Origin of the sequence: Bradyrhizobium sp. 17, from assembly GCF_023073515.1 — a bacterium.
Lineage (GTDB): Bacteria > Pseudomonadota > Alphaproteobacteria > Rhizobiales > Xanthobacteraceae > Bradyrhizobium > Bradyrhizobium canariense_D.
Map to the genome: position 1 here is coordinate 1 of NZ_JADPJQ010000021.1, position 109,599 is coordinate 109,599.

A 109,599-nucleotide genomic window follows, 5' to 3' on the forward strand; every position below is an offset into this window, starting at 1 on the left:
AATCATTGAACAATTGATTCGGGAATCCTATAAATCGCGGCAAAATCAACAATCTGCCAAAGTAGTGCTATGCAGGGCGGAAGCGCATGCTTCGTCTCCATCGCGGCGGATAATCCAGCGGGCATCCGAGCTGCTGGTGATCGCCGGCCGGTTACGCGCATCAATGGGCGTGCGTTCTCTCAGGGACGAATGTGGATAATCGTACTCCCCTTGCGTCGCTTGGTCGGATTTAACGCGGCGACGGCATCATCGAGGGTCGAGACGTTGCCGATGTTCGTCCGCAGTCGTCCGTCCCGCACCCGCCGTACGATCTCACTCAGTTGGGCTCGATCGGACTCGACGACGAAGTCGACCGCCAGACCCTCGGAGGGCCGCGTCTCGGCCGGCCCCACGATCGTCACCAATGTTCCTCCGGCTCGGATCAGTGCTGCGGATCGCTTCTGGATGTCACCGCCGATGACATCGAACACCAGATCGACTTTGCCCACGTCCTTCAGGGTATCGTTGTCGAGGTCGACGAACTCCTTCGCGCCGAAGTCGAGCACTGTCTGACGGTCGGCGGCGCGTCCAGAGCCGATGACGTAGGCGCCGGCCTCTCGTGCGAGTTGCGTCACCATCGACCCGACTGCGCCGGCCGCTCCGTGAGCGAGGACGCTTTGCCCCGCCTGAAGGCGGCCGTGTTGGAACAGCCCTTGCCACGCCGTCAGGCCCGAGATCGGCAGACTCGCACCTACCGTAAAGTCGACGTCGCCCGGCAGCGGTGCAAGGTTGCGTGCCTCGATCGCCACATACTCGGCCAGCGTGCCGTCGCGATACCAGTCCGCGAGGCCGAACACCCGCTGTCCGACTGATAGTCCCGTTGTGCCATATCCGAGGGCGGAGACCACTCCGGCCAGCTCGTGCCCAGGGATCGACGGTGTTCGGTCACGTTCGAGGCGATCGGTCCAGGTCGAGGGCCACGCCAGCTCAGTCGGTACAAATCCCGACGCATGAACCTGAACGACGACGTCGTTTATCGCTGCCTGCGGCTCGGGCCGGTCCATGAGCTTCATCCCGGCCCTTCCTGCGGCCTGGTCCGTTACAACGATCGCCTTCATGGGAATTATCTCCTCGGTCATTTGTCTCTTGGTCGAATAATGCAAAGAGCGTGGACGCACCGGCATCCACAGAATGTCAGGCTGTGTGGAACTCGTGTCTTCGTGTCCGCAATCTCCGCTCTCCGCATTGACCGGGGCTCCCACTCATCCTGATGGATAGGGATCGCTCCGGTCGCCGGTCGTCAGCGAATAGATGCGTTGCGCCCGGCTATAAAACAGGACCAAGAATGCCGATTTTGGCTGTACCAAGCGCGAGGGCCGCCTCCCGATACAACCCGATTGTGCCAAACGGCTCCACTGGCTGCCGAGATTTGCTCGGTGATCGAGAGCGCCTTGAGACGGCGAACAGGAATCGAGGTTGCGGACGGTTCAGTCTTTCGCGCGCAGCCCCGCTTCGATGCGCTGGATCAGTTGCTCCCGCAGCGCAGGCACCACGTTTCCGAGGACGACGAAGGTGCGGACGATAGGCAAATACGGCTCCATTGCCGCCGTCAACTCCGCCAGAGACATGCCGGCCAGCCGCGCATATTCGGATTGCGCCGCCGCATTGGTCGCGCGCGGCCGCTCCGGATTGTCGGCTATTTTCGGGCCGAGCTCGGACAGGATGACATGCAAGAACCCAAGATCGAGGGCGGCGGGCCCGCGCATCGCGAAGGTCCAGTCGACGAGCTTGGGGCCTTCCGCAGTCATGATCACGTTGCCGGGGCTAAGGTCGCAATGGCAAAGCCCGCCGCCGGTCGACAGGCGATCGATCAGGGTGAGGATGTCAGTGGCGACGTGCTTCGGGACCTTGCCGTCGTCGTGCCGCAACTCGCTCTCCATATACGCGCGCATGGAGGGGAGCTCCGGCGGTGGCGACGTCTTGTGAAGAGACATGGCCAGAGCCGCGATGATCGCGCCCGCCTGTTCGAACGTCACCGCGCCGGTGCGCGAGAGATGCCGCAGGGTCGGTCCGTCGAGGCGCTCCAGCACGATGCCGAAGCGCCCGTCCAGCGTCACCTCTCCCAACACCGCCGGCACGGGGACGCCGGCGGCGTGCACGGCGCGGATCATGCGTACCTCGTGTCGGCCGAGCAGATGAGAGACGCCGGCCTTAAACAGCTTCACGACCTGACCGGGCGCCCAGGCGTAGGCCTCGGAGAAGGCGCCTTCACCGATCTTTTCCCCCAGCGATCCCTGCATGTCCGTTCTCCGCCGCGCAGATGAAACACCGGCGGCGAGAAAAAAGGAACCCTTCCCGTCGCGGGGGCAGCCGGACATTATCATCGCGTTTCAACCTGCAGAGACCTTCGATCGCAGTCGCAGCCTCGGGGCCGTGATCGGCCACTTGTGACGTATAGCGGTCAGACGAAGTCGGGGATAAAACAGCGTTCAGGAAACTGGATCCAAAACCCATGGCTTTTGGACAGCGGGCGCGGTTGGGTTGTTGATCGCCTATCTCCTTGGCTCGGTCCCCACGGGCCATCTGGCGGGGAAGCTGCTCAGGGGCATCGACATCCGAAGGCATGGCTCCAAGTCCACCGGGGCAACGAATGTCTTGCGCACTCTCGGCAAGGGGGCTGCCTTGTTCGTGCTCGTCGGCGATGTGCTGAAGGGCGTGGGTGCCATCATCGTCGCGCGTTCGTTCTGCCCTTGGCTGTACGCGGAAATATCCCCGCCGCCGACAGCGTCTGATCTGCATGTCTGGGTGCCATGGGCTGTTTGTCTGGCTGGACTTGCTGTGCTGTTGGGACATAGCCGATCGATCTGGCTGAACTTCACGGGCGGCAAGTCGGCTGCCGCGGGGCTCGGTGTGTTGCTGGCGATGTCTTGGCCCGTCGGATTGGGGGCTGCAGCCGTCTTTGGCCTCGTGCTGGCTATGACCAGGATCGTTTCCTTGAGCTCGATGCTCGCGGCTTTGACGTCAATCGTTCTTGTCTGCGCGGTCGAGCACCCATTGCCGTATCGGTTGCTGGTGATCGGAGGCGGCCTCTACGTGATCATCCGCCATCGTGCCAACATCCAAAGGCTTTTGGCGGGAACGGAGCCGCGTCTGGTTCGAAATGGCCAGGGTACGAAAGCGGAAGTGCAGGTTTAGCAGACGACTTATTTGCCGCGCTTATTGAGGTGCAGCAACGCTCAGTTGTCGAACGGCGCTGAGCGATATCAATTCACAATAGCGAACCCAACGGAGGGAACATGGCCTTCAGATCAGCGAGCTTTGTCCTCAACGCTGGAACATGGGAGGCCAAGGTAGGAGACCGTCCGTTTCACGGTTATTACTCATCCATACTGACCAGCGAAAATGGACAACTGAGGATTATCGAAGAAACGGTTGCAGTCGCAGCGCCCTGATCGTCTCGCGTGATCAGCCGAAGCGGGAGCGCATAGCGGAGGCGACAGTTCCAGAAGCACGCTTCCTCGCGCTCTCGTGCCCCGGCGCAGCGCGGCGCTTCTTTAGCGGTGCGTTGCAGAGCCGGGGCCCAGTCGCTGGTTGTATTGTGTGGCTTTCTGGGTCCCGGTTCTGCGCAGCAACGCTTGCGCGTTGCAGCGCGCCCGGGACACGCGAGCGCCCAAGACGGGCCAGAAAAAGCCCATTCAAGCTCCGTGACGTCCGCGAACTTACGACAGGAGAGCTAAGTTCAACTGCGCCAGAAAGCCGGCGGACGGGATGGACTAACGCGTGCGTCCTGACCGCTTGAGATCGGCGACCTTAAACCTGTTGCCGGCGGCCAGACTGCTGCACAACCAGTGAGCCTTGTTTCGGTTGTCGCCCAGGAACGTCCTGGTTTCGACGCAGTCCAGGTAGGATTTGTGGGTGATGGTGTCTCGGCAGGTCGGCGAGAAAGGTCCGTAGTCTATGTTGCCGCCCGACACGCTGCATCCAACCCAGGGATCTTTGCCGCTTGGGAAGCTTGATGCACAGCCACCGTTGCAGCTGCTGGCGACTTTCTCCAGGCTGGCAATCCTCCCCATCACAGAACCCGGCGCATACGAAGGCGTTCGCGCGACTGACGTTTGAGCTGTTGAGGCAGTCCGACGCGGCGCAATTGTGTTTGCTCCTCGCTCCGACACGTGCGGCCTTGTCACCTGTTTCGGCGCGTCGACCGTGACGGGAGGAATCGTGGCGGCGGAGCCGGTTGGGATTTGCGACGCTGCCGGCGCGCACAGCAAGACGGTCGACAAGACAGCGATGGTTGAAGGCACGACAAGGCTTGATGAGAATCTCATGACCATGTCCTTCCAAATCCGGACGGAAATTTCCGCCCGGCAAGTGCACGGTAACATACATTCGGGAACGAGCCACCGAGGGTTGAAAAAAATCTGGCCATGACTCGCTGTGCCGAGCTCAGCCCTCGTGCCCAGCTCGCAGCGTAGCGTCACGTCCACGGGGCGCTGCTGCGTATCCGGACACGAGAGAGGGGCCAAAATAAAACGGGACCCGAAAGGGCCCCGCAAAAGTCTTCTACGTTCCGCGATCTTACTTGATCTTGGCTTCGCGGAATTCGACGTGCTTGCGCGCCACGGGGTCGTACTTCTTCTTGACCAGCTTGTCGGTCATGGTGCGCGAATTCTTCTTGGCGACGTAGTAGAAGCCAGTGTCGGCCGAGGACACGAGCTTGACCTTGATGGTGACCGCTTTGGCCATGTTCAGAACCTCAGGAATGAAGGGAATCTGGAGCCGGCCAAATGGCCCGCGTTGGCCGGCAACCTAGCCAGAAACCGCCTGATGTCAAGATTTTAGGGCTCGAAAAGCACCCAGATCAGGCCGATTACGCCTCGAAGAACCGGTTTTTGGGCCGAGGCAGGCCCAGATTCTCTCTCAAAGTGGGCCCTTCGTACTCTTTCCGGAAAATCCCGCGGCGCTGCAGCTCCGGGACCACCTTGTCGACGAAATCGTCGAGGCCGGCAGGCAGGAACGGGAACATGATGTTGAAGCCGTCGGAGCCGCACCCGACCAGCCATTCCTCCATCTGGTCGGCGATGGTTTTGGCCGTGCCGACGAAGGATAGCCCGCCATAGCCGCCGACGCGTTGGGCGAGCTGGCGCACCGTGAGCTTGTCGCGGGCCGCGAGGTCGACCATGCGCTGGCGACCGCTCTTGCTGGCATTGGTCTCCGGGATTTCCGGCAATTGCCCATCCGGATCGAAGCCGGAGGCATCCGTGCCGAGGATGACCGAGAGCGAGGCGATGGCGCTGTCGTAATGCACGCGGCTGTCGAGCAGCGCGCGTTTCTCCCTGGCCTCGTCGACGCTGTCGCCGACCACGACGAAGGCGCCGGGCAGAATCTTGAGGTGTTCAGGATCGCGGCCGACCTTCTCCATGCGGCCCTTGATATCGGCATAGAGTTTCTGGCTGTCGGCAAGGCTGCCGCCGCCGGTGAAGACGGCTTCCGCGGTCTCGGCGGCGAGCTGCCTGCCGTCCTCGGAGGCGCCGGCCTGCACGATCACCGGCCAGCCCTGGACCGGGCGGGCGATGTTGAGGGGACCGCGCACCTTCAGATATTTGCCGTGATGGTCGAGCACATGCATCTTGGCGGGATCGACGAACACGCCGCTTTCGACGTCGCGCACGAAGGCGTCGTCGGCAAAGGAATCCCACAGGCCCGTGACGACGTCGTAGAACTCGCGGGCGCGCTTGTAGCGCTCGGCGTGCTCCATGTGGTCGTCGAGGCCGAAATTCAGCGCCGCATCCGGGTTCGAGGTGGTGACGATGTTCCAGCCCGCCCGCCCGCCGCTGAGATGGTCGAGCGAGGCGAAGCGCCGTGCGACGTGATAGGGCTCGTCGAACGTGGTCGAGCCCGTCGCGATCAGGCCGATCCGCTCGGTGACGGCCGAGAGCGCCGACAACAGCGTGAAGGGTTCGAACGAGGTGACCGTGTGGCTGCGCTTGAGCGCATTGACCGGCATGTTCAGCACGGCGAGGTGATCGGCCATGAAGAAGGCGTCGAACTTGCCGGCCTCGAGCTTCTGGATCAGCGTCTTGATGTGGCCGAAGTTGAAATTGGCGTCCGGCCAGGCCCCGGGATAGCGCCAGGCGCCGGTGTGGATGCTGATCGGGCGCATGAACGCGCCAAGCTTGAGTTGCCGTTGTGCCATCGCCCGGTGTCCGTTCTTGGTGTCGTTCCCGAAGACATAGGCACGCCGCGGAACTCCGCCATCGGGGGAGGCAGGAAGATTATTTTGTTTTTCGCGACGCCCTCAGCACATTCGCGTCATTCCGGGCCGCGCCCGGAATGACGGAGGAGTCCCATCGAACCGATCCACGGCTCACTCCGACCAAGCCATGACTTTCGCTCCCGAGGAGACCTTCGATGGCAGGTGCAATGACCGTGGACGGGCGCATCGTCCGCATCGACCGGCCCATGCCCCGGGTCGGGCGGCTGCTGTCATTGCCGCTGCTGGCGGCGAGCTTCTATCTGCTGTGGAATGTCGCGCTGGGCCTGCGGCAGGATTTCTCCGGTTTTGGGCGGCTCGCCGATGATCTCATGCCGGTGCTGGTGTTCACGGGACTCGGGCTGCTCGTCGGCATCCCCGGAATCATCCTGCTCACCTTTCGCACCTTCGTCGTGCTGAACGAGACGCTGCGCCAGATCGTCATCACCAGGCAGTTCGGCCCGCTGAATTTTCGCAAGCATCGCGATCTCGCCGATTATCATTTCATCAGCATGACCGACGAGGACGATCCGGAGCTGACGACATACGATGTCAATCTCTGCGGCAACAAAGGGACCGAGCCGATCACGCTGATGAGCTTCACCAAGCGCGAGGAAGCCAGTCGCTTCGCCAGCGAGCTCGGGCGAGTGCTGAACCTTCCCGCGCGCGACTATGTCGGCACCGAGCCCGACGCGGACAATGCGGACGTCACGAACTGATCAGCTCAAAATATCCTTCTGCATCTTGCCGCCGTAGAAATGGAAGAACGGCACCGGCGCATCGTGGCGGAGCGGGCCGGTGGCGAGGCGCGCGTCGAGCTCGTTGAGCACATTGCGTGTCATCGGATGCAGATCGGCGAGCGGCTTCGAGCCGAGCTCGACCCAGACCAGTTCGACAAGCTCTGCATCGGCATGGATCACGCCGTCGACGCGATGGGTGATCGCGGAGGCGTCCGCCGTGAAGAAGCGCGTGTCGAACCGCTTGACGCGGCCGGGCGGGGTGATCGCGCGCGCGATCAGGAACAGGCTGGAGGGATCCGGCAACAGGCCCGCATCCGCGAACGGCTTCCAGGCGCCTTCGAGTTTTGCCTTGCCCTCGGCCTTGCGTCCCAAGCAGAGACCGGTCTCCTCGCAGGCTTCGCGGATCGCGGCGATGGCCAGCGATTTTGCGCGCGAGGCCGGCGTCTTCGGGCTGCCCTTGGCGAGATTGGCTTCCAGCTCGGCGGTGATCGGCGCCGCGCATGGTACGCGATAATCGTCCTTGTCGACGCGGCCGCCCGGGAAAACGAATTTTCCGGGCATGAACACCACCTTGTCGTGGCGCTTGCCGACCAGGACTTTTGGAATGGCTCCGCTGCGGTCGACCAGGATCAGTGTCGCGGCATCCCTAGGGCGGAAATAGGGATGATGATCGGCTTCCTTGCCCTCGTGGATCTTTGCCTTGTCGGCTGCCTGCGACGTATCCGTCATGTCCTCACCCAAACCACTTCTTGTTTATTTTGCTTACACCGGCGGAATACCATCCGTCGGGTTCTCGTCAAACCCGTGCATGCGCAGAGCCCATTGCAATCCGACCACGGCTCCCTTCACCGGCTGCAGCAGTGCCAGCGAGGCGACGAAGGTGAAGGGCAGATAGGCCGCGAAGCTGATCCAGACCGGCGTCGTATAGTTGGTCTCGATCCACAGAATAGTCGGCACCACGATGTGCCCGACAATGACGATGACGAGATAGGCTGGCAAATCGTCGGCCCGATGCGGCGTGACATCGAGGCCGCAGACGGAGCAGTTATCCGCGGTCTTCAGGAAGGCGCGGAACAGCTTTCCCTCGCCGCAGCGCGGGCAGCGGCCGCGAAAGCCGCGCCTCATCGCAGCAAAGACGTCGCGCTTCTCGACGAGGCCGGTGTCGCGGGTCCAGATCTTCGGCGCCGTGCTCGTCGTCACCATGCCTTGCCCTTCTGGCCCTTGCCCTTGCTTTTTCCCTTGGCCGTTTTCCCCTTGCCGGGCTTCTTCGGCTTGTCCGGCTTGCGCTTCTTGTCGGGACTGCGCCCGGGGTGCGCCTTGAACGAGGGGCGGCGTTGCGGACCGGAGGACCTGCGGCCCCGCGGTGCGGTCTCGCCGGACGAGGACAGCAGCTCGAAGCGCAATGCGCCTGCGATCGGAGCCGCCTCGATCAGGCGGACGTCGACGACATCACCGAGCTGATGCATGGTGCCGCTGCGCGTGCCGACCAGGGCGTGGCGGCCCTCGTCATAGTTGAAATATTCCGTGCCGAGGGATCGGATCGGGATCAGGCCGTCGGCGCCGGTCTCGGCGAGCTTGACGAACAGGCCGGCGCGCGTGACGCCGGAGACGCGGCCCTGGAAGCTCGAACCGATGCGGTCGGCGAGGTGATGGGCGATCAGGCGGTCGACGGTCTCGCGCTCCGCTTTCATCGCGCGCCGCTCGGTCACTGAGATATGAGCTGCGACCTCGCTCAACGTTTCCGGCGTCTCGGTGTCGGGCAGCGCGCCTTCGCCGAGGCCGAGCGCGCGAACCAGCGCACGGTGCACGACAAGGTCGGCGTAGCGGCGGATCGGCGAGGTGAAATGCGCATAGCGGCGCAAATTCAGGCCGAAATGACCGTAATTCTCCGAAGAGTATTCGGCCTGTGCCTGGGCGCGCAGCACGACCTCGCTGACCAGCGGAAAGTGGTCGTGGCCTTCGAGCTGCGCCAGCACGCGGTTGAACAGAGCGGGGCGCAGCGCGCCGCCTTTCGCGAACGGAACGTCCAGCGTCGCCAGGAATTCCGCGAGCGCGTGGACCTTTTCCAGGGTCGGCTCGTCATGCACCCGGTAGATCAGCGGCAGCGACTTCTTCTCGAGCATCTCGGCTGCCGCGACATTGGCGAGGATCATGAACTCCTCGATCAGCTTGTGCGCGTCGAGCCTGTCGGGCACGACGACGCGGTCGACCGTGCCGTCGGGCTTGAGCAGGATCTTGCGCTCGGGCAGATCGAGATTGAGCGGATCGCGCTCGTCGCGCGCGCGCTTGACGCAGGCATAGGCGGCATAAAGCGGCCTCAGGATCGGATCGAGCAGGGGGCCGGTGGTGTCGTCCGGCCTTCCGTCGATCGCGGCCTGCGCCTGCGCATAGTTCAGCTTGGCTGCGGAGCGCATCAGGATGCGGTGGAAGCTGTGCGACCGTTTCCGCCCGTCCGGCGCGATGATCATCCGCACCGCGAGCGCGCCGCGCGGCTCGCCCGGCACCAGCGAGCAGAGATCGTTGGAGATGCGCTCGGGCAGCATCGGCACGACGCGGTCGGGGAAATAGACCGAGTTGCCGCGATCGAGCGCATCGCGGTCGAGCGCGGTGCCCGGTCGCACGTAGAAGCTCACATCGGCGATGGCGACATCGACGATGAAGCCGCCCTTGTTGTTGAGATCAGGATCCGGCTGCGCGTGTACCGCGTCGTCGTGATCCTTGGCATCCGGCGGATCGATGGTGACCAGCGGCACATCGCGCCAGTCCTCGCGCCCCTTCAAATTGGCCGGCTCCGCCGCTTCGGCTTCGCGCTCTGCCGCGGGACGGAATTGTAGCGGGATGTCGTGCGCGTAGATCGCGATCAGGCTGATCGCCTTCTCCGACTTGACCGAGCCGAGCTTCTCCTTGACGCGGCCTGACGCCAGCCCAAAGCCGCGCGAGCGGATGATGTCGACGCTGACGAGATCGCCGTCCTGCGCGCCGTGCGTCTCGGTCGGGGCGATATTCAGCTCGCGGTCGGCGGACTTCTTGTCGACGGGGATGATCCGTCCGCCGCCTTCGGGCAGGCTGCGGAAGACGCCGAGAATGCGGCTCTTGGTCTTGTCGAAGACCTTGATGATGTGGCCGCGATAGGCCGGGCCTTCGGTCTCGTCGGAGCGCTCGACGCGCAGCAGCGCGCGATCGCCAACGCCTGCTGCGGTGCCGGGCTTGGGCCGGCGCGGCATCGTGATGAGGATCTTTGGCGGTTCGCCGCTTTCGACTTCGTCCCATTCAGTGGGGGAGGCGACCAGCTCGCCGTCGGCGTCGCGGCCGGTAATGTCGGCGACCAGCGTCGGCGGGAGGCTGTCCGGCTCTGAAATCGTATGGCGCTTTTTCTTGACGAGCCCGTCGTCGGCAAGCTCGCGCAGCATGCGCTTGAGCTCGATGCGGTCGGCGTTCTTCAGGCCGAACTCGCGTGCAATTTCGCGGGTTCCGACCTTTCCGGGATTTGCCTTGATGAAGGCGACGATGGCTGCCCTGTCGGGAAAGCCACGGTCATTCTTGCGTTTCACTTAGCCTCTATTTGGTGCCGGCACTTTTCTTGGCCGGAGCTTTGGCGCCAGCTGCCTTGGTCGGTGACGTTTTGGCCGTCGACGACACGGCTGCGCGCGCCTTGCTGGTGGATTCGGATTTGGGTTTGGCCGCCTTCTTCGCGGCCGGCTTTTTGGTTTTTGGTGCGGCGTCATCGCCGTCGGCGGCCTTCGCCGCAGCCTTCTTGGCCTTGGCCGGCTTCGCCGCCTTCTTCGGCTTCTTGCCGCCGCCCTTGGCCGCACGCTCGTCGATCAGCGCGATTGCCTGCGGCAGCGTGATGGCGTCTTTCTCGATGTCGCTCGGGATCGTGGCATTGACGCCACCCGCGGTGACATAGGCGCCGTAGCGGCCGCCCTTTACCGTGACGGTGCCGAGGGTGGGATGATCGCCGATCGCCCTGCCGGGATCAGCGCCGAAGCGGCGGCTCGGGCCCTTGGCGATCTTCTCCGCGATCAGCGTCACCGCGCGGTTGATGCCGATGTCGAACACCTCATCGCCGGCCTCGAGGCTGGCATAAGTCTTCTCGTGCTTCACGAACGGCCCGAAGCGGCCGAGACCCGCGGTGATCGGCTCACCGGTTTCCGGATGCTTGCCGATCTCGCGCGGCAGCGACAGCAGCTTGAGCGCAAGCTCGAGCTCGACATCTCCAGGGGACATCCCCTTCGGAATGCCTGCGCGCTTCGGCTTCTCGCCCTCCGCATAATCCTTCTGCTCGCCGAGCTGGATGTAGGGGCCGAACCGCCCGGCCTTGACCCAGACATCGCGGCCCGTATCCGGGTCCTGGCCGAGCGAACGATCGGCCGTTGCCTCGCCGTCGGCGGCGAGCTGACGGGTGTAGCGGCATTCCGGATAGTTCGAGCAACCGACGAAGGCGCCGAACTTGCCGGCCTTGAGATTGAGCCGTCCGTTGCCGCAACTCGGGCATTGCCTGATGTCGCCGCCATCGGTGCGGGGCGGGTAGATGTGCTGTCCGAGCATGTCGTCGAGCACGTCGAGCACCTGGGCGACGCGCAGATCCTTGATCTCGTCGACCGCGCCGATGAAACCGGTCCAGAAATCCTTGAGCACCTGCTGCCAGGAGATCTCGTTGTTGGAGATGCGGTCGAGCTGCTCTTCCAGATTGGCGGTGAAGTCGTATTCGACGTAGCGGGCAAAGAAGCTTTCGAGGAACGCGACTACGACGCGGCCCTTGTCCTCGCCGTGCAGGCGCTTCTTCTCGAGCTTGACGTAGCCGCGGTCCTTCAGCACCTGAAGGATCGAGGCATAGGTCGAGGGCCGGCCGATGCCGAGCTCTTCCATGCGCTTGACCAGCGAGGCCTCGGAGAAGCGCGGCGGCGGCTCGGTGAAGTGCTGGGTGACGGCGAGCGACTGCCGCTTCAGCGCATCGTTGGGGCTCATCGCGGGCAGGCGGCGGGAGTCCTCGTCCTCCTCGTCGTCGCGGCCTTCCTGGTAAAGTGCGAGGAAGCCGTCGAACTTGACGACCTGGCCGGTGGCGCGCAGGTCCAGCGTGCGGCCGCCGACCTTCGCCGTGATGTCGACCGTGGTGCGTTCCAGCTCGGCCGATTCCATCTGGCTCGCGATGGTGCGCTTCCAGATCAGTTCATAGAGTCTCGCCTGATCGGACTCGAGCTTGCGGCTCATGCTGTCGGGACGGCGCGACATGTCGGTCGGCCGGATCGCTTCGTGGGCTTCCTGGGCGTTCTTGGCCTTGGCCTGGTACTGACGCGGCGCGTCCGGCACATAGGCGTTGCCGTAATCCTCGCCGATCACCTTGCGGGCCTGGGTGATCGCGGACGGGTCGATCTGCACGCCGTCGGTACGCATATAAGTAATGAGTCCGGTGGTCTCGCCGCCGATGTCGATGCCTTCATAGAGCCGCTGCGCGATGCGCATGGTGTGCGCCGGCGCAAAGCCGTATTTGCGGCTGGCTTCCTGCTGCAGCGTCGAGGTGGTGAAGGGGGCCTGCGGATTGCGGCGGGCCGGCTTGGCATCGACCGCGGTCACCGCGTAGGCGGCTGCTTCCAGCGCCTTCTTGAAGTCTTCGGCTTCCGCGCCGGTGCCGATGTCGAGGCGCTGGATCTTCTTGCCGTCGGCGCCGACGAGACGGGCCTCGAAGGCGTCGCCGCGCGGCGTCAGCAGGGTCGCGATCAGCGACCAGTATTCGCGCGCAACGAACTTTTCGATCTCGAGCTCGCGGTCGCAGACCAGACGCAGCGCCACCGACTGCACGCGGCCCGCCGAGCGGGCGCCCGGCAGCTTGCGCCACAGCACGGGGGAGAGGGTGAAGCCGACCAGATAGTCCAGCGCGCGGCGCGCCATATAGGCGTCGACCAGCGCACCGTCGATCTGGCGCGGATTCTTCATCGCGTCCGTCACCGCCTGCTTGGTGATGGCGTTGAACACCACGCGCTCGATCTTGTGGTCCTTGATCGCGCGCTTCTCTTTCAGGACCTCCAGCACGTGCCAGGAGATGGCCTCGCCCTCGCGATCAGGGTCGGTGGCGAGAATCAGGCGATCGGCGTTCTTGAGGGACTTGGCAATGTCGTTGAGCCGGCCGGCCGCCTTGGGGTCGACCTCCCAGATCATCTTGAAATTGGCGTCGGGATCGACGGAGCCGTTCTTTGCCGGCAAGTCGCGGACATGGCCAAACGAGGCCAGAACCTCGTAGGACGAGCCCAAATACTTGTTGATCGTCTTGGCTTTCGCCGGCGACTCCACAATGACGATATTCATGTAGTTCCAGTAACTTATGGGGAAATTTGGGGCCGAATTCGATGAGATTCGGGTCGGCCCTTTCGTCCCGAACATGGGTGGTGAGGCCGTCGCTGTCAAATCGAGGGCTGTTGAGAGCCCTCCCGATGGGAAAAGTTTCATATCGAGAAAGTTGCAAAATACCACCTTTGAGTTGCGGTCGATGTCGGCGTAATGTTGCCGCGGGGCATGGATTCGGGTGGGGGCTGGTGACTAAGCCAGGAAAGAAACGGGCGGGCGCCGCATCGCGCGCGGGGGGAGGCTTGCGTCACGAGGAACCGGGGGAGGGCGGCGTCGAGGAGGCGGTCGCCTTCATCGCCGAGCAGGTCGGGGCCCTGCGCAAGCTTGCCGAACGACACAGGCTCGACGTGCTGCATTATCTCCTGGGAATGACCAAGCTCGAGGCGGACGAGCATCTGCGGCTGAGGAGCAAGCGCAGGCTGTCGTGAAGGGGGCGATGTACTGCTCCAACGACGGTGCGGTTAGCCGTTGCGGCTTGCCATTTTGGCCAATCGCAGGCCGAGATATGCGGCCGTGCCGAGGTCGCTCTCCGGCAACGAGCCGTCAATCAAGTGTGTTGCCAGACCAAGCTGGCTGCCCAAACGATTGCGGCCGCTCGGATCCTCGCCACCGGGAATATCCAGTCCGCACCAGAGCATGCCGTGCTGCGCGGCCAGAATGGAAAAGTAGGACAGTGTGTGGAGTTGATCGCCGCTTGCGCAGGCGCCCGTGGTGAACCCGGCTGCGATCTTGTTGGCCCAGCGCTGCTGGCTCCATCGATCACTTGAAGCATCGGCAAACGCTTTGAATTGAGCGGCTGGCCCGCCCATATAGGTCGGGCTGCCAAACGCAACTGCGTCGGCGCCATCGATCGTCTCCAGTAAGCTCTCATTCTGAAAGCGGCCTGACACGATGTCGCCGCCGGTGATGCGACACAGCGTGACCTGCGCTTTGCCATCTGCTCCGCGCGCAACCGCATGCGCCAGCTTCTCGGTGGTGCCCGAGATGGAAAAATAGGTGATGGCGAGCAGGGGCATGGTGGTGCCAGTTTGGTGGGACCTCGCCATCTTTGACGCTGTCGATGGCTTGTACAAGTCCGCCACGCCATATTGCGAGTTGGGACGCTCGGGTACATGCCGACCCGCCTTCGATGAAAGTGGGTCAACCTGCGGAGCAATCGCGGGCTGTCGTAGCCGCGAAGACCGAGCGGAATCGGTCGCCAGGACGACGTTGAAGAGACAGCGCACCGCTATCCCGCTGACCGTCGCCGCGGCGCAGGCCGCGGCTTCAGCGAGGTGTCCGCGAGGCTGAGCAATCGCCCGTCCTCCGCGCGCAGTTCGAGCTTCTTCACCGGTCGGCCTTTCTCGCGATCGACCAGGATGGTCGCGATCTCCGACGGGCGATCGTCGAAATCCTCGCCCCATTGGCGCAGCGCTACCAACACCGGGAAGACGCCGCGGCCTTTCGGCGTCAGCACATATTCCTCGTAAGGGCTGCCGTCGGAGGCGGGGGCCGTGGTCAGGATGCCGTGATCGACCAGCGCGCGCAGCCGCGTCGACAAGATGTTCTTGGCCATGCCGAGCTTGCTCTGAAACTCACCGAAGCGGCGCAGCCCAAACAGCGCCTCGCGGATGATCAGCAGGGACCACCGGTCGCCGATCGCCTCCAGCGATCGCGCGATCGGGCAGGCGTCCCCCTCGAAGCTCGTCCGTTTCACCATGATCTGGTCCTTTCGCGATCGCACGGTCCTGTCACCGTTCACGCGCTCTTGTGGTTGCATCTTAAAACCAGGTGGCCTAGATGGCAATCGTAGTTTTATGATGAAACCACTGGAGGCGAACGTGAGACTGAAGAACAAGACGGCCCTGATCACCGGCGGCAATAGCGGCATTGGACTGGCAACGGCAAAGCTGTTCGTGGCCGAGGGCGCCAAGGTGGTGATCACCGGGCGCAACAAGGAGACGCTCGAGGCGGCCGCGAAGGAGCTCGGGCCGAACGCGCTCGCGCTCGCCGCCGACGCCACCGACATTGCCGCGACCGAATCTGCGATCAAGAAGGGCGCCGAAAAGTTCGGCAAGTTCGACATCCTGTTCGCCAATGCCGGCATCGCCGGCGGTACGCCGCTGGGGTCGGCCACGCTGGAGGTCTTCGAGAAGGTCATCAGCACCAATCTGACCGGCGTGTTCTTCACCGTTCAGTCCGCGCTGCCTTATCTCAACGACAATGCTTCCATCGTCCTCAACGGCTCGGTGATCTCCGTGCTCGGCATTCCCGGCTATTCGGCCTATGGCGCCGCCAAGGCCGGCGTGCGGGCGATGGCGCGGATCATGGCCTCGGAGCTCTCGCCGCGGGGCATTCGCGTCAACGTGGTCGCGCCCGGTGCGATCCGCACGCCGATCTGGGGACCCGCGACCGCGACGCCCGAAGCCGAGAAGGCGTTCGAGAAGCGGATCGCGCTGACGACGCCGCTGGGGCGCATTGGTGAAACAGATCACGTCGCCAAGACTGTGCTGTTCCTCGCCTCCGACGATTCCGCGCATGTGCAGGGCCAGGAAATCTTCGTCGATGGCGGCGCGGTTGCCTCTCCGAGCGGCGCGCCGATCTATCGCGGCTGATCAATCTTGGTGCAAATTGAATCGGTCGGCGCAGCGGCGAGCGGTTGCGCCGGCCGGTTCCCACGTCTCGCGAGCTGTATTTTCTGAACGTTGCGGGAGGCATTGAACCTTCGCTTGCGCTGCCAAGACACTTTTACGGGCAGGGGGTCACGAAGACTCATTTCAAGGGAGCCCGATATGCCAAAGGCAGCTCGTATTATTTCCCCGATTTCAGCACCGCGTATTTACACCGAAAACTCCGCCGTTCCTGCCAAGCGTTCCGACACCTCCGAGTTCGTCGGGGTCGCTCTTTTCTCCGGCATCGGCCTGTTCGTTTCCCTCGTCGCCGTCATCCTGGGCATTCAGGGCGCCTGGTTTTAGCTTCGCCGATCGCGCACCGGTCGATCAGCCGCCGCAAGCGATGTTGCGGCGGCTGATGATGTGCGCGTTATCAGGCCGCGCGGAGGGCGGTCGCCGCCTCGAGCGCGCTTGCGAGCGACTTCTCGCGATGCTCCGGGCCGACCTGGATTCCGTCGGCGCTGATGAATTCGGGATGATGAATCCCCATGAAACCGAACACGCCACGCAGATAGCTTTCGAGGTGCTCCAGCGACGCGGCGGGCGAGCCCGCGCCGTAATAGCCCCCGCGCGAAACCGCGAAGATTACGCGCTTGCCGCCGGCAAGGCCCTGCGGGCCGTTGGCCCCATAGCTGAACGTCTTCCCCGCCACCAGGACCCGGTCGATCCAGGCCTTGAGCTGGCTCGGAATGGTGAAATTGTACATGGGCGCGCCGATCACGACGATGTCGGCGGCAAGAAACTCGTCCAGCGCGGCCTTGCTGGCGGCGAGATCGGGGCCGAGCTCCGCCGGCGCAGGCGCGCCTTGCGCGGCCGCCAGATGCGAGCCGGAGAGATGGGCGAGCGGGCTCTGCGTCAGGTCGCGATAGACGATGTCGAGCGATGGCGTCGCCTGCCTGAGACGGTCGACGATGGCGGCGGAGACTTGCCGCGAAACGGAGTGGGGGCCGAGCACGCTGGAGTCGATGTGGAGGAGTTTCATTCGGGATCACCCTGGTATAAGTTTGTAACCAGAGCTACATGAGTGACTATCGAAATCCCCGCAAGAACGCACCTTTTTGAGCCATGGGCACATCCCTGAAACCTGCGCACATCGATTTGCCCGCCTCACCAAGGCCGGATCCCAACCATGCGGACTGCCGCGGCGTCGCCTCGATCCTCGCGCGCGTCGGCGACAAATGGAGCGTGTTCGTCATCATGATGCTAAGTGACGGGCCCAAGCGCTTTAACGAGCTCAAGCGCATGATCAATGGCATTTCGCAGCGGATGCTGACCTTGACGCTGCGCGGGCTCGAGCGTGACGGCCTGGTCACACGCACGATCTTCCCGACCATTCCGCCGCGGGTGGATTACGAGCTGACCGATCTCGGCCGGGGACTGCAGCAGCCGGTAAAGGCACTCGGCGAATGGGCGATCACGCATCAGCAGCAGATCGCCGCGGCGCGTACGCGCTTCGACGAGCGGACCACTCCTTAAAGCAGCGAGACCAAGCCACCGCCGTGGCGTTCGAGCCGGCCGGCGAGCTCGAGTTCCAAGAGCACGGTACGCACGATGGCCGGCGAGGCGCCGGACATCCGCACGAGATCGTCAATCGTGACAGGGGCAGGGCCGAGCAGGCCGGTGATCTGGTCGCGGTCGTGCCCTTGAGGATCGCTCTCGAACGGCTCGCTGTCGGGCTCGCGCGCGGTACGCATCAGCGGCCGCTCCATGATCGGTGCGACCGCGTTGACGACGTCGGCGGCTTCGGTGACGAGCGTCGCGCCCTGCTTGATCAGATCGTTGGTGCCGGCGGCGCGCGGGTCGAGCGGCGAGCCCGGCACGGCGAACACTTCGCGACCCTGTTCGGCGGCCATGCGCGCGGTGATCAGCGAGCCCGAGCGGTGCGCCGCCTCCACCACGACCACGCCGAGCGCGGCGCCCGAGATCAGCCGGTTGCGGCGGGGAAAGTCGCGGGCGCGCGGCTCGTGGCCGAGCGGCATCTCGGAGATCGCGGCACCCTTGCGGTCGAGGATCGAGGCCAGCAGATCGCCGTGCTCCGGCGGATAGATGCAGTCATGTCCGCCGGCGAGCACGGCGATGGTGCCGCTCTCGAGGCTGGCGCGGTGCGCGGCCTGGTCGACCCCGCGGGCAAGGCCGGAGATGACGACAAAGCCGGCTTCGCCAAGCTCGCGGGCGAGCTGACCGGCGAATTTCAAGCCTGCGCCGGATGCGTTGCGCGAGCCGACGATCGCGATCATCGGTCGCGTCAGCGTTGCATTGTCGCCGCGTACGGCGAGCAGCGGCGGCGCATCGTCGAGCGTTGCCAGCCGCGCCGGATAACCGTCCTCGCCGGGCGCGAGCCAGGCAATTCCGAACTTGCGGCTCGCGGCGAGCTCGGCTTTCGCCTCGTCGGCGCTGCAGATGCGCGCCGATCGTTGCGCGCCGCCGCGGCGTGCGAGATCCGGCAGCCGCTCCAGCGCCGCGCGCGCCGAGCCGAAATGCTCGACCAGCGACCGGAACGTGCGCGGCCCGACATTGTCGGACCGGATCAGCCGCAGGCGGTCGATCCTGTCGGCTTCGGTCAGCTCTACGCTTCGGTTGATGGCGTCCACGGCGGCTCCTTGCAGGCACAGCATGGAACAACCTGAGGGCGTGGGCAACAGCGGCGTGAGCTTGCGCGGCTTCGTCGCGATGCTAAAAGCGGTCCCAATAAGAAGGGTATTGCCATGATCTCACTCGCCGACCTCCAGCGCCGCATCGAAGCGGGCGAGCTTTCGCCCGAGGCCGCCATCGCGCAATCGCATGCAGCCATCGAGGCGCGGGAGAAGGAGGTCCACGCCTTCGTCCGTTACGACAGCTCGGCGAAGGCGCAAGGCGCCGGGCCGCTGCGCGGCATCGCGGTCGGGATCAAGGACATCATCGACACCGCCGATTTTCCGACCGAGATGGGATCGTCGATCTATCGCGGCTGGCAGCCGCGCGCCGATGCGCCTGTGGTGATGATGCTGAAGCGGGCGGGCGCCACCATCATCGGCAAGACCACGACCACGGCGTTCGCCTCGCGCGATCCGACCCCGACGCTCAATCCGCACAATCTCGGGCATACGCCGGGCGGCTCGTCCTCGGGCTCGGCCGCGGCCGTCGGTGCCGGCATGATCCCGCTGGCACTGGGCACCCAGACCGGCGGCTCGGTGATCCGGCCCGCCGCCTATTGCGGCACCGCTGCGATCAAGCCGTCGTTCCGCATGCTGCCGACGGTCGGCGTCAAATGCTATTCGTGGGCGCTCGACACGGTCGGCCTGTTCGGCGCCCGCGCGGAAGATCTCGCGCGCGGACTGCTGGCAATAACCGGCCGCACCGAATTCGCCGGCATCGTCCCGGCGAAGGCGCCGCGCATCGGCGTTATCCGGCAGGAGTTTGCCGGCGCCGTGGAGCCGGCCGCCGAGGAGGGGCTGCAGGCCGCGATCAAGGCGGCGACGCGGGCTGGCGCCAGCGTGCAGACCATCGATCTGCCGCAGGCGGTGCAGGAGGCCTGGCGCATCCACCCTGTGATTCAGGACTTCGAGGCGCATCGCGCGCTCGCCTGGGAATTTTCCGAACGCCACGACGAGATCGCGCCGATGCTGCGCGCCAGTCTCGATGCGACGGTCGGTCTCACACCCAAGGAGTACGACGACGCACGCCGGATCAGCCGCCGCGGGCGCCGCGAGCTCGGCGAATTGTTCGAGGGGTTCGACGTGCTCCTGACCTATTCGGCGCCGGGCACGCCGCCGGCCAAGGAGCTCGCGAGCACCGGCGACCCCCGCTACAACAGGCTTTGGACGCTGATGGGCAACCCTTGCGTCAACGTGCCGGTGCTCAAGGTCAATGGCCTGCCGATCGGCGTGCAGGTGATCGCGCGCTTCGGCAACGACGCGCATGCGCTGGCGACGGCGTGGTTCCTGGAGCAGGCGCTGGCGAAATCAGGCTAGCGCAGGTTCGAGAGCGACGATGCGCTGGCCGGATGCGGCCGGCGCTGCGCTGTGATCTGGACCTTGCTTGAGCCAGCGCCCGGCAGCCTCGCGGCCGCTCCGGTGCAGCGCGCGAATGAAGCCGCGGCCGAGATCGGTCGATGAGCGCTGCGCCAGGCCCTCGACGAAATCTTCCGCGGCGATCCTGGAGAGCCGCAACGACGATGCGGCCTGCGATTGCGCCCATTCGATCGCGGCGATCTCGGCATTGAGGGCGGCGTTGGCCGCGATCTGATCCAGCCTGCGGTCGATCGCGGCGAGCGTGATCGGCACGTAGCTGTCGCGCGCCGGCGTGACCTGGACGAGCAGGATTTCGGTGCTCGTCGTGTCCTGCACGAGCCGCAGCAGGGGCGGATTGCCGCCGAGGCCGCCGTCCCAATAAGCCTCGCCGTCGATCTCGACCGCGCAATGAACCAGCGGTGGACAGGTCGAGGCCAGCGCGACGTCGGCGGTGATCACGTCGTTGCGGAAGATCTGCTGCTGCCCGTCGCGGATCCGGGTCGCCGCGATCAGAAGCTTCGGGCAGCGCGCCTCGCGCAAGGCGGAAAAATTGATGTCGCGCGACAGCGCCTGCCGCAGCGGATCGAGATCGAACGGATCGAACTGGCCGGAGCGCAGCGTCGGGCCGAACGCGACCGAGCTTCCCGCCGGCGAGAAGCCGCCGATCAGCATCAGCGATCGGAACGAGGCTTCGTGCATCAGCCGGATCCAGAACCGGTTCAGCCGCGCGCGGGCGCCTTCACGGCCGCCCTCGGCGAAACCGGACGCGAGCAACAGCGCGTTGATGGCGCCGGCACTGGCGCCGCTGATGGTGTCGATCGCGATCGATGGCTCTTCCAGCAGCCGCTCCAGCACGCCCCAGGTGAAAGCAGCGAAGGTGCCGCCGCCCTGAAGCGCCAGCGACAATTTTCGCGGCGGCCATTGCCGCGGGGTCCGATCGTGCGTGACGGGCGCTGCAGTTAGGATTTCGGCTGGTTTCCCCGCTTCCACGATCGGATCGGGCTCGCGCGGTGGAGGCTGGACGGAAGCAGGCGCTGGAGCGACAAGCGGCGAGGGCGCACTAGACCAGATGTCCGTCGTCGAGAGCAGCCGGCTTGCCGCGGTGCAGGCAGCACCTCGCAAATCGCCATCGTCTTGCGCGCTGACAATCTTCTCGCTCATTCTGAGCAACCGCGTAGAGCCATGCCCACGTCAGGGCCAAGCCATGAACCCGTTCGTCCATACAGCCGTGATTCGGCTGCAAGTTGCGAACACCATTTGCGATATAATGCAGAAGGGGTGCCGCGGTATCCGTGGATTCCCGGCTTATGCCTTCTCGCCGATCCGGCTTTCCTTGCCCGATTGCAGCCGCTTGATGTTCTCGCGATGGGCGTAGAACAGCAGCAGCGTCAGCACCGCGGCCATCGCTGCTAGTGCGAGATGGCCAAACCACCACAGGAACAGCGGCGTGATAAAGGACGCCACCAGCGCAGAGAGCGAGGAATAGCGGGTGGTGAAGGCGGTCGCGAGCCATAGCAGGCAGAACACCAGCGCGGCCGGCCAGAACAGCCCGAGCAGAATGCCGATATAGACGGCGACACCCTTGCCGCCGCGGAACTTGAGCCAGACCGGGAAAAGATGGCCGAGGAAGGCGCCGAGCCCGGCCAGCATCGCGGCGTTGGGACCGGCGATGTAGCCGGCGATCACCACCGCCACGGTGCCCTTGAGCGCGTCGAACAGCAGGGTCGCGGCGGCAAGGCCCTTGCGCCCCGTGCGCAGCACGTTCGTGGCGCCGATGCTGCCGGAGCCGATCGACCGCAGATCCTGCGTGCCGCCGAGCCTGGTCAGGATCAGCCCGAACGGAATCGAGCCGAGCAGGTAGCCGATGACGAAAGCGACCGGAAGAAACAGTTCAAGCGCCATGTCTGCAAATTCCCTGGCTGCAGCTCCGCACGTCAGACATGCTCGTACACTGTCCGTCCGCCGACAATGGTGCGCACCACGCGGCCTGTAAAGCGGGCCTCGTCGAACGGCGTGTTCTTGCAGGGCGATTTGAGGTCGGCGGGATCGACCACCCAGGGCACATCGGGGTCGATCACGATGACGTCGGCGGGGCTGCCCGTGCGCAGGGTTCCGCCAGGCAATCCCAAAATCTCGGCCGGCCGGGTCGACATCGCCCGGATCAGCGTCTTGAGGTCCAATTCGTCATTGTGCACGAGGCGCAGGCCCGCCGGGAGCATGGTCTCCAGCCCGATGGCGCCGGGGGCTGCTTCTGCGAAAGGCAGGCGCTTGACCTCGACGTCCTGCGGGTTGTGGTCGGACATGATGACGTCGACGAGGCCGGAGGCGACGGCGGCGACCAGCGCGCGGCGGTCGTCCTCGGTGCGCAGCGGCGGCGACAGCTTCAGGAAAGAACGGTAAGGGCCGATGTCGTTCTCGTTCAGCGCAAGGTGGTTGATCGAGGCTGAGGCCGTCACGGCCAGGCCGGCGTCGCGGGCGCGCTTGAGCACGTCGAGCGACTCGATGCAGGTCAGCGAGGCCGCGTGATAGCGGCCGCCGGTGAGCGCGACCAGGCGCATGTCGCGCTCCAGCATCACGGCTTCCGCCGCGTTCGGGATGCCCATCAGGCCGAGCCGCGAGGCGAACTCGCCCTCGTTCATCACGCCTTCGCCGACGAGATCGCGGTCCTCGGTGTAGTGCACGATCAGCGCGTCGAAATCGCGCGCGTAGGTCAACGCGCGGCGCATCACCTGCGCATTGCTCACGCTCTTGTCGCAGTCGCTGAAGGCGATCGCGCCTGCTGCCTTGAGGAGGCCGAACTCGGTCATCTCCTCGCCGTGCATTCCCTTGGTCAGCGCCGCCATCGGCTGGATGTTGACGATCGCGGTGTCACGGGCGCGACGCATCACGAAGTCGACGGTCGCCGAGTTGTCGATCACCGGCAAGGTATCGGGCTGGCAGATGATGGTGGTGATGCCGCCGGTCGCAGCCGCCTGGCTCGCGGACGCAAAGGTCTCGCGATGGCTGAAGCCGGGCTCGCCGACGAAGGCGCGCATGTCGATCAGGCCGGGTGCGACGATCTTGCCGGCGCAGTTGACGACGTCGGTGCCCTCGGGGACGCCGGCAGCGCCAATGCCGCGGCGGGTCTCCCGGATGATGCCGTCGGCAATCAGGACATCGCCGGGGCCATCGAAATCCCTGCTGGGGTCGACGACGCGGGCATTGGCAAGCAGGATGGGTCGGCGGTCGGTCAACATGAGCATCACGCGTTCGGCAGGTTGCGGGCGAGCGCTTCCAGCACCGCCATGCGCACGGCCACCCCCATCTCCACCTGTTCGCGGATCAGGGACTGCGCGCCGTCCGCGACCGCGGTGTCGATCTCGACGCCGCGGTTCATGGGGCCGGGATGCATGACAAGGGCGTCTGGCTTGGCGTAGGCGAGCTTCTTCTGGTCCAGCCCGAAATAGTGGAAATACTCGGAAGTCGACGGCACGAAGGAGCCGTTCATGCGCTCGCGCTGGAGCCGCAACATCATGACGATGTCGGCGCCGTTGAGTCCCTCGCGCATGTCGCGCGCGACCTCGACGCCCATCCGCTCGATGCCGGGCGGCAGCAGTGTGGAGGGGCCGACGACGCGGACGCGGGCGCCCATCGCGTTGAGCAGGATGATGTTGGAGCGGGCCACGCGCGAATGCAGCACGTCGCCGCAGATCGCGACCACGAGGCCCTCGAGCCGGCCCTTGTTGCGGCGAATGGTCAGCGCGTCGAGCAGCGCCTGTGTCGGATGCTCATGCGCGCCGTCGCCGGCATTGATCACGGAACCGTCGACCTTGCGGGCCAGCAGTTCCACCGCGCCGGAGGCGTGATGGCGCACCACCAGGATATCCGGGTGCATGGCGTTGAGCGTCATGGCGGTGTCGACCAGCGTCTCGCCCTTTTTGATGGACGAGGAGGACACCGACATGTTCATGACGTCGGCGCCCAGCCGTTTGCCCGCGAGCTCGAACGAGGATTGGGTCCGGGTGGAAGCCTCGAAGAAGAGGTTCACCTGCGTCCGTCCACGCAGGACGGTGCGCTTCTTGTCAACCTGGCGGTTGAGCTCGACATATTCTTCGGACAGGTCGAGGAGGCCGGTGATGTCGGCCGCGGAAAGGCCCTCGATGCCCAGCAAATGCCGGTGGCCGAGGACGAAGGTCGATTTCGATGTCATTAAAGCGAGAGCTATAGGCGGGGATGGCCGGGGGGGCAAGGGCCAAAGCCCGGGCGGGGAGTTATCCCCCGATCTGTCGGTCTTATCGCTGGCGTGAGCTGTCCCCGTCTTCTCCGTCATGCCCGGGCAGAAGCGCGAAGCGCGTCTTCGCGCTAGACGTCCCGGGCATCCACGTTCTTAAGGTGCTGTCGCAGAAAAGGCGTGGATGGCCGGGACAAGCCCGGCCATGACGAAGGGGAGATTTCCGCTGAAAACAACTCTAATAGCGCTCTTGGTCGCGGCTTTTGTTTCCGCGGCCCACGCCCAATCGCTTCCCGGCGGTTTCGTCTATCTGCACGACATCGAGCCCAGCATCATCCAGGACATCCGCTACGCCACCTCGAACAATTTCGTCGGCCGTCCGCTCGCCGGCTACGGGGCCGGCGAGTGCGTGGTGAAGCGGGAGGTTGGGCTGCGGCTGAAGGCGGTCCAGCAGGAACTGGCGGCGCAAAATCTCTCGCTGAAAATGTTCGACTGCTACCGGCCGGCGCGGGCCTCGCTCGACATGGTCAGGTGGTCGCAGAACGGCCACGAGACGGCCGCCGAGCGGCGCTACAATCCCAAAATTCCCAAGACCGAGCTGTTTCGCCTGGGCTATATCGCTAGCCGCTCGCAGCATTCGACGGGCGCGGCGCTCGATCTCACGCTGGTCGATCTCAAGGCGGACAATTCAGGCAAATACGACCCGTCAAAGTCCTACGCTGATTGCACGGCGCCGGTCGAGGCGCGATTGCCGGAGGGCAGCGTCGACATGGGCACCGGCTATGACTGCACCGACGTGAAAGGGCATACCGCCGCACCGACGATCAGTCCGGATCAGCGCGCCTGGCGCAAGCGGCTCGTGGCTGCGATGGCAAGGCAAGGCTTTGTGAACTATGCGAAGGAGTGGTGGCACTTTTCACTGCCGGGGGCGGGCGGGGCGCCGTATGATTTCCCGATCCAGCCGCGGCGGAACTGATTCCGCGCCGAGGACACGAGATGACCCAGCCCAGCTTCGCGACCCACGAGGTCTTCAACCAGTCGCCGCCGTTCGAGGACGTCGATCTGTTCGCCGCGGACCAGCCGCTGGTCGCGGCGGTCAGGGCCAATGGCGCTGCGGCGGCGGAACCGGAGCTCTCGGAGTTCGGCAAGCATTGGGGCTCGGCTGCGATGGCCGATCGGGGGCGCGTCGCGAACGAGAACACGCCGAAGCTGCGCACCTTCGATGCCAAGGGCAATCGGCGCGACCAGGTCGAGTTTCATCCGGCCTATCATGAACTGATGGCCCACAGCGCCCGTGCCGGCGTGCACAATTCGACTTGGACCGCGGATGGAAGACCCGCGGGCGATGCCGCAGAGGTCATCCGCGCGGCAAAATTCTACATGGCCTCGCAGGTCGAGACCGGCCATCTCTGCCCGATCACGATGACGCGCGCCTCCGTTGCGGCGCTGGCGATGCAGCCTGATCTGCGCGCCAAGGTCATGCCGGTGCTGTCGACGAAAAGCTACGATCCCAGCTTTGCGCCGTGGTGGGAGAAGCGCGGTATGACGCTCGGCATGGGCATGACCGAGAAGCAGGGCGGTACCGACGTGCGCGCCAACATGACGCGCGCGGTGCGCGAGGGAGGCGCCTACCGCATCACCGGCCACAAATGGTTCATGTCGGCGCCGATGTGCGACGCCTTCCTGGTGCTGGCCCAGGCGGACCAGGGACTGACCTGTTTCTTCATGCCGCGCTTCGCGCCGGATGGTTCGGTGAACGCGATCCAGTTCCAGCGGCTGAAGGACAAGCTCGGCAACCGCTCCAATGCGTCGTCCGAGGTTGAGTTCGTCGGTGCCTATGCGGAAGCCATCGGCGACGAGGGCAAGGGCATCCGTACCATCATCCAGATGGTTCAACTCACGCGGCAGGATTGCGCGATCGCCTCGGTCGGCCTGATGCGCTCGGGGCTCGCCCACGCGCTGCATCACACCCGGCACCGCAGCGTGTTCCAGAAACATCTCGCCGATCAGCCGCTGATGCAGGCGGTACTCTCGGACATGGCGCTGCATGTGGAGGCGAGCACGGCTGTGGTGATGCGGCTCTGCCGCGCCTTCGATCGGACGCCGCGCGATCCGGTGGAGGCCGCCTACATGCGGCTGCTGACGCCTGCGATCAAATACTGGACCTGCAAGAGCGCGCCGCCGTTTCTCTACGAAGCCATGGAATGCCTCGGCGGCAACGGCTACGTCGAGGACGGCATTCTGGCGAGGCACTACCGGGAGGCGCCGGTCAACGCGATCTGGGAAGGCTCGGGCAACGTCATGTGCCTCGACGTGCTGCGCGCGCTCTCGCGCGAGCCGGAGGCGGCGATGGCGGTGCTGCAAGCGCTTGCTGCCGAGACCAAAGGTCTGCCGGGGGCAGAAGATGCCGTCTCGTTCATCGGCAAGGCTTTCCGGCGCGCCGATGGCGAGCGCGTCGCGCGCCTTGCGGTCGAGAAGCTGGCGCTGCTTGCGGCCGCCGCCGCGCTCAACGGCGTGTCACCGCGTCAAGCAGAACTGTTCGCCGCCACGCGCCTCGCCACGAACCACGCCAGCATGTACGGCGCGGTCGAGCTCGAGAGCGGCGACGTGTGCACGCTGCTGGAGCGGGCGCTGCCGTGAGCCTGCCAAACGAAAGCCTCCTGATGGACTCCCTCAATCCCGATCTGCCGCCGCTCACCGAGACGCCGGCGCCGCCGCGAGTCTGGAAGTTCTGGGGCACGGCGCTGTGGGGCATCGCTATCTTCGCAGCCATGTTCGTCGGGCAGATCGGGGCCATCGTCTATCTGGTCTGGGTCGCCCGCGACCCAATCGACCTCGCATCGATGCAGCACATCGGTCGCGAGCCGGCGTCGCTCGCGTTTTCGGTCACGATGGGCCTGCCGGCGACGATGGCCGCGGTGTGGCTGGCCATCCGCATCAAGAAAGCCTCCTTCGTCGACTATCTCGCGTTCTATTGGCCGTCCTGGAAGCAACTCCTGTTCGGCGCCGTCGGGCTGATCCTGATCGTGGTCGCCTGGGAGACGATGTCGCGGAGTCTGGGCCGCGAGGCGACGCCTGGCTTCATGACCGACCTGTTGAAATCCGGCCGCGACAAGGGCGCGGCATTGATGCTGCTGTTCGCCTTCAGCGTGGCAGCGCCGATGTCCGAAGAGGTCCTCGCCCGCGGCTTTCTGTTTCGCGGCTGGTCGGCGAGCTTTCTGCGCGTGCCCGGCGCCATCATCCTGTCGTCGCTGGTGTGGACGGTCGTGCATCTGCAATACGACCTGTACTTCCTCGCCGAGGTCTTCTCCATCGGCCTGTGGTTCGGATACATGCGCTACCGCAGCAGCTCGCTTTGGCTCACGATCGTGCTGCACGCGCTGAACAATCTGACGGCAGTGGTGCTGACGATGTGGCTGGGGAGTTAGGTCACCAGCGCGATCGCGATCGGCATGGTGATCGCCGCCAAAATCGTCTGCAGCGTGATGATCTGCGCCAGCAGCGGTGCATCGCCGCCCATCTGGCGGGCCAGCACATAGGCGCTGGTCGAGGTCGGCACCGCGGCGCAGATCGCGACGATCGCGAGGCTGTCGAAGGACAGTCCGAACCAGACGGCGAGCACCAGCGCGATCACGGGCATCAGTACCAGCTTGAACACCACGCCGATGGCGGCGCCCACGCTGGGGCGGAGCAGGCCTTCAAGATGCAGTCCGGCGCCGGTGACGAGCAGGCCGATGGCGAGCGAGGAGCGGCCGAGTGCGTCCGCCACCTCATGCCAGATCTTCGGCAGCGGCAGGTGGATGACGTTGACGACGAGCCCGATCACGCAGGCCCAGATCAGGGGATTGCGGACAACCGTCATGACAACGGTGCGCGCGGATGGCTTCTTCGGCGCTGCGTAGTGGGCGAGCACCGCGACGCTGAGGACGTTGACCAGCGGGATGATCGCCACCATCGCGACGGAGGCGAGCGCCAGCCCGACCTCGCCGAACATATTGGCGGAGACAGACAGCGCCACATAGGTCTGCCAGCGGATCGCGCCCTGAAAGATCGAGGTGAAGGCGGGGCCGTCGATATCGAGCCGCGACAGGGCCGGGCGGAGCGCGAGGCAGAGCAGCGACATCGCGAGCGCCGACAGCAGCAGCGCGCCGCCGACGCCGGCCACCGGCACCTTGGACAGGTCGGCCTTCACCAGCGTCTGGATCAGCAGCATCGGAAACAGCACGAAATAGGTCAGCCGCTCCAGCCCGTTCCATTGCGTGTCGAGCCGCATCAGGGTGCGCTTCAGCACCACGCCGAGCACGATCAGGATAAAGACGGGGAGGAGCGCCGCGATCACGACGGCCATGGATCAGTCAGGCCCCGGGGCTGCGCGCAGATTGGCGAGGCGGTCGAGCGCGCCTTGCAGGATGAAGATCGCGGCGTGCTCGTCGATCACTTCGGCGCGCTTGGCGCGGCTGACGTCCATGCCGATCAGTTCGCGCTCGACAGCGGCGGTCGACAGACGCTCGTCCCAAAGGCCGATGGGCAGCGCGGTCAGGCCGGCGAGGTTGCGGGCAAACGCCCGGGTCGATTGCGCGCGCGGGCCCTCGCTGCCGTCCATGTTGATGGGCAGGCCGAGCACGAAGCCGACGGCCTTGCGTTCACTGGCGATCGCGAGCAGCCGGGCGGCATCCTGCTTGAACGCCTTGCGCTGGATCGTTTCGACGCCGGTCGCTAACCGGCGGTCTGGATTGGAGACGGCAACGCCAATTGTCTTGGTGCCGAGATCAAGGCCGACCAACCCGCCGCGTTCGGGCCAGTGGGTTGCAGCATCGACGAGAGGCAGGATAAGAGCCGGCATGGTGTTAGCGCATATCACGCGTCGCGCTACGGAGTGAACCCGGAACATGGATGCGCTGACATTATTCGGCTTGTTCGCCGTGACAGCGATGCTGGTCGCTTACGCCCTGGAAGACCGCAGCCACTGGTTCGTGCTGATGTTCGCAATGGCCTGCGTGCTCGGTTCGGCTTACGGCTTCCTGCAAGGAGCCTGGCCGTTTGGCGTGGTCGAGGCGATCTGGGCCGTCGTGGCGCTGCGGCGCTGGCATCTCAGGCCGCGATGACGTCGTCGTCTTGCTTCAGGCAGGCGGCAAACCCGTTCAGTGCACTGGTTTGATGTCCGGCACGACGCTGGATGAAGAGCGTCTCGACCTGCGCGTGCGAATGGCTCAGCGCGTGGATCGAGACGCTGCCGTTGATCGCACTGCGTTCGACCACGGCGCGCGGCAGCAGTGTCACGCCCATGTCGGCGGCGACACAGCCGATCATGCCGTCGAGCGTGCCGAGTTCGAAGCGTGCGGCTGACGGCCAGCCGAACTCGACAAAGATTTGTTCCAGCCGCTGCCGGTAGGTGCAGCCCGTGCGGAACGTCAGTGCGGTCGGGCCCGAGTCCGGCGTGCCGGCGCGCAGCTCGGCGAGCGTGGCCCAGCGCCGCGCACTGACCAGCACCAGCTCTTCGCGGAACGCGCTTGTCGCGGTAAGATCGGAATGCACGATCGGACCTGCGACGAAGGCGCCGTCGAGCGTGCCTTCGAGCACGCAGGCGACGAGGTCGGCGGTGGGCGCGGTGCGCAGGCTCAGCCGGACGGCGGGAAAGCGGCGATGATAATCGGCCAACAGCGGCGGCAGCCGCACCGCTGCGGTCGTTTCCATCGAGCCGATCGCGAGCGGTCCCTTGGGCTCGCCGTCGTCGCAGGCCGCGAGAACGGCCTCGCGCGCTAGTGCGGACATCCGTTGCGCGTAGGGCAAAAGGCGCTTGCCCGCGCCGGTCAGGGTCATGCCGCGGCTATGGCGTTCGAACAGCGGCGTGCCGATCTCGGCTTCCAGTGCCTTCACGCGCTGGGTGACGTTCGACTGCACCGTGTTGAGCTCTTCGGCCGCGCGGGTGATGCCCCCGGTCCGGGCGACGGCGGCGAAGGTCTGGATGTCGCTGAGTTCCATAGCATCGTTTCGCTTTTGAGATGGTAGCGTTCGTTAGAATTCAATTTTAGAGAATGGTATTCTGGACTAATGTTCGTGTCGAGAGCGGAGGAGCCATGCCGATCACCACGCCGCTGACCCAGCTCCTGGGGATCAAACATCCGATCCTGCTGGCTCCAATGGACACGATCGCCGGCAGCCGGCTGACGCGGGCTGTCAGCGAGGCCGGCGGCTTCGGGATCCTTGGTGGTGGCTACGGCGATCAGGAACGGCTCGAGGCCGAGACCAGGCAACTGAGCGGCTTTGCTTCGTTCGGTATCGGCTTCATCACGTGGAGCCTGGCAAGACAGCCAAGACTTCTCGACATCGCACTCGACGCCAATCCGCAAGCGATCATGCTGTCATTCGGCGATCCCGCACCATTTGCAGCGCGCATCAGGGCGTGCGGGGCGCGCTTGATCCGCCAGGTGCAGAGCGAGGACATGGCGAAGCAGGCGCTCGATGCCGGTGCGGACATCCTGATCGCGCAGGGTACCGAAGCCGGCGGTCACGGCGCATCGCGCACAACCGTCGATATCGTACCTGCGATCGTCGATCTCACGGCCGGCCGCGTGCCGGTGGTTGCCGCCGGCGGAATTGCCGATGGTCGCGGGCTCGCCGCGATGATGATGCTGGGCGCCTCCGGCGTGCTGATCGGCACGCGCTTCTATGCGAGCGTGGAGGCCAATGGCGCGGAGGAAGCCAAGCAGCGCATTCGCGACGCTGATCCCAATGACACGGTGCGCGGCGTCATCGTCGACTGGTCACGCAGCCTGTTCTGGCCGGCCCCGTTCACCGCGCGAACGCTGGTCAACGATCATATCAGGCGCTGGACCGGCCGCGAGGTCGAGCTGATGCAGCGCGCCGCCGAGGTGACCGTCGAATATGCCGCGGCAAGGGCCGCGGGCAATTTCGAGGTCGCCGCGGTCTTTGCCGGCGAGGCCGTCGGCCTGATCCATGATATTCCGTCCGCCGCCGAAATCGTCGAACGGATCGCGACCGAGGCCGAGCAACTGCTAACCAGCCGGCGTAATTCCAGCGTGTCCGCCTAAACTGCGAGAGAACAACCATGTGGCCGAACCGTCGATTGATCGATCTCTTCAAGACCGAATTCCCGATCGTGCTGGCGCCGATGGCCGGCGTGATGGACGCGGAGCTGGTGATCGCCGTTGCGCAAGGCGGGGGCCTCGGCTCGCTGCCGAGCGCGATGCTGTCGCCGGAGAAAGCTCGCGAGCAGGTCAACATCATCCGGCAGCGCGTCTCCGCGCCGGTGAACATGAATTTCTTCTGCCACATACCGGTCGAGCTCACGGCCGAGGCGGAGACGCGCTGGAAGCAGCGCCTCGCGGGCTACTACCGCGAGCATGGCCTCGATCCCGCCGCACCCATCAATGCAGCGAACCGCGCGCCGTTCGACGCCGGCTTTTGCGAGGTCGTGGAGGAGCTGAAGCCGGAGATCGTCAGCTTCCATTTCGGCCTGCCGGAGGCCGCGCTGCTCAAGCGGGTCAAGGCGGCAGGATGTCTCGTCATCTCCTCGGCGACGACGGTGAAGGAAGCGGTCTGGCTCGAGCAGCACGGCGCTGACGCGGTGATCGCACAAGGCGCGGAGGCCGGCGGCCATCGCGGCATGTTCCTGACCGACAAGGTCTCTGAACAGCCCGGCACCTTTGCGTTGGTGCCGCAGGTGGTCGACGCGGTGAAGGTCCCGGTGATTGCGGCCGGCGGCGTTGCGGATGGCCGCGGCATCGCGGCCGCCTTCGCGCTCGGCGCGGCCGGCGTGCAGATCGGGAGCGCTTATCTGCGCTGTCCTGAATCCAAGGTCAGTACGGCGGCTCGCGCGGCGCTCGCCGAGGGGCGGGATGATTCCACTGTCATCACCAATGTCATGACCGGGCGGCCGGCGCGCGGCGTCCAGAACCGCCTGATGCGCGAGGCCGGCCCTATTTCGCCGGACGCACCGCCATTTCCCCATGCCGCAACGGCACTGGGACCGCTCAAGGCCGCGGCCGAAAAGCAGGGCAGGGTGGATTTCACCAATCTCTGGGCCGGGCAGGCGATCGCCCTGGGCCGCGAGGTCCCGGCAGCTGAACTGACCCGCGATCTCGCCAAATCGGCGCTTGCCCGGATGAAGGCGTTGGCCGGATAGGTCCCTAAAGCGCGATGAGCTTCGGGCGAAGCCTGATCGTGCTTTAGGTTCTTGTTTGCGCATGATCTTTTCGGAAAACCCCTTCACACTTTTCCGGATCATGCGCTGGCGCCGGTTGCGGCGCAAAAGCGGCCTCTGCTATACGGCACATAGGTTTTGCCGTGAGAGGCCTTATATAATGTCCGTCGACGCCGCTACCGTCCGCCGCATCGCGCATCTGGCGCGCATTGCGGTTTCCGAGGGCGAGGTTCCGCATCTGCAGGGCGAGCTCAACGCCATGCTCGCCTTTGTCGAGCAGCTCTCGGAGGTCAATGTCGAGGGCGTGGAGCCGATGACCTCGGTCACCCCGATGCAGATGAAGAAGCGGCAGGATGTGGTCAATGACGGCGAGATCGCCGACGATATCGTTGCCAACGCGCCCGCGACCGAAGGCCACTTCTTCCTGGTGCCGAAGGTTGTTGAGTAATTTACGTAGCGTTTTCGAGCGAAGTGGAAGCCGGTTCGCGTAAAGAAAACGCGTCAAAAGAGTCTCAGGACGAAGTCCGATGTGCATGCTTTGCGACGACGAGAAGGCCTATCAGGCCTACATGAACTATCTCGACAAGATGGAGCGGCAGGGCAAGGCTGCCGACCCCAACGTCGCCGTCAATGCCGTGCTCGACGAGATCGAGGCGGCTGCGAAAGCGGCCGCCAAGAAAGACGACCCGGCCAACGACAAATCCCTGTCTCCGTTCTTCTGCAGCCCGATCAATAAATGACCGATTTGACATCGCTGACGCTCGCGGAGGCCCGCAAGGGCCTCGCGGCAAAGACTTTCACGTCCCTCGAGCTGACCGACGCGCATCTGAACGCGATCGAAGCCGCCCGCGCGCTCAATGCTTTCGTCATGGAGACGCCCGACCGCGCGCGCGACATGGCGAAGGCCGTCGACGAGAAGATCGCCAAGGGTGACGCGGGGCCGCTCGCCGGCATTCCGCTCGGGATCAAGGACCTGTTCGCGACCAAGGGCGTGCGCACCACGGCGTGCTCGAAAATCCTCGACAACTTCGTGCCGACTTACGAGTCCACCATCACCTCGCAGCTCTGGCGCGACGGCGCGGTGATGCTGGGCAAGCTCAACAATGACGAGTTCGCGATGGGCTCGTCGAACGAGACCTCGTGCTTCGGCCCGGTCGGCAATCCCTGGCGGCGTGATGGCTCCAACACGACGCTGGTGCCGGGCGGCTCGTCTGGCGGCTCGGCCTCCGCCGTGGCGGCTCTGCTCTGCATGGGCGCGACCGCGACCGACACCGGCGGCTCGATCCGCCAGCCGGCGGCGTTCACCGCGACCGTCGGCATCAAGCCAACCTATGGCCGCTGCTCGCGCTGGGGCATCGTCGCCTTTGCCTCCTCGCTGGACCAGGCTGGTCCGATCGCGCGCAGCACGCGCGATGCCGCGATGCTGCTGCGCTCGATGGCTGGCCACGATCCCAAGGACACGACCTCGGTCGACATGGCCGTGCCGGACTACGAGGCCGCGATCGGCAAGTCCGTGAAGGGCATGAAGATCGGCATTCCCAAGGAATACCGTCTCGACGGCATGCCGGCCGAGATCGAAAACCTTTGGGAAGCGGGCGCGGCCTGGCTGAAAGCGGCCGGGGCCGAGCTCGTCGAAGTGTCACTGCCGCACACCAAATACGCGCTGCCGGCCTATTACATCGTGGCGCCGGCGGAGGCGTCCTCCAATCTCGCGCGCTATGACGGCGTGCGCTTCGGCCTGCGCGAGCAGGGCCGGAACATCAACGAACTCTACGAGAACACCCGTGCAGAAGGTTTTGGCGCGGAGGTGAAGCGCCGCGTCATGATCGGCACCTACGTGCTCTCGGCCGGCTATTATGACGCCTATTATTTGCGCGCCCAGAAGGTGCGCACGCTGATCAAGAAGGACTTTGAGGATTGCTTCGCCAAGGGCGTCGACGCGATCCTGACGCCGGCGACGCCGTCGGCGGCCTTCGGCATCGGCGAGAAGGGTGGCGCGGACCCCGTCGAGATGTACCTCAACGACATCTTCACGGTGACCGTGAACATGGCGGGCCTGCCGGGCATCGCTGTGCCCGCCGGCAAGGATGCGCAGGGCCTGCCGCTCGGCCTGCAGCTGATCGGCCGTCCCTTCGACGAGGAGACGCTGTTCTCGCTCGGCGAGGTGATCGAGCAGGCCGCCGGCCGCTTCACGCCGGCGAAATGGTGGTGAGCATGGCGGCGTATATCGCCAGCCTCGACGGCGCCGCGCCGGCGCCGGACCTCAGCGCTCCACTTGCCGCACTATGGTGGGCCGCCAAGGGCGACTGGGACCAGGCGCACAAGATCGTCCAGGACGAGAGCGGCCGCGAGGCCGCCTGGGTGCACGCCTATCTGCACCGGGTCGAGGGCGACCTCGGCAATGCCGGCTATTGGTACCGCCAGGCCGGCCAGCCCGTGGCGAAGGATTCATTAGAGGCAGAGTGGGAGCGGATCGCTGCCACGCTGCTCGGGAGCAAGACATGAGCACGGCCACGCACAAGCTTCTCAAGGGCTCAACCGGTGACTGGGAGATGGTCATCGGCCTGGAGGTCCACGCTCAGGTGACGTCGAACGCGAAGCTGTTCTCCGGCGCCCCCACCGCATTCGGCGGCGAGCCGAACTCGCATGTGTCGCTGGTCGACGCGGCGATGCCAGGCATGCTGCCTGTGATCAACGAGGAATGCGTCAGACAGGCTGTCCGGACCGGCCTCGGGTTGAACGCGCAGATTAATCTGCGCTCGGTGTTCGACCGCAAGAACTATTTCTATCCAGACTCGCCGCAGGGCTACCAGATCAGCCAGTACAAGTCGCCGATCGTCGGCGAAGGCGAGGTCGTGGTCGAACTGGACGGCGGCAAGACCGCCACCATCGGCATCGAGCGGCTGCATCTGGAACAGGACGCCGGCAAATTGCTGCACGATCAGTCGCCGACCATGTCCTATGTCGATCTCAACCGCTGCGGCGTAGCGCTGATGGAGATCGTGTCGAAACCCGACATCCGCGATGCCGAGCAGGCCAAGGCCTATGTGACCAAGCTGCGCTCGATCCTGCGCTATCTCGGCACCTGCGACGGCGACATGGAGAAGGGATCCTTGCGCGCCGACGTCAACGTCTCCGTGCGCAAGCCCGGCGCGCCGCTGGGCACCCGCTGCGAGATCAAGAACATGAACTCGATCACCTTCATCGGCCAGGCGATCGAGTACGAGGCCCGGCGCCAGATCGAAATCCTCGAGGACGGCGGCGCGATCGACCAGGAGACCCGGCTCTACGACCCCAACAAGGGCGAGACGCGGTCGATGCGGTCCAAGGAAGAGGCGCACGACTATCGCTACTTCCCCGATCCCGACCTGCTGCCGCTGGAGTTTTCGCAAAGCTTCGTCGACGAGTTGAAGGCTGAGCTCCCCGAGCTGCCGGACCAGAAGAAGACGCGCTTCGTCGCGGATCTCGGCCTGTCGGCCTACGACGCCAGCGTGCTGGTCGCCGAGCGCGAGAGTGCAGTGTTCTACGAGACCGTGCTGGAGAAACTCGCCAACCGCCCGCGCGACGGCAAGGTCGCCGCGAACTGGGTGATCAATGAGCTGTTCGGTCGTCTCAACAAGGAAGGCCGGGATATTACGGACTCTCCGGTCGATGCCGCACAGCTCTCAGGGATCATCGACCTGATCGGCGAGGGTACGATCTCCGGCAAGATCGCCAAGGATCTGTTCGAGATCGTCTGGCAGGAGGGCGGCGATCCCCGCGCACTGGTCGAAAGCCGCGGCATGAAGCAGGTCACGGATCTTTCGGCGATCGAAAAGGTTGTCGACGACATCATCGCGGCCAATCCCGACAAGGCGGCGCAGGTCAAGGACAAGCCGCAGTCACTCGGCTGGTTCGTCGGCCAGGTGATGAAGGCATCCGGCGGCAAGGCCAACCCGCAGAGCGTCAACGAGCTGCTCAAGTCCAAGCTCGGCATCTGACCTCGCGCGTTCGAACGAGGTGACGGACAGGCGTCGTCACCTCGCTTTCGGTTCGCGATGCGACGCTCGCGCACATCCTCTGCGACGAACTTCATCCCGATCGAACGCGACACGCCGACCGAATCGCCGTCACGCGATTCGCGCAAAACGGCGACTTGCACGCGCTCTGACGAGCGCTCGCGCCGTTAATCATGAAAATATTTTCATTGCCAAAAGTCGCGACTCAGAGTCCGCGAAGCGCCTTCGCGAGGCGCTCGCGCGATCGGCAGGATGCATCATTGCAACGATCGTGCGCGATGCACGCGTGCAAGAAAATACTTGCTGCATAGTGTTTTTCTACAATCGCATCTTTTGCAAACGTCGATGCCGCGGGCACTCTCTGCGATCGCAAGCACACCTCATGCAGTCCGTTTGCATCGCGTTCGCCAGCGCAGGCGCGTTTCGCCGTCAACACTTCTTTAAGCGAGACGCTGTTTTTTTCGTTGTGTTGGTGTATTCGGGATGAGTGTGCACTCGATCCCCGACTGCATGCAGCGATTAAGCCATCTCACACATCGGAGGGCAACATGGCCAAGAAAGCTAAGAAGGCGAAGAAGGCGAAGAAGGCGAAGAGCGCAGTGAAGAAGACTGCGAAGAAGACCCGCAAGGTCGCCAAGAAGAAGTAACTTCGCTTTTTGAAGTTGCCGGCTCCTAGAGAGCCGGCACGTCATCAGCGCCTCTCAAAAGGTTCTGGTCGACGATAGAGGGTGTCGGCGAGACATCAGGTCAACGGTCGGATCGTTCTCTTCGCGGGTTCGCTCGCTAAGCCCGGTCCGGCAGAAGAAACAAGTTTTCTTCGTTCGGTGCGGCTCTCCGTAAGGGGCTCCGCAATTTCACAGGCGGCCTTCGGCCAACGTGGAATCTGGTCCTGACGTGTTCGCCGACGCCCTCGTTCTCATGAGGCCGGGGTATTGCCGGCATTCCCATATCCCGACATTGTTGATCTGACCGCGATGTGGCCGTTCTGCCCTTGAGCAGTCAGGGTTGTCGCATATGACGTCAGCGGCGCCTGAGCGAGCACCTCGTCCTTCGAGAGGACCGCTTCGCGGTCCCCTCCGGATGAGGCTCGGCTGCATCCATCTGCGTTGATGCTGCCGCATCCTCATCCCTCATCCTGAGGGCCCGCCGCAGGCGGGCGTCTCGAAGGATGGCCGCAGTCGAGCTTGCAGCCATATGTTTCTTCATATGCGCGCCCTGCTTGAGCAGGGAGGCTGCAGCGCAATTGCAGGCAGTTCGCGCACCGCTTCTCCGTTCGCGGTGTCATCGCGCGGCTCCGACCGGGCGATCCAGTACCCCGCAGCTTCTCGTGGGACCATTGCTGTCTCTGGAATACGGTGACGACAGCAGGCGGGGACACCACAGGACGCGCGTCACCGTGCGCAATGGTTATCGTTCTCCCAAAATCCCAAGGTAAACCGAATCTGACGAATTGCAGAAGTCCCTGCAAAATAGGGATTTCTTGCATTTGTCGTGCGCGCCTGGCGCGGGCGCGTTTACGTCTGCTTCATCGCGATACTTAAACTGCCATTCAAATTTGCCCGCCATCATTACCTCCAACAAGCCGGCAAACGGCACGGGCAAAAAGCCTCGGGGATGAGTTGAACAGTTGATCGGACGGGAGCCGCGCTCGGGGTACGAGACGGCATAAGAAAAAAGGGGATGCGTTATGTTTCAGGGTACTTTCGATCTGGAGACCGCGACGCCGATCGACGCAGGCGCGCTGTCGGACGTGCTGTTCGAGCGCGGCCTCTATTGGGCGAGCGGACGCTCCGGCCTCGTCGATCTCGTCGCCGCGCACAAATGGTTCAACCTCGCCGCGCTCAAGGGCCGCAAGGATGCCGTGACGCTGCGCCAGGAAGTCGCCGGACAGATGTCGGACGCCGACATCTCGGCCGCGCAACGCGAGGCGAGGGCCTGGGTCTCCGCCCACTGAGCGGTGAATCACGTCCCGGCGGTCGTTTCGCAGGCGAACCTGATTTTCGCTAATCGGTTCCCTCGTGGTCCATCCGGATTCGGAGCGGCGTGAGCGATCCCGACGAGATGACTGGGCGCAGATCAGAGGCGGCGGATTCAGATCGCGCCCTTGCACTATGATCTGGGATACTTCGACCCGGAGCAGAAAACCCTGCAACCTCTCGACAACCCGTTCGGCACGAGGCTGTCACCCATGTCTTAGGTACGTTCCGTTACCCATGTCTTCGGGCCGGACAAGCTGCGGAGTGGCGGAGAGGGAGGGATTCGAACCCTCGATACAGCTTGAGACCGTATGACGCTTTAGCAAAGCGTTGCCTTCAGCCACTCGGCCACCTCTCCGGTGCGAGCCTTATGCATCTAATTACTTGGGCTGGTCAATTTGGAAGCGTGTGTTTTTGCTCGAATATTCCCAGCGAATTCCGAAACCAGGCGGTTTGCTCTCGGGCCGAGAACGTAACGCCGCGATAACGGACGCCAAGTTGGAGGTTCTGGCGCTTGTATTAAGAGTGGTTCTGGCGCGGACAAAGGCTCCCTTCATCCATATAAACGATTGATTTTGCTTTCAAATTGGATCGGATGGCCCGCGTGTGGGACGACTGCCTTCGTCGCCGACCGCCTCTATCAAGTGATTCATTTGCAAGCGATTGATTTGATTGTCTCTTCCGCGATTCGCCACAAACTATGAGCGGTGATTGCCCTCAGATCGGCCGACGGGGTCCCGTGTCAGGGCTGCGGGAAGGGCGCTCTCACTATTAGTCGGGATAACTCGCTCGCCGGCCGAGGATCTGCCCCGTCGCGCCAGGCGTCGCCGTAACCAGGGAGGGCCTTGACTTGCGATTTCTCTTTCCGTGGAAACGGCCTTGGAAATCAAAGCAGGGACGATCTGGCACGCTGTTTCATTCTTCAACTGTCAGGACTCCGCCGCTACGGATCTCATCTTACAATAGTCAGGACGTAGAGCATCCAGCTGGGTAGCTCACTGCGAGATATCGATAGGCAATATCCCGACCGCTTCGAGACGTACGCGTTTTCAATCGGTCCTGACGACAACAGCGATCTCCGCAAGCGGTGCGAAAAGTCATTCATCGCTTTGTCGATTGCGAGACAAGCTCGACGGTGAAGTCCTGCAAGCGATCGACGATGCGCAGATCGATATTTTGTCGATCTTGCAGCCGCTTGATGGTCAGGCCAGCCAGTTCCCGAAGGACTGGCGCACGGCGAGTCCCTGGTCGATTCCACGATTCGGCGCCCCAGACCCACAGCGAGGCGTCTCCACGAATGTGAGGGACTGGTGCCGGAACTTTTGATGGCAGATGAAACCTGTCGAAAAAGATGAGCAGATTCAAAGTGTTACAAAGTCGCCCTGATCACATCTGCGTGTTATTTGTGCAACACCCGCTGGAAAACACGCTCGATTGGCCGGTTCTGAAGCGTTCTGTTGTTGTGTGTGCAAGGGGGTTCGGTAATTGTGACTGAGCGACGGAGGGGGGCATCCCGAGGTCGTCCCGTCTTAGGTGGTTCGCTTAAGTCCCTCGCGTTCAGCGGGTGTGTCCGAAGGCGCGAAGCGACTAAGCGGTGAATTTAAGGGACAAGGGAACCAACCTTAGGGTGTCTTCACCCAGCGGATCCGGAACCTTCCCTATGGCAAACTTGGAGGTTTAACATGAAGTTGGTTAAGAGCCTTTTGCTCGGTTCCGCGGCGGGTCTGCTCGCTGTTGGCGGAGCGCAGGCAGCCGATCTCCCCGTGAAGGCCAAAGCGGTCGAATACGTGAAGATCTGCTCCCTGTACGGTGCGGGTTTCTACTACATCCCCGGCACCGACACCTGCATCAAGCTGGGTGGTTATCTGCGCGCTGAAGTCGCGCTGAACACCAACTCGGACTTCAGCGGTCAGCTCACGTCGAACAACGGCGCGCGCAACCGTCTGACGAACTACTACACCATGCGCGCTCGTGAAGATCTCAACATCGACACGCGCACCGCGACCGAGTACGGCGTCGTCCGTACCTTCTTCGACGGCGTGTTCTCCTGGACCACCGGCAACTACGCCGGCACCGGCAGCGCGACCGGCACCACTGCCTACAGCAGCACGCTGGCGCTCAACACCTCGGGTGCGGCCCCGGCTCTCGTTGGTTCCTCGATCAACGGCACCGACGGCGCGACCTCCGGCGGTTCGCTCGGCGTGTACTACGCCTTCATCCAGTTCGCTGGCTTCACCATGGGTAAGGCCGTGTCGCAGTTCGACGCGCCCTGGACCAACTATCCCGGCAACAACTTCGACAGCCTCGTCGGCGGTTCCGGCACGGTCACTGGTGTCAACCAGTTCAGCTACACCGCTGACTTCGGTCAGGGCGTGACGGCGTCGTTCTCGGCGGAAGATCGGGCGGCCTACTATGATGCCGGCAACCTGAACATGACGGGCGCGAGTGCGGCCGGCATTGTTGGCGGTTCGTATGGCTCCAACGCCATCGGCGGCACGCGTTCGCCGAACCTCGTCGGTATGGTCCGCGTCGACCAGGCTTGGGGTCTGTTCCAGGCGTCGGTCGCTGCGCATGACAACCACGTTGCCTACTACGGCGCCACCGAGCCGACTGGCCATCCCGACGACAAGTGGGGTTGGGCTGCTCAGCTTGCTCTGTCGATCAAGAACATCCCGACTGGCGCGGGTGACGTGATCAACATCCAGGGCGTCTACACCGACGGCGCATCCCGCTACAACTTCCAGAACCTGGCGGGCGGCAGCTACTCGATGTTCGGCAGCTCCGGCGTTGCCTACCAGAGCGTCGGCTTCGCCGTCGCTCCGGACACCGTGTTCGTCACCGGTTCCTCACAGGAGACTGTGAAGACCTGGGGCTTCCGTGGTGCCTACACCCACAACTGGGATCCATACTGGAACACCGCGATCTACGGTGCCTACGCTCAGGCACAGTTCGGCTCGCTGGCTAAGACCACAATCTGCGGCGCTGGCGGTGCTGGCGGCGTGTTCGGCGGTCTCGCTGGTGTGACGGGTTGTAATCCTGACTTCGCCATCGGCCAGGTCGGTGTCATCACCCGCTGGACCCCGGTCAAGAACCTGACGTTCTCGGCCGACCTCTCCTGGACCCATCTGGACCAGAAGTACGCTGGTACGGTTGCTGTTGCTCCGTCCGGTGTCACGGCCAAGCCGGCCACTGTGTACGAGCTGAAGGATCAGGACACGCTCGTTCTGCTCCTCCGCGCTCAGCGCAACTGGTAAGTTCGGTCTAACGACCTGACAGAGAGCCCCGGCGGGAAACCGCCGGGGCTTTTTTTGCACCAGGCGGACCACGGATCTCCGACATGTTCTGAAGAACGAGTGGAGTGTGGAATGATGAGTAGCTTTGGGTGATCAAGAGCTGGGTTCGGATCGCGCGATCAAGTCCACTTCAGCCGCCGCGGCAAGAGGCGGAGTCGCCGGCAGGTCCTTGAGATTCATGGCCACCACGGCGTCCAACGTGGTCTGCCCGTCTCGACCGCAACCAGCGCGAGTCGAGCGGCATAGAGCGAACTAGGCCGCGTCGACGACGTCGGAGTTCAGGCGTGGTGCGACAGCCGTAGAAGAGCCGGCCGATAGGGGGCTTGCGGATCGTCGTCCTCATTCGAGGGAATTGTGCAGGAGCCGAATTCCTGTCTGATCCGCTCGATCTCGGCGATGCGCTCGTGCAGCCGCTGCAGATGCTCCGGGGATTTCGCCCGCCAGAATCGAAATGTGTCGGCGGTGAGCGGCAGGAACGCGGTGCCGAACAGCGTCGGCTCCGGAACGACGGTTCGCCCGAGCAGCAGGAACCGCTCGGCACCGGAGACGACGAGGGTCGCGTAGCCGCGGTTTCCGATCCTCTTGATGCCATTCAGCGACCATTCGGCGAGCTTGCTGAAATAGGGCTCCTCCCGCCAGCGATCGGGGCAATGGTCATCGACGGTAACGTTGACCGCGTCCTGGCTGAAATGCACGATGATGCCCGATTTCGCCGGAAACCAGTCGTCATCCAGATGGCCCTGCAGCCAGGCGCAGACGAAGGAACGGCACATCTGCGGACGGCGCTCGTAGATGGTGCATCCAGTACCCGTCTGCCAATGCCTGCACAGCTGGTTCACCGGCTTGTCGACGGCCGCCACTTCGAGGATATCGCAGCAGGCATTGCACGAGCCGCATTGCCGGGCTGGCTGGGCTGTCCTCGTCGGGCTGGTTCCGCGAAAACCCTGCCCGTCGCGGACCAGCAGCTTCTGCTTTTCCAGCGCATTCAACGCACGTTCGATTTTGAGACGAGATAGTCCCGTGGCGTCGATCACACCCTTCATCGTCGTCGCGCCTGCCTCTACTGCACGGGCGACGCTCAACATTGCCTGATCCATGTTTGTAGTTCTTTTCTTCTCTTATTGCGGCGCGCCCGATCCGCCCTGCACGATCTTCTCGTTCAGCTTCTCACCGTACGGTCTGGAGCACTCCGGCCCATGTTGATGGCCCCGCCTCAAACGCCGGGAGCTGACCGTGTTACCCCCTCGCGCGGATACCTTGTTATCGGATCGCCGCAAGCGAGTCTCATAGGCACGCCGCTATTCCACGCTGCCGGCGCCACGGCGCAAATCAGCCTCGATCTGCAACCGGGTGCCGCCGCCGAAGCGGGCGCGGTAGACCTGAAGGTTCTCCATGATCCGCTGCACATAGTTGCGCGTCTCGGAGAACGGGATCAGCTCGACCCAGTCGACCGCGTCGACCTTGGGGTCACGCGGATCGCCGTAGCGGTCGATCCACTTCTTCACACTGCCGCGGCCGGCATTGTAAGCGGCGAAGGTCATGATGTAGGAGCCGCGATAGTCTTCGAGCAGTCCACCGAGCTCGGCCGAGCCGAGCGTGGCGTTGTAGGCCGAATCGTTCTTCAGACGCCCCAGATCGTAGGTCCCGCCGTGCCGCTTGCAGACATAGCGCGCAGCGTCCGGCGTCACCTGCATCAGCCCATAGGCCTGCGCCGGCGAGACGACCGAGGGATTGAAGGCGCTCTCCTGCCGCGCGATGGCGTAGATGATGCTGCGCTCGACCTCGGGTCCGATCGGCGTGAATTGCGGAATGCCGTTGACGGGATAGGCATAGAAATCGAACGGCAGCCCGCGATTGAGCGCGGCCTTGCCGAGCAGCAGCATGCCGCGCGCGTCGCTGTGGCGCTGGGTGAGCTCGCCGAGGCCGGCTAGCGCTTCGGGATCGCCGTTCTCGCCCATGTCGGCGAGCAACGGTATCACCATCTCGCGCTCGTCGAGCTCGTAGAGCAGCTGCGCGGCGCGCACGATCTCCAGCCGTTCGGCACCGCGGCTGCGCGGCTGAGCGTTGAGCTCGATCTGCGGCAGGCCGAGCTTGGCGCGTGCGAGCTGGCCGTAATAGCTGGTGGATTGCTCGGCGGCCCGCGCGTAGGCGTTGCGCGCCTCCTGCTGGCGGCCTGCAGCTTCGGCGGCGCGGCCCTGCCAATAGCCGGCGCGCGCCAGCGTGGTCGGATTGACGCTGCCGATCCCGATGCGGGCAAAGTGCTGGGTGGCGGCCGCGGGATCGTTGAGGAAGCGCAGCGCGATCCAGCCGGCGGTGAACTCTTGCTCGGTCTTGTAGATGTCGCGCGAGGGCAGGGCCGCATCGCGCGCGATCAGATAGGCGCTGCGGAATTCCTCGGTGTCGATCATCTTGCGCGCCAGGAGGCGCCGTTCGATCCACCATTCGTCGAGATTGTAGAGCCGGCCCGGATCCTTCGGTGCCGACAGCATGAGCTGGGCGGCTTCCGCAAATTTCTCCTCGCGGCGCAGCAGCTGGATCTTGCTGAAGATGAAGCCCGGATCGCCGTGCAGCTCGCGCGGCACGGCTTCGAGCAGCGCACGAGCGTTCGGCGCTTTCTTGAGGGAGGCGATGCGGGCTTTGGCGAGTGCGACATAGCCGGCCCCGAGGCGCTTTGCAGCCCGCAATGCGGCCTCGTTCTCGCTGCCGTAGAGCAGCGTATCCATCCGCGCCTTCTGATCGCCGGGCGTCAGCAGCGCGCCGAACTGGTCGAGTGCGTTGTTTTCGGTCTCTTCCGACATCGGGTCGCTGCGCCAGGCATCGCGCACCAGACGTTCGGCGTTGGCACGGTCGCCGCGCGCCAGCATCGCCTTGGCGAGCGTGAAGCGGCCCTTGGCGGACACGGGGGATTCGTTCTCGAACCACGACCACGCGACCTGGTCGTCGCGCCTGTCGTCCCACATCGCGGCCTCTAGGCGCCGGCGCAGGAAGGTCTGCGAGGGCCAGCTCGGATTGGCGGACAGGAAGGCGCGGTAGCGCTCCACAGTCGCGCCATTGTCCTCGCTGCGAAGGATGATCCATTCCGCGAGTTTTCGCGCGACCGGATCCGAGATCGTGGCCGCGGCACTGGTGGCGTCGCCCGCCTTGCGCTTGCGCACGAGCTCGATCACGGTCTCCAGCGTGTCCTTGTCGGCTTGCGGCGTCGAGGAGGTCGCAGCAACCGCAGCCGGTGTGACCGGCTTGCGCGGGGCGGCATGCTGGCGGGTCGCCGGAGCCAGGACAGGAGCCGCGACGGGCTTGGCGGAGGCCGGGGCGGTCGGTCTGACGATGGCCGTTGCTGCCGGTGCGGGTGCGGTCTTCGGGACCGAGCCGCCAGCGGCCGGCTGAGGTTTCGGCGCGACAGCCGCAGGCTTCAGCTTGTCCTTCGCAGGTTCCTTGGCTGCGTTCTTGCCAGCATCCTTGCCAGCGTCCTTGGCAGGCTTCTTCGCGGCATCCTTGGCGGGTGGACTGGTCGGGCCCTTGCTTGCGCCCTTGGCGGCGTCCTTCGAAATGTCCTTGCCGGTTCCCTTGGACGCCCCCTTCGCGGTGTCCTTGGCGGCTGGCTTTGCGATTTCCTTCACGGTTTCCTTCACGGTCTCCGCGGTTGTTTCATTGGATTTGGCCCAGGCGGCGCAGCCGGCCGACGGCCCTGCCATCAGGCACACGACCAGACAGATGGATCGCCATGCGGCGCGCGGAAAGGAGATCACGGCGTTTCGTCGCCCCGAATCAGTCAATTGGCTCAAGACCTAGCTGTACAAGATCTGGCTATATTTGATTGAATATGCGGACAAAATACCAACAGCCGCTTACCTTTGCCGGGTTTGCACCACCACCGCGGCAAAATCGCGGCCTAAACCCGTGCGTCACACGGAAGCGGGTCTTTTACCGGCGGGATAGACCCGATATGAATGCGGCTTGCTCGAGATCGCCGCGTACGGAGGAAGTCCATGGCAGCCAAGACGAAATTCCGGGGATCGTTCACCGCCTTGGTCACGCCGTTCAAGAACGGCTCGCTGGACGAGGCGGCGTTCCGCTCGCTGGTCAACTGGCAGATTTCGGAGGGCACCAACGGCCTGGTCCCGGTCGGCACCACCGGCGAGAGCCCGACGCTGAGCCATGACGAGCACAAGAAGGTCGTCGAATGGTGCATCGAGGAAGTGAAAGGCCGCGTGCCTGTCGTCGCCGGCGCCGGCTCCAACTCGACCAAGGAGGCGATCGAGCTCGCCCAGCACGCTGAAAAGGCGGGCGCCAACGCGGTTCTGGTCGTGACGCCCTACTACAACAAGCCGACCCAGGAAGGCATGTACCAGCACTTCAAGGCGATCAACGACGCGATCGGGATTCCGATCATCATCTACAACATCCCGCCGCGTTCCGTGATCGACATGTCGGTCGACACCATGGCGCGGCTGTGGGAGCTGAAGAACATCGCCGGCGTCAAGGACGCCACTGCCAGCATGGTTCGCGTCTCGCAGCAGCGCGCAGCAATGGGCGAGGACTTCAACCAGCTCTCCGGCGAGGATGCGACCATCCTCGGTTACATGGCCCATGGCGGCCATGGCTGCATCTCGGTGACCTCGAACGTCGCGCCGCGGCTCTGCTCCGAGTTCCAGGCCGCCTGGGCGAAGGGCGACCATGCCACCGCGCTGAAGCTGCACGACAAGCTGATGCCGCTGCACAACAACCTCTTCATCGAGAGCAATCCGGCGCCGATCAAGTACGCGCTGTCGCTGCTCGGCAAGCTGGACGAGACGTTGCGGCTGCCGATGGTGCCGGTCACCGAGCCGACCCGCGTTGCCGTGCGCAGCGCAATGGTTCATGCCGGCCTCATCAACTGACGCGCTGGCCGATCGGGGAGCTTTCATGGCGATCGAGGAAAGAGGCACGCGGATGCTCAGGGAGTTCCGCGAGTTCGCCATGAAGGGCAACGTCGTTGACCTCGCGGTCGGCGTCATCATCGGCGCGGCCTTCGGCGCCATCGTCACATCGCTGGTGGGCGACGTGATCATGCCGATCATCGGTGCGGCCACCGGCGGTCTCGACTTCTCGAACTACTTCACGCCGCTTTCGAGCAAGGTCACCGCCGCAAATCTCGCGGACGCGAAAAAGCAGGGCGCCGTCTTGGCTTGGGGCAACTTCCTCACGCTGACGATCAACTTCATCATCATTGCCTTCGTGCTGTTCCTGGTGATCCGTGCCATGAACAAGTTGAAGCGCAAGGACGAGGCGGAGCCTGCCGCTCCGCCGAAGCCGTCGGCCGAGGTCGAGCTGCTGACCGAGATCCGCGATCTCCTCAAGAAGTCTTGACGCGCGGGCTTCATCCAAACTGTTAGCGTCCTCGCGCATCTCGATCAGGTTTGTCCCCCATGGCCGACAAGAACGAACGTCCGATCAAGGTCATGGCGGAAAATCGCAAGGCCCGCTTCAACTATGCGATCGAGGATACGATCGAGGTCGGCATTGCCCTGACCGGCACCGAGGTCAAGTCGATCCGCAACGGCAAGAGCACGATCGCGGAATCCTACGCCGATTCCAAGGACGGCGAGATCTGGCTGATCAACGCCACCATTCCGGAATATCTTCAGGGCAACCGCTTCAATCACGAGCCCAAGCGGCCGCGAAAACTGCTGCTGCATCGCAAGCAGATCAACAAGCTGATGGGGGCGGTCGACCGCGAAGGCATGACGCTGATCCCGCTCAAGCTTTACTTCAACGAGCGTGGTCGCGCGAAATTGCAGCTCGCGGTTGCAAAAGGCAAGAAGCTGCACGACAAGCGCGAGTCCGAGAAGAAGCGCGACTGGAGCCGGGAGAAGGGCCGCCTGATGCGGGCGAGGGGATAGCGGGATGACTCAGAGAAACCTGCTCGAGGTTGATTGGACCCGGATTCCCGCCCCCGCGGATGACGGCGGCGCCGCGCACCTGAAAGGCATGACGCTGCCGCCGGTCAGCCTGCTCGCCACTGACGACACGTCAGTCGCGCTGTCGGCGCTGCGTGGCCGGACCGTGGTGTTCGCCTATCCGCGCACCGGCGAGCCCGGCAAGATCGCGCTGGTCGACGATTGGGACATGATCCCGGGCGCGCGCGGCTGCACGCCGCAGACTTGCGCGTTTCGCGATCTGTTCGCCGAGCTGAAGGCCGCCGGCGCCGCGCAGGTGTTCGGCCTCTCGACCCAGAGCAACGCGTACCAGACCGAGATGGCCTCGCGGCTGCATCTGCCGTTCCCGGTGCTCTCGGACGAGAAGCTGGCGCTCACGCGCGCCCTGAATTTGCCGACGATGGAGGTCGCAGGCCTGACGCTGATCAAGCGCCTTGCGCTGATCGTCGACGACGCCAGGATCACGCATGTGTTCTATCCGGTGTTTCCGCCCGACCGGAACGCCGGCGATGTGCTGGACTGGCTGAAGGCCAATCCGGCCAAAGGCTTGTCTAGGGATTAGTCGAGGTCGGCCTTCACCTTCGCGAACACGGAGCGGAACATGTCCGGCGTCAGCACGCGGGTGTTCGTGTTGTAGCGGGAGCAGTGATAGCTGTCGTAGAGCCTGAATGCGCCGGCCTGATGCACGGCGCCGTGGCCGAAGGGGGCTTGCGATCCCTTCAGGTTCAGCGGCTTGAGCACGGTGTCGTGCGCAATGCGCCCGAGGGCGACGATCGCGCGCAGGTTCGGCATCGTTGCGAGATTCGCGGCGAGAAACTGCCGGCAGGTGTTGATCTCGACCGGCAGCGGCTTGTTCTGCGGCGGCACGCAATGCACCGCATTGGCGATCCGGCAGTCGACCAGCTTCAGGCCGTCGTCGGGACGCGCCCGATATTGGCCCTTGGCGAAGCCGTATTCGAGCAGCGTGGCGTAGAGCAGGTCGCCGGCATAATCGCCGGTGAAGGGACGGCCGGTGCGGTTGGCGCCCTGCATCCCCGGCGCAAGGCCGACGATCAGCAGGCGCGCCTTGATGTCGCCGAAAGGCGCAACCGGTGCATTGTGCCACAATGGCTCGCGCGCGCGGTTCGCCTCGCGAAAGGCGACCAGGCGCGGACAGAGCGGACAGTCACGGTCGGGGACGAGGCTGAGAGGCTGGCGGCTTGACCGGGCCGCCTCACTCCTCGAAGTCGTCATCGCCCCTCGCCGGCGCCATCGTGGTCGCGCGCTGGAGGAACTGCGGAGCGTGGTGGCGCGCCTCGCGGTCGCCGCGGTCACGCGGGGCGGGGCGTTCGGACGGGTCGCGACCGAGCTTGGACTGCAGCTCGACGAGGTCGGTGAAGACGTCGGCCTGGCGGCGCAGCTCGTCGGCGATCATCGGCGGCTGGCTCGCGATCGTGGAGATCACGGTGACCCGCACGCCGCGGCGCTGAACGGCCTCGACCAGGGAGCGGAAATCGCCGTCGCCCGAGAACAGCACCATCTGGTCGATGTGCTCGGCGAGCTCCATGGCGTTCACAGCGAGCTCGATGTCCATGTTGCCCTTGACCTTGCGGCGGCCGGAGGCGTCGATGAACTCCTTGGTCGCCTTGGTGACGACGGTGTAGCCGTTGTAGTCGAGCCAGTCGATCAGCGGCCGGATCGAGGAGTACTCCTGATCCTCGATGATCGCGGTGTAGTAGAACGCCCTAAGTAGCGTCCCGCGGCTCTGAAACTCCTTCAGCAGGCGCTTGTAATCGATGTCGAAGCCCAGAGTTTTTGCCGTCGCGTAGAGATTGGCTCCATCGATGAAGAGCGCGATCTTGTCGGTAGAGGAAGGTGACATTCAGTTTGCTCGCGTAGAGTTCGTGATTGATCGTTTATTGTTGGCGCGGCGACAGCAAGCCGCGCGCTTCTAAAGTCCCGCCGAAACCCGTCGAAACCGCAAATCCGGAGAAGTCGGGGCAATCAAGGTATAGTTATGGCCAACTTGCACATACCCGGCGCCGCCCTCGCCGGCGGCCCGGGTAACCACCCATCCCAGCGCCAATGTGGAGGTAGCAGAGCCGTTTGGCGAGGCCAAATCACAAATTGGCCTTGCGAAACCCTCCCGGTCGCTATAACTACCGGCATTCATCCACATATTTCGTCCCACCCACAACGGAGCGACAGTCGATGGCTCGCGTCACCGTAGAAGATTGTATCGACAAGGTCGACAACCGGTTTGACCTGGTCCTGCTGGCCGCCCACCGCGCCCGCATGATTTCGTCTGGTTCACAACTAACGGTTGACCGCGATAACGACAAGAACCCTGTTGTGTCTTTGCGCGAAATTGCTGAGACCACCATTTCGCCGGAGGACCTCCGCGAGGAGCTCGTGCACTCGCTGCAGAAGTTCGTCGAGGTCGACGAGCCCGAGCCTGACACTGTGCCGCTGATCGGTTCCGCCGGTGCAAGCGTGGATGCAGACGATACCGAAGTCGCCGTTGAGCGCATGACGGAAGAAGAGCTCCTGAAGGGTCTCGAAGGCCTCGCGCCGCCCGAGGAGCAACCCGAGGAAGACGAGTAAATCGTCCCGTCGCGCTCATCGACTTCTTTGTGATCTGATCAAAGGCCCGAACCGTTGTTCGGGCCTTTGCTTTTGTTGGCGTTTTCGTGGTTACCATAGCGTCGTCGGTTCGCGCCTGTCCCTGTCACTGAATTGATCGGACACGCGCGCGATCGGAGCTAAGATGTATACAACGGGCTCTGTCGTGGTCCGTTTGAAGGCAGGACGGCATGGCATATCGACGCCGCACACCAACGCAGATGCAGGCCGCGACCGAATCGGTTGCCGTGGCCCCGACTGCGCCGGTGGCGCGCCCGGCGAAGCCTCGCGCCCGCATGATGCGTCAATATGACCTCGTCGAGCGCGTCCGGTCCTACAATCCCAACACCGACGAAGATCTGCTGAACCGCGCCTATGTCTACGCCATGAAGGCGCACGGCTCGCAGACCCGCGCCTCGGGCGACCCGTACTTCTCCCATCCGCTCGAAGTGGCGGCGATTCTCACCGACCTGAAACTCGACGACGCCACAATCGTGGCTGCGCTGCTCCACGACACGATCGAGGACACCGAAGCGACGCGGGCCGAGATCGACCAGATCTTCGGGCCCGAGATCGGCGCGCTGGTCGAAGGCCTGACCAAGCTGAAGCGGCTGGAGCTGGTGTCGCGGGAAGCCAAACAGGCCGAAAACCTGCGCAAATTGTTGCTGGCCATTGCCGACGACGTCCGCGTGCTCCTGGTGAAGCTCGCCGATCGCCTGCACAACATGCGCACGCTGGACTTCGTGCCGACGGAATCGCGACGGCGCATCGCCGAGGAGACGCTCGACATCTATGCGCCGCTGGCCGGGCGCATGGGCATGCAGGAAATGCGCGAGGAGCTGGAGGACCTGTCCTTCCGGACGCTCGACCCGGAAGCCTATTCGGTGGTGATGCAGCGGCTCGATGCGCTGGCCGAGCGCAACCGCAATCTGATCGGCGAAATCGAGGACCAGCTCTCCAACAATCTGCGCCACCGGGGCCTGGGGGCGCGGGTCTATGGCCGCCGCAAGAAGCCATTCTCGATCTGGACCAAGATGGAGCGCAAGTCGGTCGGCTTCGAGCAATTGTCCGACATCTTCGGCTTCCGCGTCGTCGTCAACGACATCGAGGCCTGCTATCGCGCGCTCGGCATCGTCCACACGAACTGGCCGGTCGTGCCCGGGCGGTTCAAGGACTACATCTCGACGCCGAAGCAGAACGACTACCGCTCGATCCACACCACCGTGATCGGCCCCGGCAACCAGCGCGTCGAGTTGCAGATCCGCACCGAGGCAATGGACCAGATCGCCGAGCGCGGCATCGCCGCGCACGTGTTCTACAAGGAAGGCGTGGGCTCGCCGACCGAATTCCTCAAGCGCGAGTCCAATGCGTTCGCCTGGTTGCGCCACACCATCGGCATCCTCTCGGAGAGCGCCAACCCCGAGGAATTCCTCGAGCACACCAAGCTCGAGCTGTTCCACGACCAGGTGTTCTGCTTCACCCCGAAGGGCAAGCTGATCGCGCTGCCGCGCCATGCCAACGTGATCGACTTCGCCTATGCCGTGCATACCGACGTCGGCAACAGCGCGGTGGGCTGCAAGATCAACGGCCAGTTTGCGCCGCTGTCCTCGGAGCTCCAGAACGGCGACGAGGTCGAGGTGCTAACCTCGGAAGCGCAAGCGGCACCGCCGTCGGCCTGGGAAACGCTCGCGGTCACCGGCAAGGCGCGCGCCGCAATCCGCCGCGCCACCAGGACTGCGGTGCGCGATCAATATGTCGGTCTCGGCCGGCGCATCGTCGAGCGCCTGTTCGAGCGCGCCAAGATCGAATATGCCGACGACAAGCTCAAGGGCGCGCTGCCGCGGCTGGCACGAACCTCGATCGAGGACGTCATGGCGGCTGTGGGACGCGGCGAAATCAAGGCCTCCCACGTCGCGCGTGCGATGTATCCCGACTACAAGGAGGAGCGCATCGCGCGCTACGGCGTCAAGAAGGGGCTTGCCGGCAAGCTCAAGGAGAAGTCGTTCGAACCGCCGCGCACCCCGGTCGCGATCCCGATCCGCGGCATCAATTCCGACCTGCCGGTGAAGTTTGCGCCGAATGGCGGCGCAGTGCCCGGCGACCGCATCGTCGGCATCGTCACGCCGGGCGAGGGCATCACCATCTACCCAATCCAGGCGCCGGCCCTGAAGGATTTCGAAGAAGAGCCGGAGCGCTGGCTCGACGTGCGCTGGGACATCGAGGACTCCGCGCCGCAGCGCTTCCCGGCCCGCATCAAGGTCGAGAATGTCAACGAACCCGGCGCGCTGGCGCAGATCGCGACCGTGATCGCCGAGCACGACGGCAACATCGACAACATCAGCATGCAGCGCCGCTCACCGGACTTCACGGAGACGACGATCGATCTCGAAGTCTACGATCTCAAGCATTTGAGCGCGATCCTGGCCCAGCTGCGCGCGAAGGCGGTCGTCGCCCGCGCCGAACGTGTTAATGGATAGACGCCTTCCGTCATGGTCCATTCCTATGATTCCGTGAGTCCTGAAATGCCTGCACCTCCGCTCCGCCTCGGCGTCAATGTCGACCATGTCGCGACCCTGCGTAACGCGCGCAGCGGCCGCAATCCCGATCCGGTGCGCGCGGCGCTGCTGGCGATCGAGGCCGGCGCCGACGGCATCACCGCTCATTTGCGCGAGGATCGCCGGCACATCCGCGACGAGGACATGGCGCGGCTGAAAGCCGAGATCTCCAAGCCGCTTAATTTCGAGATGGCGGCGACCGAGGACATGATGCGTATTTCGCTCGCCACCAGGCCGCATGCGGTGTGCCTCGTGCCGGAGCGGCGCCAGGAGGTGACGACCGAAGGCGGGCTCGACGTCGTCGGCCAGCACAATGCGCTGGCGCCTTATATCGCGCGGCTGAACGATGCCGGCATCCGGGTGTCGCTGTTCATCGCGGCCGATCCCGCCCACATCGAGACGGCGGCGCGGCTGCGCGCACCCGTGATCGAGATCCACACCGGCGCCTGGTGCGACGCCGTCGTCGAGGGTCACGCCGACAAGGCCGAGGCCGAATGGCGGCGGATCGTGGCAGGGGCGAAGCTGGCGAAAGAAGCAGGGCTGGAGGTTCACGCCGGACACGGGCTGGACTACGCGACGGCGGAGACGATCGCCGGCTTGCCGGACATCATGGAGCTCAACATCGGCTACTACATGATCGGCGAAGCCCTGTTCGTCGGTCTCGCCGAGACGGTTCGCAGCATGCGCGCGGCGATGGACCGCGGCCGGAGCCGGGCATGATCATCGGCATCGGCTCCGATCTGATCGACATCACCCGGGTCGGCAAGGTGATCGACCGCCATGGCGAGCGCTTCCTCGACCGCATCTTCACCGCGGCCGAGCGGGCCAAGGCGGAGCGGCGCGCCAAGAACGAGAAGATGGTGGTGGCAACCTACGCCAAGCGCTTCGCCGCCAAGGAGGCCTGCTCCAAGGCGCTCGGCACCGGCATCAGGCGCGGCGTGTGGTGGCGCGACATGGGGGTGGTCAACCTGCCGGGAGGGCGGCCAACCATGCAATTGACGGGCGGGGCGCTAGCCCGGCTCCAGGCCCTGACGCCCGAAGGGTTCGCGGCGCAGATCGACCTGTCGATCACCGATGACTGGCCGCTGGCACAGGCCTTCGTCATCATTTCGGCCGTGCCACTGGCCAAACCCTGACGGCGCTCCGATAATTTTATAATTCGCATTCAAAATCAAGCGCTTATGAAGTTTTGACGCGATCCTTGATTGCGTGGCCTCTGACAACCGTCTAAAAGTCCGCGGACGCAAATCAGGCTGGGCGAATTCGGCTTTACGCCGGAATTGGCCCTCATTATCAGAATCAGGACAATCTCCTTGGGCCGCGAGCGATGGGCTGTTCGCGGGAGGAGGGCGCGCTGTGACCGCCCGCCGGAATTGAGAGAGCAATGAGCGTGACTTCAGGAACGAAAACTGAGAGCGGCATCGGCGAAACGATCCGGGTCGTGATCCACGCTCTCCTGATCGCTCTGGTGATCCGCACCTTCCTGTTTCAGCCGTTCAACATCCCATCCGGCTCGATGAAGGCGACACTGCTGGTCGGCGACTATCTGTTCGTCTCGAAATATTCCTACGGCTACAGCCACTACTCGATCCCGTTCTCGCCGCCGCTGTTCTCGGGGCGGATCTGGGGCTCGGACCCGAACCGCGGCGACATCGTCGTATTCCGCCTGCCGAAGGACGATTCCACCGACTACATCAAGCGCGTGATCGGCCTGCCCGGCGACCGCATCCAGATGCGGGACGGGCTGCTCTACATCAACGACACGCCGGTCGAGCGGCAGCGCATGAGCGAATTTGTCGGCGAGGACCCCTGCGGCGCCGAAGGCAGCGGCGTCTCCCGGGTGAAGCGCTGGAAGGAAACGCTCCCGAATGGCGTGTCCTACGAGACGCTGGACTGCGCCGACAACGGCTACGTCGACAACACCAACGTCTACACCGTGCCGACCGGCCACTTCTTCATGATGGGCGACAACCGCGACAACTCCACCGACAGTCGCTTCCTCGGCCAGGTCGGCTACGTGCCGCAGGAGAATTTGATCGGGCGCGCCCAGATGATCTTCTTCTCGATCGCCGAAGGCGAGCATGCCTGGATGTTCTGGCGCTGGCCTTGGGCGGTGCGCTGGAATCGCTTCTTCAAAATCGTCCGATGAAAGACGAAGCCAAGGACATCGCGACCCTACCGACCGAGGCGCAAGCGGGCCCCGACGGCGAAGCTGCGACCAAGACTCTTGATACCAAGACCCTTGAGGTCAAGACGCCTGAGATCAAGACGCCCGCAAAGAAGAAGCGGGTGCGGAGCAGCAAGGTCAGGGGCTCGGATGCGAATGCGGGGCTCGAGGCACGCATCGGCTACAGCTTTGTCGATCCGAACCTCTTGATGCAAGGCATCACGCATGTCTCCGCGCTGAAGTCCGGGCGCAAGCGCGGCGACAGCTATCAGCGGCTGGAATTCCTCGGCGACCATGTGCTCGGGCTCGTCGTCTCCGACATGCTCTATCACGCCTTCCCGAACGCCGACGAAGGCGAGCTGTCCAAGCGACTTGCCGAACTGGTGCGCAAGGAGAGTTGCGCCGATGTCGCCAAGTCGCTCGGTCTGCTCGACGACATCAAGCTCGGCTCGGTCGGCTCCAGCGCCGACGCGCGCCTGCGCAAGAGCGTGCTCGGCGACATCTGCGAGGCCGTGATCGGCGCCGTCTTCCTAGACGGCGGCTACGCGGCAGCGGCCGATTTCGTCAAGCGCAACTGGACCGAGCGCATGCACAAGCCGCGACGTCCCTTGCGCGATCCCAAGACCGTTCTCCAGGAATGGGCACAGGGCAAGGGATTGCCGACGCCGGTTTATCGCGAGGTCGAGCGCACCGGCCCGCATCACGATCCGCAATTCCGCGTCGCGGTCGACCTGCCGGGGCTGGCACCGGCGGAAGGCATCGGCGGCAGCAAGCGCGCGGCAGAGAAAGTGGCAGCTTCAGTGATGATCGAACGTGAAGGCGTTGGCGGCGGCAATGACGGTTGAAGCAAGCGGCGAGGCGCCCACTGCCACGCGCTGCGGCTTCGTCGCGCTGATCGGCGCGCCGAATGTCGGCAAATCCACGCTGGTCAATGCGCTGGTCGGGGCCAAGGTCACGATCGTCTCGCGTAAGGTGCAGACCACGCGCGCGCTGATCCGCGGCATCGTGATCGAGAACAACGCGCAGATCATCCTGGTCGATACGCCCGGAATCTTCCTGCCCAAGCGCCGGCTCGACCGCGCCATGGTCTCGACCGCCTGGAGCGGCGCGCATGACGCCGACCTCGTCTGCGTGCTGCTGGATGCCAAGGCCGGCATCGACGAGGAAGCGGAGGCAATCCTCACCAAGGTCGCCAGCGTCAAGCACGAGAAGATTTTGGTCATCAACAAAGTCGACCTGGTCCAGCGCGAGAAGCTGCTGGCGCTGGCGCAGGCTGCCAACGAGCGCATGGCCTTCGCAAAGACGTTCATGATCGCGGCGATCTCCGGCGACGGCGTCGATGACCTCAGGCGTACGCTGTCCGAGATCGTACCGCCGGGGCCGTTCCTCTATCCCGAAGACCAGATGTCGGACGCGCCGATGCGGCAGCTCGCGGCCGAGATCACGCGCGAGAAGATCTTTCGCAAACTGCACCAGGAACTGCCCTACCAGTCCACCGTCGAGACCGACAAGTGGGAAGAACGCAAGGACAAGTCGGTGCGCATCGAGCAGACGATTTTCGTCGAGCGCGAAAGCCAGCGCAAGATCGTGCTCGGCGCCGGTGGCGCCACCATCAAGTCGATCGGCGCGGACTCGCGCAAGGAGATCGGCGAGATCCTGGGCGTGCCGGTGCACCTGTTCCTGTTCGTCAAGGTGCGCGAGAACTGGAGCGACGATCCCGATCGCTACCGCGAGATGGGCCTGGAATTTCCCAAAGAATAACCAAGAAAAGATCGGTCGACGATGAGCGTACCCAGCAACGTACGGCGCTTCGAAGCGTTGCTCTATGCATCGTTGATGCTGGATGCCTTGTCGGTGGCGGTGCAGGACCGCACGCCGACTGCCGAGATGACCGAACAGATGATCATGACGTCGTCGCTGCTCGCCGGCGGCATGATCCTGCTGCTGGTGTATTTCGTCCGGCTGGCCGCGCACGGGCGCAAGAACTGGCCGCGCTGGGTGCTGGCGGCAGCGCTCGTGCTGTCGGTGATCTCGCTCGGCCAGATCATCGGCGAGAAAGGCATGGAACTCGACAGCGCCATCGAGATCGTCTCCTGCGTGCTGACCGCGATGGGATTGTATTTCTCGTTCCGCGGCGACGCGCAGGGCTGGTTCAACGCGTGAGGCCGTGTCGGGTGGATTGGCGGCGCGCAATTCACCTTCCAGGCGTGCCCCCGCGATTGGCCGATTAGGCCTTCGGCCAATCCGCCCTACGATTGAAGACCGGAATCCGCTAGACTTCACCGATGGAATGGACCGACGAAGGCATCGTGCTGGGGGTGCGGCGGCATGGCGAGAGCAGCGCCATCGTCGAGTTGCTAACCCGTGCCCACGGCCGCCATCTCGGTCTCGTCCGCGGCGGCGCCGGCTCTCGGATGCGTCCGTTGCTGCAGCCCGGCAACAGCCTCCGCGCGGTATGGCGGGCGCGGCTCGACGAGCATCTCGGCACCTATGCCATCGAGGGCCTCAAGCTGCGGGCGGCGACGCTGCTGGGATCATCCCACGGCGTCTACGGCATCACCCATCTCGCCTCGATCGCGCGGTTGCTGCCGGAGCGCGATCCGCACGAAAACCTCCTGGCGCTGCTCGAACATTCGCTGGACGATTTCGACGACATCGGCAGCGCGGCCGTGCACGTGATCCATTTCGAACTGGCAATGCTCACCGAACTCGGCTTCGGGCTGGCGCTGGAAAACTGCGCGGTGACAGGAGAGACCACCGACCTGATCTACGTCTCGCCCAAATCCGGCGGCGCGGTGTCCCGCGGGGCGGGCGAGCCGTGGCGCGACCGCCTGTTGCGGCTGCCGCCGTTCCTGCGCCAAAGCGAGGTGCAGGGCGACCTCACCGATCAGGACCTCCAGGACGGCTTTCGACTGACCGGCCTGTTCCTGCTGCGCCACGTGCTGGAACCACGCGGGCAAGGCCATTCCGATGCGCGGGCAGGCTTCATCAACGCGCTGACGCGACAGCAGGCAAAGGCCGCCATTCCCGCGCCATGAGCTTGGCGCGGCTCTGCGTTGCCTCAGTGGACCGGCCCTTGCTGGAACAAAAGTCGGTTCCCCGGACTTGCCATTTTGGGTTCCAACCGGGGATAGCCTCATGCTGATCAAGGGACTTGTGATATCGGCAGCGCTGATTGCGCTGGCGCCGGACGCCCTCGCGGGTGAGCAGCCGGGCGTCTTTCGCCGTGCTTCCTGTACCGTCGTCAGATTCTATGTGGCTAAATATTCCGCTGCAGCCGCAGAGGCATGGGCACGGTCCAAAGGCGCGACGGAGGCCGAGATCGACACCGCGCGGCGGTGCCTGACCAATGCCCCGGCCACCACGCGGGCTAAAGCCGCGCCACCCACCCAGACCTTCACCGCAGGCTGGGCCGGCCAGTAGGCCGCCACAGGGAACCAATCGATCCTTGCCGGATTCGCTTCCACGGTTTAACCGGGCGGCATGGGAAAACGATTGATTCCGCCGGAGGAACCGGCCGAAATTCACGAGGTGCCGCTGCGTGAGGCGTTGGAAGAGCGCTATCTCGCCTACGCGCTCTCCACCATCATGCACCGCGCGCTGCCGGATGCGCGCGACGGCCTGAAGCCGGTACACCGGCGCATCCTGTATGGCATGCGGCTGCTCCGGCTCGACCCGGGCACGGCATTCAAGAAGTCCGCCAAAATCGTCGGCGACGTGATGGGCTCGTTCCATCCGCATGGCGACCAGGCGATCTACGACGCCATGGTGCGCCTGGCGCAGGACTTCTCCTCGCGCTACCCGCTGGTCGACGGCCAGGGCAATTTCGGCAATATCGACGGCGATAATCCCGCCGCCTATCGCTACACCGAAGCGCGCATGACCGACGTCGCGCGGCTTCTGCTCGACGGAATCGATGAGGACGGGGTCGAATTCCGCCCCAATTACGACGGCCAGTCGAAAGAGCCGATCGTGCTGCCCGGCGGCTTCCCGAATCTGCTCGCCAATGGCGCGCAAGGTATCGCAGTCGGCATGGCGACCTCGATCCCGCCGCACAACGCCGCCGAGCTCTGCGACGCCGCGCTGCATCTGATCGAGAAGCCCGACGCGAAGTCGAAGGCCTTGCTGAAATGGGTCAAGGGTCCGGACTTTCCAACCGGCGGCATCTGCGTCGATTCCAAGCAGGCGATCGCTGAAGCCTACACCACCGGTCGCGGTTCGTTTCGCGTCCGCTCCCGATGGGAGCAGGAAGAGGGCGCGCGCGGCACCTGGGTCGTCGTCGTCACCGAGATACCCTTTCTGGTGCAGAAGTCCCGGCTGATCGAGAAGATCGCCGAGCTGCTGGACCAGAAGAAGCTGCCGCTGGTCGGCGATATCAGGGACGAGTCGGCCGAAGACGTTCGCATCGTGATCGAGCCGAAATCGAAGAAGGTCGATCCCGCGCTGATGATGGAATCGCTGTTCCGGCTGACCGAGCTCGAAAACAAGATTCCGCTGAACCTCAACGTGCTGATCAAGGGCCGCATTCCCAAAGTCGTGGGGCTCGCGGAGTGCTTGCGCGAATGGCTCGACCATCTGCGCGACGTGCTGATCCGTCGCACCAACCATCGCAAGGCCGAGATCGAGCGCCGGCTGGAGATCCTCGGCGGCTTGCTGATTGCCTATCTGAACATCGACGAGGTGATCAGGATCATCCGCAATGAGGACGAGCCGAAGCCGGCGCTGATCAAGGCGTTCAAGCTCACCGAGGTGCAGGCCGAAGCCATCCTCAACATGCGGCTCCGAAGCCTGCGCAAGCTCGAGGAGATGGAGATCCGCGGCGAGGACAAGGATCTTCGCAAGGAGCTGAAGGGCATCGAGGGACTGCTGGCGTCCGAACCCGAGCAGTGGAAGAAAGTCGGCGAGCAGGTCGGCAAGGTTCGCGACATGTTCGGACCGAAGACCCCGCTCGGCAAGCGCCGCACCACCTTTGCCGACGCGCCAGAGCATGATCTCGCTGCGATCGAGGAGGCCCTTGTCGAGCGCGAGCCGGTGACGGTGGTGGTCTCCGACAAGGGCTGGATCCGCACTCTCAAGGGCCATGTCGAGGATCTCTCGGGGCTGGCCTTCAAGCAGGACGACAAGCTCGGATTCGCGTTCTTCGCGGAAACGACCTCGAAGCTGCTGCTGTTCGCCACCAACGGAAAATTCTACTCGCTCGATGTCGCAAAACTTCCGGGCGGCCGCGGTCATGGCGAGCCGATCCGCCAGTTCATCGATCTCGAGCCGGAGGCCGCGCCGGTCACGCTGTTCGTCAACAAGGGCGGACGCAAATTCCTGGTCGCGAGCCACGAGGGCCAAGGGTTCGTCGTCAACGAGGACGATTGCGTCGGCACCACCAAGAAGGGCAAGCAGGTCCTCAACGTCGACATGCCGAACGAGGCGCGCACAGTCACCGAGGTGATCGGCGACACCGTCGCGGTCATCGGCGAGAACCGCAAGATGCTGGTGTTCCCGCTCGACCAGGTGCCGGAGATGGCGCGTGGCCGCGGTGTGCGTCTGCAGAAGTACAAGGACGGCGGCCTCTCCGACATTGCAGTGTTCGACGCCAAGACGGGCCTGACCTGGAAGGACTCCGCCGGCCGCGAATTCTCCGCGACCATGAAGGAGCTCGCCGAGTGGAAAGGCTCTCGCGCGGACGCCGGCCGTCTGCCGCCGAAGGGATTCCCGAAGTCGAACAAGTTCGGCAGGGGGATCGGGTAGTCGGGCGACAGTCTGGTTCCGCCGGTGCGCGCGGTCTGATACCGTCCGCCATCCCGGTGTTCTGGAACGTTGAGAAGTAGCGCGATGTACGATGTCATTGTTGTCGGCGGCGGCTCGGCCGGCGCTGCTGTTGCGGCGCGGCTCTCGGAAGATCCCGCACGGCGCGTCCTGCTGCTGGAGGCGGGTCTGGACTGGCGCGCCGACGAGGCGCCCTGGGAGGTGATGACGCCAAATCCCATCCCGATCATCCACAAGCGCGAGTACCAGGAGAAGTGGCAATGGCCGGATCTTCTGACGCGCCGTGTGGCCGGCCAGGAGCCGCGCTTCTACTGGCGCGGCAAGGGGCTCGGCGGCTCGTCGATGATGAACGGCCAGATCGCCATCCGCGGCGTCGCTGCTGCGTTCGACGAATGGGCCGCCAATGGCTGCACCGGCTGGTCGGCCACGGACGTGATGCCGTTGTTCTCGGTGATCGAGGATGATCTGGAATTCGGCGACGCCGCCGGCCACGGCCGCGGTGGACCGCTGCCGGTCTATCGGGCGCCGCCGGAAAAATGGGGGCCGATCGACCGCGGCTTGCGCGATGCGGCGTTGGCGAGCGGCTATCCCTGGTGCGCCGACGTCAACGGCCCTGACGGCGAGGGCGTCGCCTGCTATCCCATCAACAGCCGCGACAGCCGCCGCATCACGACCAATGAGGGTTATCTGGAGCCCGCGCGGGGCCGCGCCAATCTGGAAATTCGCGGGCATGCGCTGGTCGACCGCGTGCTGATCAGCGACGGCCGGGCAACCGGCCTCCGCGTTCACATCGAGGGGCAGGGCACCAGCGAGATCAGCGCGCGCCAGATCGTGCTGTGCGCCGGCGCCATCCACAGTCCAGCGATCCTGCTGCGCTCGGGCATCGGTCCTGCGGAGGAGCTGAAGGCGATGGGGATCGCGGTCGAGCGCAACCTGCCGGTCGGCAAGCACTTCTTCGATCATCCGCTGTTCCGTGCCACGATCCAGCTCCACCAAGACCTGCGGCCGACCGATCCGGACACCCGCCACACCAATTGCTGCGTGACCTATTCGTCGGGCCTCGCCGAGGGCGGCAAGCGCGACATGATCCTGATCGCCTTCAATCACCGCGGCATCGGCGTGCCGGGCGCGATCGGCGCCGGGCTGTTCAACGCGTATTCGCGTGGAACGCTCAAGCTGGCCTCGACCGATCCCACGATCGATCCCGTCGTCGAGGAAAACATGCTGGCCGATCCCCGCGACATGCTGCGCATGAAGGATGCGGTGAAGCGGCTCGCCGTGATCACCTCCCAGCCGGCGCTATCAGGCATCGCCGACTGGATCCGGCTCGCGGACACCGATCTGACGCTGCCGCAAGCCGCGGCCTTGCCGGAGCATGAACTGGATGCGCTGCTGCGCCGTGAGACCGGCGATATCCAGCACGCCGCCGGCAGTTGTCGTATGACCGGCTTTGAGAGCGCCGACGGCGTGGTCAACCCTGACGGCACCGTGAAGGGCATCTCCGGCCTGCGCATCGCCGACGCCTCGATCATGCCATCGGATTGCCGGGCCAACACGCATTTCACGACCGTGGTGATTGGCGAGGCGATCGCGCGGATGATGATGCGTTAGGTTCAATCGTCGTCCGCCATGGCGGTCTGATGAAACGGCGCGCAGACGAAAACCTACCGCTCGACGGCCAAGCCGAACAGCGGTCGGAGATGTGTCCCCAGAATGTTGCCGACGAAAGCCGCCACCAGCCAGCACCAGCCATGCAGGCTGCCCGATGCGATCCCGCTGAAATAAGCGCCGATATTGCAGCCATAGGCGAGCCGGGCGCCATAGCCGAGAAGCAGGCCGCCGATGATGGCGGCGAGGAGCGAGGATGCGGAGATGCGCCATGTCGGATGGAATTTGCCGGCGAGGCCTGCGGCCAGCAACGCTCCCAGGATGATGCCGAAATCCATGACGGAGGTGATGTCGGCGAAGACGCTTTGGTGCAGCGAGGTCGCGCGAGCACCCTGCCAATAGGGCCATGACGCGACGTCGACGCCGAGGCTCATCAGGATCTTCGATCCCCAGAGCGCGAAAGCGGAGGTGATGCCCCAGGGACGTCCCGCAAGATACAGCGTGGCGAAATTTCCGATCGCGAGCAGGATCGCGCCCCACAGCAGCGGCCATGGCCCCTGCATGAAGCGGCGTAGGCCTTGCAGCTTCGTCCGCGCTCCCGGCTCGAGTTCGCCGTGGCGGCCGATCTCGGCCCTGAGGGTGATGAGATAAATTGCAGCCATAACAGCCCAGCAGAGCACGAGCGCCGGCAGCCATCCGAGCCGTTCGATCAACGAGACGGCGCCGATGTTCGGCAGCGCGCTCCACCACGGCAGATGCAATGCACCGAGCGTCGATCCGGCGATGAAGGCCGCCAGTGTCACCAGCATGCGGGTGTTGCCGCCGCCGGCGGTATAAAGCGTTCCCGACGCGCAGCCGCCGCCAAGCTGCATTCCAAGGCCGAACAGGAATGCCCCGGTGAGCATGCCCACGCCCACCGCGCCGAGCTCGCCACGCACGGCGACGCCGAACAGCGTGCCTTGCGCCAGGGCCGGGAAGAAGAGGGCGGTTGCCAGCGCAAGCATGACCATTTGGGCGCGAAGGCCGGCGCCTCGTCGTGCGACAATGAAGACGCGCCAAGCCGAGGTGAACCCGAACAGCGCATGGTACAGCGTCAGGCCAAGTGCGCCTCCGAGAAGAAACAACAATCCCTGTTGCCACGAAATCGTGCCTGACAAGGCCGCTGCGCCCGCCAGAAGAATTGCCGCCGCGACAGCGACGACCGTGAGATTGGCGCCGTGCCGGTCATTGTCAGGGGCAAGCAGCCGCGCATCGATAGATAGATCGGTCATGGCTCATCCAAAAGCGGATTTCTTCGGCAGTGAGAGCTAACCGGGGCGAATTCTCCCCGTTCCAATCTTTCCACCTTGGAACTGATGCGATAGCGCTAGCCTGTCATGCCCAGGCTCGACCGGGGCATTCAGTACGCCGCGGCCTCTCCTCTCAAATCTCGACTGTCTTGGGCTACCGGGTCGCCCGGTCAAGCCGGGCGACGACAGCGAGAGTGGGCAAGATTAGTCGTCGCGCCGATGCACGTTTCAAACGGCGGACGAGAGTTCGCGATCTCGCGGCGCGTTCCGCCCGAGTCTTGCGTCGTCGCATCGCCCTCATTGAGACAAGGGCGCAGGGAAGGCCGGGCGCCGGCTGGCACCCGCAGATCCGTGGCGATAGAAATGCACACGGGGTGGATCACAGGTTCGCCGGATCGCCCGGCCTTCCCTGCGCGATGGTTTTAACGTGTCCTTCGTGCTCTCCTCGGGGAGCGATGCACTATTGCCCCCGTCGCCATGCAGATGACTGATGCGCGCGGCCCGGTTGGGCCGCCACATCACCGCAGGACTTGACGCACAGACCCCGGGCGTCAGGACCACACGACTTGTTCGTCCGCGCACGTCCTCGCTGGGACTTCGGGTGCTGGCGTGTGCTCACACCCGAAGCCATGCCAAGACGCTTTCGGCATCGTGTCGTAGGCACGAAAGCCATTGCTCACAGCCGAAGCCGCCCTGCAATGCCTATTATGCCCGACGCCGTCGCGTCCATCGCTGCCCAGCCCGCGGTTCGTGACGATCGCGATCCGCCCCTTGTCTCGGGCCAGGGTATGTCGCTTATACGTCAAATCCGAATTTCGGTAAAGTGGAATATTTTACGAGGTGGGCTTGACGGGCGATGTGGCGGAAGTGGTCGTCGCTGTTTTGCCCGACGGGCACGGGCAGGCGAGGACGACGGCTTCGCCCAAAGAGTTGAGACGGCAGCTTTTGAGGACAGAGAGTAAGTCCGCCGGCGCGGTCATCATCGACGGCTTGTGCCCCTGGACGGACATTCAACGGAAACCTCGAAATTCCTCATGGAATTCTGGCCAAGCGCGTGCAGCGCGAGCCCGGAACGATTTTTACCGAAGGTTGTTAAGGCTCAAATTATCTGATGTCGCTTCTATCGTGGCATGACGCCAGCAAGGGAAGGCGCTTTCGCCCAGCTTGAGGCCCCGAGCTCTTTGTTGAAGAGTCGCGGTCGGCCTTACGTTCGGTCGAACTCTAAAAGGAAAAACGGCATGACGAAAAGCACGCTCGATCTGGCACGTGCCAGGTTAAAGGCATACGTCGATAAGGATCGGACAGCGATCGAAGCGCTTCTTGCGGACGACTATCACTTCTCAAGTCCAATCGACAATGAGTTGGATCGTGCGACTTATCTGCGCCGTTGCTGGCCCAACAGCGAGAAGACCAATTCGTTCGATGAAGTCATCGCGACCGAGGATGGAAGCCGAGCAGTCATCGTCTATGAGGCAGCTGCCGCAGGGGGGCACAGGTTTCGTAATTGCGAGGTAACCACTGCTCGCGGAGACAAGATCGTTCGGGTGGAAGTCTACTTTGGATGGGATATGCCTCACAAAGCGCCGAAAGGCGGCTCCGTCGAAAATGACGGCGAGGGTCACGCTTAGCGGGATGCCGGTCGAGCTACGATCAACAACGCAGCTTTGGCATTTGTAGGCCCTTGGTCTCATCCCATGCGCGGTCATCCACGTCTCGACCTCGTCCGGGTTCGTCAGGATCACAGGCATCGCTTTCGCGCGGATGGCATTGCAACATGCTAGCGAAGCCGCGCGCGCATTATCACTATCACTGACGGCAGGAGGCTCAGTAAGCGAGCTTTGGGTACCAGTCGGTGCCGCGGCCTTCTGGCGTGGTATCGAGGATGGTCCAGAGCGGATCGAAGTCGGGCGCGCCGCGCGGATCCTGTTGGGGGTCGGCCATCGTGCCGCTCATCTCGCCGGACCAAAAATGTCGGATCGTGCCGTCGCGCTGTGTGAACACGCTGTAGCCGGGCACGTCGGCATCCTCGGCGCTGACATAGTCGCGCGTGTAATCGCCGGAGATGTCAGAGAAGACCTTGTGCCGCGTCCAGCCGCGCGCCTTCTTTGCCTCGATCAACCTGGCGATCGGTGACCGCGCGATGAAGACGAACCCGATACGCTGCTCGATGTCGGGTAATTTGTGCTCCCATGTGCTCATGAATGAGGTGCACATCGGGCAGGGCGTCTGCCGCTGCGGCCCGAACATGTAGCTGTAGACCGCGAGCGTCTGCTTGCCGTCGAACAAATCGACGAAATTCACTTTGCCATTCTCGCCTTCAAACACGTAGTTTTTCTTCACCTCGCCGCCGGGCGGAAGCGCCCGGCGCAGTTCAGCGACAAGCTCGATCTGACGACGCAGCTCGATCTCCTTCGTCAGGAGGTCTTGCCGGGCGCGACGATAATCGACGCTTTCGTTGGGAAAATGAGCCTTGTTCGTACCAGCAAGCTCCGAAGCAGGCTTCAGGATGGAACTATCCATTGCATGACCTCTGGTTGGGGCCGATATCTGGGAAGACGTCCGGCGGCACCTCGTTCCGACACCTTCGCTCAACTATTTGGAAAGCGCTCGGTTGGTCCAAAAGATCCTGCTGCGGGTCGCTGCGGTGTTTCGAGCGCGCGTGGCCTCTAGGCCAAACGCCTGCTCATCAAGGTCGGTCCTTGGGTCCTTGCCCCTGAGCATAGTCGCCATGCAACCCTGACCGCTTAGCGATGCCTTCCATTGGCAAACCGGACGTGACGAACCAATCAGTCGGTGTCCTAGATCACCCCCGCCAGCCGCAACGCCACGCCCGCCGCGCAACTGCCGGCCAGCACCGTCAACATCCCCAGCTTGAACCGGAAGATCGCAGTTGCCGCCGCGATCGACAGCAGCAGCGCGGGGATGTCGATGCTGGTCAGCACCGGCATGTCGAAGTCCAGCGGAAACGCATGCACCGGCACGGTCTCGCGGAACAGCGTGTGCAGCGCGAACCAGATCGAGAGGTTGAGGATCACGCCGACGACGGCGGCGGTGATAGCGCTCAGCGCGCCCGCAAGCCCGGTGTTGCCGCGCAGCCGTTCGATGTAGGGAGCACCGACAAAGATCCAGAGGAAGCAGGGCGTGAAGGTGACCCAGGTCGCGAGCAATCCGCCGAGCGTGGCCGCAAGCATCGGCGACAGACCGCTGGCGTCGCGGTAGGCGGCCATGAAGCCCACGAACTGGAGCACCATGATCAGCGGACCCGGCGTGGTCTCGGCCATGCCGAGGCCGTCGAGCATCTCGTGCGGCTTGAGCCAGTGATAGTGCTCGACCGCCTGCTGGGCGACATAGGCCAGCACTGCGTAGGCGCCGCCGAAGGTGACCATCGCCATTTTCGAGAAGAACAGCGCGATGTGACTGAAGACATTGGCCTGCCCGAGCACAAGCACGAGCGCGATCACCGGCACCAGCCAGAGCGCAAGCCACAGCGCGCCGACGCGAATGGTGCGGGCGGTGTTGGGTCGGACATGATCGGGCACGGCGTCGCCCAGCATGCTGTCGATCAAGGCGCTGCTGCCGCCGTGACCATGACCGGCCGGCGCGAACTCCGGACGGCCGCTTCTCGCGCCGGCATAGCCGATGATGCCTGCGGCGATGATGATGATGGGGAAGGGGACGGCAAAGAAGAAGATCGCGACGAAGGCCATCGCGGCGAGCGCGATCATGATGCGGTTCTTCAGCGCGCGCTTGCCGACGCGCACCACGGCCTCGACGACGATGGCGAGCACGGCGGCTTTCAAGCCGAAGAACAGCGCCTCGACGAAGCTGACATTGCCGTAGGCGGCGTAGACGTAGCTGAGGCCCATGATGGCGATGATGCCGGGCAGGATGAACAGTCCGCCCGCCATCAGCCCGCCGGCAGTGCGATGCATCAGCCAGCCGATATAGGTTGCGAGCTGCTGCGCCTCCGGGCCCGGCAAGAGCATGCAGTAGTTCAGCGCATGGAGGAAGCGGCCTTCCGAGATCCACTTCTTTTCCTCGACCAGGATGCGGTGCATCACCGCGATCTGGCCCGCGGGCCCGCCAAAACTCAGGCAGGCGACACGGAGCCAGACGCGAAAGGCTTCACTGAAGCTGACGCCGTGACCGGCATCAGCTCCGGTTTCGATCGTACGCGTATCCATCAAGCCTTTGCCTTGTTGGTCGGCCAGTTATGGGTCTCAGACGTCGCGTCACGGCACCAGCGGTAGAACGCGTCGTAGAGCAGCATGCCGGCCTCGAGCTGTTCGAGGTCGTCATCATACATCCGCGACAGCCCGAGCGAAGCCGCGAGCAGGCCGGGGGCCTCCGGCGCAAGGTCGGGCCGCGCGGTGTCGGCGCCGCGTACCATTGTTGCGAGCCGGAGCAGCGCCGGCGCGGCAATCCCGAACTCCTCGATCATGACATCGAAGGTGCAGAGCTCGCCACGGTGGCTCCAGAACACGTTCTCGATGTCGAAGGGGGCGGCGTTGAAGCGTTCGCCGACGGCGACCACTTCGGACGGTGCCACGAACAGGAACACCGCATTGGGATCGACGAAGCGTCGGATCAGCCAGGGGCAGGCGATGCGATCGACCTTGGGCCGCGCCCGTGTCACCCAGACGGTGCGTCCCTTGACGTCGCGCGGCGGTAGCTTGCGGGTATCGAGCAGCGGCAGCTTTGCGTCCTTCCAGCCCTCGAATCCGCCTTCCAGCGTCTCGGCCTGGACCCCAAGCTGCCTGAGCCAGGCCGCCGTGCCCTGCGCCAGCTTTGCGCCGCGCAGGCAGGAGACGATGGCGGTGCGGCCGGCGAATTCGGCACCCCATTCCGGAACATTGTCGTGGCTGAGCTTGATCGAACCTGGGATCAACCGCCGGTCGGCGGCAAAATCCTCGTCGGTGCGCACGTCAATCAGGGCAGGGGCATTCGCCGTGCCGATCAACCGTGCCAGCTTGTCAGATGATATCGTCGTGTAGGAAGACATGATGCGCCCTCGTAAGAACAAACGGGACGCGATACTTGGGCATGTCGCCTCGTGGGGAGATCGCTCAAATCCCCATGACCTTCATTACACCGAAACGCCCCCGACCTGTCAATCGGCTCGTTCCTCGATTTTGCCCGGACCTCCCGCAGGTCTATATTGGTGTCAACGGGCCGAACCTCTCGGAGACTTTGCGATGCATTCCCATTCCGTCGAACAATGGACCCATGACCACGCCTTCCTGGGCGAGAAGCACGACGAGAACGAGCGGCGCACCTGGCTCGTCGTCATCCTGACGCTGGTCATGATGGTCGGCGAGATCGTCGCCGGCTCGCTGTTCGGCTCGATGGCGCTGCTCGCCGACGGCTGGCACATGGGCACGCATGCGGCGGCGCTGGGGATTGCCGCGTTCGCGTATCGCTTTGCGCGGCGGCACCTGGGGAGCTCGCATTTCAGCTTCGGCACCGGCAAATTCGGCGATCTCGCCGCCTTCGCCAGCGCGATCATCCTCGGCCTGATCGCGGTCGAGATCGCCTATGAGAGCGTGCTGCGGCTGATCAATCCGGTGCCGATCGTTTATGGCGAGGCGATAGTGGTCGCCGCCCTCGGCCTGTGCGTCAACCTCGCCAGTGCCTGGCTGCTCCGCGACAACCATGGTCATCACCATCATGGCCATGCGCATGATGATCACGATGACCATGATCACCACCACCACGACAACAATCTCCGCGCGGCCTATGTCCACGTCATGGCGGACGCGGCGACCTCGGTGCTGGCGATCGCCGCGCTCCTGGTTGCCATGTATTCGGGATGGGCCTGGGCCGATCCGGCGGTCGGCCTGATCGGCAGCGCCGTGATCGCGAGCTGGGCGTTCGGCCTGATCAAGACATCAGGCGCGGTGCTGCTTGACGTGCGCGCTGACGAGAAGCTCGAGCGTGTGATCCGGGCGCGCATGGAGATCGGCGACGACCGCGTCACCGATTTGCATCTCTGGCAGGTCGGCCCCGGCCATTGTGCCGTGCTGGTGTCGGTGGTGTCGGACCAGCCGAAGCAGCCGGCGGTCTACAAGAAGCGGCTCGCCGGACTGAAGGGGCTCAGCCACGTCACCGTCGAGGTCGAGACCTGCCCGCATTGAGCCTGCCCGCATTGGCGATAGTTTTTAAGGGAATTCTGCGAACGGACCAGGGTTGATCCTCGGTCACAGCCGACAAGACAGCCGACCTGGCTGCAAGGGAGGAACGAATGATGCCAAAGATCAAAAAGATCAAGCTCGCCGTCGTTGTCGCTGCACTCGTTCTGTCCGGTCATGCGGTGCTCGCGCAGTCCGAAAAGACCGGTGTCGAGAAGCTCTACGTGTTCAATTGCGGGGAGGGCACCGCCGGCGACATCTCGCGCTGGACGCCCGGCCTCAACGAGGGCAAGACGATGGACTTCGTCGACAGCTGCTATCTCGTCAAGCACGCCAAGGGCTGGTTTCTGTGGGATACCGGCATCGCCGACGCAGTCGCCGCGATGCCGAATGGCCTTGCGCCCGCCGATCCCAAAGCCGTGACCTGGCGCCGGCCGAAGATGCTTGCCGCGCAGCTCGAACAGCTCGGCCTCAAGCCCGGTGACGTCAAGATGATGGCCGTCTCGCACACCCATCCCGACCATACCGGCAATGTCGAGCTGTTCCCGCAGGCCATGCTCTATGTGCAGAAGGCCGAGTATGACTGGCCCGGCGCCAACAACGAGCCGCGCTTCAAGCCGTCGCATCCGGTCGAACTGCTTGCGGGCGACAAGGACGTGTTCGGCGACGGCAGCGTGACCATCCTGTCGACGCCCGGCCATACGCCGGGACACCAATCGCTGCTGGTGAAGCTGCCGAAGACCGGCGCCGTCGTGCTGTCGGGCGATGCGGTGCATTTCAAAGACAATTGGGACAACCGCCGTGTGCCGAGCATGAACGCCAACAAGGACCAGAGCGCGGCCTCGATGCAGAAGATCGCCGACACGCTCGGCAAGGAGAAGGCGCAACTCTGGATCAACCACGACAAGATCCAGCGCGACAGCCAGAAGATGTCGCCCGAGTTTTACGACTAGCTTCCCGCGACGCCCCTGTTGCCACTACGGTGGCAGCAGGGGCGTGCTAGCGCCCTCAGCAAGCTCCGCAACGGGAGACGATTGTGGGTGAGTGGGCCGGGGTTGCGATCGCGCTGGCGTCGAGCAGCCTTGGCGGCACTGCCGCGGCGATCACCCGCTATCTGGTCGGCGGCGCCGATCCGATCCTGCTCGCGATCCTGCGCTGGGGGATCGGCTTTCTCTGCCTGCTGCCGTGCGCGCTTCTGCTCGGCGTGCGCTGGCCGCAGCGGTCCGACTGGCCGGCCGTGGCGCTGCTCGGCATCTGCTTTTTCGGCGTGTTCTTCATCCTCTACAACATCGCGGTGTCCTACACGACCGCCGCGCGCGCCAGTCTCGCGCTGGCGACGCTGCCGCTCCACACCATGGTGGTCGGCGCCATCCTCGGCGTCGAGCGGCTGACGGCGCGCAAGATCACCGGCGTCGGCATCGCGGTGCTCGGCGTGGCGGCGGCACTGGCCGCGGGCCTGGCGCAAAGCCCGCCCGAGGCCTGGCGCGGCGAGCTGATCATGACCGGTGCCGTGTTCTGCATGGCGTTCTACAACGTGCTGTCGCGCCCGCTGATGCAGCGCTCCAGCCCGCTCGGCTTTCTCACGGTCGGCATGGGAGCAGGCGCCGCCGTGCTGGTGCTTGCGGGTATCGTGAAGGGCAGCTTTGCAGCGCTGGGGCAGTTCACGACGGCGCAGTGGATTGCCGGCATCTATCTCGGCATCGGCGGCGGTGCGCTCGCCTTCATCCTCTGGGTCATGGCGCTGGCGCGCGCGACGCCGACCCGGGTCGCCAATACGATGACGGTCAATCCGATCGCCGCCACCTTGCTCGCCGCGCTGCTGATCGGCGAGCCGATCACGCCAAATCTACTGATCGGGCTGGTCGCCGTGTTCGCCGGCATCTGGATCGCGACCGGCGAAACGAAGCCGGCCTAGGTGCGCGGTGCCGTGACCGGCGGCGGGCTCGCTTCCGGCGCCTTCTTCGGTTTCGGCGAGCCGGCGTAGAAGGAGATCAGCCAGACCAGGATGACGGCGAGGAGATAGACACCCCAGGCCTGCGGCGGCGTAGTCGCCCAGCGCAGGAGGCCTTTGAATGTGCGGGGTGGGCGCGTGTCTTCGGTCATGCTGCGCTTGTGCGCGAAAGCTCCGGCCCGGTCAATCCGGCCGCGGTTGCGCGCGGATCATGAACAGCGCGGCCAGCGCCGAGAGGCTGAGCGCGGAGGAGACGATCAGCACCTTGGCGCCCATGACGTCGATGAGCAGGCCAAAGGCCAGCGGCGCCACGGCCTGCGCCATCCGTGCCGGCGCGCCGATGATGCCGAGGCGATAGCCGAAATCCTTGGGGCCGAAGATCGACAGCGGCAGCGTGCCGCGCGCGATGGTCAGGATGCCGTTGCCGGAGCCGTGGAATAGCGCAAACGCACTGGCCGCGGCGCCGCCGAAGATCGCCACGACCACCGCGCCGATCGGGTGAGTGAGGCAGGCGAGCCGCGTCGACCACAGCGGATGAAAGCGGCTGAGGAAGCCTGCCTCCAGAACCCGTGCGGCCACTTGCGCGGGGCCGATCAGCGCACCGGCCGCGATCGCCTCGACCGGCGTCGCGCCGGTTGCCTCCAGGATGCGCGGGAAATGCGCGGCCATCGCGCCGGTGACGGTCCAGACCGCGGCAAAGATGAAGGCGAGCAGCACCATGGTGCGGTCGAGCGGCAGATGCGGCTTCGCCGCTGTCGCCGCTGCTTGCTTGGCGCCCTTGATCGTCGGCAGCAGGAAGAAATTGAGCGGCAGGCCGATCAGGATATTGGCAGCGGCCCAGGCGAAGCAGGTGTCGCGCCAGCCAAAATGCGACAGGCCCCAGGCGGTGAGCGGCCAGCCGACGGTCGATGCAAAGCCCGCCATCAGCGTGATGCCGGTGATCGGCCTGCGCGCCTCGGTGCCGTAGATGCGCCCGAGCGCGGCGAAGGCGGCGTCGTAGAGACCCATCGCCATGCCGATGCCGAGCACGAGCCAGGCCATTGCCATCACCGCCACCGATTGCGAGAGGCCGAGCAGAACGAGGCCGGCGGCGATCGTCAGGTTCGACACCGAGAGGACCTGCCGGCCGCCGACCAGATCGATCTGTCGCCCGATGCGCGGCCCGAGCAGCGCCGAAATCACCAGCGAGGCCGAGAACGCGCCAAACACCCAGTTGGAGGAGATACCGAGATCGCGCGCCATGGGATCGGCGAGCAGCGCCGGCAGATAGTAGCTCGAGGCCCAGGCCAGGGTCTGCGTGGTACCGAGCGCCAGGATGATCGGAAGCTGGCGCTGGCTCATATCCCCGTATTTCTGATCGGCGGTGTCATCATTCGCATTTGCCGCCCGAGGCGGGAGCGCGTCAACAGCGTCCGCGACATATGCGACCTGCCGCGGGCGGGAGCCTTGGCCGTGAGCGGAGCTTTGGCGACGCAAGCTCCGCGCGCCGCCTTTCGCTCGTCACGAATGCACGCCATAATGGCGCATGCAATTGACCTCTCGCCTTGCGCTGATGAACTGGTTGGCCGGCCAGGGGCTCACCGGCCTGCCCGAACCCGAACTGCTGCGCGGCTTCTGCGAGCGCTGCCGCGCCGAGGGGCTGGAACTCTCGCGTGGCCTTGTCGTCATCGATACGCTGCACCCGATCTACGAGGGTCGCGCCTTCCGCTGGAGCGATACACCGACCAACGAGAGCGACGTCGTCGAATACGGCTCGACGGCCGAGGGCGACGCGGCCAACAATTGGCGCCGGTCGGTTTTCTATCATTTGCTCGAGCACGGTCACGACGAGATGGTGATCGACCTCGCCGACGCGCCCTCGCTCGATTTTTCGCAAATCGGCGAGCTCGCCGAAACCGGTCATCGCCATTTCCTGGCCTTTGTGCACCGCTTCGGGGAGACCGGAGCGCTGGGGCAGATGGACTGCCTCTACTCCTCCTGGACAACGCGATGCGACAGCGGCTTCGCCGACGCCGAACTCGCCGCGCTGCGCGATCTCGTGCCGGTGCTGGGGCTCGCGATCAAGTCGGCGCAGCAGGTCGACATCGCGCGCACGCTCGGCCGCGTCTATCTCGGCCGCGATGCGTCAGAGCAGGTCTTGAGCGGACGTATCTCGCGCGGCGTCACCGAGCGCATCAACGCCGTGCTGTGGTATTCGGATCTGCGCGGCTCGACCGGAATCAGCGAGAGCATCGGCCCCGACGAGATCATCCCGTTCCTCAACGACTATGCGCAGGCCGTGATCGACGCGATCCACGACGCCGGCGGCGACGTGCTGAAGCTGATCGGCGACGGCGTGCTTGCGATGTTCACCGGTGAAGACATGGCGCATGCCCGGCGCGCGGCGCTGCGCGCCGAGCATCTGTTCCGCAAGAACGTCGCTGCGCTGAACCTGAGGCGGGGCGCGGAGGGCCGTCCCACCACGTCCGCCTATATCGGCCTGCATGTCGGCGAGGTCTTCTACGGCAATATTGGCAGCGAGGACCGGCTCGACTTCACCGTGGTCGGTCCGACCGTGAACGAGGTCAGCCGCATCGCCTCGATGAGCCGTTCGGTCGATCGCGAGCTGCTGGCATCGGCAGAATTCTACAAGGGCCTCGACGCCGCCGGCCGCCGCTATCTCGTCTCCACAGGCCGCTACGCGCTGCGTGGCATCGGCCGTGCGCAGGATCTCTACACGCTTGATCCGGAGGTGGACGCGAGCGAGCCGGTGACAGGCAGCTACGAGCGGTATCTGGCGAACTAGGCTGGCTGCTTCAACATACTCCGTCATTGCGAGGAGCTCTTGCGACCAAGCAATCCAGACTGTCTCCGCGGACGGATTCTGGATTGCTTCGCTTCGCTCGCAATGACGGTGCAGCTAACACCGCGCCACCGCCTCATCGCCCACCATGTCCGGCTGCCGGTCCAGCGCCACCGCGGGCGAGAGCCAAATGACCAGCGCCTGCACGCCGAACACGGCGGCGGCGAGATAGAGGCACGCTTCGGCGCTCCACAGGCCGCCGACGATCGCACCCAGCGCCGAGCCGACCGGACGGGCGCCATAGCTCATGATGTTGATGGCGGAGACGCGGCCGAGCAGGCGAGGCGGCGTCACCGACTGGCGCAGCGTCGTGGTCGAGATCACCCACAGGATCGGCCCGACGCCGAGCAGAAAGAAGCTCAAGGCCGCAAGCCAGGGCGAGGGGACCAGCACCGTCAGCGCCATCACCACCGCCGCGACGAAGCCGGTAACGGGGCCGAGGCCGACGACCGTGCCGAACGCGATGCGCTTCATCACCCGCGTCGCGAACAGCGCGCCGATCACCATGCCGACACCGTACATCGTCAGCACGGTGCCGACGCCGACCGCGTTTAGGCCGAGGTGACGTACGGCATAGGGCACGAACACCGCGATCTGCAGGAACCATCCGGTGTTGAAGATGAACTGGGTGATGAACACCGGCCGCAGCAGCGGATGATGAAACACGAAGGCCGCGCCTTCGCGGATGTCCTGAAACGGATGCCGCCGTGGCGCCGGCGTGCGGGCGGGCTCGTAGATGCCGGAGAGCAGCACGACGGCGATCGCGGACAGCGCGGCCGCAAAGCCGAAGGCCGGGCTCGCGCCCCACCACCCGACCAGCGCGCCGCCGAGCGCAGGGCCGCTGGCGAAGGCGATGGTGCGTGCGAGCTCGATCCGCGCATTGGCCGCCGGTAGCAGGTCCGAACTCACCAGCGAGGGCACCAGCGCCGGCGCGGCCACGCTGTAGACGACGGTGCCGCACACGGCGGCAAAGCCGAGCAGCGCCAGCAGCGGCAGATTGAGCGCGCCGAGCGCGAGCAGCAGCACGATCGCTGCAAGGGCCGCGGCCCGCAGCGCCTCGGCGCCCGCCATCAGCGAACGGCGGGAGATGCGGTCGGCCAGCAGGCCGGCGGGGATGGCGAAGAGGACGAAGGGCAGGGTCAGCGCGGTCTGGAGCAGGCCGGTCTGGCCTTCTGCCACGCCGAGCGTCAGCACCGCGACGATGGGGGCCGCGGCCAGCGCGATCTGTTCGGCCGACTGTGCCGCCAAATTGGACCAGGCGAGGCGGTTGAATGTCTCGGGGAGGCGCGGGGGAATTGACATGGCTCGTTTCCTGCAAAGTCGGGTTGGCGCCAGTATCCGCCTCGGGAGGCTCCCAAACCCACCCGCTTCCCGACAGGGGCGACACATAGCGACCGCCGAGGGACCGACGCGGCTAGATGCAGTTGCAAATGAGTTGCAATAAGGCTCGACTTCGGTATTCTCGCCGCATGGATGCTCGCTCTCCCGATCTGACCCGAGATGCTGCCGGCTGGCGCAATGACGCGCCGATGACAAAGAGCCTGGCCGAGGTGAATGCCTCGGTCGCCCTCCCCATCGCGGGGGTGTGGTGGCGGCGCCTGCTCGCCTTCGTCGGCCCGGGCTATCTGGTTTCGGTCGGCTACATGGACCCCGGCAATTGGGCGACGGATCTCGCCGGCGGGTCCAAGTTCGGCTACACGCTGCTCTCCGTCATCCTGCTCTCGAATTTGATGGCGATCCTGCTGCAATCGCTGGCGGCACGGCTCGGCATCGTCACCGACCGCGACCTCGCGCAGGCCTGCCGCGGGACCTATTCGCCGGCCGTGAACTTTCTACTCTGGCTTGCCTGCGAGGCGGCGATCATCGCCTGCGATCTCGCCGAGGTCATCGGCACCGCGATCGCGCTCAAGCTGCTGTTCGGCATTCCCCTGATTGGCGGCGCGCTGATCGCCGCGCTGGATGCCTTTTTGCTGCTCATCCTGATGAATCGGGGCTTCCGTTTCCTCGAAGCCTTCGTCATCGCGCTGCTCGTCGTGATCGCAGTCTGCTTCACCGTCCAGCTTGCCGCGGCAGCCCCGCCGGTCGCCGAGATGCTGAGGGGATTTGTGCCGAAGACCGAGATCTTCACCAACCCCGAAATGCTCTACATCGCGATCGGCATCATCGGCGCCACCGTGATGCCGCATAATCTCTATCTGCACTCCTCGATCGTGCAGACGCGCGCCTATGAGCGCAACGACGAAGGCCGGCGCGAGGCGATCAAATGGGCGACGACGGATTCGACCATCGCCCTGATGCTGGCGCTGTTCATCAATGCCGCGATCCTCGTGGTGGCTGCTGCAACCTTCCACAAGAGCGGCCATTCCGACGTCGCCGAGATCGGCCAGGCGTTCGAGCTGCTGTCTCCGTTGCTCGGCCTCGGCATCGCCTCGACGCTGTTCGCAGTGGCGCTGCTCGCCTCGGGCCTGAATTCAACGGTGACGGCGACGCTCGCCGGCCAGATCGTGATGGAGGGCTTTCTCGACCTGCGCCTGCCGAGCTGGGCGCGGCGGTTGCTGACCCGCGGCATCGCGATCATTCCCGTGATCGTCGTCACCGCGATCTATGGCGAGCGCGGCACGGCTGATCTGCTGGTATTCAGCCAGGTCGTGTTGTCGATGCAATTGCCCTTCGCCGTCATCCCGCTGGTCCGCTTCGTCTCCGACCGCCGCAAGATGGGCAAGTTCGTCATACCGGTATGGGTCGCGGCGATCGCGTGGATCGTCGCCGGCATCATCGTGGTTTTGAACTTGAAGCTGCTCGCGGACACGCTGTTCGGGTGACCACACCACGGCTGTCGTCGTCCGGCTTGACCGGACGACCCAGTATTCCAGAGACAGTAGTGACTGAGCCGAGGCGCCGCGGCGTACTGGATGCCCCGCTTTCGCGGGGCATGACGGAGAGCTAATCCTGCGGCTCGGACGTCGCTTCGCCTTGCGCGTCGATGCGCAGCCAACCTGACGGCGCGAGGCGCTGCTGCGGCAGGAAGCGGGCCTTGTAGTCCATCTTCTTGGAGCCCTCGATCCAGTAGCCGAGATAGACGTAAGGCAATCCCTGCCGCCGGGCGCGGGCAATGTGGTCGAGGATCATGAAGGTGCCCATCGAGCGGCTGACTTCGCCCGGCTCGAAGAACGAATAGACCATCGACAGGCCGTCGCTGAGCACGTCGGTCAGCGCCACCGCGATCAACTCCTCGCCGCGGCCGGTGATGCCGCTGTCGGGACCGCGCTTGCGGTACTCGATGATACGGGTCTCGACGTGGCTGTCCTCGACCATCATGGCGTAGTCGAGCACGGTCATGTCGGCCATGCCGCCATGGCGGTGACGGGAATCGAGATAGGCGCGGAACACCGAATATTGCTCGGAGGTCGGCACCGCGCTGCGCTGCTCGCCGATGATGTCGGCGTTGCGCGCGATGACTTTGCGGAAGTTGCGGGAGGGGCGGAACTCGTTGGCGATCACCCGGACCGAGACGCAGGCGCGACACTGGTCGCAGGCGGGACGGTAGGCGATCGACTGGCTGCGACGAAAGCCGCCATGGGTCAGGAGGTCGTTGAGGTCACCGGCGCGCTCACCTACGAGGTGCGTAAACACCTTGCGCTCGTGCCGGCCCGGCAGATAGGGGCAGGGGGAGGGCGCCGTGAGGTAAAATTGTGGGGTGTCGCGCGAGTGCTGGGTCAAGGGACGTCGTGGGCCTCCAAAATGTGCATCAGCATCGCGCTACGAAAGCCCCCGGTCAATCGGTCTACTCGGCAGGTCAGATCGGACAGCATAGCGGGTCCAGGTTGATAGGTTCTTGATCCAGGTTGGTTGATCAGTAGGTCCTTGATCGAAAGGTCGCTGATCAGTAGGTCCTGGCGCCCTGGGGCACCGGCGCACGAACGGAATTGTTGATCACGACCGTTCCCAACAAGAAATCCTGCAGCAAGCGCCTGCGGCCGTTGAAGAGGCCGACCAGGACGACGAAAGGCGACAGGAACGAGACGGTCACCCAGAACAGCACGGCGTGGGTGGCCCCGAGCACGAAATAGCCGGGCGCGCCGTACCAGGTGCGCAACTCAAGATCCATCACGCGCATGCCGATGGTCGCGGACGACGGACCGCCGATGCAGGCGCCGTAATAGACGATGGCCCAGATCACGGAGGCCGGCCAGGCCAGCCAGAACAGCGCCCAGCCGATGCCGAGCGTGACCACGCCGAACACCGCGATGAAGAGGTAGCCGAGGATCACCGGCACCGAGATCACAACCATGTCGATCAGGAAGGCGAAGACCCGCCGCGTCGCAACGCCGCGGAACAGTTCCGGGTGCAGATAGGGATCGTAGGCATGTGGCTGCGCCCCACCGTCATTGCGCCAGGCATTGCCCGAGTCCGAGTACGACATGACCATTCTCCCGAGGGAAACTCCCGTGGCAGGACTCCCGTGGAAGGACATGGGAACAGGCCGTCCGCGTGCCAAGGGCGCCGAGATTAACAAGCCGAAATATTCCGGCGATTCGGGGGCGGCGGAGGCGGGAGGAAAGGACGCGGCGCCACACCCTCAGTGTCGTCCTGGCGAAAGCCAGGACCCATTACCCCAGGGACAAGCTTGGCGAAAACTGGAAGTTAGTACGTTCGCCGGTATCGATACCGCGTGCTCTCGCTAGATCACCCGGTATGGGTCCTGGCTTTCGCCAGGACGACGATTAGAGACAGGGGCGCTCGGCCTTCGCCGGGACGACCTTGGGGCCTACCCCTGCGTCCGCAGCTTCTCCGCCGCCTTCGGTGCGAAATAACTCAGCACACCGTCGGCGCCGGCGCGCTTGAAGGCGAGCAGGCTCTCCATCATGGCGCGGTCGCCGTCGAGCCAGCCGTTGTTGGCGGCGGCCGCGATCATCGCGTATTCGCCGGACACCTGATAGGCGAAGGTCGGCATCGCGAACGTGTCCTTCACGCGGCGGACGACGTCGAGATAGGGCATGCCGGGCTTGACCATCACCATGTCGGCGCCCTCGGCGATGTCGAGCTCGACCTCGCGGAGCGCCTCGTCGGTGTTGGCGCTGTCCATCTGGTAAGTGCGCTTGTCACCGGTGAGCGTCTTGGCCGAGCCGATGGCGTCGCGGAACGGGCCGTAAAAGGCGGAGGCGTATTTTGCGGCATAGGCCATGATCTGCACGTCGAGCAGGCCGGTGCGATCCAGGCCCTCGCGGATCGCGGCAACGCGGCCGTCCATCATGTCGGAGGGCGCGATGATGTCGCAGCCGGCTTCGGCCTGCACCAGGGCCTGACGCACGAGCACAGCGACCGTCTCGTCGTTCAGGATCTTGCCGTCGGAGATCAGGCCGTCATGGCCGTGGCTGGTGAAGGGATCGAGCGCGACGTCGCAGAGAATGCCGATCTCCGGGAATTCCTTCTTGATCGCGCGCACCGCCTGGCAGACCAGATTGTTCGGGTTGGTGGCTTCCGAGCCCTCCTCGTCGCGCAGGGACGGATCGGTGTAGGGAAACAACGCGAGGCACGGGATGGTGAGCTTCATCGCCCGCTCGGCGTCGCGCACGGCCTGGTCGACACTGAGACGCTCGACACCCGGCATCGAGGCGATCTGCTCGCGCTTGTTGTTGCCGTCGATCAGAAACAGCGGCCAGATCAGATCGTCCGTCGTGAGCACGTTCTCGCGCACCATGCGCCGGGCCCATTCGGCCTTGCGGTTGCGGCGCGGGCGGACGGTCAGATCGAGGGCAGGGGAGGCCCCAGTGCCATCCCGGCGCGAGACCTCGCGCAACTCGATCGGACGTCCGTATTTGATCGCCATTACTTTTCCTCCGGCTGGAATTATTCTTATACCAGCTCGCATGGTTCCCGTCACCGCGGGTTGACCTGTCGCAAAAGATGGCAGCCGATTGATTTTGCGGGCCAAAGCAGCCAGAAGGGGGCATGTCCGAGATCTCCACCCGCGATGCGGCCCGCGACAGCACCAGGGATGCCGTCCGAGACAATGCCAGAGACAGCGCCATGTCGGTGGCGGCGATCTCGTCGGAGCGGGCTGAATCCGACGACAATGTCTGGACGCGCCGGCTCGTGCTGTTCCTGCGGGTGATGGCGCTGCTCTCGATCCTCAAGGGCCTCTATCATTGGGCGCAGGTGACGGGCTTCGTGGGCGGCGAGGACGAGGCCTTCGAGAACCAGTCGATGGCCTGGCAGGCCTCGACCATTTACTTCGCCGTGATCGAACTCGTTGCCGCGGTCGGGCTGTGGCTGGCGACGCCTTGGGGCGCCGTGGTGTGGCTGACGACCGTGGTGTCGATGGCGGTGATCGAGCTGATGTTCCCGGGCATCTACGGCGGCAGCCTGGTCGTGGTCGGCGTCGAAGCCTTCATGCTGGCGGCCTATCTCGCGCTCGCCTGGATGGCCGCACGCGAACGACCGCCATAGCAAACTCTCTTGCCCCGACTCTGCGCTCGGCTTCGCTGTGTTGGTCCGGGACACGAGATTGTCGCGCTTGGTTGACGGTTGGTTGCGTAAAATTCGACGTAAGTTTTCGCTAACCAGCGTGTTCCGCCACAGCTCTTACGCGGCCGTTTCGAAACGGGGCGGGGCTGTTCTGGAATGCGACAATCGGGGCGGACGGAGGGTGAACAGGACCTTGCGAGAGTCAACAGACTGTTGCGAAAAGTGCTTGTGGGACAGGCTTAATCCGCAATTCACTGTCTTAAATTCATGATCTCTTTATTCTCTTATTTAAGCCGATCTTCAAACGAGCCCCTTAAGTTGCACCTATCAGACGGGACACAAGTTTCGTCGAATGAGTGTCGATAAAAACGACAACAGGGGAAGTGTCATGATGAAAGCCGTCGCAACTGCGGCAGATACCGCAGAGCGCGTCTCCGGCCAGCAGGGTTCGGTGCAGACGCTCTATCTGGAAGCTTTGACTCTGGTGGAGCGGCTGCATCGCCGGCTGCTCGACGTCATCAAGGACGAGTTCGATCGCCGCGGCCGTGCGGACATCAACTCGGTGCAGGCGCTGCTGCTCTACAACATCGGCGACAAGGAGCTGACCGCGGGCGAACTGCGCACGCGCGGTTATTACCTCGGCTCCAACGTTTCCTACAATCTGAAGAAGCTCGTCGAGCTCGGCTTCCTCGACCATCAGCGCTCGCGCGTCGATCGCCGCTCGGTGCGCATCCGCCTGACGCCGCAGGGCCAGGAAATCCGCCGCATCGTCGACTCGCTCTACCAGAAGCACGTCAAGACGGTCGAACAGGTCGGCGGCATCTCGGGCGAGGAGTTCTCGACCCTGAACAAATCGCTGCACCGCCTCGAGCGGTTCTGGACCGACCAAATCCTGTATCGTCTCTGAGTTCTTTTCGACGGGACAAGGCCAAGCCGGCCCGCAACAAGACCGGCAAGCCTCCCGAACGTGCCTGAGCTTCCCCAAGCGCGCCGGCCCGGCTGTGTCCGGACCGGTGCGTTTTTCCATTTCGCTGTTGCGAAAAAAATCCCCGACACCAGGGAACGAGTTCCCGGTTCGATGCTTATCTCCTCCGGATCGGAGGCTGACGATGCTGGTCGAGCGTGGCGTGGGGGTGATGAACGTGGAACTCGTGAGCGAGGCCTACGCCATCGCCGCGAACTATCTTCGCCGCTCCGGCGCGATCCGGGACACCCTCGTCACCGACGAGCGCCTGCTCGAGATCGTCATCAAGCTGCTCCAGCACGGCGAATTCAACAAGATCAGGCTGGCCAACAAGGCCATTGTCAGGTTCGAGGCGCAGTCCGAGGCCAAAGCGGTTGCCTGATCTCAACTCCCAAACGCGGCAAGAACCAGAGGGTGCCATGGAAGCTGCTATCGACCGGATCATGCATACCTACGATTTGCTCGCCAACCGCACGTCTGCGGCGAGCGCGGAGGCGCGGGAAAAGGTCACGAACTACATCACCACCTTGATGGAAGCCGGCGAGAAGGACACCCACAGGTTGACGGTTTGCGGCCTGACCTATCTGCGGCAGCTCGACGGCAGCGTGGATCCCGTGAAGGCGGGGTATACCGGGCTGTAGAGGCCGGCCCCTCGCACCCGCGCGGCCTTTCGAGCCCAAAGCGGACCTTTCGTGGACATGGACGCCGGATACCACCCCGTCGTCCAAATCCTCCAATCCCACCATATCTTGCATAAATCACAGGTCCGACCCGCAAACCCTTGGCCTGTTGCGGGCGATGTGGTAGATCGCGCTCGCCGCTTCCGATCGCCACACCAGACCCGCCCGTAGCCCGCCAAAAGGCTGCGGCGGTGGAGATATTCGCAAGATGACCTTCGCCAAAACCGCCTCCGCGCCCGATTCGTTTTTCACCGCCTCGCTCGAGCAGGCTGACCCGGAAATCGCAGCCGCCATCAAGGGAGAGCTCGGCCGCCAGCGCCACGAGGTCGAGCTGATCGCCTCCGAGAACATCGTCAGCCGTGCCGTGCTGGAAGCGCAGGGTTCGGTGATGACCAACAAATACGCGGAAGGCTATCCGGGCGCGCGCTACTACGGCGGTTGTGAGTGGGTCGACGTCGCCGAGAACCTCGCGATCGATCGTGCCAAGAAGCTGTTCGGCGCCAACTTCGCCAACGTGCAGCCGAACTCCGGCAGCCAGATGAACCAGGCGGTGTTTCTGGCGCTGCTTCAGCCCGGCGACACCTTCATGGGCCTCGATCTCGCGGCCGGCGGCCATCTCACCCACGGCTCCCCGGTCAACATGAGCGGCAAGTGGTTCAAGGCCGCGCACTACACCGTGCGCCGCGAGGACCAGATCATCGACATGGACGCGGTCGCCAAGCAGGCCGAGGAGGTCAAGCCGAAGCTGATCGTGGCCGGCGGCTCGGCTTATTCGCGCGCCTGGGACTTCAAGCGCTTCCGCGAGATCGCGGACAGCGTCGGCGCGTATCTCCTGGTCGACATGGCGCACTTCGCCGGTCTCGTCGCCGGCGGCGTGCATGCCTCGCCCGTGCCTCACGCGCACATCACCACCACCACGACCCACAAGTCGCTGCGCGGTCCGCGTGGCGGCCTGATGCTGTGGAATGATGAGGCGCTGACCAAGAAATTCAACTCGGCGATCTTCCCGGGCCTGCAGGGCGGCCCACTGATGCATGTAATCGCGGCCAAGGCGGTCGCCTTCGCCGAGGCGCTGCGGCCGGACTTCAAGGTCTATGCCAAGAACGTCGTCGAGAACGCCAAGGCTCTGGCGGAGGCGATGAAGGGCCACGGGTTCGACATTGTCTCGGGCGGCACCGATAATCATCTGATGCTGGTTGACCTCCGGCCGAAGGGCCTGAAGGGCAACGCCTCGGAGAAGGCGCTGGTTCGCGCCGCCATCACTTGCAACAAGAACGGCATTCCGTTCGATCCCGAGTCACCGTTCGTCACCTCCGGTATTCGTCTGGGCACGCCGGCTGCGACCACCCGCGGCTTTGGTGTCGCTGAATTCCAGCAGGTCGGCGGCATGATCGCCGAAGTCCTCAACGCGATCGCGCAGTCCGACGACGGCAAGGCGCCGCTGGTGGAAGCCGCGATCAAGGAACGGGTCAAGGTGCTCACCGACCGTTTCCCGATCTATCAGTAAGGCTCAAGAAAAACCGGTCAAGGTCAACGGATGCGCTGCCCGAACTGCAACAGTCTCGATACGCAGGTGAAGGACTCGCGTCCGACCGAGGACTCTTCCGTGATACGCAGGCGGCGCGTGTGCGTCGCCTGCAATTTCCGCTTCACCACCTTCGAGCGCGTGCAGCTGCGCGAGCTCACGGTGATCAAGCGCAACGGCCGCCGCGTGCCGTTTGACCGCGACAAGCTGATGCGCTCGGTGTCGATCAGCTTGCGCAAGCGGCAGGTCGAGCCGGAACGGGTGGAGAAGATGGTCTCCACCATCGTGCGCGAGCTCGAGACGGGGGGCGAGGCTGAAATCTCCTCGGAGGTGATCGGCGAGACCGTGATGGAGCATCTGCGCACGCTCGACGACGTCGCCTATGTCCGCTTCGCCTCGGTCTACCGCAATTTCCGCGAGGCCAAGGATTTCGCCGACGTGCTCGGCGAGCTCTCCGGCGAGGAGGAAGCGCGGCTCGCCGCGATCCGCAAATGATCTTCCGCATCCTGGAGGATCAATTCGCGCAGAAGGCGCGCGAGTCCAGGGATGCCGACCGGCGCTTCATGGAGCTTGCGCTGGCGCTCGGCCGGCGCGGGCAGGGAAGTACCTGGCCCAATCCCGCCGTCGGCGCCGTCATCGTCAAGGACGGCGTGATCGTCGGCCGCGGTTGGACCCAACCTGGCGGACGGCCGCATGGCGAGCCTGAAGCGCTGCGGCGCGCAGGCGAGGCCGCGCGAGGCGCCACGCTCTACGTCACGCTGGAGCCGTGCTCGCATTTCGGCAAGTCGCCACCGTGCGCGGACGCCGTGATCGCCGCCGGCATCAAACGCGTGGTGGCCGCGATCGAGGATCCCAATCCGGAAGTCGCCGGTCAGGGCCACGCACGCCTGCGCGCCGCCGGCATCATGGTGGATGTGGGTCTGTGCGCGCGCGAAGCCGCCTTCGATCACGCCGGGCATTTCCGTCGCATCAGGGATCGCCGCCCGCATGTGATCCTGAAGCTCGCGGTCTCGCCCGACGGCAAGATCGGCGCGGCCGGCGGCAAGCCGGTCGCGATCACCGGCGAGGCGGCGCGCAACCGGGTGCATCTCCTCCGCGCGCAAAGCGACGCCATCCTAGTCGGCATCGGCACCGTGCTGGCGGACGATCCGCAGCTCGACTGCCGCCTGTCGGGCATGGCGGTGCGCTCGCCGGTGCGGGTGGTGCTCGACCAGAATCTGCGTATTCCCGGCGCAAGCAGGCTCGTGGGCTCCGCGCGCGAGATTCCGCTATGGGTGGTGGGTTCTGAACTCGCGGAGGCCGCGGCCGCCACGCGGCTCGGTGCGGCCGGTGCGCAGGTGATCCGCGTGCCGCCCGGCAATGCCTCGGGACTCGATCTTGCGGCCGTGCTGCATGCATTGGCCGGCAAGGGCATCACGCGGCTGGTGATCGAGGGCGGCAGCCGCGTCGCGGCGTCCTTCATCGCCGCGGACCTCGTTGACGAGATCTGGCTGTTCCACGGCGCGGAAGCGGTGGGCGCCGACGGGGTGGATGCGCTCGCTGCATTGCCCCTGTCGAAAATCACGCAGTCGCAGGCCTACAAGGTTCATGCTAGCGAGACCTTCGATCAGGATACTCTCACCATCTACGAGCGCGCGTGATGTTCACCGGCATTGTCACCGATATCGGCGAGATCGTCGGCTTCACGCCGACGGCGCAGGGCCAGTTGCACCGGCTGCGCATCGCCTGCCGCTACGAGCAGACCACCATTGCGGACGGCGCCTCGATCGCCTGCAACGGCGTCTGCCTGACGGTGGTTGCTTCCGGCGTCGAAGGCGGCAAGGACTCTGCTCAAAGGACCTGGTTCGACGTCGATGCCGCGGCCGAGACGTTGGCGCTGACGACCGCAAAGCATTGGAGGGTCGGCACCAGGCTCAATCTCGAGCGTGCGCTCAAGATCGGCGACGAGCTTGGCGGGCATATCGTCGCCGGCCATGCCGATGGCATCGCGACCCTCGTCAGCCGCGAGGACCTGCCCGACATGGCGCGGTTCGAGCTCTCCACGACGCGGGAGCTGGCGCGGTTCATCGCGACCAAGGGCTCGATCACGCTCGACGGCGTCTCGCTGACGGTTAATACGGTGAAGGACGTGACCTTTTCGGTGCTGATCATCCCGCACACCCTGACGGTCACGACGATCGGCGGCTGGAAGGCGGGAGATGAGGTCAATATCGAGGTCGATCTGATGGCCCGCTACGCGGCGCGGCTGACGGAAATGAAGTGACGGCGTCTTTAAACTTGGCTTACCCGCTGGTGGCGACTACATAGCGCCAACCCCTGTGGAACGGATTTGACGATGGCAGACGCGCGGCGCGCACCCCTGAAGGACCAGACCGACGTTTCCGGCGCACGCGCGCTGATCGTCGAGGCGCGGTTCTATGACGATCTCCAGGACGCGATGCTCGAAGGCGCGGTGGCCGAGCTGAAGGCGGCCGGTCTGACCCACGACGTCATCACGGTTCCCGGTGCACTGGAGATTCCTGCGGCGATCGCCATCGCGGTTGACGCCGCGGCGACCAATGGCAAGCCCTATGATGCCGCGATCGCGCTCGGCTGCGTGATCCGTGGCGACACCATCCATTTCGAGATCGTCTCGCAGGAATCCTCGCGCGCGCTGATGGACCTGGCGGTGGCGCGAAAGCTGCCGCTCGGCAACGGCATCCTCACCGTCAACACCGAGGCGCAGGCCTGGGCGCGGGCGCGCGCCAGCGAGCTGAACAAGGGCGGCGATGCCGCGCGGGCCGCGATTGCGATGCTGCGCATAAAGCGCCGGCTGGCGCGGGCTTGATCATGGCCGATAACAACAAGAAGCCGCCGGCCGGCACGGAGAAGAAGGCGAACCGGCGCGGTGCGGCGCGGCTCGCAGCCGTGCAGGCGCTGTACCAGATGGATATCGGCGGTGCCGGCATCAACGACATTTTTGCCGAGTTCGAGAGCCACTGGCTCGGCAACGAGGTCGAGGGCGACACATATCTCCCGGCGGAAGCGGCGTTCTTCCGCGACGTCGTCTCCGGCGTCGTGCGCGACCAGAAGAAACTCGATCCGCTGATCGACGAGGCGCTGTCGAAGGGCTGGCCATTGAAGCGCATCGAAGCGATCCTGCGCGCGGTGCTGCGGGCAGGGGCCTACGAATTGGAACACCGCAAGGACGTGCCGGGCCGCGTCGTCGTGTCCGAATATGTCGACGTCGCCAATGCCTTCGTCGACCGCGAGGAGACCGGCATGGTCAACGCGGTGCTCGACCAGATCGGCCGCCAGTTTCGCGGTGACGAGTTCGGGCGGGGGTGAATTGAGGCGCAGGGCGGTGAATTGATGCGATGTGGCTGCCCCATATTCCGCCGTCATCACCCGCGAAGGCGGGTGATCCAGTACGCCGCGGCCTATCGATGTCACACGATCGTCTCTGGAATACTGGATCGCCCGGTCAAGCCCGGCGATGACAGCGAAGTGTGTGGCTGACGCTGATGACAAACCCGCACAATCCCTCCGCCGAAGACTCCCTCATCGCGCGCTATTTCAAGCCGCTGGCGACTGATCCCGGCGCCTTGGGGCTGGTGGACGATGCCGCCATCCTGCAGGCGCTCGGCAGCGACATCGTCGTCACCACCGACGCGGTGGTCGAGGGCGTGCATTATCTTGCCACCGATCCTCCCGATACCATCGCGCGCAAGGCGCTGCGGGTGAACCTGTCCGATCTCGCCGCCAAGGGGGCCGTGCCGGCCGGCTTCGTGCTGACATTGGCGCTGCGCAGCAAGGAAGACGCTTGGCTCAGGCCGTTCGCGGACGCGCTCGGCGAGGATGCGAAAACCTTCGTCTGTCCGCTGCTCGGCGGCGACACGGTGTCGACGCCGGGGCCGCAGATGATCTCGATTACCGCCTTTGGCCGCGTGCCGCAGGGGCGGATGGTCGGCCGCACCGGCGCCCAACCGGGCGACCGTATCCTGGTGACGGGGACGATCGGCGACGCCGCGCTTGGCCTTGACGTGCTCAAGGGCGGCGCGGTCGCGAATGCGCTGGCCTCCGATCCGCACGCGCGCGAGACGCTGATCTCGCGCTATCGCGTGCCGCAGCCGCGCAATGCTCTCGCGCAGTCCGTGCGTGACCATGCGACGGCTGCGATGGATGTCTCCGACGGCCTTGCTGGAGATCTGACCAAGCTCTGTGCGGCATCAGGCGTCTCGGCCACGATCGACGTGACGAGCGTGCCGCTCTCGGCCGCTGCCGCCGGCCTGATCGCAGGCAAGGTCGTTTCCGTCGAGACGCTGCTGGCCGGAGGGGACGATTACGAGGTGCTGTTCACCGCTCCGCCAGCGCAAGCCAACGCGCTGATTGCCTTGGGGCGTGCGGCAGGCCTTGCCGTCACGGCCATCGGCACGATCGTCGCGGGCCATGAGCGGCCGCGCTTCCTGGACGGGCAGGGCCAGGAGCTGGTCTTGAAGCGGCTCTCCTACAGCCACTTCTAGGAATTGCTCCAAACCGGCGTCCCGGCTGCCAAGACAGGCTAAATACCTGCCGAGATCGGCTTTTCGGCCTTATCTGGCGTTGCACCCTCAATTTGATTTTGGCAAGGTCGTGACCGACTAAGGCCGCGCCTTCGGGCAAGGAGCGGCCTTCTTCAAAATCAAGGCGCCGCACCGCACGACGGAAAACAAAAGGCGCCGGGGGTACGTTCATCAAGGATCTGAGGCAAAAAATCACATGACAGCATTATGGTTGATTGTGCTCTGCGGAGTGCTTTCCGTCGTCTACGCGATCTGGGCGACGTCTTCGGTGTTGAGCGCGGATGCGGGGTCTCCGCGCATGCAGGAAATCGCGGCAGCGGTGCGCGAAGGCGCCCAGGCCTACCTGCGGCGTCAATACACCACGATCGGGATGGTCGGCATCGTCATCTTCGTGCTGCTTGCCTATTTCCTGGGACTCTACGTCGCGATCGGTTTTGCCATCGGCGCGATCCTGTCGGGGGCGGCCGGCTTCATCGGCATGAACGTCTCGGTCCGCGCCAATGTGCGCACCGCCCAGGCGGCGACCACGTCGCTCGCGGGTGGTCTCGAGCTCGCCTTCAAGGCGGGCGCCATCACCGGCATGCTGGTGGCGGGTCTCGCGCTGCTTGGCGTGACCCTCTATTTCGGCTTCCTGGTCCATTCGCTGAAGCTTGCGCCTGACAGCCGCGTCGTCATCGACGCCATGGTGGCGCTCGGCTTCGGCGCCTCGCTGATCTCGATCTTCGCTCGTCTCGGCGGCGGCATCTTCACCAAGGGTGCGGACGTCGGCGGCGACCTCGTCGGCAAGGTCGAGGCCGGCATCCCCGAGGACGATCCGCGCAACCCGGCCACCATCGCCGACAACGTGGGCGACAATGTCGGCGACTGCGCCGGCATGGCCGCCGACCTGTTCGAAACCTATGCGGTGACCGCGGTCGCCACCATGGTCCTGGCGGCGATCTTCTTCGCCAAGACGCCGATCCTCGCCGACATGATGACGTTGCCGCTCGCCATCGGCGGCATCTGCATCATCACCTCGATTATCGGCACCTTCTTCGTGAAGCTCGGGCCGAGCCAGTCGATCATGGGCGCGCTTTACAAGGGTCTGATCGCAACCGGCGTCCTCTCGCTGGTCGGCATCGCCGGTGTGATCCATTACCTGATCGGCTTCGGCAAGCTCGCCGGCGTCGACTATACCGGCATGGCGCTGTTCGAGTGCGGCGTGGTCGGCCTTGCCGTCACCGCGCTGATCATCTGGATCACCGAATACTACACCGGCACCGACTATCGTCCGGTGAAGTCGATCGCCCAGGCCTCGGTGACCGGCCACGGCACCAACGTGATCCAGGGCCTCGCCATCTCGATGGAAGCGACCGCGCTGCCCGCGATCGTCATCATCGCCGGCATCCTGGTCACCCACAGCCTCGCCGGCCTGTTCGGCATCGCGATCGCGACCGCCACGATGCTGGCGCTCGCCGGCATGGTCGTCGCGCTCGACGCGTTCGGTCCGGTGACCGACAACGCCGGCGGTATTGCCGAGATGGCGGGCCTGCCGAAGGAGGTTCGCAAGTCGACCGACGCGCTCGATGCAGTCGGCAACACCACCAAGGCGGTGACCAAGGGCTACGCGATCGGCTCCGCCGGTCTCGGCGCCCTGGTGCTGTTCGCGGCCTACAACGAGGATCTCAAGTTCTTCATTGCGGACTCCGCGCACCACGCCTACTTCGCCGGCGTCAAACCGGACTTCTCGCTCAACAATCCCTACGTCGTGGTAGGCCTGTTGTTCGGCGGTCTCTTGCCGTATCTGTTCGGCGCGATGGGCATGACCGCCGTGGGCCGCGCGGCGAGCGCGATCGTCGAGGAGGTCCGCCGACAATTCCGCGAGAAGCCGGGCATTATGCAAGGCACCGACAAGCCGGATTACGGCAAGGCGGTCGACCTTCTGACCAAAGCGGCGATCAAGGAAATGATCATCCCCTCGCTGCTTCCGGTGCTGTCACCGATCTTCGTCTACTTCGTGATCTATGCGATCGCGGGGGGCGGGGCGGCCGGCAAGTCGGCGGCGTTCTCGGCGGTGGGCGCGATGCTGCTCGGCGTGATCGTGACGGGCCTGTTCGTCGCGATCTCGATGACCTCGGGCGGGGGCGCCTGGGACAACGCCAAGAAGTACATCGAAGACGGTCATTTCGGCGGCAAGGGCAGTGACGCCCACAAGGCGGCCGTGACCGGCGACACCGTCGGCGATCCCTACAAGGACACGGCCGGCCCGGCGGTGAACCCGATGATCAAGATCACCAACATCGTGGCGTTGCTGCTGCTGGCAGTCCTGGCGCACTGAGGTAGACGTTGCTGAACGAAGACCCCGCGGCGCAGGCCTGCGGGGTCTTTCTTTGCGTGTGTGCTGCCGGAGGCCGGCGCATCATCTGAACATGAAACCCGCCCGGCGGGACGCGGAACGCAACAATCCGGTCATCAGAGCGATCCATCGATGCCGAGGGCGTAAGCCGCCCGAAAATGTGCACCCTACGCGTGCGCACATTTAGGGTTGCTTAACCGGCCGAGTTCTAGAAATACGAGAGACTGTCAGCGACATCTTAGGGAGCTCCGCAGCACGCGTGTGGTGCTCCGCGCGCGGCGCGCTCTCGACATGCTCAGGGTTCGCTGCCTGCCGTCCGCGAGAGGGAGGTTCCGTTGCCTGCACGGCCTGTGAACGAGATTGAGCGGGCATTGATGGCGCATCCGGGCGTGGCGGATGCTTTCCTCAGCGCCGAGCCTGGCCACGGCGGTCAGTCCGAGGTCGCTTTCGTCGCAATTGACCCCGATCATCTGAGCGCCGGCAAGGCGAAGCGTCTCCAGGCCGAGTCGGATCGCAGAGTTGCGCAATGGCGTCGCGCTTTCGATCAAGCATATCGCCATGACGCCGACGGTGTTGTGCCGTCATTCGTCGGTTGGACCAGCAACTTCACCAACAGGCCCATTCCCGAACCCGATATGGTCGATTGGCTCGATCATACGATCCTGCAAATTCGTGCTCTTGGCGCAAGGCGGGTGTTGGAGATCGGGTGCGGCGTCGGCTTGCTCGTCGAAAAGCTTGCGCCCGGCTGTGACGTATATTGCGGGACCGACCTCTCGCCGGTGGCCGTTCAGCGGCTGCGTGCGTTCGCGCAGTCGAAGCCCGAGCTTCGGCATGTCGAGTTTCTAGAGCGGGAAGCCGCCGATTTGAGCGGCTTGCCGCTGAATTCGTTCGATGCAGTGGTGCTCAATTCGGTCGTGCAATACTTTCCCGGCATCGAATACCTGCACTTAGTCTTGGAGCAAGCCGCAGGCCTGGTGGCTCCTGGGGGGCACATCTTCGTCGGCGACGTTCGTAACCTCGAGCTCCTGCCGGTCTTCCATCGCGAAGTTCAATCCGCGAAAGTTTCGGGAGCCACGGATGCCGCGCTCGCGCGAAAGATCTTCCTGTCGATCGCCCAGGAGCGCGAGTTGGTGATCGACCCCCGCTACTTTCAGGGTATTTTCGGATCCATCCCGCGGATATCGGGTGCGGAAATCCTGCTCAAGCGCGGATCAAGCTACGAACTGACCCGCTATCGCTACGACGTGGTGCTGCGTGTCGATCGCGAAGCTGCTTCAGCTGACAGCGAGAACAGCAGCCTCGTGCCGGACATGAAGCAAGGGGAAAGTGAGGGCAGGCCGCTGGCGACCGATCCGATGGCCGCCGCGTTCCTTCAGCATCTCGGCATGGAGCTCGGGGACGTGTTGCAGGCCCAGTTTCCGGAGGCGAAATTGCCGGCGGCCGTGATCGCGCTCAACCAGCGAGATTTTGCCGAGATCGTACAGGCCTCGTCGAACGCGCCGGGCGATCGCGGCGACAATGAATTGGTCGAGGCGTCGGTATGACCGCCCATAATCTGGCGCTGCATTTCGAAGAGACCGTTGCGTCCTCGCCGGACGCCGTCGCCCTGTTGTGCGAAGGCGACAGCTTTGCCTTTTCGGAGCTCAACCGGTTGGCAAACCGGTTGGCGCGTTGGTTGACATCGCGGGGCGTCAACAAGGGCGCCGTGGTGTGCCTTGAATTGCCGAAAATCGCCGAGGCCTATGCGCTCGCGATCGCCTGCATCAAGATCGGAGCACCCTATGTCTTCCTCGATCCTGCGGCCCCCGAGGAACGTGCCCGGCTGATGCTGGAGCGATGCCGGCCCGCGCTGATCGTCAGCGTGCGCGAGGGAGCTGGGCCGCGGACATTGATCGGCGATGCAATTGCCCGGGCTGCCTTGCATCATGCCCTGTCGCAGCTTGAAGACGACAATCTGCCGCTGACATCCCTGATCACCGGGGCCGATCCGGCCTATGTCATGTTCACCTCGGGATCGACGGGCGAACCGAAGGGCGTGGTCATCCCCCATCAAGGGGTGCTTCACCTGATCGCCTGGGCGAAGAGCGATCTTGGAATTGGACCCGGTGACCGGCTGACGAATGTCAACCCGATCTATTTCGACAATTCGGTCTTCGACATCTATGCCGGCTTCCTGAACGGAGCGGCGGTCGTCGCGCTGGACGCGCAGAAGGGGCGGCCCCCTGCAGAGCTGGTGTCGGAGATCACCAAGCATCAGTGCACGTTCTTCTTCGCCGTGCCGACCCTCTTCATGTTCCTGGACTCCATGCACCTTCTGAGCCCGAATTGGCTGCCGAGCGTCAGCCGGTTCATGTTCGGCGGTGAAGGGTTTCCGCTGGCCCGGCTTCGTCGGTTCCACGACGCGTTTGCCGGCACGGCGAAGCTGATCAATTGCTACGGCCCGACCGAGACGAGCTGCATTTGCAGCGGTTTCGAGATCGTCGAATCCGTTTTTGAGACCAAGGACGGGTTGGCGCCACTGGGGCGGCTCAATCCCAATTTCAGCTACCGGATCCTGGACGAAGAGATGAAGCCGGCGCTTGCGGGCACTGCCGGCGAGTTGTGGCTGGGAGGCCCTGGGGTAGGGCTCGGCTACATCAACAACCCGCAAGAGACCGCCCGCCGTTTCTGTCAGGACCCTCTGATCGACGGCTATCGGTCGATCCTCTATCGGAGCGGCGACCTCGTGGAGGCCGACCTTGAAACCGGCGTCCTGCGTTTCCGCGGTCGCGCGGATAATCAGGTCAAGCTTCGGGGGTATCGGGTCGAGCTGGAGGAGATCGACCACGCGCTGATGGCGTGCAGGGGAATAACCCGTGCGCTCGCCGTGGTGCAGCACGACGCCAGTGGCGCCAGTCGGCTGCTGGCCGCGTATTCGGGTGCAAGAATGGCGGAAAGCGATCTGCGCCAGCACTGCACTGCGCACCTTCCCGCCTACATGGTGCCGGGCCGGTTCATCTGGATGGAAGACATTCCCGTCAATGCCAATGGCAAGGCGGACCGGCGCTCGGTAGCGTCACTGCTCGGCGAAGCTGTTGCAAGGGCCTCGTAGATGCAACAGCTCGTAGTAATCGCGCGCGTTGTCCGATGAGTGTTGAAAGCCAGCCCTACGGCTACGCGCCATCGGGTCTTCCTGCGAAGCCGTCGTGGCGGTTGATCCCCAAGATCGATCGGGACCCGAGGCTCGTGGCGGGGGTCCAGGACATCGGTGGCCGCGTGCTGCTCTGCTGCGCGGTCGGACTGCTCGCGGTTTTGTTTCGGCAGATAGGTATCGATTTTTCAGCGGCGGGACTCGCGCTGGTGTGCGCCTATGCCGGCCGGTACCGGCGCGTCCTGATCCTGCTCGCAACCTTGTTGCTGCTCTATCACAGCGGCTTCCTGATCGACCGCGGTTTTCTCGAACGGCTGACGATCGACGAAGGCGTCGGCGACCGGATCCATCAGCCGCTGCTGGAAGCGGTCATGCTGGTCGTCGTGTTTGCGCTGTTCGCGGGCCTGCTGATCATGCAGGGGCCAGGGACGGTGGTCTTCCGCCGCCCGACGCTCAGCCTGTTGCTGGCGTTCCTGGCACTCGTCGCGCTGACGCAGGCCACGATGATGGCCGGCCTGCCCCGTGTTCTGCTGTGGTCGTTTCTGATGACGTTCCAGCCCTATTTGTGGTTTCTTGCCTATGGTTTGGCCGATGCGGGCAGGAAGCGATCTCCGGTGTGGCGGCACCTGAGCGTTTTCCACCCCTTCTGGGGATCGTCGCTGACGCCGTTCGGGAAGGGGCTGTCTTATCTCGACCGCTTCGAGGCCAAGACACCCGAGGAGCTTGCAGTGACGCAGCTCAAGGGCGTCAAGCTTGCGGTCTGGATCCTTGTGCTCGCCATCGTCAGAGTCTGTCTCGTCGAGATCGTCCACGGGCGTTTGCAGCTTCCAATGTTCGACGACAACCTGCTGCAATATCTCGTGGGCCATCCCTGGCCGCGTTTCGTCGGATGGGCGAGCCTCGTCAGCTTCTTCGTCGAGGACTTGCTGAGCATGACCGTGTTCGGCGGCGTCATCATCGCCACGGCGCGACTTGCCGGCTTTCGCCTGCTGCGCAACACCTACCGGCCTCTGGAGTCAACGACGCTCGCGGAATTCTGGAATCGCTACTATTTCTATTACAAAGAACTGCTCGTCGACCATTTCTTCTACCCCACCTTTGTTCGCTGCCTCCGCGGCCATCGCCGGCTTCGCATGTTCTTCGCCACCTTTGCCGCGGCCTGTGTCGGCAATTTGCTGTTTCACTTCATCCGAGATATTCATTTCGTCGGCGAAATGGGCCTTTGGCGGGCCGTGGTCGGTCAGCAATCGCACGCGTTCTACACGTTTGTCCTGGCCATCAGCGTCGGGCTCTCGCAGATGCGCCGCGCCCCACAACTGGCGCCGCGAGGATGGCTGCGTGGCCGCTTGCTGCCTTGCCTGTGGGTGTCGAGCTTCTTTTGTCTCATTCACGTCTTCGATGCGCCGCTCGACCGCGAGCATTCGCTCGGGCAACGCGCCGAATTCCTGTTCTATCTCCTGGGAGTCTCGACATGACCACGAATGAAGTCAGATCGCAGATGCGACGCTACATCGTGCAGCGGCTGCTGATGAAGGGCGACAGCGCGCCGCTTGGTGACGATGATCTGCTGTTCACCAGCGGCCGCCTCGATTCGCTCGACGCGGTCGAGCTGATCATGAGCATTGAGACCGACCACGGGATCAACTTCTCCGACATCGGCTTCGATTTGACGCGCCTGGACTCGATTTCGGCGATTGCCGCTTTGGTGGGACAGCCGTCGGCCGAGCTTGCGTAGCAACCGATGTGTCGCCACGCGCTCACCGCGAAAGCGCGGCCCGGCGCTGCATGTTGGGCCGCGTCCGCGGATGCGAAAGCTACTGCACGTCCATCTGCAGCCCTTCCTTCTGGATGATGCCGGCGAACTTCTTCGTCTCGGCGTCCACGAAGGCGGCAAACTGGTCGGGCGTGCCGTAGTCGGCGCGGGCCCCCATGGCCAGGATGTTCTTCTTGATGTCGTCGCGCTCGAGCATCGCCTTCACTTGAAGGTTGAGCGCTTCGAGAACGGCGGGCTGCACACCCTTCGGCAGGAACACCGAGAACCACGACGAGACGTCGAAAGCCGCAAGCTCCGGCGCGCTCTCGCGCATGGTCGGTAGGTTCGGCGCGAGGTCGCTGCGCTCCGTCGTGGTGACGCAGAGGCCGGTGAGGGTGCCGTTCTGTACCTGCGGCAGGCTCGGATAGAGGTTGTCGAACAGGATCTGGATGTCGCCGGCGAGCGCCGCCTGGAGCGCGGGACCGGCGCCGCGGAACGGGATGTGCGTCATCTTCAGCCCGGTGAGCTGCAGGAACCAGGCGCCGGTGAGGTGAGGGCTCTGGCCGACGCCTGAGGAGGCGTAGCTGAGCTTGTCCGGATTGGCCTTTAGATAGGCGACCAGCTCGGCGATCGACTTGATGCCGGTCTTGGGATGCGCCGAGACGATGTTCGGGATCCGGATCATGTTGGAGACCGGCTGGAGCTGGTCCGGCTTGTAGGTGAGGTTCTTGAAAATGCTGTAGGCGATCGCGTTCGGGCCGGGATTGCCGATCAGGATGGTGTGGCCGTCCGGCTTGGCGCGGACCACCTCGGCCGTGCCGATCGTACCGCCGCCGCCGGACCGGTTTTCCACCACGGCCGATTGGCCCCAGGCGGCCTGCAGATGCGCCGCCAGAAGCCGACCCATCACGTCGGTCGAACCGCCGGCGGCAGCCGGCACGACGAGGCGGACGTTTTCGGTCGGCTTCCAGTCCGCCAAGCTCGATCGCGGCAGGATCGCTGCGGCCGAGATAGCGGCAGCGCCAGTGAGCACGCGACGGCGGGACAGCAATTGATTGGGCACGAATCCACTCCCTGCATCTTATTTTGCAGGAGCGTATGGAAGCGCATGCGCAACGGCAAGCCGCACGAAGCCGCAGGCTGAAGGCTCAGTTAAAGCTGAGCAGCTTGAAGATCGGCGTGAGGTAGCTCATCTCCTGGCCCGAGGTCGGCGTCGTCCGGCTGATGAAATCGAAGATCTTGCCGTCCTGGAGACCGTAATTCGCAAGCCGGCGCACACGCCGGTTCTTGTCGAAATAGACCGCGATGACGCGCTGGTCGACCACCCTCTGGTTCATGAAGGCGACAATGCGCTCGGAGCGCTGGGAGATGTAATAGAACACCTCGCCGTCGAGGGTTGCGACGGTGGAGGGGGTGCCCATCACGATCAGCACCTGGTCCTGGCTCGCACCGATCGGGATCTGCTCCAGTGCGCCGGGCGGCAGGATGTAACCCTTCTGGAACTGCTCGCCGGTGCAGCCCGCAAGCGCGGCGCCAACCAGGGCCGCGGCCGCGAACAGGCGCAAGCCGCGCCAACGTGCATGAAGGCCGCGCGGCTTGTCTGCACGCAGGCTGGTCTGGTTCGTTATCGTCATAGCGGAACTGATTCCGTCCCCTTGCGTCGCGCGAGGCGCTGAAGTACCGGGCGGAGGCTCTGAATGCAACACGCGCGCGCCCGCTTGCGGAAACCACAATGCTTTGGCCGTTCAATCACTTCAGGAAACCCCGCCTAGCCTCGCCGGGCACCATTGAAGCCATCTATGGCATGATCGTGACGCAGGCGCGAGAACCCATATTTTACCGCGACTTGGGCGTGCCGGATACCGTTAACGGGCGTTTCGATCTGTTGCTGCTGCACCTCTGGCTGCTGCTGCGCCGCCTGCGCACGGTCCAGAGCGCCACCGAGCTGTCGCAGGCGCTGTTCGACCGCTTCTGCGAGGACATGGACGACAATCTGCGCGAGATGGGGATAGGCGACCAGACCGTGCCGAAGCGGATGCGGGCCTTCGGCGAGGCGTTTTATGGCCGGGTCCAGGCCTACGATCAGGCCATGGAAGGCGGCGGCGAGGCGCTGGCATCCGCGATCTGCAAGAATATCTTGAACGGGGCCGGCATGGACCAGGCGCAGCAGCTCGCGGCCTATGCCAGGGCGGCCGAGGCCAACCTCGCCCAGACCGGCGAGGCCGCACTGCTGGGTGCGTCCTTCAAGTTTCCTCCAGCGCTTCCTGAGGATGTCACGCCATGACCCGACCGATACCAGCATCCGGGCCCGATCCCTGGCGGGTGCCCGTCATCGTTGCACAGATCCCGGATACCGGCCTGCATCGCAAGCTCGAGGCCTCGGCCGCCGAGCGACAGGCTATGGCTGAGACGGCAGGCTTGCGCGAGGTTGTCTCGGTCCAGGCCGATTTCGATGTCGTGCCGAAAAGCGGCAACCGGATCCAGGTCACGGGGCACGTTCGCGCCCGGATCGGCCAGACCTGTGTGGTCACGCTTGATCCGATGGAGAGCGACATCGACGAGGAGGTGGACCTGATATTCGCCCCCGAGGCCGAGGTCCGCCGCTTGGCCGACCTGATGGAGGAGGGGCACGACGATCAGGAGCAGGTCGCCGACCCGCCGGAGGCGATCGTCAATGGCATCATCGACCTTGGGAGACTTGCCACCGATGCCCTGTTCCTGGCGGTCGATCCCTATCCGCGCAAGCCGGGGGTCGTGTTTGAGCCCGAGGTTATCGCTCCCGATCCGGAGGACCACCCCTTTGCGGTCCTGAAGGCACTTCAGGACGGGAAGAAAGACAAATAGGTGCCACCTTCTCCAGAGGACCGCTTCGGGACGGGGCGAGATGTTTGCGGCGGTGGTTTGAAAAGCTCGATTATCCGTTTGATTTTGATGTACTTCTTGTGAATTAGTCCGTCCGCAGCCCGATGCTCCCGAATGCAAAAGGCTGGGGGCAAGAGGTTGTTTCGGGATAACAAAACGCTATTGTCGCGCCCCGGTCCGGGTGCGGCGTGGCGCTTGACCGACCGCCATGTTCGTGGCGAACCCATTTGCGGCCCCGCTCGTTCAAGACCGCACCAGACCCAGGTTTCCAGGACTTTTATGCCAAGCAAGGTTCGCATCGCGCTTGACGCCATGGGGGGCGACGCCGGCGCCGCGGTGGTCATCCCAGGCGCCGCCATCTCGCTCCAAAGGCATCGCGAGATCGAATTCCTGCTGATCGGGGACCGCGCCAAGATCGAACCCGAGCTCGACCGCCACCCCACGCTGAAGGCGGCCTCGAAGATCATCCACACCGATGTCGCGGTCAGCGGCGAGGAAAAGCCGAGCCAGGCGCTGCGGCGCGGCCGCAGGACCTCGTCCATGTGGCTTGCCATCGATGCGGTGAAAAAGGGCGAGGCGGATGTTGCGGTCTCCGCCGGGAATACCGGGGCGCTGATGGCGATGTCGCGCTTCCACCTGCGCACGCTGCCGGGCATCGACCGTCCGGCCATCGCCGGCATGTGGCCGACCAGGCGCGGCGATTCCGTCGTCCTCGACCTCGGTGCCAGCATCGGCGGCGATACGCATCATCTGGTGTCGCTCGCCATCATGGGCGCGGCGATGGCCAGCGTGTTGTTCAACAAAAAGCGTCCCACGGTCGGCCTGCTCAATATCGGGGTCGAGGAGATCAAGGGGCATGAGGAGATTCGCGAGGCCGGCGAAATCCTGCGCGCCAGGAACCTGCCCGAGCTCGACTATCTCGGGTTCGTGGAGGGCGACGGCATCGGCAAGGGGGTGGCGGATGTCATCGTCACCGAGGGCTACAGCGGCAACATCGCGCTGAAGGCCGCGGAGGGAACCGCGCGGCAGATGGCGGAATTGCTCCGGGACGAGATGAAGCGGGGCTGGCTGTCAAAGCTCGGCTATCTCTTTGCGCGCAACGCCTTCCAGGCCCTGCGCAACAAGATGGATCCGAACAAATCCAACGGCGGCGTGTTGCTGGGGTTGAACGGGATCGTGGTCAAGAGCCATGGCGGAATCGCTGCCGAAGGCTTTGCCTATGCGATCGATGTTGGCTATGAGATGGTCAAATTCGATCTCCTCAACAAGATCAATCAGATGCTCAATCGCGAAGGTGGTGCACTCAGTTCCGTGCAGGCCGCGCAGGAGGCTGTTTCGTGACTCAAATTCGTTCGGTCGTGCTGGGCTGCGGCTCTTATTTGCCGGAGCAGGTGGTGACCAACGCCCAATTGGCGGCGCGCATTGACACGTCCGACGAGTGGATCGTGCAACGCACCGGCATTCGCGAGCGGCATATCGCGGCCGAGGGCGAGTTCACCTCGCATCTGGCGCTGAAGGCGGCGCAGGCTGCGCTCGCGGACGCTGGCGTGGACGCGCAGTCGATCGACCTGATCGTGCTCGCGACCTCGACGCCTGACAACACCTTCCCCGCAAGCGCGGTCGCCGTGCAGCACGGGCTCGGCATCAACCATGGCGCGGCCTTCGACCTTCAGGCGGTGTGCTCGGGCTTCGTGTTCGGGCTCGCCACCGCCGATAATTTCCTGCGCACCGGCGCCTTCAAGCGCGCGCTGGTGATCGGCGCGGAAACCTTCTCGCGCATCCTCGACTGGACCGATCGCGGCACCTGCGTGCTGTTCGGCGACGGTGCCGGCGCGGTGGTGCTGGAGGCGCAGGAGCAGCCGGGCAATGCCGCGACCGACCGCGGGATCGTGACCACGCATCTGCGCTCCGACGGCCGTCACAAGGCGAAGCTGTTCGTCGACGGCGGCCCGTCCTCGACCCAGACTGTCGGCCATCTGCGCATGGAGGGCCGCGAGGTCTTCAAGCACGCGGTCGGCATGATCACCGACGTGATCGTCGACGCCTTCAAGGCGACCGGGCTCAATGCCGACAGCATCGACTGGTTCGTGCCGCACCAGGCCAACAAGCGAATCATCGATGCGTCCGCGCACAAGCTCCATATCGCGCCGGAGAAGGTGGTGCTGACGGTGGACCTTCACGGCAACACCTCGGCGGCCTCGATCCCGCTGGCGCTGTCGGTGGCGCGCAAGGACGGCCGCATCAAGCGCGGCGACCTGGTTCTGCTCGAAGCCATGGGCGGCGGCTTCACCTGGGGCTCCGCGCTGGTGCGCTGGTAAGCCACACTCGGTAAAATTTTGCCCGAATCAGCGCGGATTATCGATGCGCCTGCATTGATGAGCGCTGTTGACCGCTGTATCGTAAGCTCATAATTTCAGACAACAATTGTTCGCCGTGATGTGGGGCAGGGCGATGACCGATCAAAGTAAAACCGTAACGCGTGTCGATCTGTGCGAAGCCGTCTACCAGAAGGTGGGGCTGTCGCGCACGGAATCGTCTGCCTTCGTGGAACTCGTGCTGAAGGAGATCACCGATTGCCTTGAGAAGGGCGAGACGGTGAAGCTGTCCTCGTTCGGCTCCTTCATGGTCCGCAAGAAGGGTCAGCGCATCGGTCGCAACCCGAAGACCGGCACCGAGGTGCCGATCTCGCCGCGCCGGGTCATGGTGTTCAAGCCGTCGGCGATCCTGAAGCAGCGGATCAACGCCCAGCACCGCACCAATGGCGACGCCAGCAAGGCGCAACCCGAGGCGTAATCCGCCCTCTGGATAAGGATTTGGCATTTGGACAAGGCGCCGGATGCGTTCCGAACCATCAGCGAAGTAGCGCAGGAACTCGACATTCCGCAGCACGTGCTGCGGTTCTGGGAGACCCGATTCTCCCAGATCAAGCCGATGAAGCGCAGCGGCGGCCGCCGCTATTACCGCCCCGACGACGTCGACCTGCTCAAGGGCATCCGCCGTCTGCTCTACGGGGAGGGCTACACCATCCGCGGGGTGCAGCGGATCCTGAAAGAGCACGGCGTCAAATCGGTGCAGGGCCTCGCCGACAGCGCGGCCGCGGTCTCGTTCGGCGCCATCGAGGACGCCGTCGGCGCCAGCCTGATGGAGCCCGAGGAGGAGACCGGCGTCCGCGGCGCCCGCGACAGCGACGATGACGACTACCAGGGCGAGGAGGAGGAGGGCATCGACTTCCGCTTCTCCGAGACCGATGACGAGGAAATCCTCACCACCTTCCGCAAGGGCGGCACCCCCGCCGCGCCCGCAGGCCCCAGCGCCATCGACCGGGAGCGCCTCGGACGGGTGCTCGCCGAGCTCATCGCCTGCCGCGAAATGCTGGATCAGGCATTGAAGGACGCCTGACGCCGGACTCCGTCGGCTTTGGGCCAGTTCCGAGGCCTTTCGGCGGAGACAGCAAAATGGTGTCACCTCGCCTTGCGCAAAGCGGCGATCCTAGCTAATGGAACGACGTTCGGAGCGTGGCGCAGCCCGGTTAGCGCACTAGTCTGGGAGACTAGGGGTCGGAGGTTCAAATCCTCTCGCTCCGACCAATAAAATCAAGGACTTAATCTGAGCGGGCCAAGGGCTTGGTTCGCCTCCGGGAAACCTCGGGGAAACTCTGCACTGGCCGCACGGAGGGCGAACCGTTTGGCAAAAGCACTGACCTGCGGAAGCAATTCGCCGCCCCTTTAGCGGCGCCTCCTCAAATTGCCGCACCGCCGCCGTCGTGGCCGGCTTGTCGGTTCGCATAGTCTCGTGTTGGTCTCCGTCGAGTTGGCCATCTTGGCTGTTCGGCGACAGAGCCGCCTCCTCTAGAGCAGGGCGGCGACTCCCGAATGGCAGCGTGTGCTGCCGAAGCTTCGCCAGCTCACAATCGCTGATCTCGGCAGCCTCGAAAGCGAGTGCATCGCGATCGACCGCGTCCCGAGCTTGAGAAGCCGTCTCGCGCTGGCATCCATCCAAAGCTCTTCGGATGCAGGTTAAGGTGATCGTGACCGCCCGGCCGGCTTGCGGCCGAACTCGGCTTGCACCCTATTTCCCCGTCGCGCCTGGCAGTCCGAGAGAACGATAGCGAACCGACGAAGACAGCCGGTCGTCCTCTAGGGATACCTACTCCCGAACTGGGGCCGCCATGGTGGTCGTCCTCGCCACAACCGCCGCGCTCGCCGCGGCCGCAGTGGCACTTCCGCAAATGTCGCCGAGCGTGCTGCTCCGATCGCACTGCTGCTTGCGACCGTCTTCGCTGACGCAACGAAGGATCAGCATCAGACCAACTCCACCACTTAAGGACTGAGCGCCACGCGGAATCCGTGCGTCGGATAGCGAACATTGGTGTCGTAGCCATCGCGGTTGGACGGCCGCACATATCTCGAATCGTTCTTCCAGGAGCCGGAGCGCAGGACGTGAGCGCTGCAGTCGCCGCTGCTCCATGCCGATCCGTCGCCGGGCGCGCCCTGATAGGTCTTGTGCCAGCAGTCCTCGATCCACTGATCGATACCGCCGCCCATGTCGTGGAGCCCGAACGGATTTGGCCTGAAGCTACCGACCTTCGCTGGCTGCTCGGCCACGAGATCACCGCAATCCTTGCAACCGGCCATGCCCGGCTGCAGCTTGTCGCCCCACCAATATTTGGTCTGCGTTCCGCCCCGCGCGGCATATTCCCATTCGGCTTCGCTCGGAAGCCGATACGTCTTCTTCGTCGCCTTGGCGAGATAGGCCGCATATTGCTGCGCGTCGGTCCAGCTCACATTGCTGATCGGCGCATCGTCTTTGCCGATGGCGGTGAAGCTGCACGCCTTTGCAGCGGCGCACTCGTTCCATTCCTGCACGGTCACCGGGTATTTTCCGATCGAGAACGGCTTGACCGTCACCTGATGGACGGGACGCTCGGTCGGGTCGTCATTGCTTCCCATCGCAAAGCTGTCGCCGCGAATGGCGACCATCTCGGGTTCGCGGACAGGAACTGTCGATGGACTTGGCACCGGAGCGGGCGAGGGAGGCGACGAAGCCAACGAGGGAGAAGGCTGCGGCGTCTGCGGCGCCGCTTCGCGCGGCGGACGCTGCGGGCTCGGCGATGCGGCCGAAGAAGGGGCGGGCAGGGTGGCCTGCTCGCTCACCTTGCCCGGCGCCTGCGCCAGCAGGTACCATAGCACGCCGGTGGCAATGACCAGCAACGTGAGGCTCAGGAGGAAGATCAAGATATTCTCGCGCCGGCCCTTGGTCCTGCCGACCGCATCTGCATCCGGCAGCACGCGATAGACGCGCACGGGATCGGTGATGTTCTTGACTTTACGGTCCCCCAGCGACTCGTAGCCGCACACGACCTTGTGCTTGATCTGCTCGTAGATCGCGCCGGAGATAAAGACCTGACCAGGCTCCGCAATGCCCTCGATGCGTGAGGCGATGTTGACGCCGTCGCCGTAGATATCGTCCGACTCAACGATGACGTCGCCCAGATTGACGCCAATCCGGTACTCGATCCGCGTATCCCTCGGAAGCGATGCGTTGCGCCCGATGAGATTCTGCTGGATGACGATGCTGCATCGCACGGCCTCGACCGGACTGTCGAAAATCGCGATGAAGCCATCGCCCGTCGTCTTCACTAGGCTTCCATGATGCTCGATGATGCTGGGCTGGATGAGATCCCGCTCAATCCGCTTGACGCGGGCGTGCGTGCCCTCCTCGTCGGTCTGCATCAAGCGACTGTAGGATGCTATGTCACCGACAATGATCGCTGCGAGACGACGAGGCCCGACGCCATGTGAAGGGGGGCCACCGTTGTTCCCGGATCGGAAGTTGCGAATTTCGCCCATAGCGGGACCCACAAAACTGCAAGGCGACCCAGCATACAACCCATCAAAAGGATCGTCCGCGACGATATCACATCGATGAACGCACACAACATCGAAGCACTCGTCTGCATCGCCTTGCCGATTGAAATGCCATCCCAGATCACCTGCCGGTCGTCGACGCGGTCGCGGCCGATGACCCTCGTGCGTAGGGATAGGGCTTAGGGCCGGCGACCAGAGCGCGCCGATCCCCGACCTTCACATAACCTGCTCCATGGCTTTTGACGTTCGGCGTAATCTCCGCGGTCAATCAGTGGTGCAAGCAAACTGCCGCTACGCCGGCCTGCGTTATCGGCATCGATCTCTTGTCGGTGTGGCGCGCCGCAGCCCGCGTAACCGAGAACGGATTATCGGGCCGCGTTCGCTTACTGTTCGGCTTTGTTCACAACCCGAAAGCACTGATCCGGTTGTATTGCCCTGCGCGGAACACGCTGCCGATCTCGAAGTTAGGAGTCTCGTGACTAATCTAAGAAGCCCCGCCGTCGGCTCCCAACACCGGCGGCGGGCTTTTTGTGAGTAGCGTTAGTGCCAAAGCGTACCCGAGCACCGGCCAAGAAGCCGCGAGCTTCCATGCCGGGCTTCATCAGGCCCCAGTTGGCGACACTGAAGATGAAAGCTCCTTCGGGGGCTCAGTGGATTCACGAAGTCAAATACGACGGCTACCGCATCCAGCTCCACATCGACGGCGACACCCGCAAAGCCTTTACCCGCAACGGCCATAACTGGGTCAACCGGTTCTCGGTCATTGCCGGCGCGTTCAACATCGAAGGGCAAGCCATTGTCGATGGTGAGGTGGTCGTCATTCACGAGGGGCGAACCAACTTCTCCGAGCTTCAGGCAGACCTTGGCAGAGGCGACCAGGACCGTCTGGTTTACTTCGCCTTCGATCTCCTGTGGCTGGACGGCAAGGATCTTCGCAGAATGGCTCAGCTTGCCCGTAAGGAGTTGCTGAAGCAGCTGATAGATGAGAACGGACTGGAAGCCCCCATCTTCTACAGCGAGCACCATGAAGGTGACGGGCAGGCGCTGTTCGAGGCCGCGAGCAAGCTGAACTACGAGGGCATCGTCTCGAAGCGGGTTGATGCGCCGTACCGGTCGGAGCGGGTTGAGGCCTGGCAGAAGATCAAGACGGTGCAGCGCGATAAATTCCCCGTTGTTGGATTCGTCAAAGACCCGTCCGGTGTCGCCGCGCTCTACCTCGGCAAGCAGGAAGGGAAAGAGCTGCGCTACATGGGGAAGGTCGGGACTGGCTGGAGCCGGACCAAATCGGCGGAGATCCGCAAGGCGCTTGATACGGTTGTCAGCCCGAAGCAAAAGCTCACTAAGCGCATCAAGAAACCGAAAGCCACCTGGGTTGAGCCAAAGTTTTTTGCGGACGTTGAATACCGGGACATCACCTCTGAAGGCCTGCTGCGGGCCAGTTCGTTCAAAGGGTTATCCAAGAAATAACTCATGTACATTTGGCGCCTCTGCATGCGGGCTAGCGATGCCTCCGCGTCAGCGACGAAGATGAGTTGCCGTTGAAGCGCCAACGATCCAAGCAGATGAGCTCTATTGAAGCCTCTCGCTATTGCTCGCTAAAGGCAGGACAAGCCCGCTGCCGGCCGAGAGCAGGGCTCCTGCTCAAGTGCTCCTATAACGCAGATTTAGCGATCAGCGCGGAGGCGCCAGCTCCATGCGCGGCGGTAGGAACAAGACGCAACATGTCAAGTTTTTCAGCATATGCAACCTCCCCAGACTAGGCCTCCGTCCTCCCGGAGGCCTTCCCTTTAGGAACACGCCCTTCTTACGGGCCTTGGCATTTGGGGAATGATCACTGCGCGACACTGAAGCTGGTCGCGCTTCTAGGATAACCTTGCAGTCCTCTCCCGTACCAGCGTTTTCATAGGTGAATCCGTCCACTCCATCAGGGCGCAGGGCGCGCCCTTCAGGAAGTCCGTCGCATAGAAGCGGCGCGCCCGGTAACGAGTGTCAGGACAGATATCGATCTTCGCGAGACTTCGGATTTTTTGGCCGATCGTAGTGTCGGTGCACCGCTGACGCGCTGCTCCGCTTCTTTGATCTGAGCTCGAAGTTCTTCCAATTGCGAGAGCTGAGAATTGAGTTCGTTCAACCGCTGGGCAAAAAGGAGTCCGCGAGAGCTCTTCATCAATGCCTCCAACACAAAACAATGAAAAGGCCAAAAAATAGTGCAGGCGCAACGTACGAGGGAAAGTAAGCGTGTATGACTTTAGCCCCGCAGTCTGTGCACTTTTATGAAACAGCGCACATTTTCAGCCGCATTGGACTTCGCACTTTGTCAGGTGCCGGTCCGCTTCCTCCGCGAAACGTGCGGGAATGCGGAAAGTTAGCACGACGCGAATATCATCGTTCGCCGAAAGTTGAGGCTACCTGCTCACATAGGAGGCAGGTCTAGCGTTCACTCCCTCAGGGTGTCGGCTCGCTCCCTTCAGGCGAACGGGTACAACGCGGCGAGGCGGTCCAGCGGCATCGCACGTTCGGCTGCGTTCAGGAGGCGGTTGCTTATGACGTGACTGACTTGCCAATCTGGGCGCTCAAACTGATCTCCCGCCCAAACTTGGGGGCAGGCATTACCCGATCGGTCGAGTACCCAAACAAAATAATAGTCGTCTTCCATGGCTAGGGCATTTTGGACCAAGGCCGCATCGTCCGTCCACTTCCTCAAGGAGAAGGGACGGGAGTGCTCAATGTACTCCGCTGGCCGTACCTTTCGAGATCGCGCGCGTCAAAGCCTCGAGGCGGACTGCGATGCTGCTCATCCGGCGCGCCGTGTGTTGAAGCGCTACAATGTCGGTCGGCCCCGCACCAGTCGCGAGATCGAGTTCGTTCTGCAGGTGCTGGAACTGCCTTGCACCGGCCCAGCTCGGCGAGAAGCATCGCGAATTCGTCCATTGGGGAAAGGCCCTTCAGTGCACGGGCTTTAGGATGAAGCCCACCATCCCTCGGGAAATGGCTCCAGCAAAGTCCACTCGACTTGGTTGTCGTTGTCAGGCGTACAGATAGCTCCTGCATTCCTGCTTGGAGGCGCGAGGCGACGTAAGCGGACAGACAGGGCGCGCGGTTTGCGACTGCGAAGGTGGCGCGTAGCAAGACGTCTCAAGCATAGCGGGGGCACACCGCGGGCGCATCGCTCAGCTTCTTCCACCAGATCTCGAAGATCCTCCAGCTCTGAGAGTTGAGAAGCGAGTTCGCTAAGTCGTTCGTAAAGGATTGCGCGAGAGCCTCGCATAATGTCCTCCCCAGCACAAAAAAGCACTATCAGGACGGCGTCAGAGCAAATAGCGCGAGCAGCAAAAACAGAAGACTATCATCGTACATCGGACTTCAATACGTCAGTCTTGCTGCCGTAGACAAACTAGCATGTGGCTATGGGGACCGTGAAGTGGTTCAACCCGACGAAGGGTTACGGGTTCATTCAACCTGACAACGGCGGCAAGGACGTCTTCGTCCATATCTCAGCGGTTGAGAAGGCTGGTTACACGTCCTTGGCAGAGGGAGCTAAGGTTAGCTTCGATGTCGTGAACAACCGCGGAAAAGACTCGGCTGAAAATCTACGGATGGGGTGAGCCCTCCAAACGCGCCGTGAAGTAGGCGCCAAACGAAAAGGCCGCAGCGGCGTACCACTGCGGCCAGCCGGGTAAAATGAAGCGTGAAATATTGATTCCAGCCCCGGCGAGATAAGCCTACAGCGACGGCACGAGTCCGCAATGTTGTCGATGTCACACTCGGGGAACAAGTCTTGCTGACGGAGGGAGGGCCCGCCGGGGCTGGATGGCGAGCCCTCAACCCCAAAGCCGCGAAGTTCTCCGGCGGCCTTAACGGATGCAGCAGTCTGCACATGATCGGCGCAGATGCGACCGTTAAACCATATCGCTTTTGGCGGCTCGCTCAACGGACTCAGTATCACCTAGACCAGCGTCAATTTAGCGCTGATGCCCGAGGCCTATTCCGAGATTGAGCGCCTTCTGACGGAGCGCACCAACGGTGCGCTTGGTTGCCTTGGATATTTTGGCGACAGGCGTTCGCGCCTTTGAGTGCGCTTTAAGTTCCTTGATGTCATTCTTCGTCCACTCGCGGCGAACTACTTGTTTCTTTTTAGGCAAAGCGATGCTCCTTCGATGTTGAAGGCGCGTCTCTAACAACATAGGGCGCAGTTCGCAAGCCGCGCACTCACCCACTACGCGCAACGAAAATTTAAACGCGCCTTCACCGAAGGAGTGACGCGCATGTTCAGGGTTGTAGCTGCGGCGTTGTGGGACTCCAACTCATCGCGAAGTTGGAGTGGCAACCCATCCGCTTTTCCCTAAGAATAACCAATGCAAGGTAAGGCCAGGAATCTTTTGCACCAACAAAAGGCCGACGCTGTTTGGCAGGCCCCGTTCGAAATTGTTCCAGCGCTGCACTTCAATCCCGATCCGTTTACAAAACGCCGTCTGCGTCCCGGCAACGGCTTTTCGCACGACCTTGAGCCTTTCGGCGACGTTTTCGTTACTCAATGGATTTTCGGGCATTCCTTGGACGCCGCGGCGAGGGGAATCTGAAACTGTCTCAGGGTCGGTGCCGACTTGGTTCAAGAGATGAGCCACTGCAGCGCCAGTCTCAGGTACGAGAAAAAGTAGCGATAAACGAATAGGCCGAGGGGCGGCCATGCGATGATGCCGATGCCGAGTAGGATTATGATGCCTGAACCGATCAGCATCTCTTTGATTTCGCGGTGCATCGCGTCAGTTTAGGCAATTCTCCGCTATCCCGTCCATTCCCTTAGGGGCAGCGCAAATCCACACCCTTTAAGGGTACGTCGCCTCGACGGTTGCAAATCGTCCAGCTGGCGCGCGCGCAGCACGGCGCCGCACTGCTGAGGAAGGTTGTTGCCGCGGTGAACGATGCAAAGCCGGCGGCTGTTGTGCCGGGGGAGGACCCCCGGCTAACCAACCCATTGCGCGAAGGCGCGTCCGCTGGTGCGGCTTACTCGGCCTCGCTGCTTGCGGAAACGTTGTAACCGACCGTAGACGGCCTGGCGACTG

General features: G+C 64.1%; 106 protein-coding genes and 2 tRNA genes. 69 read left to right on the forward strand and 39 right to left on the reverse strand.

Features of this window, described 5'->3' with window-relative positions:
- A partial coding sequence (locus IVB13_RS03875; protein ID WP_247487838.1) for a hypothetical protein occupies positions 1-199 on the forward strand: 199 nt, incomplete at its 5' end.
- On the opposite strand, the gene IVB13_RS03880 is transcribed toward IVB13_RS03875, so the two are convergent.
- Positions 180-1,097, reverse strand: a complete 918-nt coding sequence (locus IVB13_RS03880; RefSeq protein WP_247487839.1) for an NADP-dependent oxidoreductase — start codon at positions 1,095-1,097, stop codon at positions 180-182. The two genes, IVB13_RS03875 and IVB13_RS03880, sit on opposite strands and share 20 nt — an antisense overlap.
- Before the next feature lie 369 nt (positions 1,098-1,466).
- Positions 1,467-2,279, reverse strand: a complete 813-nt coding sequence (locus IVB13_RS03885; protein WP_247296504.1) for an aminoglycoside phosphotransferase family protein — start codon at positions 2,277-2,279, stop codon at positions 1,467-1,469.
- A gap of 244 nt (positions 2,280-2,523) precedes the next feature.
- On the opposite strand from IVB13_RS03885, the gene plsY (IVB13_RS03890) reads away from it, so the two are divergent.
- Positions 2,524-3,174 carry a glycerol-3-phosphate 1-O-acyltransferase PlsY gene (plsY, locus tag IVB13_RS03890; protein WP_247362544.1) on the forward strand — a complete coding sequence of 217 codons (651 nt, stop codon included), beginning with the start codon at positions 2,524-2,526 and terminating at the stop codon, positions 3,172-3,174.
- 1,383 nt (positions 3,175-4,557) lie between these two features.
- On the opposite strand, the gene rpmG is transcribed toward plsY (IVB13_RS03890), so the two are convergent.
- Both rpmG and IVB13_RS03900 read right to left on the reverse strand, forming a co-directional pair.
- Positions 4,558-4,725, reverse strand: coding sequence for a 50S ribosomal protein L33 (rpmG, locus tag IVB13_RS03895; RefSeq protein WP_007603295.1), 168 nt, complete (start codon positions 4,723-4,725; stop codon positions 4,558-4,560).
- 124 nt (positions 4,726-4,849) lie between these two features.
- Positions 4,850-6,175 carry an LLM class flavin-dependent oxidoreductase gene (locus IVB13_RS03900; protein ID WP_247296507.1) on the reverse strand — a complete coding sequence of 442 codons (1,326 nt, stop codon included), beginning with the start codon at positions 6,173-6,175 and terminating at the stop codon, positions 4,850-4,852.
- 215 nt (positions 6,176-6,390) lie between these two features.
- Here IVB13_RS03900 and IVB13_RS03905 point away from each other — a divergent pair, with 215 nt between their 5' ends.
- Positions 6,391-6,951 carry a hypothetical protein gene (locus IVB13_RS03905; RefSeq protein WP_247369727.1) on the forward strand — a complete coding sequence of 187 codons (561 nt, stop codon included), beginning with the start codon at positions 6,391-6,393 and terminating at the stop codon, positions 6,949-6,951.
- Here the strand turns inward: IVB13_RS03905 and IVB13_RS03910 are convergent, their stop codons facing one another.
- The 4 genes from IVB13_RS03910 to topA are packed head-to-tail and all read right to left on the reverse strand — an operon-like array spanning position 6,952 to position 13,275.
- Positions 6,952-7,701 (reverse strand): NUDIX domain-containing protein, encoded by a 750-nt coding sequence (locus IVB13_RS03910; protein ID WP_247369729.1) that lies wholly within the window; start codon positions 7,699-7,701, stop codon positions 6,952-6,954.
- A gap of 33 nt (positions 7,702-7,734) precedes the next feature.
- A complete protein-coding gene (locus IVB13_RS03915) occupies positions 7,735-8,175 on the reverse strand; it encodes a DUF983 domain-containing protein (RefSeq protein WP_018458336.1) in 441 nt (146 codons plus the stop codon).
- Entirely contained in the window at positions 8,169-10,523 is a 2,355-nt protein-coding gene (gene rnr / locus IVB13_RS03920; RefSeq protein ID WP_018458335.1) for a ribonuclease R, read from the reverse strand. The genes IVB13_RS03915 and rnr overlap by 7 nt, the downstream gene beginning before the upstream one ends.
- A gap of 7 nt (positions 10,524-10,530) precedes the next feature.
- Entirely contained in the window at positions 10,531-13,275 is a 2,745-nt protein-coding gene (gene topA / locus IVB13_RS03925) for a type I DNA topoisomerase (RefSeq protein WP_085383371.1), read from the reverse strand.
- Positions 13,276-13,556: 281 nt separating this feature from the next.
- Here topA and IVB13_RS03930 point away from each other — a divergent pair, with 281 nt between their 5' ends.
- On the forward strand, positions 13,557-13,742 hold the full coding sequence (locus IVB13_RS03930) for a hypothetical protein (protein WP_018458332.1): 186 nt from the start codon (positions 13,557-13,559) through the stop codon (positions 13,740-13,742).
- 33 nt (positions 13,743-13,775) lie between these two features.
- Here the strand turns inward: IVB13_RS03930 and IVB13_RS03935 are convergent, their stop codons facing one another.
- On the reverse strand, positions 13,776-14,330 hold the full coding sequence (locus IVB13_RS03935) for a flavodoxin family protein (RefSeq protein WP_085395633.1): 555 nt from the start codon (positions 14,328-14,330) through the stop codon (positions 13,776-13,778).
- 212 nt (positions 14,331-14,542) lie between these two features.
- The gene (locus IVB13_RS03940) at positions 14,543-15,013 is read right to left on the reverse strand and encodes a helix-turn-helix domain-containing protein (protein ID WP_204511390.1); all 471 of its coding nucleotides are present in this window, start codon (positions 15,011-15,013) and stop codon (positions 14,543-14,545) included.
- A gap of 121 nt (positions 15,014-15,134) precedes the next feature.
- On the opposite strand from IVB13_RS03940, the gene IVB13_RS03945 reads away from it, so the two are divergent.
- Both IVB13_RS03945 and IVB13_RS03950 read left to right on the forward strand, forming a co-directional pair.
- Complete coding sequence (locus IVB13_RS03945; RefSeq protein ID WP_166517487.1) at positions 15,135-15,908, forward strand: SDR family oxidoreductase; 774 nt, start codon at positions 15,135-15,137, stop codon at positions 15,906-15,908.
- Between the two features lie 177 nt (positions 15,909-16,085).
- Positions 16,086-16,268, forward strand: a complete 183-nt coding sequence (locus tag IVB13_RS03950; RefSeq protein WP_018458328.1) for a hypothetical protein — start codon at positions 16,086-16,088, stop codon at positions 16,266-16,268.
- A gap of 70 nt (positions 16,269-16,338) precedes the next feature.
- On the opposite strand, the gene IVB13_RS03955 is transcribed toward IVB13_RS03950, so the two are convergent.
- Complete coding sequence (locus IVB13_RS03955; RefSeq protein WP_018458327.1) at positions 16,339-16,947, reverse strand: FMN-dependent NADH-azoreductase; 609 nt, start codon at positions 16,945-16,947, stop codon at positions 16,339-16,341.
- A gap of 83 nt (positions 16,948-17,030) precedes the next feature.
- Between IVB13_RS03955 and IVB13_RS03960 the strand changes: the two genes are divergently transcribed.
- Entirely contained in the window at positions 17,031-17,441 is a 411-nt protein-coding gene (locus IVB13_RS03960) for a helix-turn-helix domain-containing protein (protein WP_018458326.1), read from the forward strand.
- On the opposite strand, the gene dprA is transcribed toward IVB13_RS03960, so the two are convergent.
- On the reverse strand, positions 17,438-18,580 hold the full coding sequence (dprA, locus tag IVB13_RS03965; RefSeq protein ID WP_247487840.1) for a DNA-processing protein DprA: 1,143 nt from the start codon (positions 18,578-18,580) through the stop codon (positions 17,438-17,440). The two genes, IVB13_RS03960 and dprA, sit on opposite strands and share 4 nt — an antisense overlap.
- Before the next feature lie 90 nt (positions 18,581-18,670).
- Between dprA and IVB13_RS03970 the strand changes: the two genes are divergently transcribed.
- Entirely contained in the window at positions 18,671-19,915 is a 1,245-nt protein-coding gene (locus tag IVB13_RS03970; RefSeq protein ID WP_247487841.1) for an amidase, read from the forward strand.
- Here the strand turns inward: IVB13_RS03970 and IVB13_RS03975 are convergent.
- From IVB13_RS03975 to IVB13_RS03990, 4 genes are all read right to left on the reverse strand, one after another.
- Positions 19,907-21,115 carry a patatin-like phospholipase family protein gene (locus IVB13_RS03975; RefSeq protein ID WP_247487842.1) on the reverse strand — a complete coding sequence of 403 codons (1,209 nt, stop codon included), beginning with the start codon at positions 21,113-21,115 and terminating at the stop codon, positions 19,907-19,909. The two genes, IVB13_RS03970 and IVB13_RS03975, sit on opposite strands and share 9 nt — an antisense overlap.
- 144 nt (positions 21,116-21,259) lie before the next feature.
- Positions 21,260-21,856 (reverse strand): glycerol-3-phosphate 1-O-acyltransferase PlsY, encoded by a 597-nt coding sequence (plsY, locus tag IVB13_RS03980; protein WP_085383365.1) that lies wholly within the window; start codon positions 21,854-21,856, stop codon positions 21,260-21,262.
- A 32-nt stretch (positions 21,857-21,888) separates the two neighbouring features.
- Positions 21,889-23,196, reverse strand: a complete 1,308-nt coding sequence (locus tag IVB13_RS03985) for a dihydroorotase (RefSeq protein ID WP_018458321.1) — start codon at positions 23,194-23,196, stop codon at positions 21,889-21,891.
- Positions 23,196-24,143 carry an aspartate carbamoyltransferase catalytic subunit gene (locus IVB13_RS03990; protein WP_007603315.1) on the reverse strand — a complete coding sequence of 316 codons (948 nt, stop codon included), beginning with the start codon at positions 24,141-24,143 and terminating at the stop codon, positions 23,196-23,198. Before IVB13_RS03990 ends, IVB13_RS03985 begins: the two co-directional genes overlap by 1 nt.
- A gap of 226 nt (positions 24,144-24,369) precedes the next feature.
- Here IVB13_RS03990 and IVB13_RS03995 point away from each other — a divergent pair, with 226 nt between their 5' ends.
- Genes IVB13_RS03995 through IVB13_RS04005 form a run of 3 tightly spaced genes read left to right on the forward strand, consistent with a single transcriptional unit; the run spans position 24,370 to position 27,592 of the window.
- Positions 24,370-25,140, forward strand: a complete 771-nt coding sequence (locus tag IVB13_RS03995; protein ID WP_247487843.1) for a M15 family metallopeptidase — start codon at positions 24,370-24,372, stop codon at positions 25,138-25,140.
- Positions 25,141-25,160: 20 nt separating this feature from the next.
- On the forward strand, positions 25,161-26,804 hold the full coding sequence (locus tag IVB13_RS04000; RefSeq protein ID WP_247487844.1) for an acyl-CoA dehydrogenase family protein: 1,644 nt from the start codon (positions 25,161-25,163) through the stop codon (positions 26,802-26,804).
- A gap of 23 nt (positions 26,805-26,827) precedes the next feature.
- A complete protein-coding gene (locus IVB13_RS04005; protein ID WP_085351451.1) occupies positions 26,828-27,592 on the forward strand; it encodes a CPBP family intramembrane glutamic endopeptidase in 765 nt (254 codons plus the stop codon).
- On the opposite strand, the gene IVB13_RS04010 is transcribed toward IVB13_RS04005, so the two are convergent.
- Both IVB13_RS04010 and ruvX read right to left on the reverse strand, forming a co-directional pair.
- Positions 27,589-28,512 (reverse strand): AEC family transporter, encoded by a 924-nt coding sequence (locus IVB13_RS04010; RefSeq protein ID WP_247487845.1) that lies wholly within the window; start codon positions 28,510-28,512, stop codon positions 27,589-27,591. The two genes, IVB13_RS04005 and IVB13_RS04010, sit on opposite strands and share 4 nt — an antisense overlap.
- A 3-nt stretch (positions 28,513-28,515) precedes the next feature.
- A complete protein-coding gene (gene ruvX, locus IVB13_RS04015; RefSeq protein ID WP_007603328.1) occupies positions 28,516-29,007 on the reverse strand; it encodes a Holliday junction resolvase RuvX in 492 nt (163 codons plus the stop codon).
- 46 nt (positions 29,008-29,053) lie between these two features.
- Here ruvX and IVB13_RS04020 point away from each other — a divergent pair, with 46 nt between their 5' ends.
- Complete coding sequence (locus IVB13_RS04020; RefSeq protein ID WP_085357370.1) at positions 29,054-29,269, forward strand: hypothetical protein; 216 nt, start codon at positions 29,054-29,056, stop codon at positions 29,267-29,269.
- On the opposite strand, the gene IVB13_RS04025 is transcribed toward IVB13_RS04020, so the two are convergent.
- Positions 29,256-30,146, reverse strand: coding sequence for a LysR family transcriptional regulator (locus IVB13_RS04025; protein ID WP_085357371.1), 891 nt, complete (start codon positions 30,144-30,146; stop codon positions 29,256-29,258). The two genes, IVB13_RS04020 and IVB13_RS04025, sit on opposite strands and share 14 nt — an antisense overlap.
- Before the next feature lie 95 nt (positions 30,147-30,241).
- Here IVB13_RS04025 and IVB13_RS04030 point away from each other — a divergent pair, with 95 nt between their 5' ends.
- From IVB13_RS04030 to IVB13_RS04065, 8 genes are all read left to right on the forward strand, one after another.
- Positions 30,242-31,216 carry a nitronate monooxygenase gene (locus IVB13_RS04030; protein ID WP_247487846.1) on the forward strand — a complete coding sequence of 325 codons (975 nt, stop codon included), beginning with the start codon at positions 30,242-30,244 and terminating at the stop codon, positions 31,214-31,216.
- 17 nt (positions 31,217-31,233) lie between these two features.
- A complete protein-coding gene (locus IVB13_RS04035) occupies positions 31,234-32,310 on the forward strand; it encodes a nitronate monooxygenase family protein (protein ID WP_247483013.1) in 1,077 nt (358 codons plus the stop codon).
- A gap of 178 nt (positions 32,311-32,488) precedes the next feature.
- On the forward strand, positions 32,489-32,776 hold the full coding sequence (gene gatC, locus IVB13_RS04040) for an Asp-tRNA(Asn)/Glu-tRNA(Gln) amidotransferase subunit GatC (RefSeq protein WP_007611211.1): 288 nt from the start codon (positions 32,489-32,491) through the stop codon (positions 32,774-32,776).
- 79 nt (positions 32,777-32,855) lie between these two features.
- On the forward strand, positions 32,856-33,068 hold the full coding sequence (locus IVB13_RS04045) for a hypothetical protein (protein ID WP_007611210.1): 213 nt from the start codon (positions 32,856-32,858) through the stop codon (positions 33,066-33,068).
- Positions 33,065-34,540, forward strand: a complete 1,476-nt coding sequence (gene gatA, locus IVB13_RS04050; protein ID WP_247487848.1) for an Asp-tRNA(Asn)/Glu-tRNA(Gln) amidotransferase subunit GatA — start codon at positions 33,065-33,067, stop codon at positions 34,538-34,540. Before IVB13_RS04045 ends, gatA begins: the two co-directional genes overlap by 4 nt.
- The gene (locus IVB13_RS04055) at positions 34,531-34,833 is read left to right on the forward strand and encodes a hypothetical protein (RefSeq protein WP_247487849.1); all 303 of its coding nucleotides are present in this window, start codon (positions 34,531-34,533) and stop codon (positions 34,831-34,833) included. The genes gatA and IVB13_RS04055 overlap by 10 nt, the downstream gene beginning before the upstream one ends.
- Entirely contained in the window at positions 34,830-36,308 is a 1,479-nt protein-coding gene (gene gatB, locus IVB13_RS04060) for an Asp-tRNA(Asn)/Glu-tRNA(Gln) amidotransferase subunit GatB (RefSeq protein ID WP_247487851.1), read from the forward strand. The genes IVB13_RS04055 and gatB overlap by 4 nt, the downstream gene beginning before the upstream one ends.
- A gap of 1,705 nt (positions 36,309-38,013) precedes the next feature.
- Positions 38,014-38,280: a hypothetical protein gene (locus IVB13_RS04065; protein WP_007611206.1), complete on the forward strand. Its 267-nt coding sequence runs from the start codon at positions 38,014-38,016 to the stop codon at positions 38,278-38,280.
- Between the two features lie 287 nt (positions 38,281-38,567).
- Here the strand turns inward: IVB13_RS04065 and IVB13_RS04070 are convergent.
- Together IVB13_RS04070 and IVB13_RS04075 are read right to left on the reverse strand one after the other, a co-directional pair.
- Positions 38,568-38,660, reverse strand: a tRNA-Ser gene (locus tag IVB13_RS04070).
- 743 nt (positions 38,661-39,403) lie between these two features.
- Positions 39,404-39,667, reverse strand: coding sequence for a hypothetical protein (locus IVB13_RS04075; protein ID WP_247487852.1), 264 nt, complete (start codon positions 39,665-39,667; stop codon positions 39,404-39,406).
- A 317-nt stretch (positions 39,668-39,984) separates the two neighbouring features.
- On the opposite strand from IVB13_RS04075, the gene IVB13_RS04080 reads away from it, so the two are divergent.
- Complete coding sequence (locus IVB13_RS04080) at positions 39,985-41,556, forward strand: porin (protein WP_018458418.1); 1,572 nt, start codon at positions 39,985-39,987, stop codon at positions 41,554-41,556.
- Between the two features lie 317 nt (positions 41,557-41,873).
- Here IVB13_RS04080 and IVB13_RS04085 read toward each other — a convergent pair whose 3' ends face one another.
- Together IVB13_RS04085 and IVB13_RS04090 are read right to left on the reverse strand one after the other, a co-directional pair.
- Positions 41,874-42,692, reverse strand: coding sequence for a YkgJ family cysteine cluster protein (locus tag IVB13_RS04085; protein ID WP_247298797.1), 819 nt, complete (start codon positions 42,690-42,692; stop codon positions 41,874-41,876).
- Positions 42,693-42,893: 201 nt separating this feature from the next.
- The gene (locus IVB13_RS04090; RefSeq protein ID WP_247487854.1) at positions 42,894-45,287 is read right to left on the reverse strand and encodes a lytic transglycosylase domain-containing protein; all 2,394 of its coding nucleotides are present in this window, start codon (positions 45,285-45,287) and stop codon (positions 42,894-42,896) included.
- A 294-nt stretch (positions 45,288-45,581) separates the two neighbouring features.
- Between IVB13_RS04090 and dapA the strand changes: the two genes are divergently transcribed.
- Genes dapA through IVB13_RS04110 form a run of 4 tightly spaced genes read left to right on the forward strand, consistent with a single transcriptional unit; the run spans position 45,582 to position 48,072 of the window.
- Positions 45,582-46,472, forward strand: a complete 891-nt coding sequence (dapA, locus tag IVB13_RS04095) for a 4-hydroxy-tetrahydrodipicolinate synthase (RefSeq protein WP_247487856.1) — start codon at positions 45,582-45,584, stop codon at positions 46,470-46,472.
- Positions 46,473-46,497: 25 nt separating this feature from the next.
- Complete coding sequence (gene mscL, locus IVB13_RS04100) at positions 46,498-46,941, forward strand: large conductance mechanosensitive channel protein MscL (protein ID WP_018458414.1); 444 nt, start codon at positions 46,498-46,500, stop codon at positions 46,939-46,941.
- Between the two features lie 59 nt (positions 46,942-47,000).
- Positions 47,001-47,474 (forward strand): SsrA-binding protein SmpB, encoded by a 474-nt coding sequence (smpB, locus tag IVB13_RS04105; RefSeq protein ID WP_007603387.1) that lies wholly within the window; start codon positions 47,001-47,003, stop codon positions 47,472-47,474.
- Between the two features lie 4 nt (positions 47,475-47,478).
- Positions 47,479-48,072 (forward strand): peroxiredoxin, encoded by a 594-nt coding sequence (locus tag IVB13_RS04110; protein ID WP_085351429.1) that lies wholly within the window; start codon positions 47,479-47,481, stop codon positions 48,070-48,072.
- Here IVB13_RS04110 and IVB13_RS04115 read toward each other — a convergent pair.
- Together IVB13_RS04115 and IVB13_RS04120 are read right to left on the reverse strand one after the other, a co-directional pair.
- The gene (locus IVB13_RS04115; protein WP_247487858.1) at positions 48,069-48,743 is read right to left on the reverse strand and encodes a uracil-DNA glycosylase; all 675 of its coding nucleotides are present in this window, start codon (positions 48,741-48,743) and stop codon (positions 48,069-48,071) included. The two genes, IVB13_RS04110 and IVB13_RS04115, sit on opposite strands and share 4 nt — an antisense overlap.
- Complete coding sequence (locus IVB13_RS04120; protein ID WP_007603390.1) at positions 48,724-49,371, reverse strand: NYN domain-containing protein; 648 nt, start codon at positions 49,369-49,371, stop codon at positions 48,724-48,726. The genes IVB13_RS04115 and IVB13_RS04120 overlap by 20 nt, the downstream gene beginning before the upstream one ends.
- Before the next feature lie 329 nt (positions 49,372-49,700).
- On the opposite strand from IVB13_RS04120, the gene rpoZ reads away from it, so the two are divergent.
- The 12 genes from rpoZ to IVB13_RS04180 all read left to right on the forward strand — a co-directional run bounded on the left by rpoZ (position 49,701) and on the right by IVB13_RS04180 (position 62,204).
- Entirely contained in the window at positions 49,701-50,093 is a 393-nt protein-coding gene (gene rpoZ / locus IVB13_RS04125) for a DNA-directed RNA polymerase subunit omega (protein WP_007603391.1), read from the forward strand.
- 209 nt (positions 50,094-50,302) lie between these two features.
- Positions 50,303-52,588, forward strand: coding sequence for a bifunctional (p)ppGpp synthetase/guanosine-3',5'-bis(diphosphate) 3'-pyrophosphohydrolase (locus tag IVB13_RS04130; protein WP_247362571.1), 2,286 nt, complete (start codon positions 50,303-50,305; stop codon positions 52,586-52,588).
- Between the two features lie 45 nt (positions 52,589-52,633).
- Positions 52,634-53,386 carry a pyridoxine 5'-phosphate synthase gene (locus tag IVB13_RS04135; RefSeq protein WP_247487860.1) on the forward strand — a complete coding sequence of 251 codons (753 nt, stop codon included), beginning with the start codon at positions 52,634-52,636 and terminating at the stop codon, positions 53,384-53,386.
- Complete coding sequence (gene acpS / locus IVB13_RS04140) at positions 53,383-53,802, forward strand: holo-ACP synthase (protein ID WP_007611179.1); 420 nt, start codon at positions 53,383-53,385, stop codon at positions 53,800-53,802. Before IVB13_RS04135 ends, acpS begins: the two co-directional genes overlap by 4 nt.
- Before the next feature lie 248 nt (positions 53,803-54,050).
- Positions 54,051-54,815 (forward strand): signal peptidase I, encoded by a 765-nt coding sequence (gene lepB / locus IVB13_RS04145; protein WP_018458408.1) that lies wholly within the window; start codon positions 54,051-54,053, stop codon positions 54,813-54,815.
- On the forward strand, positions 54,812-55,678 hold the full coding sequence (gene rnc, locus IVB13_RS04150; RefSeq protein WP_247487862.1) for a ribonuclease III: 867 nt from the start codon (positions 54,812-54,814) through the stop codon (positions 55,676-55,678). The genes lepB and rnc overlap by 4 nt, the downstream gene beginning before the upstream one ends.
- Positions 55,668-56,594 (forward strand): GTPase Era, encoded by a 927-nt coding sequence (gene era / locus IVB13_RS04155; protein ID WP_018458406.1) that lies wholly within the window; start codon positions 55,668-55,670, stop codon positions 56,592-56,594. The genes rnc and era overlap by 11 nt, the downstream gene beginning before the upstream one ends.
- A gap of 21 nt (positions 56,595-56,615) precedes the next feature.
- Entirely contained in the window at positions 56,616-56,996 is a 381-nt protein-coding gene (locus tag IVB13_RS04160) for a hypothetical protein (protein WP_018458405.1), read from the forward strand.
- 122 nt (positions 56,997-57,118) lie between these two features.
- The gene (recO, locus tag IVB13_RS04165) at positions 57,119-57,871 is read left to right on the forward strand and encodes a DNA repair protein RecO (protein ID WP_247487865.1); all 753 of its coding nucleotides are present in this window, start codon (positions 57,119-57,121) and stop codon (positions 57,869-57,871) included.
- A 100-nt stretch (positions 57,872-57,971) separates the two neighbouring features.
- Complete coding sequence (locus tag IVB13_RS04170) at positions 57,972-58,256, forward strand: hypothetical protein (RefSeq protein WP_247453207.1); 285 nt, start codon at positions 57,972-57,974, stop codon at positions 58,254-58,256.
- Positions 58,257-58,316: 60 nt separating this feature from the next.
- A complete protein-coding gene (gene parC / locus IVB13_RS04175; RefSeq protein ID WP_247487867.1) occupies positions 58,317-60,575 on the forward strand; it encodes a DNA topoisomerase IV subunit A in 2,259 nt (752 codons plus the stop codon).
- Between the two features lie 84 nt (positions 60,576-60,659).
- Positions 60,660-62,204, forward strand: a complete 1,545-nt coding sequence (locus IVB13_RS04180) for a GMC family oxidoreductase N-terminal domain-containing protein (RefSeq protein WP_247298789.1) — start codon at positions 60,660-60,662, stop codon at positions 62,202-62,204.
- 53 nt (positions 62,205-62,257) lie between these two features.
- Here IVB13_RS04180 and IVB13_RS04185 read toward each other — a convergent pair whose 3' ends face one another.
- Entirely contained in the window at positions 62,258-63,472 is a 1,215-nt protein-coding gene (locus tag IVB13_RS04185) for a YeeE/YedE family protein (RefSeq protein WP_247402573.1), read from the reverse strand.
- Between the two features lie 1,256 nt (positions 63,473-64,728).
- Between IVB13_RS04185 and IVB13_RS04190 the strand changes: the two genes are divergently transcribed.
- Positions 64,729-65,118 (forward strand): nuclear transport factor 2 family protein, encoded by a 390-nt coding sequence (locus IVB13_RS04190; protein ID WP_247298205.1) that lies wholly within the window; start codon positions 64,729-64,731, stop codon positions 65,116-65,118.
- 196 nt (positions 65,119-65,314) lie between these two features.
- On the opposite strand, the gene IVB13_RS04195 is transcribed toward IVB13_RS04190, so the two are convergent.
- The 3 genes from IVB13_RS04195 to IVB13_RS04205 form a co-directional block, all read right to left on the reverse strand.
- The gene (locus IVB13_RS04195) at positions 65,315-66,010 is read right to left on the reverse strand and encodes a DUF899 family protein (protein WP_247298207.1); all 696 of its coding nucleotides are present in this window, start codon (positions 66,008-66,010) and stop codon (positions 65,315-65,317) included.
- A 278-nt stretch (positions 66,011-66,288) separates the two neighbouring features.
- Positions 66,289-67,674 (reverse strand): chromate efflux transporter, encoded by a 1,386-nt coding sequence (gene chrA / locus IVB13_RS04200; RefSeq protein ID WP_247298209.1) that lies wholly within the window; start codon positions 67,672-67,674, stop codon positions 66,289-66,291.
- Positions 67,674-68,492, reverse strand: coding sequence for a chromate resistance protein ChrB domain-containing protein (locus IVB13_RS04205; protein ID WP_247487869.1), 819 nt, complete (start codon positions 68,490-68,492; stop codon positions 67,674-67,676). The genes chrA and IVB13_RS04205 overlap by 1 nt, the downstream gene beginning before the upstream one ends.
- Positions 68,493-68,685: 193 nt before the next feature.
- On the opposite strand from IVB13_RS04205, the gene dmeF reads away from it, so the two are divergent.
- The 3 genes from dmeF (at position 68,686) to IVB13_RS04220 (ending at position 71,533) form a co-directional block, all read left to right on the forward strand.
- Entirely contained in the window at positions 68,686-69,624 is a 939-nt protein-coding gene (gene dmeF / locus IVB13_RS04210) for a CDF family Co(II)/Ni(II) efflux transporter DmeF (RefSeq protein ID WP_247487871.1), read from the forward strand.
- A gap of 107 nt (positions 69,625-69,731) precedes the next feature.
- Entirely contained in the window at positions 69,732-70,571 is an 840-nt protein-coding gene (locus IVB13_RS04215; protein ID WP_247298225.1) for an N-acyl homoserine lactonase family protein, read from the forward strand.
- Positions 70,572-70,654: 83 nt separating this feature from the next.
- Positions 70,655-71,533, forward strand: coding sequence for a DMT family transporter (locus IVB13_RS04220; RefSeq protein ID WP_085353414.1), 879 nt, complete (start codon positions 70,655-70,657; stop codon positions 71,531-71,533).
- On the opposite strand, the gene IVB13_RS04225 is transcribed toward IVB13_RS04220, so the two are convergent.
- Together IVB13_RS04225 and IVB13_RS04230 are read right to left on the reverse strand one after the other, a co-directional pair.
- Positions 71,530-71,721 (reverse strand): hypothetical protein, encoded by a 192-nt coding sequence (locus IVB13_RS04225; RefSeq protein ID WP_247487873.1) that lies wholly within the window; start codon positions 71,719-71,721, stop codon positions 71,530-71,532. The two genes, IVB13_RS04220 and IVB13_RS04225, sit on opposite strands and share 4 nt — an antisense overlap.
- Before the next feature lie 31 nt (positions 71,722-71,752).
- Entirely contained in the window at positions 71,753-72,910 is a 1,158-nt protein-coding gene (locus IVB13_RS04230; protein WP_018458391.1) for an MFS transporter, read from the reverse strand.
- Positions 72,911-73,094: 184 nt separating this feature from the next.
- Here IVB13_RS04230 and IVB13_RS04235 point away from each other — a divergent pair, with 184 nt between their 5' ends.
- Positions 73,095-74,354, forward strand: coding sequence for an adenylate/guanylate cyclase domain-containing protein (locus tag IVB13_RS04235; RefSeq protein WP_247298228.1), 1,260 nt, complete (start codon positions 73,095-73,097; stop codon positions 74,352-74,354).
- Between the two features lie 114 nt (positions 74,355-74,468).
- Here IVB13_RS04235 and IVB13_RS04240 read toward each other — a convergent pair whose 3' ends face one another.
- A complete protein-coding gene (locus tag IVB13_RS04240) occupies positions 74,469-75,713 on the reverse strand; it encodes an MFS transporter (protein WP_018458389.1) in 1,245 nt (414 codons plus the stop codon).
- Between the two features lie 167 nt (positions 75,714-75,880).
- Between IVB13_RS04240 and IVB13_RS04245 the strand changes: the two genes are divergently transcribed.
- Positions 75,881-77,233, forward strand: a complete 1,353-nt coding sequence (locus IVB13_RS04245) for an Nramp family divalent metal transporter (RefSeq protein WP_018458388.1) — start codon at positions 75,881-75,883, stop codon at positions 77,231-77,233.
- A gap of 121 nt (positions 77,234-77,354) precedes the next feature.
- Here the strand turns inward: IVB13_RS04245 and IVB13_RS04250 are convergent, their stop codons facing one another.
- The 3 genes from IVB13_RS04250 to hemB all read right to left on the reverse strand — a co-directional run bounded on the left by IVB13_RS04250 (position 77,355) and on the right by hemB (position 80,241).
- Positions 77,355-78,131, reverse strand: a complete 777-nt coding sequence (locus IVB13_RS04250; protein WP_247487875.1) for an arginyltransferase — start codon at positions 78,129-78,131, stop codon at positions 77,355-77,357.
- Between the two features lie 163 nt (positions 78,132-78,294).
- The gene (locus IVB13_RS04255; protein ID WP_039800407.1) at positions 78,295-78,834 is read right to left on the reverse strand and encodes an RDD family protein; all 540 of its coding nucleotides are present in this window, start codon (positions 78,832-78,834) and stop codon (positions 78,295-78,297) included.
- Positions 78,835-79,179: 345 nt separating this feature from the next.
- Positions 79,180-80,241: a porphobilinogen synthase gene (hemB, locus tag IVB13_RS04260; protein ID WP_018456862.1), complete on the reverse strand. Its 1,062-nt coding sequence runs from the start codon at positions 80,239-80,241 to the stop codon at positions 79,180-79,182.
- Between the two features lie 122 nt (positions 80,242-80,363).
- Between hemB and IVB13_RS04265 the strand changes: the two genes are divergently transcribed.
- The 16 genes from IVB13_RS04265 (at position 80,364) to IVB13_RS04340 (ending at position 95,789) form a co-directional block, all read left to right on the forward strand.
- Positions 80,364-80,861 (forward strand): DUF6163 family protein, encoded by a 498-nt coding sequence (locus IVB13_RS04265; protein ID WP_007611119.1) that lies wholly within the window; start codon positions 80,364-80,366, stop codon positions 80,859-80,861.
- A gap of 406 nt (positions 80,862-81,267) precedes the next feature.
- Positions 81,268-81,786 (forward strand): MarR family winged helix-turn-helix transcriptional regulator, encoded by a 519-nt coding sequence (locus IVB13_RS04270; protein ID WP_018456861.1) that lies wholly within the window; start codon positions 81,268-81,270, stop codon positions 81,784-81,786.
- A gap of 202 nt (positions 81,787-81,988) precedes the next feature.
- The gene (locus IVB13_RS04275) at positions 81,989-82,225 is read left to right on the forward strand and encodes a hypothetical protein (RefSeq protein WP_026233256.1); all 237 of its coding nucleotides are present in this window, start codon (positions 81,989-81,991) and stop codon (positions 82,223-82,225) included.
- Between the two features lie 37 nt (positions 82,226-82,262).
- Positions 82,263-82,484: a hypothetical protein gene (locus tag IVB13_RS04280; protein ID WP_018456859.1), complete on the forward strand. Its 222-nt coding sequence runs from the start codon at positions 82,263-82,265 to the stop codon at positions 82,482-82,484.
- A 247-nt stretch (positions 82,485-82,731) separates the two neighbouring features.
- Positions 82,732-84,030, forward strand: a complete 1,299-nt coding sequence (gene glyA, locus IVB13_RS04285; protein ID WP_018456858.1) for a serine hydroxymethyltransferase — start codon at positions 82,732-82,734, stop codon at positions 84,028-84,030.
- A gap of 30 nt (positions 84,031-84,060) precedes the next feature.
- Complete coding sequence (gene nrdR / locus IVB13_RS04290; RefSeq protein WP_007603426.1) at positions 84,061-84,543, forward strand: transcriptional regulator NrdR; 483 nt, start codon at positions 84,061-84,063, stop codon at positions 84,541-84,543.
- Positions 84,540-85,688 (forward strand): bifunctional diaminohydroxyphosphoribosylaminopyrimidine deaminase/5-amino-6-(5-phosphoribosylamino)uracil reductase RibD, encoded by a 1,149-nt coding sequence (ribD, locus tag IVB13_RS04295; protein ID WP_247487877.1) that lies wholly within the window; start codon positions 84,540-84,542, stop codon positions 85,686-85,688. The genes nrdR and ribD overlap by 4 nt, the downstream gene beginning before the upstream one ends.
- Positions 85,688-86,311: a riboflavin synthase gene (locus IVB13_RS04300; protein ID WP_018456855.1), complete on the forward strand. Its 624-nt coding sequence runs from the start codon at positions 85,688-85,690 to the stop codon at positions 86,309-86,311. The genes ribD and IVB13_RS04300 overlap by 1 nt, the downstream gene beginning before the upstream one ends.
- A 72-nt stretch (positions 86,312-86,383) precedes the next feature.
- Positions 86,384-86,875: a 6,7-dimethyl-8-ribityllumazine synthase gene (ribH, locus tag IVB13_RS04305; RefSeq protein WP_018456854.1), complete on the forward strand. Its 492-nt coding sequence runs from the start codon at positions 86,384-86,386 to the stop codon at positions 86,873-86,875.
- A gap of 2 nt (positions 86,876-86,877) precedes the next feature.
- Positions 86,878-87,375, forward strand: a complete 498-nt coding sequence (gene nusB / locus IVB13_RS04310) for a transcription antitermination factor NusB (protein ID WP_007611091.1) — start codon at positions 86,878-86,880, stop codon at positions 87,373-87,375.
- A gap of 176 nt (positions 87,376-87,551) precedes the next feature.
- Positions 87,552-88,550, forward strand: coding sequence for a thiamine-phosphate kinase (gene thiL / locus IVB13_RS04315; RefSeq protein ID WP_247487880.1), 999 nt, complete (start codon positions 87,552-87,554; stop codon positions 88,548-88,550).
- A gap of 235 nt (positions 88,551-88,785) precedes the next feature.
- Positions 88,786-90,906 (forward strand): sodium-translocating pyrophosphatase, encoded by a 2,121-nt coding sequence (locus IVB13_RS04320; RefSeq protein ID WP_026233254.1) that lies wholly within the window; start codon positions 88,786-88,788, stop codon positions 90,904-90,906.
- A gap of 353 nt (positions 90,907-91,259) precedes the next feature.
- Positions 91,260-92,468: a class I SAM-dependent methyltransferase gene (locus IVB13_RS04325; RefSeq protein WP_247487882.1), complete on the forward strand. Its 1,209-nt coding sequence runs from the start codon at positions 91,260-91,262 to the stop codon at positions 92,466-92,468.
- Positions 92,465-94,015, forward strand: coding sequence for an amino acid adenylation domain-containing protein (locus IVB13_RS04330; protein ID WP_247369770.1), 1,551 nt, complete (start codon positions 92,465-92,467; stop codon positions 94,013-94,015). The genes IVB13_RS04325 and IVB13_RS04330 overlap by 4 nt, the downstream gene beginning before the upstream one ends.
- Before the next feature lie 35 nt (positions 94,016-94,050).
- On the forward strand, positions 94,051-95,529 hold the full coding sequence (locus IVB13_RS04335; RefSeq protein ID WP_247369772.1) for a hypothetical protein: 1,479 nt from the start codon (positions 94,051-94,053) through the stop codon (positions 95,527-95,529).
- Entirely contained in the window at positions 95,526-95,789 is a 264-nt protein-coding gene (locus IVB13_RS04340) for an acyl carrier protein (protein ID WP_085353407.1), read from the forward strand. The genes IVB13_RS04335 and IVB13_RS04340 overlap by 4 nt, the downstream gene beginning before the upstream one ends.
- Before the next feature lie 79 nt (positions 95,790-95,868).
- Here IVB13_RS04340 and IVB13_RS04345 read toward each other — a convergent pair whose 3' ends face one another.
- Positions 95,869-96,870, reverse strand: coding sequence for a tripartite tricarboxylate transporter substrate binding protein (locus IVB13_RS04345; RefSeq protein ID WP_026233252.1), 1,002 nt, complete (start codon positions 96,868-96,870; stop codon positions 95,869-95,871).
- Between the two features lie 85 nt (positions 96,871-96,955).
- The gene (gene bamE / locus IVB13_RS04350; protein WP_018456846.1) at positions 96,956-97,441 is read right to left on the reverse strand and encodes an outer membrane protein assembly factor BamE; all 486 of its coding nucleotides are present in this window, start codon (positions 97,439-97,441) and stop codon (positions 96,956-96,958) included.
- Positions 97,442-97,539: 98 nt separating this feature from the next.
- On the opposite strand from bamE, the gene IVB13_RS04355 reads away from it, so the two are divergent.
- The 7 genes from IVB13_RS04355 to IVB13_RS04385 all read left to right on the forward strand — a co-directional run bounded on the left by IVB13_RS04355 (position 97,540) and on the right by IVB13_RS04385 (position 102,256).
- Positions 97,540-98,091 (forward strand): ubiquinol-cytochrome C chaperone family protein, encoded by a 552-nt coding sequence (locus IVB13_RS04355; protein WP_085383899.1) that lies wholly within the window; start codon positions 97,540-97,542, stop codon positions 98,089-98,091.
- The gene (locus IVB13_RS04360; protein ID WP_247338764.1) at positions 98,088-98,651 is read left to right on the forward strand and encodes a DUF177 domain-containing protein; all 564 of its coding nucleotides are present in this window, start codon (positions 98,088-98,090) and stop codon (positions 98,649-98,651) included. The genes IVB13_RS04355 and IVB13_RS04360 overlap by 4 nt, the downstream gene beginning before the upstream one ends.
- Before the next feature lie 297 nt (positions 98,652-98,948).
- The gene (plsX, locus tag IVB13_RS04365) at positions 98,949-100,010 is read left to right on the forward strand and encodes a phosphate acyltransferase PlsX (protein ID WP_247338762.1); all 1,062 of its coding nucleotides are present in this window, start codon (positions 98,949-98,951) and stop codon (positions 100,008-100,010) included.
- The gene (locus IVB13_RS04370) at positions 100,007-100,987 is read left to right on the forward strand and encodes a beta-ketoacyl-ACP synthase III (RefSeq protein ID WP_026233249.1); all 981 of its coding nucleotides are present in this window, start codon (positions 100,007-100,009) and stop codon (positions 100,985-100,987) included. Before plsX ends, IVB13_RS04370 begins: the two co-directional genes overlap by 4 nt.
- Positions 100,988-101,120: 133 nt before the next feature.
- Positions 101,121-101,462, forward strand: a complete 342-nt coding sequence (locus IVB13_RS04375) for an integration host factor subunit alpha (RefSeq protein ID WP_018456841.1) — start codon at positions 101,121-101,123, stop codon at positions 101,460-101,462.
- 27 nt (positions 101,463-101,489) lie between these two features.
- Complete coding sequence (locus IVB13_RS04380; RefSeq protein ID WP_007611070.1) at positions 101,490-102,068, forward strand: MerR family transcriptional regulator; 579 nt, start codon at positions 101,490-101,492, stop codon at positions 102,066-102,068.
- Between the two features lie 110 nt (positions 102,069-102,178).
- Positions 102,179-102,256 (forward strand) — tRNA-Pro (locus IVB13_RS04385).
- A gap of 732 nt (positions 102,257-102,988) precedes the next feature.
- On the opposite strand, the gene IVB13_RS04390 is transcribed toward IVB13_RS04385, so the two are convergent.
- The gene (locus IVB13_RS04390; protein WP_247487885.1) at positions 102,989-104,518 is read right to left on the reverse strand and encodes an SUMF1/EgtB/PvdO family nonheme iron enzyme; all 1,530 of its coding nucleotides are present in this window, start codon (positions 104,516-104,518) and stop codon (positions 102,989-102,991) included.
- Positions 104,519-105,124: 606 nt separating this feature from the next.
- Between IVB13_RS04390 and ligD the strand changes: the two genes are divergently transcribed.
- Both ligD and IVB13_RS04400 read left to right on the forward strand, forming a co-directional pair.
- On the forward strand, positions 105,125-106,003 hold the full coding sequence (gene ligD, locus IVB13_RS04395; RefSeq protein WP_247487887.1) for a non-homologous end-joining DNA ligase: 879 nt from the start codon (positions 105,125-105,127) through the stop codon (positions 106,001-106,003).
- A gap of 1,934 nt (positions 106,004-107,937) precedes the next feature.
- Entirely contained in the window at positions 107,938-108,141 is a 204-nt protein-coding gene (locus IVB13_RS04400; protein WP_085348421.1) for a cold-shock protein, read from the forward strand.
- A gap of 357 nt (positions 108,142-108,498) precedes the next feature.
- On the opposite strand, the gene IVB13_RS04405 is transcribed toward IVB13_RS04400, so the two are convergent.
- Positions 108,499-108,678 carry a hypothetical protein gene (locus tag IVB13_RS04405; RefSeq protein WP_240543895.1) on the reverse strand — a complete coding sequence of 60 codons (180 nt, stop codon included), beginning with the start codon at positions 108,676-108,678 and terminating at the stop codon, positions 108,499-108,501.
- 213 nt (positions 108,679-108,891) lie between these two features.
- Between IVB13_RS04405 and IVB13_RS04410 the strand changes: the two genes are divergently transcribed.
- Positions 108,892-109,116 (forward strand): hypothetical protein, encoded by a 225-nt coding sequence (locus tag IVB13_RS04410; protein WP_247487889.1) that lies wholly within the window; start codon positions 108,892-108,894, stop codon positions 109,114-109,116.
- Positions 109,117-109,599 lie beyond the last annotated feature (483 nt).

Excerpts from the sequence above, each read along its gene's own strand:
- ligD (WP_247487887.1), top strand. The coding sequence starts at position 105,125 with ATGCCGGGCTTCATCAGGCCCCAGTTGGCGACACTGAAGATGAAAGCT.
- IVB13_RS04320 (WP_026233254.1), top strand. The coding sequence starts at position 88,786 with ATGACAGCATTATGGTTGATTGTGCTCTGCGGAGTGCTTTCCGTCGTC.
- dmeF (WP_247487871.1), top strand. The coding sequence starts at position 68,686 with ATGCATTCCCATTCCGTCGAACAATGGACCCATGACCACGCCTTCCTG.
- IVB13_RS04025 (WP_085357371.1), bottom strand. The coding sequence starts at position 30,146 with ATGGAACTCAGCGACATCCAGACCTTCGCCGCCGTCGCCCGGACCGGG.
- IVB13_RS04180 (WP_247298789.1), top strand. The coding sequence starts at position 60,660 with ATGTACGATGTCATTGTTGTCGGCGGCGGCTCGGCCGGCGCTGCTGTT.
- IVB13_RS03905 (WP_247369727.1), top strand. The coding sequence starts at position 6,391 with ATGGCAGGTGCAATGACCGTGGACGGGCGCATCGTCCGCATCGACCGG.
- IVB13_RS04115 (WP_247487858.1), bottom strand. The coding sequence starts at position 48,743 with ATGACGACTTCGAGGAGTGAGGCGGCCCGGTCAAGCCGCCAGCCTCTC.
- rnc (WP_247487862.1), top strand. The coding sequence starts at position 54,812 with ATGAAAGACGAAGCCAAGGACATCGCGACCCTACCGACCGAGGCGCAA.
- IVB13_RS03885 (WP_247296504.1), bottom strand. The coding sequence starts at position 2,279 with ATGCAGGGATCGCTGGGGGAAAAGATCGGTGAAGGCGCCTTCTCCGAG.
- rpmG (WP_007603295.1), bottom strand. The coding sequence starts at position 4,725 with ATGGCCAAAGCGGTCACCATCAAGGTCAAGCTCGTGTCCTCGGCCGAC.
- IVB13_RS04030 (WP_247487846.1), top strand. The coding sequence starts at position 30,242 with ATGCCGATCACCACGCCGCTGACCCAGCTCCTGGGGATCAAACATCCG.
- IVB13_RS04135 (WP_247487860.1), top strand. The coding sequence starts at position 52,634 with ATGCCTGCACCTCCGCTCCGCCTCGGCGTCAATGTCGACCATGTCGCG.
- recO (WP_247487865.1), top strand. The coding sequence starts at position 57,119 with ATGGAATGGACCGACGAAGGCATCGTGCTGGGGGTGCGGCGGCATGGC.
- lepB (WP_018458408.1), top strand. The coding sequence starts at position 54,051 with ATGAGCGTGACTTCAGGAACGAAAACTGAGAGCGGCATCGGCGAAACG.
- IVB13_RS04355 (WP_085383899.1), top strand. The coding sequence starts at position 97,540 with ATGCTTTGGCCGTTCAATCACTTCAGGAAACCCCGCCTAGCCTCGCCG.
- IVB13_RS03995 (WP_247487843.1), top strand. The coding sequence starts at position 24,370 with ATGACGAAGGGGAGATTTCCGCTGAAAACAACTCTAATAGCGCTCTTG.
- dprA (WP_247487840.1), bottom strand. The coding sequence starts at position 18,580 with ATGCTGTGCCTGCAAGGAGCCGCCGTGGACGCCATCAACCGAAGCGTA.
- plsX (WP_247338762.1), top strand. The coding sequence starts at position 98,949 with ATGCCAAGCAAGGTTCGCATCGCGCTTGACGCCATGGGGGGCGACGCC.
- IVB13_RS04190 (WP_247298205.1), top strand. The coding sequence starts at position 64,729 with ATGACGAAAAGCACGCTCGATCTGGCACGTGCCAGGTTAAAGGCATAC.
- nrdR (WP_007603426.1), top strand. The coding sequence starts at position 84,061 with ATGCGCTGCCCGAACTGCAACAGTCTCGATACGCAGGTGAAGGACTCG.
- IVB13_RS04010 (WP_247487845.1), bottom strand. The coding sequence starts at position 28,512 with ATGGCCGTCGTGATCGCGGCGCTCCTCCCCGTCTTTATCCTGATCGTG.
- IVB13_RS04005 (WP_085351451.1), top strand. The coding sequence starts at position 26,828 with ATGGACTCCCTCAATCCCGATCTGCCGCCGCTCACCGAGACGCCGGCG.
- parC (WP_247487867.1), top strand. The coding sequence starts at position 58,317 with ATGGGAAAACGATTGATTCCGCCGGAGGAACCGGCCGAAATTCACGAG.
- gatA (WP_247487848.1), top strand. The coding sequence starts at position 33,065 with ATGACCGATTTGACATCGCTGACGCTCGCGGAGGCCCGCAAGGGCCTC.
- IVB13_RS04020 (WP_085357370.1), top strand. The coding sequence starts at position 29,054 with ATGGATGCGCTGACATTATTCGGCTTGTTCGCCGTGACAGCGATGCTG.
- bamE (WP_018456846.1), bottom strand. The coding sequence starts at position 97,441 with ATGACGATAACGAACCAGACCAGCCTGCGTGCAGACAAGCCGCGCGGC.
- IVB13_RS04065 (WP_007611206.1), top strand. The coding sequence starts at position 38,014 with ATGTTTCAGGGTACTTTCGATCTGGAGACCGCGACGCCGATCGACGCA.
- IVB13_RS04230 (WP_018458391.1), bottom strand. The coding sequence starts at position 72,910 with ATGAGCCAGCGCCAGCTTCCGATCATCCTGGCGCTCGGTACCACGCAG.
- IVB13_RS04240 (WP_018458389.1), bottom strand. The coding sequence starts at position 75,713 with ATGTCAATTCCCCCGCGCCTCCCCGAGACATTCAACCGCCTCGCCTGG.
- IVB13_RS04255 (WP_039800407.1), bottom strand. The coding sequence starts at position 78,834 with ATGTCGTACTCGGACTCGGGCAATGCCTGGCGCAATGACGGTGGGGCG.
- gatB (WP_247487851.1), top strand. The coding sequence starts at position 34,830 with ATGAGCACGGCCACGCACAAGCTTCTCAAGGGCTCAACCGGTGACTGG.
- IVB13_RS04215 (WP_247298225.1), top strand. The coding sequence starts at position 69,732 with ATGATGCCAAAGATCAAAAAGATCAAGCTCGCCGTCGTTGTCGCTGCA.
- plsY (WP_085383365.1), bottom strand. The coding sequence starts at position 21,856 with ATGGCGCTTGAACTGTTTCTTCCGGTCGCTTTCGTCATCGGCTACCTG.
- IVB13_RS04170 (WP_247453207.1), top strand. The coding sequence starts at position 57,972 with ATGCTGATCAAGGGACTTGTGATATCGGCAGCGCTGATTGCGCTGGCG.
- IVB13_RS04335 (WP_247369772.1), top strand. The coding sequence starts at position 94,051 with ATGAGTGTTGAAAGCCAGCCCTACGGCTACGCGCCATCGGGTCTTCCT.
- IVB13_RS04160 (WP_018458405.1), top strand. The coding sequence starts at position 56,616 with ATGAGCGTACCCAGCAACGTACGGCGCTTCGAAGCGTTGCTCTATGCA.
- nusB (WP_007611091.1), top strand. The coding sequence starts at position 86,878 with ATGGCCGATAACAACAAGAAGCCGCCGGCCGGCACGGAGAAGAAGGCG.
- IVB13_RS03960 (WP_018458326.1), top strand. The coding sequence starts at position 17,031 with ATGGGCACATCCCTGAAACCTGCGCACATCGATTTGCCCGCCTCACCA.
- IVB13_RS03975 (WP_247487842.1), bottom strand. The coding sequence starts at position 21,115 with ATGAGCGAGAAGATTGTCAGCGCGCAAGACGATGGCGATTTGCGAGGT.
- IVB13_RS04110 (WP_085351429.1), top strand. The coding sequence starts at position 47,479 with ATGACTCAGAGAAACCTGCTCGAGGTTGATTGGACCCGGATTCCCGCC.
- IVB13_RS04035 (WP_247483013.1), top strand. The coding sequence starts at position 31,234 with ATGTGGCCGAACCGTCGATTGATCGATCTCTTCAAGACCGAATTCCCG.
- IVB13_RS04130 (WP_247362571.1), top strand. The coding sequence starts at position 50,303 with ATGGCATATCGACGCCGCACACCAACGCAGATGCAGGCCGCGACCGAA.
- smpB (WP_007603387.1), top strand. The coding sequence starts at position 47,001 with ATGGCCGACAAGAACGAACGTCCGATCAAGGTCATGGCGGAAAATCGC.
- IVB13_RS04120 (WP_007603390.1), bottom strand. The coding sequence starts at position 49,371 with ATGTCACCTTCCTCTACCGACAAGATCGCGCTCTTCATCGATGGAGCC.
- IVB13_RS04185 (WP_247402573.1), bottom strand. The coding sequence starts at position 63,472 with ATGACCGATCTATCTATCGATGCGCGGCTGCTTGCCCCTGACAATGAC.
- IVB13_RS03915 (WP_018458336.1), bottom strand. The coding sequence starts at position 8,175 with ATGGTGACGACGAGCACGGCGCCGAAGATCTGGACCCGCGACACCGGC.
- mscL (WP_018458414.1), top strand. The coding sequence starts at position 46,498 with ATGGCGATCGAGGAAAGAGGCACGCGGATGCTCAGGGAGTTCCGCGAG.
- IVB13_RS04280 (WP_018456859.1), top strand. The coding sequence starts at position 82,263 with ATGGAAGCTGCTATCGACCGGATCATGCATACCTACGATTTGCTCGCC.
- IVB13_RS03985 (WP_018458321.1), bottom strand. The coding sequence starts at position 23,196 with ATGCTCATGTTGACCGACCGCCGACCCATCCTGCTTGCCAATGCCCGC.
- IVB13_RS04245 (WP_018458388.1), top strand. The coding sequence starts at position 75,881 with ATGGATGCTCGCTCTCCCGATCTGACCCGAGATGCTGCCGGCTGGCGC.
- IVB13_RS03880 (WP_247487839.1), bottom strand. The coding sequence starts at position 1,097 with ATGAAGGCGATCGTTGTAACGGACCAGGCCGCAGGAAGGGCCGGGATG.
- ribH (WP_018456854.1), top strand. The coding sequence starts at position 86,384 with ATGGCAGACGCGCGGCGCGCACCCCTGAAGGACCAGACCGACGTTTCC.
- IVB13_RS04265 (WP_007611119.1), top strand. The coding sequence starts at position 80,364 with ATGTCCGAGATCTCCACCCGCGATGCGGCCCGCGACAGCACCAGGGAT.
- IVB13_RS03990 (WP_007603315.1), bottom strand. The coding sequence starts at position 24,143 with ATGACATCGAAATCGACCTTCGTCCTCGGCCACCGGCATTTGCTGGGC.
- IVB13_RS03910 (WP_247369729.1), bottom strand. The coding sequence starts at position 7,701 with ATGACGGATACGTCGCAGGCAGCCGACAAGGCAAAGATCCACGAGGGC.
- IVB13_RS03950 (WP_018458328.1), top strand. The coding sequence starts at position 16,086 with ATGCCAAAGGCAGCTCGTATTATTTCCCCGATTTCAGCACCGCGTATT.
- ribD (WP_247487877.1), top strand. The coding sequence starts at position 84,540 with ATGATCTTCCGCATCCTGGAGGATCAATTCGCGCAGAAGGCGCGCGAG.
- dapA (WP_247487856.1), top strand. The coding sequence starts at position 45,582 with ATGGCAGCCAAGACGAAATTCCGGGGATCGTTCACCGCCTTGGTCACG.
- IVB13_RS04340 (WP_085353407.1), top strand. The coding sequence starts at position 95,526 with ATGACCACGAATGAAGTCAGATCGCAGATGCGACGCTACATCGTGCAG.
- IVB13_RS04225 (WP_247487873.1), bottom strand. The coding sequence starts at position 71,721 with ATGACCGAAGACACGCGCCCACCCCGCACATTCAAAGGCCTCCTGCGC.
- hemB (WP_018456862.1), bottom strand. The coding sequence starts at position 80,241 with ATGGCGATCAAATACGGACGTCCGATCGAGTTGCGCGAGGTCTCGCGC.
- IVB13_RS04390 (WP_247487885.1), bottom strand. The coding sequence starts at position 104,518 with ATGGGCGAAATTCGCAACTTCCGATCCGGGAACAACGGTGGCCCCCCT.
- topA (WP_085383371.1), bottom strand. The coding sequence starts at position 13,275 with ATGAATATCGTCATTGTGGAGTCGCCGGCGAAAGCCAAGACGATCAAC.
- IVB13_RS04360 (WP_247338764.1), top strand. The coding sequence starts at position 98,088 with ATGACCCGACCGATACCAGCATCCGGGCCCGATCCCTGGCGGGTGCCC.
- IVB13_RS03900 (WP_247296507.1), bottom strand. The coding sequence starts at position 6,175 with ATGGCACAACGGCAACTCAAGCTTGGCGCGTTCATGCGCCCGATCAGC.
- IVB13_RS04090 (WP_247487854.1), bottom strand. The coding sequence starts at position 45,287 with ATGGCAGGGCCGTCGGCCGGCTGCGCCGCCTGGGCCAAATCCAATGAA.
- ruvX (WP_007603328.1), bottom strand. The coding sequence starts at position 29,007 with ATGCCGGCTCTTATCCTGCCTCTCGTCGATGCTGCAACCCACTGGCCC.
- acpS (WP_007611179.1), top strand. The coding sequence starts at position 53,383 with ATGATCATCGGCATCGGCTCCGATCTGATCGACATCACCCGGGTCGGC.
- IVB13_RS04000 (WP_247487844.1), top strand. The coding sequence starts at position 25,161 with ATGACCCAGCCCAGCTTCGCGACCCACGAGGTCTTCAACCAGTCGCCG.
- rpoZ (WP_007603391.1), top strand. The coding sequence starts at position 49,701 with ATGGCTCGCGTCACCGTAGAAGATTGTATCGACAAGGTCGACAACCGG.
- IVB13_RS04235 (WP_247298228.1), top strand. The coding sequence starts at position 73,095 with ATGCAATTGACCTCTCGCCTTGCGCTGATGAACTGGTTGGCCGGCCAG.
- IVB13_RS03935 (WP_085395633.1), bottom strand. The coding sequence starts at position 14,330 with ATGCCCCTGCTCGCCATCACCTATTTTTCCATCTCGGGCACCACCGAG.
- IVB13_RS04205 (WP_247487869.1), bottom strand. The coding sequence starts at position 68,492 with ATGTCTTCCTACACGACGATATCATCTGACAAGCTGGCACGGTTGATC.
- IVB13_RS03970 (WP_247487841.1), top strand. The coding sequence starts at position 18,671 with ATGATCTCACTCGCCGACCTCCAGCGCCGCATCGAAGCGGGCGAGCTT.
- glyA (WP_018456858.1), top strand. The coding sequence starts at position 82,732 with ATGACCTTCGCCAAAACCGCCTCCGCGCCCGATTCGTTTTTCACCGCC.
- IVB13_RS04085 (WP_247298797.1), bottom strand. The coding sequence starts at position 42,692 with ATGGATCAGGCAATGTTGAGCGTCGCCCGTGCAGTAGAGGCAGGCGCG.
- IVB13_RS04300 (WP_018456855.1), top strand. The coding sequence starts at position 85,688 with ATGTTCACCGGCATTGTCACCGATATCGGCGAGATCGTCGGCTTCACG.
- gatC (WP_007611211.1), top strand. The coding sequence starts at position 32,489 with ATGTCCGTCGACGCCGCTACCGTCCGCCGCATCGCGCATCTGGCGCGC.
- IVB13_RS03955 (WP_018458327.1), bottom strand. The coding sequence starts at position 16,947 with ATGAAACTCCTCCACATCGACTCCAGCGTGCTCGGCCCCCACTCCGTT.
- IVB13_RS04195 (WP_247298207.1), bottom strand. The coding sequence starts at position 66,010 with ATGGATAGTTCCATCCTGAAGCCTGCTTCGGAGCTTGCTGGTACGAAC.
- IVB13_RS04275 (WP_026233256.1), top strand. The coding sequence starts at position 81,989 with ATGCTGGTCGAGCGTGGCGTGGGGGTGATGAACGTGGAACTCGTGAGC.
- IVB13_RS04055 (WP_247487849.1), top strand. The coding sequence starts at position 34,531 with ATGGTGGTGAGCATGGCGGCGTATATCGCCAGCCTCGACGGCGCCGCG.
- IVB13_RS04375 (WP_018456841.1), top strand. The coding sequence starts at position 101,121 with ATGACCGATCAAAGTAAAACCGTAACGCGTGTCGATCTGTGCGAAGCC.
- era (WP_018458406.1), top strand. The coding sequence starts at position 55,668 with ATGACGGTTGAAGCAAGCGGCGAGGCGCCCACTGCCACGCGCTGCGGC.
- chrA (WP_247298209.1), bottom strand. The coding sequence starts at position 67,674 with ATGGATACGCGTACGATCGAAACCGGAGCTGATGCCGGTCACGGCGTC.
- IVB13_RS04410 (WP_247487889.1), top strand. The coding sequence starts at position 108,892 with ATGCAAGGTAAGGCCAGGAATCTTTTGCACCAACAAAAGGCCGACGCT.
- IVB13_RS04045 (WP_007611210.1), top strand. The coding sequence starts at position 32,856 with ATGTGCATGCTTTGCGACGACGAGAAGGCCTATCAGGCCTACATGAAC.
- IVB13_RS04270 (WP_018456861.1), top strand. The coding sequence starts at position 81,268 with ATGATGAAAGCCGTCGCAACTGCGGCAGATACCGCAGAGCGCGTCTCC.
- IVB13_RS04330 (WP_247369770.1), top strand. The coding sequence starts at position 92,465 with ATGACCGCCCATAATCTGGCGCTGCATTTCGAAGAGACCGTTGCGTCC.
- IVB13_RS04080 (WP_018458418.1), top strand. The coding sequence starts at position 39,985 with ATGAAGTTGGTTAAGAGCCTTTTGCTCGGTTCCGCGGCGGGTCTGCTC.
- thiL (WP_247487880.1), top strand. The coding sequence starts at position 87,552 with ATGACAAACCCGCACAATCCCTCCGCCGAAGACTCCCTCATCGCGCGC.
- IVB13_RS03940 (WP_204511390.1), bottom strand. The coding sequence starts at position 15,013 with ATGGTGAAACGGACGAGCTTCGAGGGGGACGCCTGCCCGATCGCGCGA.